Source organism: Odoribacter sp., assembly GCF_985060555.1.
In genome coordinates this window covers 1-94166 of sequence record NZ_CFKYFN010000026.1, presented here as the reverse complement: position 1 = coordinate 94166, position 94166 = coordinate 1, and the positions used below count along the sequence as shown (strand labels likewise).

The 94166-nt window shown below is 38.9% G+C and carries 81 protein-coding genes and 2 tRNA genes; 36 read left to right on the top strand and 47 right to left on the bottom strand.

The window, feature by feature from the left end; translation table 11 throughout:
• Window positions 1–14: 14 nt before the first annotated feature.
• A tRNA-Val gene (locus AC5RDS_RS03405) sits at window positions 15–89 on the bottom strand.
• A gap of 80 nt (window positions 90–169) precedes the next feature.
• Window positions 170–574 carry an acyl-CoA thioesterase gene (locus AC5RDS_RS03400; RefSeq protein ID WP_013612938.1) on the bottom strand — a complete coding sequence of 135 codons (405 nt, stop codon included), beginning with the start codon at window positions 572–574 and terminating at the stop codon, window positions 170–172.
• Between the two features lie 163 nt (window positions 575–737).
• Between AC5RDS_RS03400 and ahpC the strand changes: the two genes are divergently transcribed.
• Both ahpC and ahpF read left to right on the top strand, forming a co-directional pair.
• A complete protein-coding gene (gene ahpC / locus AC5RDS_RS03395) occupies window positions 738–1304 on the top strand; it encodes an alkyl hydroperoxide reductase subunit C (RefSeq protein WP_013612937.1) in 567 nt (188 codons plus the stop codon).
• 96 nt (window positions 1305–1400) lie between these two features.
• Complete coding sequence (gene ahpF / locus AC5RDS_RS03390; protein WP_118112542.1) at window positions 1401–2954, top strand: alkyl hydroperoxide reductase subunit F; 1554 nt, start codon at window positions 1401–1403, stop codon at window positions 2952–2954.
• Between the two features lie 285 nt (window positions 2955–3239).
• Here ahpF and AC5RDS_RS03385 read toward each other — a convergent pair whose 3' ends face one another.
• Together AC5RDS_RS03385 and AC5RDS_RS03380 are read right to left on the bottom strand one after the other, a co-directional pair.
• Window positions 3240–4799 (bottom strand): alpha-amylase family glycosyl hydrolase, encoded by a 1560-nt coding sequence (locus AC5RDS_RS03385; protein ID WP_118107214.1) that lies wholly within the window; start codon window positions 4797–4799, stop codon window positions 3240–3242.
• 38 nt (window positions 4800–4837) lie between these two features.
• Entirely contained in the window at window positions 4838–5854 is a 1017-nt protein-coding gene (locus AC5RDS_RS03380; protein ID WP_013612934.1) for a LacI family DNA-binding transcriptional regulator, read from the bottom strand.
• A 495-nt stretch (window positions 5855–6349) separates the two neighbouring features.
• Between AC5RDS_RS03380 and AC5RDS_RS03375 the strand changes: the two genes are divergently transcribed.
• The 6 genes from AC5RDS_RS03375 (at window position 6350) to AC5RDS_RS03350 (ending at window position 12586) form a co-directional block, all read left to right on the top strand.
• Window positions 6350–7030, top strand: a complete 681-nt coding sequence (locus AC5RDS_RS03375; protein ID WP_013612933.1) for a leucine-rich repeat domain-containing protein — start codon at window positions 6350–6352, stop codon at window positions 7028–7030.
• A 99-nt stretch (window positions 7031–7129) separates the two neighbouring features.
• A complete protein-coding gene (locus AC5RDS_RS03370; protein WP_013612932.1) occupies window positions 7130–7849 on the top strand; it encodes a YebC/PmpR family DNA-binding transcriptional regulator in 720 nt (239 codons plus the stop codon).
• Window positions 7850–7932: 83 nt separating this feature from the next.
• Window positions 7933–8005 (top strand) — tRNA-Lys (locus AC5RDS_RS03365).
• Window positions 8006–8254: 249 nt separating this feature from the next.
• Complete coding sequence (locus AC5RDS_RS03360) at window positions 8255–8920, top strand: recombinase family protein (protein ID WP_046405451.1); 666 nt, start codon at window positions 8255–8257, stop codon at window positions 8918–8920.
• Between the two features lie 330 nt (window positions 8921–9250).
• Window positions 9251–10558, top strand: a complete 1308-nt coding sequence (locus AC5RDS_RS03355) for an outer membrane beta-barrel protein (protein ID WP_195457628.1) — start codon at window positions 9251–9253, stop codon at window positions 10556–10558.
• 12 nt (window positions 10559–10570) lie between these two features.
• Complete coding sequence (locus AC5RDS_RS03350; RefSeq protein ID WP_118102581.1) at window positions 10571–12586, top strand: leucine-rich repeat protein; 2016 nt, start codon at window positions 10571–10573, stop codon at window positions 12584–12586.
• A 152-nt stretch (window positions 12587–12738) separates the two neighbouring features.
• Here AC5RDS_RS03350 and radA read toward each other — a convergent pair whose 3' ends face one another.
• From radA to AC5RDS_RS03305, 9 genes are all read right to left on the bottom strand, one after another.
• Entirely contained in the window at window positions 12739–14100 is a 1362-nt protein-coding gene (radA, locus tag AC5RDS_RS03345) for a DNA repair protein RadA (protein ID WP_013612928.1), read from the bottom strand.
• A 17-nt stretch (window positions 14101–14117) separates the two neighbouring features.
• Window positions 14118–16454 (bottom strand): transglycosylase domain-containing protein, encoded by a 2337-nt coding sequence (locus AC5RDS_RS03340; protein WP_337778774.1) that lies wholly within the window; start codon window positions 16452–16454, stop codon window positions 14118–14120.
• A gap of 28 nt (window positions 16455–16482) precedes the next feature.
• Complete coding sequence (locus AC5RDS_RS03335; protein WP_013612926.1) at window positions 16483–17112, bottom strand: hypothetical protein; 630 nt, start codon at window positions 17110–17112, stop codon at window positions 16483–16485.
• A 3-nt stretch (window positions 17113–17115) separates the two neighbouring features.
• Window positions 17116–18288 (bottom strand): AAA family ATPase, encoded by a 1173-nt coding sequence (locus AC5RDS_RS03330; protein ID WP_013612925.1) that lies wholly within the window; start codon window positions 18286–18288, stop codon window positions 17116–17118.
• Window positions 18289–18883: 595 nt separating this feature from the next.
• Window positions 18884–20341 carry a thioredoxin fold domain-containing protein gene (locus AC5RDS_RS03325; protein WP_118102585.1) on the bottom strand — a complete coding sequence of 486 codons (1458 nt, stop codon included), beginning with the start codon at window positions 20339–20341 and terminating at the stop codon, window positions 18884–18886.
• 74 nt (window positions 20342–20415) lie between these two features.
• Window positions 20416–21381: a fibrobacter succinogenes major paralogous domain-containing protein gene (locus tag AC5RDS_RS03320; protein WP_147348198.1), complete on the bottom strand. Its 966-nt coding sequence runs from the start codon at window positions 21379–21381 to the stop codon at window positions 20416–20418.
• Between the two features lie 10 nt (window positions 21382–21391).
• On the bottom strand, window positions 21392–22363 hold the full coding sequence (locus AC5RDS_RS03315) for a hypothetical protein (protein ID WP_013612921.1): 972 nt from the start codon (window positions 22361–22363) through the stop codon (window positions 21392–21394).
• 2 nt (window positions 22364–22365) lie between these two features.
• Entirely contained in the window at window positions 22366–23910 is a 1545-nt protein-coding gene (locus tag AC5RDS_RS03310) for a RagB/SusD family nutrient uptake outer membrane protein (RefSeq protein ID WP_046404399.1), read from the bottom strand.
• A gap of 12 nt (window positions 23911–23922) precedes the next feature.
• The gene (locus AC5RDS_RS03305) at window positions 23923–25998 is read right to left on the bottom strand and encodes a TonB-dependent receptor domain-containing protein (RefSeq protein ID WP_494222207.1); all 2076 of its coding nucleotides are present in this window, start codon (window positions 25996–25998) and stop codon (window positions 23923–23925) included.
• A 195-nt stretch (window positions 25999–26193) separates the two neighbouring features.
• Between AC5RDS_RS03305 and AC5RDS_RS03300 the strand changes: the two genes are divergently transcribed.
• Window positions 26194–26397 (top strand): hypothetical protein, encoded by a 204-nt coding sequence (locus AC5RDS_RS03300; RefSeq protein WP_140398599.1) that lies wholly within the window; start codon window positions 26194–26196, stop codon window positions 26395–26397.
• Here AC5RDS_RS03300 and AC5RDS_RS03295 read toward each other — a convergent pair.
• A complete protein-coding gene (locus AC5RDS_RS03295) occupies window positions 26353–26592 on the bottom strand; it encodes a hypothetical protein (RefSeq protein WP_140398600.1) in 240 nt (79 codons plus the stop codon). The two genes, AC5RDS_RS03300 and AC5RDS_RS03295, sit on opposite strands and share 45 nt — an antisense overlap.
• Before the next feature lie 235 nt (window positions 26593–26827).
• Here AC5RDS_RS03295 and AC5RDS_RS03290 point away from each other — a divergent pair, with 235 nt between their 5' ends.
• From AC5RDS_RS03290 to AC5RDS_RS03265, 6 genes are all read left to right on the top strand, one after another.
• Window positions 26828–27751, top strand: coding sequence for an IS1595 family transposase (locus AC5RDS_RS03290; protein ID WP_046403263.1), 924 nt, complete (start codon window positions 26828–26830; stop codon window positions 27749–27751).
• A gap of 385 nt (window positions 27752–28136) precedes the next feature.
• Complete coding sequence (locus AC5RDS_RS03285) at window positions 28137–28358, top strand: BACON domain-containing protein (protein ID WP_046403262.1); 222 nt, start codon at window positions 28137–28139, stop codon at window positions 28356–28358.
• Window positions 28355–29347, top strand: coding sequence for a WD40/YVTN/BNR-like repeat-containing protein (locus AC5RDS_RS03280; RefSeq protein ID WP_494222206.1), 993 nt, complete (start codon window positions 28355–28357; stop codon window positions 29345–29347). Before AC5RDS_RS03285 ends, AC5RDS_RS03280 begins: the two co-directional genes overlap by 4 nt.
• Before the next feature lie 150 nt (window positions 29348–29497).
• Window positions 29498–30007, top strand: coding sequence for a hypothetical protein (locus tag AC5RDS_RS03275; protein ID WP_140398601.1), 510 nt, complete (start codon window positions 29498–29500; stop codon window positions 30005–30007).
• 551 nt (window positions 30008–30558) lie between these two features.
• Complete coding sequence (locus tag AC5RDS_RS03270; protein WP_046403257.1) at window positions 30559–30741, top strand: hypothetical protein; 183 nt, start codon at window positions 30559–30561, stop codon at window positions 30739–30741.
• A complete protein-coding gene (locus AC5RDS_RS03265; protein ID WP_087384395.1) occupies window positions 30725–31303 on the top strand; it encodes a GNAT family N-acetyltransferase in 579 nt (192 codons plus the stop codon). The genes AC5RDS_RS03270 and AC5RDS_RS03265 overlap by 17 nt, the downstream gene beginning before the upstream one ends.
• On the opposite strand, the gene AC5RDS_RS03260 is transcribed toward AC5RDS_RS03265, so the two are convergent.
• The 5 genes from AC5RDS_RS03260 to carA form a co-directional block, all read right to left on the bottom strand.
• Complete coding sequence (locus tag AC5RDS_RS03260; RefSeq protein WP_494222205.1) at window positions 31295–32863, bottom strand: STN domain-containing protein; 1569 nt, start codon at window positions 32861–32863, stop codon at window positions 31295–31297. The genes AC5RDS_RS03265 and AC5RDS_RS03260 overlap by 9 nt on opposite strands.
• An 80-nt stretch (window positions 32864–32943) precedes the next feature.
• Window positions 32944–34053, bottom strand: a complete 1110-nt coding sequence (locus AC5RDS_RS03255) for a FecR family protein (RefSeq protein ID WP_013612918.1) — start codon at window positions 34051–34053, stop codon at window positions 32944–32946.
• Between the two features lie 87 nt (window positions 34054–34140).
• Entirely contained in the window at window positions 34141–34719 is a 579-nt protein-coding gene (locus AC5RDS_RS03250) for an RNA polymerase sigma-70 factor (RefSeq protein WP_013612917.1), read from the bottom strand.
• 279 nt (window positions 34720–34998) lie between these two features.
• Complete coding sequence (carB, locus tag AC5RDS_RS03245; protein ID WP_046403261.1) at window positions 34999–38214, bottom strand: carbamoyl-phosphate synthase (glutamine-hydrolyzing) large subunit; 3216 nt, start codon at window positions 38212–38214, stop codon at window positions 34999–35001.
• 37 nt (window positions 38215–38251) lie between these two features.
• Window positions 38252–39334: a glutamine-hydrolyzing carbamoyl-phosphate synthase small subunit gene (carA, locus tag AC5RDS_RS03240; RefSeq protein WP_013612915.1), complete on the bottom strand. Its 1083-nt coding sequence runs from the start codon at window positions 39332–39334 to the stop codon at window positions 38252–38254.
• Window positions 39335–39523: 189 nt separating this feature from the next.
• Between carA and argR the strand changes: the two genes are divergently transcribed.
• From argR to uvrC, 14 genes are all read left to right on the top strand, one after another.
• Window positions 39524–40003: an arginine repressor gene (gene argR / locus AC5RDS_RS03235; RefSeq protein ID WP_013612914.1), complete on the top strand. Its 480-nt coding sequence runs from the start codon at window positions 39524–39526 to the stop codon at window positions 40001–40003.
• A gap of 251 nt (window positions 40004–40254) precedes the next feature.
• The gene (panC, locus tag AC5RDS_RS03230; protein ID WP_013612913.1) at window positions 40255–41094 is read left to right on the top strand and encodes a pantoate--beta-alanine ligase; all 840 of its coding nucleotides are present in this window, start codon (window positions 40255–40257) and stop codon (window positions 41092–41094) included.
• Between the two features lie 27 nt (window positions 41095–41121).
• The gene (gene panD, locus AC5RDS_RS03225) at window positions 41122–41472 is read left to right on the top strand and encodes an aspartate 1-decarboxylase (protein WP_013612912.1); all 351 of its coding nucleotides are present in this window, start codon (window positions 41122–41124) and stop codon (window positions 41470–41472) included.
• A 34-nt stretch (window positions 41473–41506) separates the two neighbouring features.
• Window positions 41507–41992: a D-glycero-beta-D-manno-heptose 1-phosphate adenylyltransferase gene (gene rfaE2, locus AC5RDS_RS03220; RefSeq protein WP_494222204.1), complete on the top strand. Its 486-nt coding sequence runs from the start codon at window positions 41507–41509 to the stop codon at window positions 41990–41992.
• A gap of 588 nt (window positions 41993–42580) precedes the next feature.
• Window positions 42581–43015, top strand: coding sequence for a dUTP diphosphatase (dut, locus tag AC5RDS_RS03215; RefSeq protein ID WP_013612910.1), 435 nt, complete (start codon window positions 42581–42583; stop codon window positions 43013–43015).
• 25 nt (window positions 43016–43040) lie between these two features.
• Window positions 43041–44765 (top strand): tetratricopeptide repeat protein, encoded by a 1725-nt coding sequence (locus tag AC5RDS_RS03210; RefSeq protein WP_046404402.1) that lies wholly within the window; start codon window positions 43041–43043, stop codon window positions 44763–44765.
• Between the two features lie 20 nt (window positions 44766–44785).
• On the top strand, window positions 44786–45643 hold the full coding sequence (gene lolB1 / locus AC5RDS_RS03205; protein WP_494222208.1) for a lipoprotein insertase outer membrane protein LolB1: 858 nt from the start codon (window positions 44786–44788) through the stop codon (window positions 45641–45643).
• Between the two features lie 3 nt (window positions 45644–45646).
• Entirely contained in the window at window positions 45647–46840 is a 1194-nt protein-coding gene (locus AC5RDS_RS03200) for a murein hydrolase activator EnvC family protein (RefSeq protein ID WP_013612907.1), read from the top strand.
• Window positions 46841–47466: 626 nt separating this feature from the next.
• Window positions 47467–50160, top strand: a complete 2694-nt coding sequence (locus AC5RDS_RS03195) for a coiled-coil domain-containing protein (RefSeq protein WP_286728156.1) — start codon at window positions 47467–47469, stop codon at window positions 50158–50160.
• Window positions 50153–50551 carry an ATP-binding protein gene (locus tag AC5RDS_RS03190; protein WP_013612905.1) on the top strand — a complete coding sequence of 133 codons (399 nt, stop codon included), beginning with the start codon at window positions 50153–50155 and terminating at the stop codon, window positions 50549–50551. The genes AC5RDS_RS03195 and AC5RDS_RS03190 overlap by 8 nt, the downstream gene beginning before the upstream one ends.
• Before the next feature lie 74 nt (window positions 50552–50625).
• On the top strand, window positions 50626–51057 hold the full coding sequence (gene ybeY, locus AC5RDS_RS03185) for an rRNA maturation RNase YbeY (protein WP_087382079.1): 432 nt from the start codon (window positions 50626–50628) through the stop codon (window positions 51055–51057).
• Between the two features lies 1 nt (window position 51058).
• Entirely contained in the window at window positions 51059–52942 is a 1884-nt protein-coding gene (gene mnmG / locus AC5RDS_RS03180) for a tRNA uridine-5-carboxymethylaminomethyl(34) synthesis enzyme MnmG (RefSeq protein ID WP_013612903.1), read from the top strand.
• A 91-nt stretch (window positions 52943–53033) separates the two neighbouring features.
• The gene (ade, locus tag AC5RDS_RS03175) at window positions 53034–54662 is read left to right on the top strand and encodes an adenine deaminase (protein ID WP_013612902.1); all 1629 of its coding nucleotides are present in this window, start codon (window positions 53034–53036) and stop codon (window positions 54660–54662) included.
• A 7-nt stretch (window positions 54663–54669) separates the two neighbouring features.
• On the top strand, window positions 54670–56475 hold the full coding sequence (uvrC, locus tag AC5RDS_RS03170) for an excinuclease ABC subunit UvrC (protein WP_013612901.1): 1806 nt from the start codon (window positions 54670–54672) through the stop codon (window positions 56473–56475).
• A 189-nt stretch (window positions 56476–56664) separates the two neighbouring features.
• On the opposite strand, the gene AC5RDS_RS03165 is transcribed toward uvrC, so the two are convergent.
• The 7 genes from AC5RDS_RS03165 to polA all read right to left on the bottom strand — a co-directional run bounded on the left by AC5RDS_RS03165 (window position 56665) and on the right by polA (window position 64508).
• The gene (locus tag AC5RDS_RS03165) at window positions 56665–58320 is read right to left on the bottom strand and encodes a S41 family peptidase (protein WP_013612900.1); all 1656 of its coding nucleotides are present in this window, start codon (window positions 58318–58320) and stop codon (window positions 56665–56667) included.
• Window positions 58321–58445: 125 nt separating this feature from the next.
• On the bottom strand, window positions 58446–58676 hold the full coding sequence (gene yidD / locus AC5RDS_RS03160) for a membrane protein insertion efficiency factor YidD (RefSeq protein WP_013612899.1): 231 nt from the start codon (window positions 58674–58676) through the stop codon (window positions 58446–58448).
• 18 nt (window positions 58677–58694) lie between these two features.
• Window positions 58695–59078 carry a ribonuclease P protein component gene (gene rnpA, locus AC5RDS_RS03155; RefSeq protein ID WP_022160858.1) on the bottom strand — a complete coding sequence of 128 codons (384 nt, stop codon included), beginning with the start codon at window positions 59076–59078 and terminating at the stop codon, window positions 58695–58697.
• A 74-nt stretch (window positions 59079–59152) separates the two neighbouring features.
• The gene (locus AC5RDS_RS03150; protein ID WP_013612897.1) at window positions 59153–59914 is read right to left on the bottom strand and encodes a uroporphyrinogen-III synthase; all 762 of its coding nucleotides are present in this window, start codon (window positions 59912–59914) and stop codon (window positions 59153–59155) included.
• 31 nt (window positions 59915–59945) lie between these two features.
• Window positions 59946–60605, bottom strand: coding sequence for a DUF4271 domain-containing protein (locus AC5RDS_RS03145; RefSeq protein WP_022160855.1), 660 nt, complete (start codon window positions 60603–60605; stop codon window positions 59946–59948).
• 61 nt (window positions 60606–60666) lie between these two features.
• Window positions 60667–61731 carry a PorP/SprF family type IX secretion system membrane protein gene (locus AC5RDS_RS03140; RefSeq protein WP_118404692.1) on the bottom strand — a complete coding sequence of 355 codons (1065 nt, stop codon included), beginning with the start codon at window positions 61729–61731 and terminating at the stop codon, window positions 60667–60669.
• 86 nt (window positions 61732–61817) lie between these two features.
• Window positions 61818–64508: a DNA polymerase I gene (gene polA, locus AC5RDS_RS03135; protein ID WP_013612894.1), complete on the bottom strand. Its 2691-nt coding sequence runs from the start codon at window positions 64506–64508 to the stop codon at window positions 61818–61820.
• 514 nt (window positions 64509–65022) lie between these two features.
• On the opposite strand from polA, the gene AC5RDS_RS03130 reads away from it, so the two are divergent.
• The 4 genes from AC5RDS_RS03130 to AC5RDS_RS03115 are packed head-to-tail and all read left to right on the top strand — an operon-like array spanning window position 65023 to window position 69078.
• Window positions 65023–65841 carry a prephenate dehydratase gene (locus AC5RDS_RS03130; RefSeq protein ID WP_022160852.1) on the top strand — a complete coding sequence of 273 codons (819 nt, stop codon included), beginning with the start codon at window positions 65023–65025 and terminating at the stop codon, window positions 65839–65841.
• 39 nt (window positions 65842–65880) lie between these two features.
• A complete protein-coding gene (locus AC5RDS_RS03125; protein WP_013612892.1) occupies window positions 65881–67074 on the top strand; it encodes a pyridoxal phosphate-dependent aminotransferase in 1194 nt (397 codons plus the stop codon).
• Window positions 67075–67092: 18 nt separating this feature from the next.
• Window positions 67093–67950, top strand: coding sequence for a prephenate dehydrogenase (locus AC5RDS_RS03120; protein WP_259305996.1), 858 nt, complete (start codon window positions 67093–67095; stop codon window positions 67948–67950).
• Between the two features lie 33 nt (window positions 67951–67983).
• Window positions 67984–69078 carry a bifunctional 3-deoxy-7-phosphoheptulonate synthase/chorismate mutase type II gene (locus tag AC5RDS_RS03115; RefSeq protein ID WP_022160850.1) on the top strand — a complete coding sequence of 365 codons (1095 nt, stop codon included), beginning with the start codon at window positions 67984–67986 and terminating at the stop codon, window positions 69076–69078.
• A gap of 79 nt (window positions 69079–69157) precedes the next feature.
• Here the strand turns inward: AC5RDS_RS03115 and AC5RDS_RS03110 are convergent, their stop codons facing one another.
• The 4 genes from AC5RDS_RS03110 to AC5RDS_RS03095 form a co-directional block, all read right to left on the bottom strand.
• On the bottom strand, window positions 69158–70081 hold the full coding sequence (locus tag AC5RDS_RS03110) for an outer membrane beta-barrel protein (protein WP_013612889.1): 924 nt from the start codon (window positions 70079–70081) through the stop codon (window positions 69158–69160).
• Window positions 70082–70142: 61 nt separating this feature from the next.
• Complete coding sequence (locus tag AC5RDS_RS03105; protein WP_022160849.1) at window positions 70143–71012, bottom strand: hypothetical protein; 870 nt, start codon at window positions 71010–71012, stop codon at window positions 70143–70145.
• 27 nt (window positions 71013–71039) lie between these two features.
• Entirely contained in the window at window positions 71040–71525 is a 486-nt protein-coding gene (locus AC5RDS_RS03100; RefSeq protein WP_013612887.1) for an RNA polymerase sigma factor, read from the bottom strand.
• A 45-nt stretch (window positions 71526–71570) separates the two neighbouring features.
• The gene (locus AC5RDS_RS03095; RefSeq protein ID WP_013612886.1) at window positions 71571–72113 is read right to left on the bottom strand and encodes a hypothetical protein; all 543 of its coding nucleotides are present in this window, start codon (window positions 72111–72113) and stop codon (window positions 71571–71573) included.
• 91 nt (window positions 72114–72204) lie between these two features.
• On the opposite strand from AC5RDS_RS03095, the gene dusB reads away from it, so the two are divergent.
• Window positions 72205–73206, top strand: coding sequence for a tRNA dihydrouridine synthase DusB (gene dusB, locus AC5RDS_RS03090; RefSeq protein ID WP_494222203.1), 1002 nt, complete (start codon window positions 72205–72207; stop codon window positions 73204–73206).
• Here the strand turns inward: dusB and AC5RDS_RS03085 are convergent.
• The 9 genes from AC5RDS_RS03085 to pyrH form a co-directional block, all read right to left on the bottom strand.
• Window positions 73193–74380, bottom strand: coding sequence for a hypothetical protein (locus tag AC5RDS_RS03085; protein WP_013612884.1), 1188 nt, complete (start codon window positions 74378–74380; stop codon window positions 73193–73195). The two genes, dusB and AC5RDS_RS03085, sit on opposite strands and share 14 nt — an antisense overlap.
• A gap of 164 nt (window positions 74381–74544) precedes the next feature.
• Window positions 74545–74880: a DUF4870 domain-containing protein gene (locus AC5RDS_RS03080; RefSeq protein ID WP_013612883.1), complete on the bottom strand. Its 336-nt coding sequence runs from the start codon at window positions 74878–74880 to the stop codon at window positions 74545–74547.
• 9 nt (window positions 74881–74889) lie between these two features.
• Window positions 74890–76410 carry a glutamate--tRNA ligase gene (gene gltX / locus AC5RDS_RS03075; protein ID WP_046403291.1) on the bottom strand — a complete coding sequence of 507 codons (1521 nt, stop codon included), beginning with the start codon at window positions 76408–76410 and terminating at the stop codon, window positions 74890–74892.
• Window positions 76388–76681, bottom strand: coding sequence for a hypothetical protein (locus tag AC5RDS_RS03070; RefSeq protein WP_013612881.1), 294 nt, complete (start codon window positions 76679–76681; stop codon window positions 76388–76390). The genes gltX and AC5RDS_RS03070 overlap by 23 nt, the downstream gene beginning before the upstream one ends.
• A 272-nt stretch (window positions 76682–76953) precedes the next feature.
• Window positions 76954–78084, bottom strand: coding sequence for a 1-acyl-sn-glycerol-3-phosphate acyltransferase (locus AC5RDS_RS03065; RefSeq protein WP_013612879.1), 1131 nt, complete (start codon window positions 78082–78084; stop codon window positions 76954–76956).
• Between the two features lie 113 nt (window positions 78085–78197).
• The gene (locus AC5RDS_RS03060; RefSeq protein ID WP_118107244.1) at window positions 78198–79397 is read right to left on the bottom strand and encodes a pyridoxal phosphate-dependent aminotransferase; all 1200 of its coding nucleotides are present in this window, start codon (window positions 79395–79397) and stop codon (window positions 78198–78200) included.
• Between the two features lie 55 nt (window positions 79398–79452).
• Window positions 79453–80172: a Crp/Fnr family transcriptional regulator gene (locus tag AC5RDS_RS03055; RefSeq protein WP_013612877.1), complete on the bottom strand. Its 720-nt coding sequence runs from the start codon at window positions 80170–80172 to the stop codon at window positions 79453–79455.
• Window positions 80169–82064, bottom strand: coding sequence for a 1-deoxy-D-xylulose-5-phosphate synthase (gene dxs / locus AC5RDS_RS03050; protein ID WP_041556859.1), 1896 nt, complete (start codon window positions 82062–82064; stop codon window positions 80169–80171). Before dxs ends, AC5RDS_RS03055 begins: the two co-directional genes overlap by 4 nt.
• Window positions 82065–82137: 73 nt before the next feature.
• Window positions 82138–82845, bottom strand: a complete 708-nt coding sequence (gene pyrH, locus AC5RDS_RS03045; RefSeq protein WP_013612875.1) for a UMP kinase — start codon at window positions 82843–82845, stop codon at window positions 82138–82140.
• Between the two features lie 173 nt (window positions 82846–83018).
• Here pyrH and AC5RDS_RS03040 point away from each other — a divergent pair, with 173 nt between their 5' ends.
• Window positions 83019–84746 carry an ArnT family glycosyltransferase gene (locus AC5RDS_RS03040; RefSeq protein ID WP_306443577.1) on the top strand — a complete coding sequence of 576 codons (1728 nt, stop codon included), beginning with the start codon at window positions 83019–83021 and terminating at the stop codon, window positions 84744–84746.
• Window positions 84747–84807: 61 nt separating this feature from the next.
• Here the strand turns inward: AC5RDS_RS03040 and AC5RDS_RS03035 are convergent, their stop codons facing one another.
• A complete protein-coding gene (locus AC5RDS_RS03035; RefSeq protein ID WP_013612872.1) occupies window positions 84808–85761 on the bottom strand; it encodes a glycosyltransferase family 2 protein in 954 nt (317 codons plus the stop codon).
• Between the two features lie 6 nt (window positions 85762–85767).
• Window positions 85768–87759: an LTA synthase family protein gene (locus tag AC5RDS_RS03030; RefSeq protein ID WP_013612871.1), complete on the bottom strand. Its 1992-nt coding sequence runs from the start codon at window positions 87757–87759 to the stop codon at window positions 85768–85770.
• A gap of 103 nt (window positions 87760–87862) precedes the next feature.
• Between AC5RDS_RS03030 and AC5RDS_RS03025 the strand changes: the two genes are divergently transcribed.
• Window positions 87863–88594: a glycosyltransferase gene (locus tag AC5RDS_RS03025; RefSeq protein WP_013612870.1), complete on the top strand. Its 732-nt coding sequence runs from the start codon at window positions 87863–87865 to the stop codon at window positions 88592–88594.
• 125 nt (window positions 88595–88719) lie between these two features.
• On the opposite strand, the gene AC5RDS_RS03020 is transcribed toward AC5RDS_RS03025, so the two are convergent.
• The 6 genes from AC5RDS_RS03020 to rplM all read right to left on the bottom strand — a co-directional run bounded on the left by AC5RDS_RS03020 (window position 88720) and on the right by rplM (window position 93655).
• Complete coding sequence (locus tag AC5RDS_RS03020) at window positions 88720–89355, bottom strand: lipid-A-disaccharide synthase N-terminal domain-containing protein (protein ID WP_013612869.1); 636 nt, start codon at window positions 89353–89355, stop codon at window positions 88720–88722.
• Window positions 89356–89362: 7 nt separating this feature from the next.
• On the bottom strand, window positions 89363–90913 hold the full coding sequence (locus AC5RDS_RS03015) for an ArnT family glycosyltransferase (protein ID WP_229039680.1): 1551 nt from the start codon (window positions 90911–90913) through the stop codon (window positions 89363–89365).
• A gap of 167 nt (window positions 90914–91080) precedes the next feature.
• Window positions 91081–91899: a translation elongation factor Ts gene (gene tsf / locus AC5RDS_RS03010; protein ID WP_022160839.1), complete on the bottom strand. Its 819-nt coding sequence runs from the start codon at window positions 91897–91899 to the stop codon at window positions 91081–91083.
• A 16-nt stretch (window positions 91900–91915) separates the two neighbouring features.
• On the bottom strand, window positions 91916–92713 hold the full coding sequence (gene rpsB, locus AC5RDS_RS03005) for a 30S ribosomal protein S2 (RefSeq protein ID WP_013612866.1): 798 nt from the start codon (window positions 92711–92713) through the stop codon (window positions 91916–91918).
• 93 nt (window positions 92714–92806) lie between these two features.
• Window positions 92807–93193 (bottom strand): 30S ribosomal protein S9, encoded by a 387-nt coding sequence (gene rpsI, locus AC5RDS_RS03000; RefSeq protein ID WP_013612865.1) that lies wholly within the window; start codon window positions 93191–93193, stop codon window positions 92807–92809.
• A gap of 6 nt (window positions 93194–93199) precedes the next feature.
• On the bottom strand, window positions 93200–93655 hold the full coding sequence (rplM, locus tag AC5RDS_RS02995) for a 50S ribosomal protein L13 (protein WP_013612864.1): 456 nt from the start codon (window positions 93653–93655) through the stop codon (window positions 93200–93202).
• Window positions 93656–94166: the final 511 nt, after the last annotated feature.

The window sequence follows — 94166 nt, the reverse complement described above, 5'->3', positions numbered from 1 at the left end:
TTGACTTCCTTTTGTGGGCGCTGAGGGATTCGAACCCCCGACCCTCTGGGTGTAAACCAGATGCTCTGAACCAACTGAGCTAAGCGCCCGTGCGATCTTGTTCGATTGCGGGTACAAAAGTAGTGCTTTTTTCTTTCACTCCAAACAAAATGCTGTTTTTTTTTCAAAATTATTTCAAATAATCGGCAAAGATTTCATCGAATAATTCCCCCCGGGTCAATTTCCCATCCTTTACACAAATCGATTCCACCCGGCCACGGGCACATAACTTATCATCCGACAGCCGATAAATATCTTCTAAAAACACCAGCTTAGCCCCTTCCCGGGATATATTCAATTTAACAGAAAAACGATTCCCGCTGATCAAAGACACTTTATAGTCGATCTCGACCCGGGCCACCATCGCATCGATACCTTGCTGATGTAATTCCCCGAAATTAGCACCGGCATGCTCCAAAAACTCATGACGGGCATGCTCCATATAATGCTGATAATTGGCATTATTCACCACCCCCTGCAAATCACACTCATAATCCCGGACTTTCATCTCCAATTCAAAAATATACTTTCTCATAACTTTCATTTAAAATCACAACAAAGATAAGGGTTCTTTTTCACTCATTCGGTTTATCTATATCAGCATAGAAACTATCGATCAAAAATATTTTATTTATCGACATAATTGATATATTTTTGTATCGAAAAGAAAAAACAATAACAATTTAAAAATAAAGATTATGCAAACAATTATCAATTCTCAGCTTCCTGAATTCAGTGTACAGGCATTTCAAAACGGTCAATTCAAAACAGTAACCGACAAAGATGTAAAGGGTAAATGGGGAATCTTCTTCTTCTATCCGGCCGACTTCACTTTTGTTTGTCCGACCGAATTGGTCGATATGGCTGAAAAGTACGAACAATTTCAGGCCATGGGTGTGGAGATCTACTCTGTAAGCACAGACTCTCACTTTGTACACAAAGCATGGCACGATGCTTCTGAAAGCATCCGTAAAATCAAATATCCGATGTTGGCAGACCCGACAGGAGCTTTAAGCCGTGCGTTCGGAGTCATGATCGAGGAAGAAGGAATGGCTTACCGGGGAACTTTTGTCGTGAATCCGGAAGGCCAGATCAAAGTTGTAGAAATTCATGACAATAACATCGGGAGGGACGCGAACGAACTTTTAAGAAAAGTTGAAGCGGCTCAATTCGTAGCCACTCATACCGGTGAAGTTTGCCCGGCTAAATGGAAAAAAGGTGAAGCGACCTTAAAGCCCAGTATCGACTTAGTCGGTAAAATTTAATCCCGGACTAATTTCAGGGTTTCAATGGTCCGACCGGTTGCTGAAAAGTCTGCCTGCCATTGAAACCCTTTATCATCTTCTGAAAAAATATACGCTATGTTAGAAACAGCATTAAAAGACCAGTTACGCACCATTTTTGCACCGCTGGATTCCCGATACACTTTTTTAATCCGGCTTAATCCCCGACACGAAAACCGGAATGAATTGATCGAACTATTAGAGGATGTCGCCTCTTGTTCAGAAAAAATCAATTACCGGCTGGAAGAAGGAGAGGGGCTGGAATTTGAATTGCTGAAAAATGAACAAAAAACGAGGATCAAATTCCGGGGCATACCGAACGGTCACGAATTCACTTCTTTACTATTGGCCATCCTCAACAGCGACGGCAAAGGGAAAAACATACCCGACGGGAACTTACAGAAACGTATAGCAGCCTTGAAGGGACCGATCCGGTTAACTACCTATGTATCCTTAACATGTACGAATTGTCCGGATGTTGTACAGGCCTTGAATCTGATGGCTATCCTGAACGACAACATAGAACACGAAATGGTAGACGGAGCGATAAATCAAGCCGAAGTAGAGGCTCTGCATATACAGGGAGTGCCTTCGGTATATGCCGACGGTAAGCTCATACACATCGGACGGGGAGAATTCGGAGAACTCCTTGAAAAATTGGAGGCGACCTACGGTTCGGAGAATACCGGCCAGGAAATCCCGGAAAAGAAATACGACGTCCTGATCGTAGGAGGTGGTCCGGCAGGCTCTTCGGCAGCCATCTACTCGGCCAGAAAAGGACTGAAAGTAGCCATCATTGCCGAGCGTATCGGAGGCCAGGTGAAAGAAACCGTGGGTATCGAAAATCTGATTTCTATTCCTTACACGACAGGTAGTCAGCTTGCCGATAATCTGCGTACCCATCTTCAACATTATCCGATCGATCTGTTCGAACATCGGAAAGTGGAAAAAATGGAGCATACCGGAAAAGAAAAAATTCTTTCGGTAACCGGAGGAGAAAAATTTGTCGCCCCGGCTATCATTATCGCTACCGGAGCTAGTTGGCGGCGTTTGAATGTACCTGGCGAAACAGACTATATCGGTAAAGGAGTAGCTTTTTGCCCCCACTGTGATGGTCCTTTTTATAAAGGAAAACACGTGGCTGTCATCGGAGGAGGTAATTCAGGAATCGAAGCAGCGATCGATTTGGCGGGAATTTGTTCTAAAGTAACTGTTTTTGAATTCCTGGAAGAGTTAAAAGCCGATCAGGTATTACAGGAAAAAGCGAAAAGTCTGCCTAATGTAGAAATTCTGGTCAACTCCCAAACAACCGAAGTGGTGGGAGACAAAGAAAAAGTGACAGGCATTCGCACAAAAGACAGGACAACGGGTAATGAACGCTTGTTCCCCCTGGACGGTATTTTCGTACAAATCGGACTAGCAGCCAATAGCAGTGCTTTTAAAGAAATTGTCGCGACCAATCGTCTGGGAGAAATCATCATCGATGCCCATTGCCGGACCGACATTCCGGGTATCTATGCAGCCGGCGATGTTTCCACCGTCCCCTATAAACAAATTATTATCTCAATGGGAGAAGGAGCCAAAGCAGCACTCTCAGCTTTCGAAGACCGTATTAAAGGGGTATTGGATTAACATCACTTTATTTTTGATTCGGTTCGTTTCTCAGGAAGCCTGAAAAGCGAACCTTATCCGTTTTCTAAAATATACACAAAAACAACAATACCCAAGTTGCTAATCCTGTCAACTTTCACTAAGTCGATGTTATTATTTATACATAGAGAAGCTGAACAAAAGGGAATTTCAAGACATAGCCCAATCGAATACCAGCACATATTGTCAGGAAATAAAAAGAACCTCGCCAAAGAAAAAGCATCTATAAAATCGATGAACTTTATAAACTTTCGCCCAGGTGACTATTCAATTATAGATGATCTCGACTCCATAGGCGGGGACATCCAGAATTATTTTCGAATTATCATAGCTAAAACGGTTACCGAATAGGGAAGAGAAGTTTTCCTCCCGTTTCATCTCCGGTAAATCGAGCTTTAAAGAGACCGTTTCTTTGCCTTTGTTGAAAACTACGAGGACATTTTTACCGAAAAAAGAACGGATATAAGCGTAAATTTGCTTTTCCACCCGAAGGGGGATAAAATCCCCATAGAGTAAAGCCATATGTTCACCTCGCAATTGATTTAAAGCACTCAGCTTCGATTTCACGTTCAGCTGTTCGTCGGTCCATTCCTCCCCCTGCCCAAGTATTCCTTCCTTTTTCGGCCAACCGATTTCATCCCCTTCCCCAATCATAGGAATCCCCGGAATCGTCACATTAAAAGCCAGAAATTGGACTAATTTCCGATAGACCGTATCCTGTCGCTCACTCTGTACAGGCAAAAGGGAAAATTCATCGGTACGGGTGACAAAACGCGGAGCTTCGCCGTTACCCGAATAATGAATCCCTAAATAGTCATTCTCCGCATCCTGAAAAGTAGCATTCAATGCCTGTGCTAAAATTTCAAAACCCGTATTCGACCTGGCAAAAACCGCAGTGGCTTTATCAAAAACAAAACGGTCTAATCCGGCAAGACTGTCCGTTACGACAACGGTCAGCCGGCACCGCCGAGCTTCCAGCTCCAACTTTCGAAGATCGGCAGACAAACTATCAGCCGAAGCTTTCGGAAACAAATAGAGCGTATTTATCCCCAAGTCTTTGAAATAACCTTCTACCATTTTTTGACCGATAGCAGCAACCTCTATATTCGAATAAGCCGGGTTCATCGAATCGGCTATGAACCCGGTATCCGGCGTGGCCAACTCTTTCACTTCCAAACCATAAATAACTGTAGTCCTCTTATCTGTATCGTTCAATTGCCCGACTTCGGTAATCAATTTGCCTCGTCTAAGAGGGATAATAATCGCATTTGAAATACTGAAACTATCTCTCGCCCAAATCCTCAACTCTCCATACTTCAACTGACGGGCAGCTTCGGGTAACACGATACCTACCCTCTTTTCCGTACAGGAAAGGAAATTTTCTGCCAGTTTATAATTTTGAAAATAAACAGCCCAGTCTATTACCGGAGAGGTACTCTGTAAAAAAAACGTATCTCCCCTTACTTCATCGGTACCGATATAAAAACCGGCATCCGGATTCGGCCGCATCACCGGAATCTGATAATCATATCCCTCGTAACGGATGTTCATCCCGGATAATAACACACCTGAATCCCCGGCAATTACTCCTAACGTAGAGGCCGTTTTGTCCCAATACAACTTTACACCGGCAAACGGAATAATTTTTTTAATTTTTTCAGGATATAAGAAATAATCCTTCAGATCGACCCAAGTGGTATCGGATTTCAGAAAAACGGGCGAAGCCAAATGGGACAGGCCCGGTTGATCGGGAATTCGCAATTCTTTTGTCCTGCAACACACGATACAGGATAAAATTATAAAAGGAATCAATATTCTCATCAACATTCGTAAATCATTAACTTATCAAAGATATAATAAATTTATTACCGATCGACAGACAGAGTAGAATCCCGTACAATTAATTCGGGTTTCAACAACCGGGTCACTGTCGGGACCTCCTCTTTATCCTCGATGCGGCGAATCAACAAACCGGCAGCGATATTCCCTACCCGATACCCATCTTTATTCACGGTAGTCAAAGCGGGAAAGGTTACTTCTGTCGATGGTTCGTTACCATATCCGCATACAGCAACTTCTTCCGGTACCCTGCATTTCATCTGCCGAAGTACACTCAATACATGCACGGCAAAGGCATCGTTAGCGGCAAAAATACCATCGACTCCGGAATGCAACACCAATTGCCGGGTAATTCTATAAACTTCCGACACATCCTCACATTCGACGATCAGTTTTTCATCGGTGAACAAATGCCGGTCTTTCAACGCCTGCAAATATCCTTTTTCTCTTTTCTGCGCCCAAAGATAACGGCGGGGCAAAGCGATATGTGCAATCTTCCGGCATCCACCGTCAATCATATGTCTGACCACCGTACAGGCTCCTTTATAATCATCTTCGAGTACCCGGTCGGTATCCAGATTGGGAGCTATACGATCGAAAAACACCATCGGAATCCCCTCATGCTGCAATTTCACAAAATGATCCAGGTCATTCGTCGTCCTGGCAGGCGCAACTACCAAGCCATCGATCCCGGATTTCTGGAGAAACTGACAGATCTTTACCTCTTGTTCATAATCCTCTCCATTTTCAAACACAATCACCTTATACCCCGATGAATATGCAGAACGAATCACACTACTCACAGCACAGGCATAAAAATAATTTCCTAAAAAAGGAACCAGCATAGCGATCGAGTTAGATCTTTTATTTCTCAGACTCAATGCCAACGCACTAGGTTTATAGTGCAATTCCTGTGCCAAAGCCCTCACCCTTTCCTGAGTAGCCCGGCTAATATCCGGATGCCCCTTCAGTGCACGCGAAACGGTAGAAGGAGCCAACCCAAGTATTTCAGCCAATTTTTTTAAGGATACAGAAACTGCCATATCGACTTTTTATTTTTTAACGCCTGTAAGTATGAAAAGTTTCAGAAAGCGATTTCTGTTATTTTCTGAAATAAAAACGATTATAACACAAAAGTTCTCGGAAGTTTAATATAGTTTTGATACGAAATAACTAGCTAAATCAAGATATATATTTTACATTAAACAAATAAAACAGTGTATGTACGCGTAATTATGAATTTATGAATAAAGACTAAAAGCAAAACAACAGTCCATAAAAATGCAGAAATAGGTTACAGACGATTATTTAATTCTTATTTTTTATTATGTTTGTCACATTCCTTAGAGAAGGGAAATATAGAATTTAGTCGTTATTTTATTCTTGTCAGAGAAACCGCCAATTTTGAACAAAAGCAAGAATAAAATGTAATGTTCATGCATAAGCGTGGGCTGTTGTGTTTTGCTTTTAGGTGCTTGGCGGTACCCTTCTGACAGACACTCGGAACACGCTTTTTTTAGAACTAAACTACGATTAAAATGAATATTAGTGCGGAAGAATTCCACATCCACTTTATCAGCTATGCAAATATCCCCTTTAAGGCAGGAATATATGCCAGTGATCTGTCTATAGACTGGGGAGACGGAACAAGTTCAATTCTGAAAGAAAAACAATACTTCAACATCGTCCATCACTATCAGCAAGAAGGACTGTTTCATATCAAAATTTCAGGCCACCGGATTTCAAATCTGAATGTCAGCCGGTTAAATTTAGTCGATTTACAACTCGAACATTGTCCTTCTTTGGAATATCTGAACTGTTCGATCAATGAATTGAAGGAACTGGATCTTTCCTCATGTCCGGCATTGGAAGAGTTGCATTGCAATTCCAATAATTTACAAACCCTGGATCTCAGTTCCAATCCAAAGTTGATGCAATTGAATGTTTCCTATAATCTTTTGGAAACCCTCGACCTTTCTTTATGCCCTAAGCTTCAATCTTTGTATTGTTCATTCAATCACCTGACTTCCGTTTGTTTGAACCATTGCAGGGATATTCTTTATATAGACTTGTGTAATAACTTATTAAATAAAGAAAAATTAGATCTGTTATTCAGCCAATTACCCCACCGGACGAAACGGGCCATGATCTATTATCTGGAAAACCCAGGCAGTGAATTTTCTGATTATCATCTTCTCAAACTAAAAAACTGGGATTAACAGATACTTTTTAGTTTTTAGTTTTCACTTTTTGACCGAAATAATATAACTTTGCGCCTCATAAATATCAACAAAATAAGGAATTAAATAAAATATATTATGGGAAGAGCGTTTGAATACCGCAAAGCACGCAAATTGAAAAGATGGGGTAATATGGCCCGTACGTTTACCAGAATCGGAAAAGAAATCGATATTGCCGTAAAAGCCGGTGGCCCCGACCCAGCAAACAATACCCGTCTTCGTATTCTGATTCAGAATGCCAAGGCTGAAAATATGCCTAAAGAAAATGTAGAACGGGCTATCAAACGAGCAATCTCTAAAGATACTTCTGATTACAAGGAAATCACTTATGAAGGATATGCACCTTATGGCATTGCCATCGTTGTAGAAGCAGCTACAGACAACAACACCCGGACCGTGGCGAATGTACGCCATGCCTTTACCAAGTTCGGGGGTTCGCTAGGAACGACCGGCTCACTCGACTTTATGTTCGACCGGAAGTGTGTATTCAAAATCAATAAACCGGAAAATTTCGATCCGGATGAATTCGAACTGGAAATGATCGACTACGGAGTAGATGAAATCTTCGAAGACGAAGATGGAGTAATCAATCTCTATGGCTCGTTCGATGCTTACGGAAATATCCAAAAATACCTGGAAGAAAATAAATACGATATCGTCAGCGGAGAATTCACCCGTATCCCTACCGATACGAAAGAATTGACCCCTGAACAAAGAGCAGAAGTTGATAAAATTCTGGACAAACTGGATGAAGATGATGACGTAACCAACGTTTACCACAACATCAAAGAAGATTAATTCCGTTTATTCTTGCAGAATTAAAAATATTGTTGCATATTTGCACCCGCAAAACGGAATTCATCCGTATGCGACAAAATGATGACTTCGTAGCTCAGCTGGTAGAGCAATTGACTCTTAATCAATGGGCCGAGGGTTCGAGCCCCTCCGAGGTCACTGAGAATAAACCACCTACTTTCGTAGGTGGTTTTCTTTTTATGCTTGTTTTTCTACTATTTAAGCAAGTTGTTTTAACTAACAATCATGTCCCGGAACGATTCAGGAAACGGCCGAATTATAATGATGACTCCAGCCAACCAATAACCCGGATTTCTTATATCCGGCACTAATGTATCCCGAAACCCGTAGCATACGACTAATTTTACCGGACGAGGTGATGTTGCCTCAGTTAAAATTATTAATATCATGATAATAGGTTATCTACGTGTCAGCACGGAAAAACAACATCCGGCCAACCAGCAGGATGAAATCAGGCGTTTTGCCGAAAGTAAACAACTCATCGTCAATCATTGGGTCACAGAAGTTGCCAGCGGCAAAAAGAGCGAACGCGACCGCAAACTGGGCGTACTGTTACGCCGACTTAAACGAGACGACACACTGATCGTCACGGAAATTTCGCGTCTGAGCCGGACGCTCACGGATATCATGGCGATTATGGGCAAATGTCTGGAAAGGGGAATAAATCTTTATACGACCAAGGAAGGCTACTCGTTCGACAACACGATCAACAGCAAAGTTCTGTGTTTCGCTTTCGGACTGGTGGCGGAGATCGAACGTAACCTTATCTCTATGCGTACACGCGAAGCGTTGGCACTACGGCGTGCGGAGGGAATGGTTTTGGGACGGCGCCACGGTAGCTATACCAAGATGAACGTACTGATCAAGAATCGACAGGTCGTTATTACGATGCTTAATAAGGGGAAGTCCATAAGCGATATTTGCAAACATTTCGATCTTTCGCGCGATACATTTGCCAAATTCAGGATGAAATACCCATCTGTCCAGAAGGCGCTGGACAAAAAAGAACAACTTAGAATCAGTCGATTTAAAAACAAACAAATCAATGCTTAAGAAATGACGGAAATTCGGGTATATCACCGGATTCCCGCTCGATTTGACAGAAAGCCGCCATAACTATCCTCCTTTATGTGTTTATACGTTGATTAAAACGTTGGTTTTCAACTACAAATTTATATCGTTTTTAGTATATGTACAAGATTAATATATAATATTTTTATAATCAAAGAATTATGATTGCCCATATGTGCCGTTATATGGTTTTATACCATGTATTATTCGTCCGAGGCGTTCAGAGGAACGTTTAAACAAGATAGATACAAAGGATAACATCCAAGTTTATCGTTGGTTAGAAGTATTAATCCGATGATATTTGAATGTCGAATGAAAAAAATCTTATTCTTTCTATTTACCTGTGCATTGACCATTGGAAGCGTGCAGGCACAGGAAGCGGCGGATTCTATAAAAATCTATTATCGCCGCGGGTACCGTAATGTCGATCCTTCATTCCGGGACAATCGGTCACAGCTGGAGTATTTCTTAAATTCGATCGGCGCGACATTAAAAAACGACCGTGTAGAAAAGATCGTCATCCGTTCATATGCCTCTCCCGACGGAGCGGTGCAGGCAAACGAACAATTGGCGGCCCGGCGGGCGGAAGAGCTGAAAGCCTATCTTGTCCGCGAAGGAAACGTTCCTCCCCATCTGATCGAACATCACGCCGAAGGTGTCGCATGGAACATGCTACGGGAGCAAGTCGTAGCATCCGACATGGCAGGACGTAACGAAGTATTGGACATTCTCGACCATACTCCGCTATGGATTTACGATGACAAGGGACACATCGTCGACGGCCGTAAAAAGCAGTTGATGGATTTGCAGAAAGGTAAACCGTATAATTATATGTTGGAGCACTTCTTTCCCGATCTGCGCAACAGCGTCAATATCACGCTCTATCTGCATGTCGTAGAGAAAAACTGCGAAAAACAACCTGAAGCGGCTCCATCATACAAAGCCGAAAACACCGAGTCTTTACAAACTATCCTGACCAAAGCACCTGCGGATAAGGAAATAGCCCATCCTGCAACTTCTACACCGACAACCGTCGATATAAAGCCGGTACGTTCGTATCCGGCAAATACCGTCGGTGTACACGCTGGATACTGTACCTCGTGGATCACCTCTTACGGACTGACCTCATCGGCAAAACCGGGTTACGAAATCGGCGTAACCGACCGGGTCAGGCTTAGCCGGCAACTGCCGTTCTACCTGCGAACAGGAGTGAGCTTTATAAACAAAGGATACGAGGTCAACGGATTCGACGACAGTCGTACCACGATGAATTACATACAGATCCCTGTGGGTATCGACTACACCGTCGCGTTAGGAAAACATTTCGCATTTATACCGTTCGCAGGATTATATTACGCAGTCGGTATAGGCGGGAAACGTGAGGTTGAAGATGAAAAAATCTCCATCTTTAAAAAAGAAGGTGGATTTTCGCGCCACGACATGGGCGTTTCGTGCGGGGTCGATGCTGCGTTCGGTCGCTTCATTATCGGAGCGGATTACCATACAGGACTTATCGATATCGACAAAACCGACACGATGTACGGGGAAGATAACCACAAAGTAGGATACAAACATGTCAGGAACCACTGTTTCATCGTTAGAATGGGAATTAATTTTTAATCTGGAAATGTCATGAAGAAGATAATAACTTGTATGATTTTTGGCTTATTGTCGTTGATTTCCTGTACGGAGTACGACGAAATCGCCATATGGAACAAGAGCGAGTATATAGATTCGCGTCTGGCCGCGCTCGAAGAGTTGTGCAGCCGGATGAACACCAATATAACCTCCCTTCAACTGATCGTAGAAGCATTGCAGGGCAACGATTACGTGACCGGTGTAACCCCGGTAGTAGAAAACGGGAAAACGATCGGCTACACGATCACCTTCATCAAAAGCGGTCCTGTAACGATATACCACGGAAAAGACGGCCAGCAAGGTACGGCGCCGGTGATCGGGATCAAACAGGATGGCGGCATCTATTATTGGACGTTCGACGGTGAATGGCTGACGGACGACCGTGGGGATCGGGTCATGGCACAAGGTATGGCCGGCAAATCGGCCTACGAACTGGCAGTCGAGAAAGGCTACCGGGGCACGCTCGAAGCATGGCTTGCATCGCTCAACGGAAGTAATGGCAACGACGGCAAATCGGCCTATGAACTGGCGGTCGAAAATGGTTATCGGGGCACCGAAGAAGAATGGCTGGAATCCCTCAAAGGCGATAACGGAAACAAAGGCGATAACGGCATCACCCCTAAGTTGGAGATCAGGGAAGACGGTTATTGGTATATCTCTTACGACGGGGGACAAATGTGGACGAAACTGGATCGGGCTACGGGCGATCCCGGCCAGAACGGAGATTCGATGTTCAGCGATGTTGACAATTCCGATCCGGATTATCTCGTTCTGACACTGTCTGAAAACGGCGAACAGATAAAACTGCCCTACTACAAAGACAAATTCGACCTTTTGTTCGTCTCGGGAACCGACAAAGTGAAAGAGATGACGGTTTACTGTAGCGCAGGTACAACGGCAGTAGTAAACTACGAATTGACGAATCCTTTGAACGTACAAATTTCCATCGCATGCATTTCGCACAGCGGATACAAGGTCACGGTAGATAAAACCGGTAAGAAAATCTCTGTTTCCGCTCCCGACGATCCGGCAGCGATCAGCGAACCGGAAAGCGGGATACTGGTATTCGCTTCAGACGACGAACGCACCATAATGCGAAAACTGGTTGTCAAACAGATGAAGTATATCGAATATACGGCACACCAACAACTTGGGTGGAATAATGGTGCATATGGCCCTCGTTTCGGGGGTAAAAACTGCACGTTTCTTGACGAGCAATGTACATACGACAAAAATACCAAAGAGGGTAAATGGGCTTATACCGGAACGGTCGAACGGGTGAACGACGGTGCATTCCTCTATGAAGACCAAATAATAAGCATTGTCTTACCTTCAGGGATCGAGATAATAGAGGGTGTCGCTTTTCAGCAGAGCAGCATAGAAACAATTGAATTACCGAATACTTTAAAATCAATTGGAAATACTTGTTTCGGGTATTCAAAACTGACCCGAATTACCATACCGAAAAGTGTTGTCTCATTGGATAGGGCTGTATTTAGTAAATGCGCCGAATTGATTTCGGCCGATATTCAGGCCAATATTGAAGAATTACCCTCCAATACATTTGAGCAATGCTCTAAATTACAAAATATCAAATTGCCGGAATCACTAAAAAGAATATCTAATAATACTTTTATAAATTGTTCTCTCTTGGAAGAGATCACAATTCCCGATGCAGTTACCGTGATTGATGATAAAGCTTTCAGTCAATGTTCATCATTGAAAAAAGTAATTCTCGGAACACAACTCGAAAGAATCGGTACAAACGCATTCAATCGATGTTCTGCATTGGAAACGATCTTATGTCCGGATGAGACTCCGGCTACCTTGGGGAAAGGTGCTTTTCCCGTAGCAGACGGCTGGACAGTCACCAATGCCAGCTATAGAATATATGTTCCTGACGAACAACTCGAAACATACAGACAAGCTTGGCCGGATTATTGGGCTGCCCCCAATAATTTCCAAATAACGAAAGTCATATATGGGATAAGCTCGATGCCTACGCAATAGGTATAATGACATTTAATAAATATTCCTCGGATCGTTTGATCCGAGGAATATTTATTAGGACAGGTCTTCGGTAGATCTGCAATTTTTGTAAAACATTTCGCTTATTCCCGCTTCAGGGCAGATGATCGCTGTGATCGCTGAACTTTCCCGAATCACCCGAACAGACTGCGGCAGATGTCCGCTATTCTGGAAACGAATGCCACTTCGATATGAGTCGCCTTGCGGGTAAATCCTTTTTTATTTCCCAAGGGCACAAAGATTCGTTTAAAACCTAGTTTTTCAGCTTCCGATATCCGCTGTTCGATGCGACTGACAGCCCGAATCTCACCTGAAAGCCCGACCTCTCCGGCAAAAACCGTATCTGCCGGAAGAGCTGCATCGATATTCGACGACAAAACAGCCATGACTACGGCTAAATCCAGTGCCGGATCACTCACCCGGATACCACCGGCAATATTCAAGAAAACATCTTTAGCAGCCAATTTAAAACCGACCCGTTTTTCGAGCACTGCCAATAGCATATTCAAGCGACGCGAATCAAAGCCCGTAGCAGAGCGCTGAGGAACTCCGTAAGCGGCTGTCGACACCAAAGACTGTACTTCCAATAAAATCGGTCTCACGCCCTCTACAGTAGCAGAAACCGCTATTCCACTCAATTCCTGATCATGATTGGACAAAAGTAGTTCGGAAGGATTGGTGACCTGCCTCAATCCTGATTGCAACATTTCATAAATCCCGATTTCGGAAGTCGAACCGAACCGGTTCTTCATCGAACGTAAAATACGGTACATATATTGCTGATCACCTTCAAATTGCAGAACAGTATCCACCATATGTTCCAATATCTTAGGACCGGCCAATTGGCCGTCTTTCGTAATATGGCCGATCAATATAGTAGAAATCGTATTTTCTTTGCTAAAACGGAGTAAGGTATTGGTACATTCACGAATCTGAGACAGACTACCGGGAATAGAGTCTACAGCTTCGGTAGCTAAAGTCTGTATCGAATCGATAATCAATAAATCGGGCAAAATAGCACGTGCATGCTGCAAGACCATTTCCAAAGAATTTCCGGAAAGGAACAGACATTCGTCGTTTTCGGCTCCTAAACGCTGAGCTCTCATCTTTATTTGCGAAATACTTTCTTCACCGGATACATACAACACTTTTCCACAACGGTTATGAAGAGCGAACTGCAATACTAAAGTCGATTTACCGATACCCGGTTCACCACCTAACAGAATCATCGATCCCGGAACCATACCTCCTCCCAATACCCGGTTCAGCTCGTTATCTCCGGTATCCATCCGAACATCTGCATTCACTTTGATCTCAGACAAACGCAACGCTTTGGAGGAAGGATTACCTATTACTGCATTCCCCCGGCTTTTCGAAGTTACCTCGACTTCTTCCACAAAACTATTCCATTCGCCGCAAACATTACAACGCCCGGTCCACTTAGTCTCTTTCGCCCCGCAATTCTGGCACACATATATTGTTTTCGACTTTACCATATCAACTTATAATCCGATTAATAAAATTCTTCCTCATCTTCCCGGATACCGTTATTCATTTCTTTCACTTCTGCCTCGGAAATCGTCTCATCACAATCCAGACGCTTATTGATTCCGGCAGGACGGTCGAAAGGACGGTCGGACATTTTCAATCGGGGATCGGCATAAGCTTTCAGCAAAAATTTAGCCCAAATAGGTAAGGCCATACTAGCTCCCTGTCCATTAGCCAGATTTTGGAAATGGATGGAACGATCTTCTGCTCCAACCCAAACGCCACCGACCAAGTCGGGAGTAACACCCATAAACCAACCATCGGCATGCTTTTGGGTGGTACCGGTCTTTCCCCCCATCGGATTCATCAGTTTATATTTATAACGCAAACGGACACCTGTCCCGCCAGTCACTACGCCTTCCAGCAAATTACACATCAGATAAGCCGTATTCTCAGTGATGACTTCCCGGGATTCGGGACGGAATTCCTGAAGTACATTCCCATATTTATCTTCAATCCGATAGACAGGCAGCGGAGAATTGTATACACCCTTATTCGCAAAAATCGAGTAAGCAGCCACCATTTCTTTTACCGTAATTTCAGCAGTACCTAAAAATACAGAAGGTACCGGATCGATAAAACTGGTAATCCCCATCTTATGGGCCATTTGAGCAACAGCTTCGGGAGTAAATTGTTTCAATACCCAAGCCGAAATATTATTCTCCGAATTGGCCAATCCCCAACGTAAAGTAACCATTTCTCCCTGACGTTTCGTACCTCCCCGTGCCGACCAGGGTTCACCTGTCGGAAGGATAAAGGTTTGGGGAATATTCGGCACTTTATCACAAGGCCCGAGACCTTCCTGCATAGCCAGGGTATATAAGATCGGTTTGATGGTGGAACCGACCTGTCGCTTTCCGGCACTCACCATATCGTACATAAAATAACGGTAATCCGGTCCGCCGACATAAGCTTTGATATAACCTGTCTGAGGCTGCATGACCATAAATCCTGAGCGGAAAAATGATTTATAATGTTTGATAGAATCCAAGGGCGTCATCACTGTATCCCGGATACCGTTCCAGGTAAATACCTGCATTTTCAAAGGCTGGTCAAATGTTTTCCGGATTTCCTTGAAACTCATCCCCTGCTTGCTCAGTACCCGGTAACGCTCGGACTGACGGATAGAACGGTCCAACACCTCCTCAATTTCGGTGGGTGTCATGTCGTTAGAAAAAGGAGGACGGTGTTTTTTCACTTTTTCTTTATCGAATAAAGGCTGTAAATCCTGGGAAAGATGCTCGCGTACGGCTTCTTCAGCATATTTCTGCATCCGGGAATCCAGAGTCGTATAGATTTTCAATCCATCGGAATACAAATCATAATGCGAACCGTCTACTTTTACATTCTTTTTACACCACCCATACAAAGGATTGGTTTCCCAGGCAACCGAATCCAGCCTGAACTGTGATAAATCTCTGTAACGTTTTCTATCGGGCTTATTCGCAGTCATAAACAAACGAAGATATTCCCGGAAATAAGTTGCTAATCCTTCTTTATGATCGACCCGTTTAAAATTCAATCCCAAGGGTAACTTCTTTAAAGAATCACACTCTTCGCGGGTGATTTTATCGTATTTATACATTTGAGATAAAACGACATTCCGGCGATTTAGAGTGAGCTCAGGACGACGGACCGGATTATAGTAAGAAGAATTCTTAGCCATCCCGATCAACATAGCCGCCTGTTCGACTTTCAACGAATCCAAGGGAACCTGGAAATAAATATCTGCAGCCGAACTGATTCCTACAGCCAGATTCAGAAAATCATATTTGTTGAGATACATGGTCAGAATTTCTTCTTTCGTATAGCTTTTTTCCAAACGTACTGCAATCACCCATTCCCGGAATTTACGAATCGCCAATTCAAACACATTCAAATCGGATTCACGGGGAAAGAGCATTTTCGCCAATTGCTGACTGATGGTACTTCCACCTCCGGCCGAAGTATTAGCCGTAAGTAATCCCTTAGCTACCCGGAACAATCCCCTCACATCGACTCCGCTATGATCGTAAAAACGGACATCTTCGGTAGCGATCAACGCATCGATCACAGATTGTGGAATTTCCCGGTATTCGATATATTTCCGGTTTTCCTTCTCAAAATAACGGTTCATGATAGGCCCGTCGGCAAAATAAACTTCGGAAGCAAACCGATTATTGGGATTCTCCAATTCTTCGAATGTAGGCATAAATCCTAATTTCCCGGCCGATATCAACCAAAAGAAAACAAAAACTCCGATAATGCCTACCAGCACTACCGACCAAAAGATCACAAAGAATTTCCAATATTTTTTAAACATTTTACCTAATATTCAAACTATCTATAAATTATAATAACGCTTTTATACGTCCCACCATACGACACAGACTATCCGAATTCCTCATAGCCGATTCAATATCCCAGCACTCATTGATAAAGGGCAGAATTGCCGTATTGTATTCCCGTCCTTTACTTGCTTTCCCTTTAGCCATCAACTGTTTTTTCAACGTCTGGTCCGAACTTTCCCGAATCAGAATATGGGTCAGAAAATAAGAAGACTTACAACTAAACTGCATTTCCATACAGGCTTTTGCTCCTCCTTGTTTCTGCAGTCCGGCACAAGGTAACTGATCGACATCGACAGAGATATATTTTGCAAATCCATCCCGATCAGCCATTAACCAGGCTTCAGCTTCATCTACAGCTACATTAAACACTAAATTCTCCGCCTGTTCCAACCCTCCGAGTAATTTTCTCTTTAATTCAGGTGCACAATTATCCGCATCCAAATCCGTCAATAAGATAACCGGAAATTTCATCGCTAATTGATTGAAATTCGGAATTTTATTCTTAATTTCTCCTCCCCTTGCCGGTAATTCCATCAAAACAGTAAACCGCCCGGCACCACAATAACTCAATATCCGGTAAATGACATGCCGGGTGACATCGTCTTCTCCCACAATATACACACCTATCATAGATCAGTCTAATTTTATGTGAGACATCGATTCGATCGACCAGGGTTTTGTCAATGGCATTACCACATCCGCCATAGAGAAACCGGCTGCCAAAATATTTTTTGCCTTTTCTACGTTTGACAACACTTCCACTTCAGTTCCTTCCGGACTATTGGTCAACAACAATACTTCTTCGGGAGCTATTCCTTCATTCGACAAAATATCATAACTATGTGTAGTGATGAACACCTGCCTGCCTCCCTTTTTCACTCGCTGAATTTTTGCTATAAATTCAGGGAATTGGGCCACAATCCCAGGATGAAGATTTATTTCAGGTTCTTCCAACAATAACACTCCGTTCGAATCAATCAATGCAAACAAAAAACCGATCAACCTCAAAGTTCCATCAGAAAATTGCATTTCCTGCTGTTTACTCCCCCGGGTCCTCCAATGTACATAACGTGCCTCCAGATGCGGAACTCCTATCTCATCTTTAACAAAAGATAATTCCTCCAGCTGGGGCACCGCCAATTTCAAAAATTCATTGATTTTCCGAAAATAAGAGCGACGGGTATTATCATTTAACAAAGCCAGTCTTTTCAAAAAATTACGTCCATAATAATCCTCCTTATCCCCGCTATAACTAGACGAAGCTGATTCCCGGACCATTTGTGGGACGACATTGAGATATTCGACATTTTGCAGGAATTGCTGAATCACCCGGAAATCTTTGTTGGCATTCGGCTGTTCCAAATAAGTATATTTCAATGTTTCTTCATCCTCTCCCAAGGTTTCAGCCGAACGATCCAGTACATAGCGCTGTTCTCTCCCCGAAAAAACTTTCTCAGAAACAATTTTTACCTGATTTTCCCGTATTCCTCCTCCCGTATGCTTAAAGTTCAATTCATAGTGCCAGCACAGCTCCCGACTATCCGACTCACTTAATTCGATAGCCAACTTTACATTCGATTGCTCACGGGCTGCCAGGCAACGTATTTTTGTAATACCGCCCCTCACCCGCACAGCCGTTTGAAGTCCCCCACCTTGCTTAGCAACATCCCGCAAAAAGCGAAGTGCATCGATAAAATTGGATTTTCCTGCAGCATTCGCTCCCACAACAAAGCACCGCTCTTGCACTCCAACCTCACATCGGTGAAAGTTTTTCCAGTTAAATAATTCGATTTTAGAAATAATCATGGTGCCCTATATTTTAAAATTCAGCAAAATCAGCTTGAATGACAAATATAGGATAATCTATGCTTCGAGACAATTAAAAAAGAATGATTTTCTCTAAAAACATCATTTTCAGAGGAAATCATTCTTTTCTATCAGATTGAACCAGAAGCTTTTCCGCTTAACACTCAAAGTCGGAGAGCGAAAACACTTTGTCTTCGGGCACTTCCGGGCCGCTGCCACAGGTCGGCCACCGAAATATTGCTGCGGATCACTTTGCTGTAGAGATGCAGACCGATTGAGAAATAAAAACAACAAAAAAATATCAAATCTTCTATTTTGTTTGAGGTATACATATCGTAAATAGTCGGGACAAAATATTAATACCGGAACAAAGATCTTTGAGTAATAACAAATCCCAGGCTTAGGAAAGTCTGGGATTTGTGCATAAAAAATCCCCTGAGTTTTTCAGAGGATTTAGTAATTTCAGAAATCTTACATTCACGATACATTAAATAATGCCTCATCAAAAGTAAACTTTAAGAGGTATTATTTTTAAATTTTTTACGAACTCTACAAAATCTTAACTTCCTGTAAAATAGTACATAACGACCCAAAATTATTCATCTCCCAAAATTTCTTTCAATTCTTTCAAAAAAATATCCGTATCCCGTGCTCCCTGCAATTTACCCACAATATTTCCTTCAGCATCCAAAATAAACATTGTCGGAAATGCATTTACATCAAACTTTTTGCGTAAAGCAATCCCTTCACCTTTTTCCATATCTACTTTCAAAGGAATAAAATGTTTTTTAAAATAGTCACCGACAACCTTTTGTGTAAATACCCGTTCATTCATCATCTTACAAGGGCCACACCAAACGGTATAACAATCCATAAACACCATTTTCCCCTCTTTGCCCGCTTTCTTCAAGGCTTCTTCATAAATCAAATCCTGAAATTGGACACCTTCCCGGTTTTCCAGATTGGAAATAGCCTGTTCATAATAGCTCAAAGGAGGTCTTTGCAAATCTTTGGAACGTTCTTTCAAGTATCCGATCAACAAATCCCGCTCTTGATTGGGTAATCCTTTGATATCCCCCAAACACACATCCAGATTCATGGCCAATTCCTTATGACATCCCGGAATTCCAGCCCGCATGGCTTCAATCATTTTATCGTACTTCTTTTCTCCCCGATACTTGGTTATATTATACAAAGCAAAAACCCCGTTTGTATCGGGTAGATTACATTTGTGCAATTCCAATGCCAGATCTACCATCAGATTACCATCATAAGGAGTCGTTCCGCAGGCATAAGGGAACAATTTGGCAAAGTAAATCCCGGAAATAAATCTATCCACTTTCTCCTGCCCTATATTTTTCACAAACTCAGCTTTCCGGGTAATCAGCTTTTTAAACAATTCATCTTCATTGGTCCGTATTTTCTGCATAAAATATTTCCAGTTCTCTTCCTTCGGCAATTGTTTATCCTTTAAACGGGCAAAAATATCTTCTATCACTTTTTTAGCTTTCTCATCCTCAGAGGCTGTATTTAAAACATCGGCATAAGCACGTAAAAATTTCAGGTTACGTTCTCCTTTTTCATAACGCCGGTTCATTTCCGGCAGTGTAGTTTTCGGATCCAGGGCCTTCGCAAGCAATTCCTGAAATTCCGGTAACTGATGCCCGCCAACAATCCGGTAAATCAAATTTCCGTCCTGATCCAATACAATATAATGGGCCATTTGGAGTGTATTGTATTTGGTAGCTAACGGACGTCCCTCATTCGTAGTTATATCGATAAAAAGGTTTACGAAATGCCGGTCCATCCAGTCGGCAAACTGCTGGTCACTGAAAACCAGTTGGTTCATCCCGTGACAAGGCACAGCCCAATCAGCAAAACAATTTACAAAAATAGGCTTATTCACCTCCCGGGCTTTTTTTAAAGCCTCTTCAAATGAATAAATATATTTCATTTTTACATCTGTTTTTACTTTATCTCCATATATACTCTGTGCTTTTACACTCACTACTACACCTAAAAGCAGCACAAAAGCCAACATCAATTTTTTCATAAAATCTTCTTTTAAATTAATTAACAATCCCAAATTATTCCTGTAACATATCTGAATAACTCCATACTACCGGCTTATTCTTTTATACAACGTACGCTATAAGCCGCCGTCAAATTGGAGGTTCCCCGCAGAATCCCTTCATACACTTTTGAAGCAGCACGAATAATACCTGTCTGAACGGAATCACTCTGCACAATCTTGGAAGATGACCAAAAATAAGCATTCATATCTTTATTCATATAAGGAGTTCCATAGGCAAAAGTTCCATAGGCCCGGGTACCTCCATACAATATTCTGAAACCGGTACCTTCTTCCTTCAATAGCATACCGGCCTGTTTCCCGCGCCATTGTTCCAATAATCCGAGTTCATCGCCGTCCATATAAAGTTCTGTTTCCAATTTTTTCCAGTCTTCATCGGTCGGCAAACGCCATCCATCTGGCAAAGCCTTTAGAGCTGCATCATAAGTATACAACAAACCGTACTTTTCTGCATATCCGTCATTCTCTTCCTCCGCATTCAAAAAATATTCCTCTGCCGTCAAACCGATAGTCTTTGTTTTAGTTTCTGCCAGGATTTGATTTAATGTTTCCACCGTGGATTGCATGGAAGGATACCACGTTACCATATCAGCAATTAAATTTACAATACTCACTGCCGAACCAGGGTAGTCAAGATACATCATAACAAAAGATGCCGGGGAAAAAAAAGGTACTTCCGGTAAAGGATCGCTACTGATCTTCCCGTCATTTATAGCATTCTGTACAACCTCATCGAACAGGGCCCGAGCAGGTTCAATGCGGTTTGTATCCAAATTCTCCTCCCGATAAGTATAACAACCGTCTACACTTCCTAAAGGCAGACGGTAGGCCAAATTTTCCGCCATCCAGGTCTGGTCTCCGATAGTCACACAACGGTAGATCTTTCCATCCCTTGAATCAGTATATTCCGAAAAGACTCCTTCCGGTCCGATCAAAGAATTTTCATCTTCACAAGACCACCACGCCAACATTCCGAATAATATATATATGATCTTTTTCATAATACCCGTTTTACAATTCAACACCCAATTTTTCAGTAATAATCTCATACAACACCTCATATTTTTCCATGACCAGGGGATAAGTACCCCATTGTTCACGGAAAACCTCATCCGAACCAGTAGCCAGTATAACTTTTACAAAACACTCCAGATCTCTCTGGGTATCATAAGGAGTAAACAATCCACCTCCCCACTCATCTCCCATAACGAAACCGAAACGGCCTGTAACAGCCCGCGCCTCTACCCGTTGCTCTTCCAAAGCCTCCCCGGTCAGACTACCCGTATAATCCGGATTCAAGACATCACAATTCCAGTAAGTAGTAATGGTATTATCCACCTCCGACCAATACTTTGTCCCGTACCAGTTCGCATCGGAAACTTTGTTGAAATATGCCAAGTCTTCTGAATAATTTTTGATTTTTTGAGTTACCATATTCCTTTTCATATTCAACAGAATATCCCCGGGATTTTCTCCTTCCCAATTTCCCATAATCATAGTTAACGTACGGAAACCTATCATAAACTGTTGATCGACTTCTGTCACCTCCCTGTTATCCAAATTTTTAGTTGTCACCGATTCCGGGACAAAAAAACAAAAAGGGAATAAAGCTTTGTCAGCATCTCTCAGGTATTGCCCGATCCAGGTCAGTACTTCCAATTGTTTTTCCGGATCAGTTATATACTGATAATGATATTCCAGTTTTTTATAACTATCGTATCCCCAAGCCAAATCCAGTTTTTCATATTGATAAACCGGTTGCCCATGGACGTCTGTTTTCAAAAATATCCTCCCGATCGTATCATTGAAATATACCGGTATCCCATAAGTTTCATAAATTTCATAAATCCGATGCTTTACAGGATCGTCAGGATCATCCTGTATAACATACAATTCATCCAGATTTATCCGGGATTCCAATGTACTTTCCTTACTGCACGCTATCATTAGCAGGCAGAAACATATATATATAAACCTTCTCATAATCAATCAAAATTTGCATTAATTACCTCTGTTAATCTTCGCATCGGTCTGACATTATCAGGCATATCGGTATCAAATTCCAATACTGATTTAGGAATAGAAAATACATAAGCCGGATCATCGATTTCCAGACGGAAAACTTCTCCACGCATGAATTTCATTTTACTATCCCAATCGTATACAGCAAAAACACGCTCTATTGCTTTCCGTAAAGGAGCTTTCCGACACACAGCATACCTCCGCAGATCAAACCACCTGTGCCCTTCAATACACAATTCCCTGCGACGTTCTTTCCGTACTTCCTCTATCACAGTGTTCTGATCATAACTTACATCCTGCCAACCTTCAATCCTGTTTCTCCGGAAAATATTCAACCAATCCGACGCCCCTGAGGGATCGTCAAGCATCGCACATGCCTCAGCAATATTCAGGTAAGCTTCTGAAATCCGTAATAAAAATAAATCCGAAACATATGACTGATGTAAACCACGTTTATATTTACGTCCCAATGCTATGCTGTCACTGGAAGAAGCCGGAGTAAAAAACAATTCTTTCCGGTAATCATTATCTGCATATAACCGATACAATCCGTTAGCAATACAAAAATCACCGCCATTACCGGTAAAAGCATTTTGTACGTTTAATGAGCCCTGAGAAAACAATATTTCCGGATTGGTCCTGGAAATAACCTCATCTTCATCCTTCACAACAGCATAATCTTTCAGTGAAGATTTGATTTTTAACAGATCATCTGCAGCCTGCCAGGCGTTTTTCCAATCCTGCATGTAAAGATATACACGGCTTAACAGTAATAGCGAAGCTTCCCCGGAAGCCCTGTAAAATAAACGTGTCTGCGGACTTTGGGTAAAATAATCCACTGCTGCTTTCAGATCTTTCACGATTTGTTCATATACTTTCGCAACCGATACACGTTCAAACTGAGAAGCCTTGTCTTTATCGTGCTCTACATATCCTGTCAGTTTCAAAGGAATTCCCAGGGTTGTCTCTGCATTTTCCGGATCGTAGGCCTGAGCATAAATGTTTACAAGCAGGAAATAAAACTGTGCACGTAAAAAATGCGTTTCCCCTCTGACTCTCAAAGCATCCAGCCGTTCTTCTTCGGTAGCCGGATTTAAATCTTCGATTTCATCCAAAATAATATTAGTGACATTGATCCGGCGATAAAGATCATCCCAAAGGGCATTATCTGCAGCCAGCTCATCTCCTTTATAGCTCCTTCCCACCTCCATTTGCCAGGTGGTATAACCGAAATAAGCCGAATTCATAGCTGAATTCCATATTCTGTTTTCAGCCTGATCAGTAATTACGGTATTGATATCGTCGTCCAGTATATGCAGCCACCAACCAATATCTCCCCAAGCTAAATCTTGTACTTCTTCCTTGCTGGGTATATATACACTTCCAAGTAATACCTCATCCAGATCCGATACCGATTTCACCACGACCATATCCTGGGAGTAGTCATCCAGATAGCCACAGCGAACCAATATCATCACAGCCAATACAAGTAATATATTCTTTTTCATTCTACTGTTTTTTTAAAAAGTTACATTCAATTGGAAAGTATACGAAGGCCTTACCGACAAATTGGGTTTTGCAAAACCAGCCTGCGACGGATCCTGTCCCTTCAGAGCTTTTGCAGAAACTGTAAAAAGATTCATACTGTTGAGGCTCAATTGCACATTTGAAAACGGAGTCTTCCTCAACCATTCGGTATTCAGCGTATAACGCAACGACAAAGAAGAACATTTCAAATAATTACCGCTCACTACACGTATATCGGATTTATCGTACATATCCCACACACTATTAGCAAATTGCTGAATGTGAGAAATATCTGAACTCGTCACAGAAGAAAAATGAACAAGAGAACTGAAATAATCTGGATCCGAAGGACTTAAAATCACCGGAACATTGGTATTCAATTCATCTCCCGGAGCCATCCAACGATTAACAAATTCCTTTCTTATATTTTTTTCAGCACTTACTCCATTCAAAATCGGTTCATAAAGACTGAATAAACGCACTTTCGATCCCAGACTATAAGACATATTCACAGAAAGTGAAAGACTTTTATAGGTTAGTGAAGTCGACAAACTACCTGTAAAAATCGGATCCCGTTGCCCGCTTTTTTCCATAGTCATCAGAACAATATCTTCCAATTCCCGGTCTTCCAGTAAATGCATACGATCTGCATAATCATTAAATACAGGGATGCCGTTCGCAGGATTAAGGCCCAGGAAACGATAAGAATAAAAACTACTGACCGCCTCTCCATCTACCAATGCAGTTCCGTTTAAATAAGAATCTATCGTATATTTTTCTACTGTCTGAGAACGCACTTTATTCAGGTTACCTGAAAAATAAGTATACAGATTCCATTGCCAGTCACGGGTTTTCACCGGAATTCCGGACAAACCGACAGAATAACCATTATTTTCCAGGTTCCCCCCATTCATGACATAAGAATGGCCCGGTACCCCGTTCACAGAAGAGACCTGCACGGTCGTAAAACAATCTTCCGTCTTTTTCAGGTATAATGTTCCGTTTATCCCTATGCGGTTGTCCAGAAAGGAAAGATCCAATTCCACATTGAACTGACGGGTTTCTTCCCATTTCAGATTCGGATTCGGATAACGGGCTACAGTTGAAATATTTTCATTATACATCGGATTAATTGTCCCTTGTCTCAGTATCAGGTTCGGACTCTGGTCTTCCAACATATTTCCCTGTATTCCGTAAGAAGTCCTTAAACGCATATTTGAAATAAAATCTGCATGCTTCATAAATGTTTCTTTCAGATTCCACATTCCCGAAACCGACCAGATAGGGAGGAATTTTTCATTACTACGGCTTCCGAATTTATTGGAAGCATCAAAACGTCCGTTGGCATTTAAGGTGAAATAATCTTTATAGCTGTAACTTAATGTCAGGTAACCCGAAATCTCATGGTTGATACCATGTAACAATGACCGGTGATTTTTATTGATCCAGGTCTGGTAGTGCGGATAATCCTCCAGATTCACATTGTCAATGAACTGCAATCCCCGTTCTTTCACAAATCCTCTGTTCTCATCCGCAATACTCCTGGAAGTACTTCCGTTCAATTCAAAACCTCCCATCACAGACGCCAAATGTTGCCGGTTTTCCCCGAACATCTTCCGGAATTCCACCTGAGTCCGGAAAGTATAAGAATCTTGTTCCGAATTATTGGTGTTCAGTATACCTCCATAAGGTAAAATACAATTCCCTGCATCTCCCGTTTTTCCAAGTTCTTCATATTCGGCATTTTTCAAGCGGGCTATATAATGGCTTTTTTCTCCCCACCATTGCTCCTGTAAAGTGCTGCTGTGCATATAATTTCCAGCAACGGAAAGCTCCAGGTCTTCCAGGATGTTGTAACGCAAAGTCAGATTCGCCCCTAAAGTACTTCCCCGGTAATCATTAGAACTATTTCTGATTTCATTCAGAATATTATATCTGAACTGTTTATGACTTACATTACTTCCTCCATAACCAATAGCATCATAATAAAATAAAGAACCGTCTTCATCATAACACGGAATAGCCCGGGAAGTATTATAAGCATAATCCATCGCATCAATATCAGGCATCAGGTGATTTTTCCGCTGAATATTCCCGTTTAAAGAAAAATTAGCCCTTATTTTCGGTGAAAAATTAAGGTAACTATATACATCCTTACAGTAAATTATAATAATTAATTATTTGATTTATATATTATTATAATAGGATATATATAGTTTTGAAAAAAGCGAATTTTAGGGTAAAATTAATTTTTAAATATTATTATGGAAAAACAAACAGACCCAATTCAAGTAAAAAGAATGCTTGATGAAATAGCATTAAAATTAAATCTTCCTCTTGAAGATGATAGAGTATTTGCAGCTTTATTGGATAAAGAAATAAGATGTTTTTCTGAAGAAGTATATGAAAAACTTCTAAATCCTTTATATTTCAGAAAGGAAGCTACTGCTGAAACTTTGATTTTGTAAATTAGAATTAAATTTGTCAAACTCTTCTTCTGTTGCTAATATAACATCTTCTCGTTTAAGAGAAATTCCCGAAAGGTTATAATTACTTACTTTAAAAAATTCATTATTGATAGATATATCATCTATCTGAAAAATCTGCCCTTTATATTCTCCTTTTAAAACTTTGATATAATTTCCAATTTTAAAAACTTTCATAACAATTTCATTAATATACTCTTTTGCTAAGATAGAATAATCATAAGAAGAAAACAAAATTTATATATGATTTTCTTAATTTCTTTTTACAAGACTTCTATTTCCTTAACTTTCTTCTAAAGATTCCTTGCTTACTTTTGCAAAAGAGAAAGTAAACATAATAAATATATTATTACTTATTTTAATGTAAAAATAATAGATTTTATTGTTTATTTTTTAGTAAAAGTAATTCTTTATGAAGTTGTATTTGAAAAGATTCCGTTCACTAATGGAATTGTTAGAAACTTTCCCGACAGATGAATCTTGTATTATTTATCTTGAAAATATTCTTTGGCACAATAAGGTTATTTCTCCTTTTGATAAAAAATCACAAGTTTATCATTTAGGAAATCATAGGTATATGTGCAAAAACACTCAAAAGATATTCCATGTCAAAATAGGAACAATCTTTCAAGGAACAAAAGTACCTATGAGAAAATGGTTTATTGCTATATGGTTAATTATTTCTCACAAAAAGGGTATTTCATCTTTACAGCTATCAAGAGATATACAAGTCACTCAAAAGACAGCTTGGTATATGCTGCAGAAAATCAGAACCTGTTTTATATGTAGAAATAAGGGAAAGCTAAAAGGAAAAGTAGAATGTGATGAAACTTTTGTAGGTGGCAAAAACAAAAATCGTCATTGGGATAAGAAAGTAAAGAACTCTCAAGGAAGGTGCTTTATTGATAAAACTCCTGTTTTAGGTATGCTTCAAAGAAAAGGAAAGGTTATTTGCAGAGTAATCAAAAACACTTCTAAATATGAACTTACTCCCAAAATATTAGAATATATTGATTCTGCTGCTATACTTTATACTGATGAATGGCAAGGATATAATGAAGTAGCAGAAATGTATGAACATTATTCAGTAGATCATAGCAGAGGACAATATGCCGATGGTGATATTTGTACTAATACAATAGAGGGATTTTGGTCTTTATTAAAGAGAGGTATTATAGGAATATATCACCATTTAAGTAGAGAACATTTACAATTCTATGTAAATGAGTTTTGTTTCAGATATAATACAAGAAAAATTAGTGATTTTAGCAGATTCAATCTATTACTTAGGAATATAAAATTCCAATTAACTTATCAGCAGATAATTGCCGCATAAGATTAGTTTTAGAATTTTTTTGTCTTGATATATGAAAACGATTATATTTGCATTAGCTCTTAGAGCTAACATATTTTAGAAAAATAAGAGTGCCTACTCAATTAAAATCGCCAATTTTAAAGTACACAGGCACAGGTCAATCCATTTATACAGTGGGTTGTCTGTCTACGTGTACACAGGTGTTTGGCGATACCTAATTGAGTGTGGACAGCAACCCACTCTTTTTGTGTTTAATATCTTCTAATTGGTTGCAGGGGAAAAATAATTTGATGTTATATCATTTATGAATGAATTAATGAATTTGTTAGGGGGTGTTATATTACTATGATTCAGAAATAATCGTTTTTTTTTTTTTTTTGCGGCCATAGAATTAAAAAATAAAATTATGGCAACAAAAGACTTTATCACTTACTCTCCTAATACAGGAAATAAGAAGCAAACAATTTCAGTTACAGCTTCTAAAAATATTTCTTCTGAAAGAAATACAGTTTTAAGTATCTCTGCTAAGGGGATAACAAAAACTATTAATATTAATCAAAAGAAAGGAATTTCTGTTGCAGTTATAGTAGGACAAAATGGTAATATTTTTAAAATACAACTAGAATGAAAATAGAACTTATAAAAATCAAATTATTTAGTGCGTTAATATGCATCTTTATGTTTTATTCGTGTGATCCGGAACATAGAGAAACAATAGAACCAGAAAAACCATCAATTGAGAATCCGGAAGAACCTGAGGGACCAGAGTCTCCTGATGAGCCGGAAATACCATCAACGAATACAATAATCAATTTAAATAATGAATTTATGATAGTAGGAAGTAATAGTTGGAATTCAGTTGCCTATGGCAATGGAATATTTGTAGTTGGAGGAGAGAAAGGTTATGTAACTACTTCTACTGATGAAGGAGAAACATGGTCAACTCCAAAACAATTAGTTACAACAGGATCTTGGAGCAATGTTATTTATGCCAATGGAAGTTTTATGATGTTAAATTTTTATAATGGGAAACTTGCAACTTCAAAAGATGGAACAATATGGACAATAGGAGATACATACTCACTAAACTATTGGAGAAGTTTAGCCTATGGTAATGGGATATATGTAGCTGTGGGGCCAAGTAATGGTATAATGATGACATCTTCTGATGGCAAAACATGGACTAAAAAGACTGTTGGTTCAATAACATGGAAAGATGTTGCTTATGGCAATGGTATATTTATTGCAATTGCTGATGGTTATTATTTCACAACATCAACTGATGGAATAACATGGACAAATCCAAAAAGAATATCTAATGCAGAACGAGGATATGATATTATTACTTTTGGTAATGGTAAATTTGTAGTAGCAGAGGGGTATAGAGGTAATACACAAACTACAACTGATGGAGTAACATGGACAACTCCTAATACAAGTTCTGGAAATCATAGTTGGCAAGATATAGCTGCTGGTAATGGAAAATTTATATTAGTAGGAAATCGTGGTTATATTGCAACTTCTACTGATGGAATTACCTGGGCTCCTACTCAAATTAAGGATGAAGCAGGAAGCCCTGTTACACTTATATTATATGGTGTTGGTGCAACGCAATAGAGATTACTTCTTTTTAGTTTTTAATAAAAACTCATCCAATTTTTGAAGTTCAGCCGGGCATCTGTCCGGCTCTTTTTATGCTGCTTTATTTTAAAATATTATTTTTTTTGCAATTATTAAATTTTAAATTACTTTTAAAATAAAAATGATATGAATATGTTAGAAGATCAAATTAGAAAGAACATTTTAAATTCTTTTACTCAATCAGAAGTGGAAAAAGGTGTTTATACTGACAATTGGTTGAATAGAAAACTTGGTAGGGTTGGAAAAGAATATACTAAAAAAGAAGGAAATAAGAAAGAAAAAGATAATTTGATAAATTCAAAAAATATTATAGTACAAAAAAGAAATAATAAATTATTAACTCCTGAGAATTTTTCAATTAAAGAATTTTTTAATAAAAATGAAATTGAAAATACTACTTTGGATGGGGAAATTACAAGAGACGATTTTGATGAAGAAATGACATTTCAAGATCTTGATCATGACGCTTTAAGAAGGGAAATTAAAAAAGGAAAAGTTAGTATAAAATATAAGGATGGTACTTTTATTGATGATTTAGGTAAGTTTATTAAAGATAGTAAATATATAAAATATAATAGTGAGGAAGGATTTGTAGATAGAAGTAAACTTCATAAGGAAAATCCTTTTAAAAAGTAGAAATAATAAAATAAATAAAAGTATTTCAGGAACCCTTTGTATTTATGTAGACAATACCAGAGAAATTGGGTTTCTGAATTTTTTTGTTGCTAATATAGCTATAACAAAAGGAGGTATATTGGAAGAACCTATAACACTATCTTCAATTGTAAGATAAGTACTAATATTAGTATTATCATGACCATATTCAATATATAAATAACTAATATTAATAATAGAAGATATTGTATATTATAAAAAAGTAGCTATATTTGCAATAGAATGAGGATATTATTTAGCAATATGGAAAATACAACAAGTATATCAAGTAAAAAGAAAAGACTTTCTAAAGGGGACAGATTAAATTGGACCCCTTTAAGAGATGTACAGCCTGTAAGATTAAAAGAATGTTCTGCTTCTTCACGTAGATTATCTAAAGTAAGTTTATCTAAAATAAATAGAAACGTAACATCTTTTTTAATTCCGTGAATTTTGATTATAGTAGCTATATTTGCTATAGAATAGGGATATTATTTAGTAATAAGAGAGAGAAGTATTAAATTTATAGTATTATGGCACGACCAATACAAGATACACCAGTTATAACCGGAAGAGATGCAGAGAAATTCCGCACTAATCTTCGGCGTGCTTTATATCCATCTTTGAAGGAGAAAAAGGAAAAGGAAAAGCGATACAAAGAAATGGAAGAAATGTATACTAAAATGGTGAAAGCAACTAATGGCGTTTTCTTCTGACCTTCTGATTAAAGTTGATTCAGGTGAATTTATTTTCAAAAAACTCACTTTGGGCGACACAATAAAACCATTTAAATGTAATAATCAAGACTTAGCAGATTTCTTAATCAATGATGCAAAAATTTATCTCAAATATTTGAGGTATACTACATTCATTATTGAAAGCAGAGATATAACAGTAGCTTATTATAGCCTTGCAAATGATGTACTAAAACTAGATCCAAAAGTTGATATAGATTTGGATGATAAAATTAAACTTGGTATCGAAGATAAAGATTATTCATTTCAGGAATATATGTTTTCACAAAATATCTTCCCCGCAGTAAAAATAGGTAGATTGGCAGTACATGAGGATTTAAGGAATAAAGGATACGGGACTGATATAATTAAATTGCTGGTAGCCAGTTTTAAAAATAACAATAAGACTGGATGTCAATTTATAACCATAGATGCCATCAATTCAAATGAAACATTAAAATTCTATGAGAAGAATGGATTTGAATATGTGACAGTATGTGACGTTAATCAGGAATCAAGGCAAATGTATAAGATACTAATATAATATTCTTTTACACCCTTTTACAAGGGTTATACTGTAAAGATGTATATAGTTACCAAAATTAATATCCAGGTTTACCATTGCCGTATACCGTTCCGTTTTTGTTGTTTTCGATACCCCATCCTCGAAGTTGGCTCCTAACGAAACATAATAACGCATACTTTCCGATCCTCCGGACACCCCGAAGGTATGGTCATGGGAATAGGCATCCTGAGTCAAAATATCGAACCAATCGGTATTGACTGTCTCATAACGCAACACTTCCTGTTTAAAACCAGCATAATCAGTCAGACCGGAATAATAACGGTACAAAGCTCCTTCATATCCGACTTTAGGCATATTCGACGGAAACTGATAATGTAAATCGCTCAATTCTTTTCCGAACTGTACCCGTTCCCGGGAATCCATCAGATTTATGCTCCGGTCCGAATACCGGGGACGGCGGGTCAATTTCGATGTATGGTTATAGGAAAAACGGGCAGGTCCAATAGAACCTTTTTTTGTTGTTACGACAATCACGCCATTGGCAGCCTTAGTTCCGTAAAGTGCTGTCGCCGAAGCATCCTTCAACACATCGATCCGGTCTATGTCCTGAGGATTTATTCCGGCAATCGCATTTCCGACAATATTGATATAATCCGGATTATTCAAATCCTCCACACTGACATTCACCGGATCATGCATAATAAAACCATCCAGTACCCACAAAGGTTCACGGTTACCAATCAGAGTTGAAGTTCCGCGTACCCGTATCCTGGGAGTTGCACCCACTTCACCGGAATTGGTAATTAACATCAGTTCGGGAATCCTTCCTTCCAAAGCCTGGTCAATACTACTCATTCCGGGAACCAATACATCCGAAGCCTTCACCGAGGTAATAGCACTGGTAGAACGCCGCTTATCGACTTTCTGATAGCCGGTTACCACAACTTCTTCCATCCCTACAATCAACTCTTCCATCACAATCCGAAGTGTATCTGTCGTTCGTTCTGTAAAATTCACTTTCTGTGAAACATATCCTATAAAAGAAAACTCAAGTGTTCCCCGCTCCAACGGAAGTTGAATGGAAAAATAACCTTTATGATTGGTAGAAGTCCCCAACATCATATCTGCCAATTTTACCGTTACTCCCGGTAACGGATGTTTCTGGCGATCAGTAACAAATCCCTTCAATAAAATCGATTTTGATTTTTCTGACGGAGAATTTACCTTCTTTTTAATTACCACTGTTTTTTGTTCAATCACATATTCCATACCGGAACCTTCCAACAGGGCATCCAATGCCTGTTGTAAAGTAACCTCTTTCAGGGAAAGGGTAATGTTGTTCAAAGAGCGGACATCCTCTGAATTAAATACAAATTCATAAGGAATTTGCTGCCGGATATTCTCTATGACCTTGAAAAACGGAGCCCGTTGAAAATTGAATGTTATTTTCGGATTATCTCTTTGTCCAAATAACTGTCCGAAATAAAAGACACTCAAAATCAAGAAAATAAATGGTTTGAGTTTAAAAATTCTATACTTCGGCAGATTACCGAAGTATAATCTTCGTTTTTTTTTCATAGTTTTGTAGAATTAATACAACTTGTTAATATTATTAGCAGGTTTTACACGAAAAGTGGGGTCAACACTTTTCGTGTTTTTTATCTCTGTATAATGATTTTCTTTCCATTAACCCGGTATTTTACCTGGTTTGTCAAAGCTATTTTCTGCAGCACTTCTTCGAGGTTTTCACTTCGCTCCACATAAAGGTAAAACCGCATTTTTTTCAAATCTTCCGTTTCATAGTCCACTTGCATATCATACCAACGGGCTAGTTCATCCATTATAGTTTCCAAAGCAACATCCTTAAAAATGAATTCCCCGTTTTTCCAAGCTAAAACAGTCATCAAATCCGCATTATGCAACAACATCTTCTCTTCTCTTACTTCACACTGCTGACCAGGTTCCAACTGCAAAACCTGATTTTTATGCACTATTTTCACACAACCGGAAACCAATGTCGTGAAAGAAGGGCCCGTCGGATATGCTCTTACATTAAATTGCGTTCCCAACACCTTAACGCAGGCTCCTTCAAATTCCACCAAAAAGGGACGCAGACTATCCTGTGTAACTTCAAAATAGGCTTCTCCCGTCAAATATACTTTTCGTTCATCCCCAAAAACATCCGGAAAACGAAGGGACGATTCGGCATTCAGGTATATCCGTGTCCCATCGGACAGAACCAATCGATATTCTCCACAACGCGGAACAATAATTTCATGGAAACGCTCCGTCATTTCTTTCTTCTGAATGACAGTACCGAGTTGCAATCCCTCTGAAATTTCATTCTTAAAACCAACTTTTAAAGAATCTTTCAATGTACCTTTATTCAGATCATGCTGAATACCGTCTGAGGTTATCAACCGTACAGGAATCGTTCTTGAAAAAGTTTTCTCCATTTTTACCCCGGAGAAAAAATGATCTCCCCAAAATATTCCAATCCCAAGAATCACACTGGCGGCAACCAAACTCATCTGCCTCATCCGACGTCTTCTCATCTGCCTGTAAGGATCCAATTTTCTCCAAACACGTTTCATATTTTCCGGAGAAGGATTCTCTACCATACTTTCTTCACAATAATAGTTATAAGTATCTTCGAGAAAATTCCGGTTTTCTTCTCCCATCTCCCCCCATCTCTCCACTTCTTGTTTTTCTTTTTCTGAAGCTTCTCCCAAAGCCCAATTCCTTATAATTTTCCAATCAATTTTCATAATTTTTCACACTCTCTTTATATAAAGACGAGTATTTTTTAAATCAGGGTACAAAAACGAAATTTTTTTAGAAAAAAAATAAAAATTCTATAATTGCTCCCAATATTTCAGGAAACAATAGAGCAAAGGCAAAGAACTCCGTATAAATTTATATGCTCTCTTTATGTGGGTGTGGACTGTCAATTCTGAAATATTCAATGTTTCTGCTATCTCACGATAACTCATATCGCGGAATACTTTTAATTCCAATACCCGTCTTTGTTGCTCAGGTAATTTATCCAGACATGCTTTCACCTTTTCCAATAAATCCTCATTATCTTCATATTCTATTGTCCCGGAAAAAATCAAAGCTTCTGTCAATTTATCCTGATTGATGTCTATCACCTGTAAATGTTTAAAATAATCCAGACAAGCATGTTTTACAGAAGCATAAAGATAACTTTTCAGATGGGTACTTTCGGGAATTGAAAGCGAAGAAGTCCAGAGCGAACAAAACACTTCCTGAACCACATCTTCCGCTAATTCACGATTCATCAGATAAGCCAAAGCAAAACGATATAATCCCGCATAATAACGATTAAAAACCACTTCAAAAGCCCTATACGACTTAAGTTTCAGTTGTTTCATCAAGCAATCATCCGAAATTTCTATCTTTTTACCAGGCATAATCAAATTTAAACCGCCTAAAAATATCAAATTATTTAGAATCGTGACATAATCGTATCGATTTTTTCCATGCTGGTTTATATCTACAGCCTGGTATTCTAAAAAAAAGCTTTAAATTCGCATATAGCGATGCGGAAACAACGTTATGCCGTGTCAAGGACAAACCATGAAAAGATGGTTGAAATAAACCAATACAAAGCGAAGGATCTCCTTTGGCCCTCTGCCATCCGAAAATTCTTCGCCACGATCGGGATAGAAGTCCCGATACCCTTTACAACATTATTTGTATTCGTCCCAGCTTTTGATCGCTATATCTTGCCGGTCGACTTTACAGATGGCATAAATGAAAGCACTGGCCAGACGAGCATTGGTAATCAGAGGGATATTATAATCCACGGCAGCCCGGCGGATTTTATAACCGTTATCCAATTCCCGTTTTGTATGATTCTTCGGAATGTTAATCACCATATCTATTTTTTTATTCCGCAGGTAGTCCATAATATTCGGTTCTTTCTCTTCGTCGGGCCAATGAAGGATGGTGACACGAATACCGTTTTCCTCAAAGAACTTAGCCGTACCTGCTGTTGCAAAAATATGATATCCTTTGGCAATGAGCATTTTTGTAGAATTGAGTAATTCCACTTTTGAACGGCTGGGGCCCGAAGAAATCAGAATATTCTTTTCAGGAATCCGGTTACCTACAGAAATCATACTCTTTAAGATAGCTTCGTAATAGTTTTCACCGATACATCCCACCTCTCCGGTAGACGACATATCCACTCCTAACACCGGATCGGCCTTTAACAAACGGGCAAACGAAAATTGAGAAGCTTTGACTCCGACATAATCCAAATCGAAAACCGATTTATTCAATTCGGCTACATGTTCACCCAACATAATCCGGGTTGCCATTTCGATAAAGTTATATTTCAAAACTTTCGATACGAACGGAAAACTCCGCGAAGCACGCAGGTTACATTCGATCACTTTGATATCGTTGTCTTTGGCCAGGAATTGCATATTGAAAGGCCCGGAAATATTCAGTTCTTTCGCAATAGCACGGGCAATCCTTTTAATCCGCCGCATGGTTTCCACGTATAGTTTTTGTGCCGGAAAGACAATCGTAGCATCTCCGGAATGTACGCCGGCAAACTCTACGTGTTCACTAATGGCATAGGCTTTTATTTCTCCATGCTGAGCTACGGCGTCTATCTCTACTTCTTTAGCCTGTTCGATAAATTCGGTCACCACAACCGGATGATCTTTAGATACTTCAGCAGCTAGTTCGAGAAAATGAACCAATTCTTCCCTATTGGATACAACATTCATTGCAGCTCCCGAAAGGACATATGAAGGACGAATCAACAAAGGAAATCCGACCTCATCGACAAACGTATAAATATCCTCCAGACTGGTCAATTCTTTCCAGCGGGGTTGATCGATACCCAAGTGATCACACATCGTAGAAAATTTCTGACGGTCTTCGGCCCGGTCGATGGATTCTGCCGATGTACCTAAAATATTGACATGCTGACCGTTCAGACGCATCGCCAGGTTATTCGGAATTTGTCCACCGGTAGAAACAATCACTCCCCTCGGTTCTTCCAGCTCTACAATATCCATCACACGCTCGAAAGACAATTCGTCGAAATAAAGACGATCGCAGGTATCGTAATCCGTACTCACCGTCTCCGGATTATAATTAATCATCACAGAACGGTATCCCATCTTATTGATCGTATTCAAAGCACTGACCCCACACCAGTCGAATTCTACGCTACTACCGATCCGATAGGCACCGGAACCCAGTACAATGACCGACCGGCCGTCATGTTCATACTGAATATCGTTTTCCGTCCCATTATAGGTCACATACAGGTAATTGGTCATTGCCGGATATTCTCCGGCCAACGTATCTATCTGTTTAACACAAGGTAAAATTCCCAATCCTTTCCGATATTCACGCACTTCCAGCATTTTTTGATGAGCAGTCAGCCGATCGTCTTTGATTGTCAGACGTCCGATCTGAAAATCTGAAAATCCCATTTGTTTTGCTTTCCGAAGCAGAACAGAACTCACTCCTGTAATGGTCGAATATTTATTCAGCTCATTTTTCAGATAATGGATATTTTGTAACCTCTCCAAAAACCATTTATCGATACGTGTCATCTCATGTATTTTATCCACATCGTATCCTCTGTCGAAAGCTTCGGCGATAGCAAAAACCCGTTTATCCGTGGGATTCACCAATTCTTCATCGATATCCGGAATTTCAATCTTATTTCCGGCAAATCCGTGCATACCTTGTCCCACCATCCGGAGTCCTTTTTGTATCGCTTCTTCAAAAGTACGTCCGATAGCCATAATTTCTCCGACGCTCTTCATAGAGGATCCGATCAGCTTGGACACTCCTTCGAACTTATTCAAATCCCAGCGCGGAATTTTACAAACGACATAATCCAAAGCCGGTTCGAAACAAGCGGTAGTCACTTTTGTAACAGAATTTTTAATCTCATGTAAACCGTATCCCAATCCTAATTTGGCAGCTACGAAAGCCAGGGGATAACCCGTCGCTTTCGAAGCCAAAGCACTGGAACGGGACAAACGGGCATTCACCTCGATCACCCGGTAATCTTCAGAGTTCGGATCCAGGGTATACTGAACATTACATTCTCCGACAATTCCGATGTGACGAATAATCTTGATAGCGATAGCCCGAAGTTTATGATATTCACTGTTACTCAAAGTCTGAGAAGGAGCCACTACGATACTTTCACCGGTATGAATTCCCAGTGGATCGAAATTTTCCATATTGCATACGGTGATACAGTTATCGTACTGATCACGGACAACTTCATATTCTACTTCTTTCCAACCTTTCAAAGATTCTTCGATCAACACCTGAGGCGAATAAGAGAAAGCACTGGCAGCCAATTTACGAAGTTCTTCTTCATCGGAACAAAAGCCTGAACCCAAACCTCCTAAGGTGTAGGCAGCACGTACAATTATCGGAAAACCGAGTTCTTTCGAAGCAGCGATGGCTTCTTCCATGCTATTGGCAGCAATACTACGAGGAGTTTTTACATCTATTTCGCGTAATTTATTGGCAAAAATCTCCCGGTCCTCCGTATCGATAATCGCCTGCACAGGAGTACCCAATACCTGCACATCATATTTTTCAAGGATGCCTTTCTGATACAATTCGACACCACAATTCAATGCAGTCTGCCCCCCGAAAGAAAGCAAAATACCATCAGGCCGTTCTTTTTTGATGACTTCTTCTACATATTCAGGAGTAACCGGTAAATAATAAATTTTATCGGCCACCCCTTCCGAAGTCTGCACAGTAGCAATATTCGGATTAATCAGCACACTGTATTTTCCCTCTTCACGGATGGCTTTCAAAGCCTGGGATCCAGAATAGTCGAATTCACCGGCTTGACCGATTTTCAATGCTCCCGAACCCAATAATAATATTTTATTTATTTCCTTCATGTCGATTTTAATCTTAGCTGGTTTTACCTGAAATGTTTTACTTATTACCTTTTTCCATGTTCTCGATAAACTTATCGAACAGATATTCTGTATCTACAGGCCCGCTGGAAGCTTCGGGATGGAACTGGGCCGAGAAAAAAGGTTTGGTTTTGTGGCGTATCCCCTCGTTAGTACCGTCATTGACATTCACAAAAAGAGGTTCCCAATCTATCGGTAATGTTTTATCATCGATAGCAAATCCATGATTTTGTGAAGTAATATAACAACGGTTGCTTCCGGGCTGCATCACCGGTTGATTATGACTGCGGTGACCGTATTTTAATTTATAAGTCACAGCACCGGCAGCTCTTGCCATCAACTGATTGCCTAAACAAATCCCCATAATCGGTCTATCACCGGTCAAAATTTTTTTAATATGCTTGATGGTTATATCACATTTAGCAGGGTCACCGGGACCGTTGGACAAAAAATATCCGTCACACTCTTCCTGAGTAAAATCATAATCCCAGGGAACCCGTTTAATGGTCACATCCCGTTTCAAAAGACAACGAATAATGTTATACTTCACCCCACAATCCACTAAGATCACTTTATATTTTCCGTGTCCGTACTCCACAACTTCCTTTGTAGAAACTTCGGCTACAATGTTATGTTCATTGGGATCATAAAAGGGAATCGAAATATTATCGAATTCTATTCTTCCCAACATAGCTCCATGTTCACGCAATTTCTTTGTCAATGCCCGCGTATCTATACCAAAAAGTCCCGGTACCTGTTGTTCTTTCAACCACTGTCCGAGACTTTTTTGCGAATTCCAATGACTATATGCAAATGAATAATCGGAAATGATAATCGCTGTACAATGAATTTTATCCGATTCGAAAAATTTTGAAACCCCGTTTTCCTCATCATCCACCGGAACTCCGTAATTGCCGATCATAGGATAGGTAGGAACCAAAATCTGACCTTTGTAGGAGGGATCCGTCAAACTTTCCGGATAACCGGTCATCGCCGTGTAGAACACTACTTCACCGGAAACCGACTTCTCATATCCGAATGAAGTTCCTTCATAAACAGTTCCGTCCTGCAGAACTAAACGCGCTTTCTTTAAATTTTGCATATCTATTTAAATGAACTAATTTATCAAACGTCCAAATTGGCGCAAAGGTAAAAAAACTTTCATATCACTACAAGAATATTTATGCATTTTTTATGCATTTATATTCACATATTCAAAATCGATATCATTTCAAATTCTGAATTTAATCTCTATCTTTGCCTTATGACCATTATTTAACGATATCATTTTATGAGAAATAAAACCAAAAGACTTTTAACTATACGCAAACTGATCGAATCGGAACTCATTTCTTCACAAGAAGAATTATTGTTCCGTTTGAAAGAAATGAACGTCGAAGCTACCCAAAGCACTTTATCCCGGGACTTGAAATTTATGAAAGTTGCCAAAATCCCGCATAAAGAAAAAGGGTATATTTATGTAATTCCTGAAAGTATTCAAAATGAACAACGGGAAGAAAAAGTTTCGGCTATTATCACCGACACCATACTAAGTATCGATTTTTCGGGCAATATGGCTGTTATCAAAACTTTGCCCGGATATGCCAATGCAGTAACCGTCCTCATAGACAGTGAAAATTACTTTGAAATTCTGGGAACTATTGCAGGAGACGATACTATTTTTATCGTTATGCGCGAAGGAGTCAGCCGAAGCGAATTAATCGAAGCATTGACTTCCGTCCATCCGGCTATCCATACCTTATATAAATAAATATTTTCTGAATAAAAAGTTCCATAAACCCTGTCCGAAGGACATCTCTATACTTTTATAAACTTTATAAACTCTATAGTATGCTGTACAATCGAATGTTTTATCCGTTTTAACTCTCAATACATTAGATAAGTCCGGAAATAACAGATTTCTTTTTTTCCTTAAACCTTAATAAAATAATTTAAGCTAGTTCATTTCCTAATTATAAAAATAGTTCGTAAACTTGCATCCCGTATTTTTAACGAAGTATCATGCAAGTTTTAAACACTAAAAATGAACTAATTAGCCTTCTGGAAAATCTCCGTAAAGAAGGGAAAAAAATCGGATTTGTTCCCACAATGGGAGCTTTACATGAAGGACATTTATCCCTCGTAAAAGAAAGTAAACACAATAGTGATATCACTGTAGTCAGTATATTTGTCAACCCAACACAATTCAATGATCAGGAAGATCTGAAAAGATATCCCCGAACACTGGACAAAGATATCGAATTACTGAAAACAGTAGATTGTGATATCGCATTCGCACCTTCTGTTGAAGAAATTTATCCGGAACCGGATACCCGAAAATTCGATTTCGGATATATAGAAACAGTGATGGAAGGAGCGAAAAGACCGGGTCACTTCAATGGAGTAGGTCAGGTAGTGAGTCGTTTATTCGATATTGTTCAACCCGATAAAGCATTCTTCGGAATGAAAGATTTCCAGCAAATCGCTATTATCAAAAATATGGTGAAACAATTAAAATACAACATCGAAATCATTCCGTGTCCGATTATCCGGGAAGAAAATGGACTAGCCAAAAGTTCACGTAACACATTGCTCGATGAAGAATACAAAAAAAATGCTCCTCACATATACGCTACTTTAAAAAAAGCTCGTAACTTAGCTTCACAAATGAATGTCAGTGAATTGAAAAAATGGATTGCTGACGAAATCAACAATAATCCATACCTGGAAACAGAGTATGTCGAAATTGTCGACGATACCACTCTAAAAGTTGTGGAAAACTGGTCAGAAGAAGGAACTAAAGTAGCTTGTGTAGCTGTATATGCCGGAAAAATCCGACTGATAGATAACATTGTATTCTAATTTTAAATCCATTTTAAAATTATCATCATGTTTATAGAAGTAGTCAAATCTAAAATCCACAAAGCAACCGTCACTGAAGCTAACCTTCAATATGTAGGTAGCATAACGATCGATGTAGCTTTAATGGAAGCCGCTAATATTATCGAGAATGAAAAAGTTCAGATCGTCAATGTAAACAACGGAGAAAGATTAGAAACTTATGTCATTAAAGGCGAAAGAAACTCAGGTGTCGTATGTCTGAACGGCCCGGCGGCCCGGAAATGTGCAGTAGGAGATGTGGTCATCATTATTTCCTATGCATCGATGGACTTCGAAGAAGCTAAAAAACATACGCCAACCTTGGTATTTCCGGACACCAATACCAATCGATTGATATGATCTGGGAATAAATCCCAGATTAAAATAACTGTAAATGAATTACTTATCATTCATAGAAAATAAAATTGTCAGAGAAAAAGAAACTCTGATCCATACTTTGAGTCAATGGAGATTTAAAGAAGAAAAAATTGTTTTCACGAATGGTTGTTTCGATATTCTGCACCGGGGACATATCGAATATCTCGCCCAAGCTGCCGGTCTTGGCCAAAAATTAGTTATAGGACTGAATACCGATGCGTCGGTCAAAAGATTAAAAGGTGAAAAACGTCCTGTCAATAACCAGGAAGCCCGGGCTCTTTTACTTGCTTCACTTCTTTTTACAGACAAAATTATTTTCTTCGACGAAGATACTCCTTTGGAACTGATCCGGTTCATACAACCCGATATTTTAGTAAAAGGAAGTGATTATAAACCCGAAGAAATTGTAGGCTACGACATTGTAAAAGCAAAAGGAGGGGAAATTATAACAATAGATCTCACTCCCGGTTTTTCTACCACTTCTATTCTGCAAAAGCTATAATTGATCAGCGTAATTATATTTTCTGATCGAATCAATTCCCGGAGATTGTTGCTTAGAAAAATATTGTTGAAAAGTTATTAATCAGCTGTTGAAAACTGCTTAAAGAAACTCATATCTTTATTTGGATATCTCGTTTTCGACTCTTATTCGATATTTCACCCGAATAACCAAGAAAAGAATTCATTTTTATCTCAAAACATTTATACAAATTACTAACAGTTTTCCACAGTTTAAAATCTATTTTTTTTTCTGTGAAATAGGTTACTGACAACTGTTAATAACTCATATAAGTTATTGAATAAAAACATATTATATTACAATATCATGTTAGAAACACAGTTTCAATTTTTAAGAACGATAAAATCAAATAAATCGATCAACATTTTTGAAGATAACTAACAGTCTATTATAATCATCATTTTTTTTATAAAAAATAAAAATATAATAATGAATATATGATTGTTGAAAAACGTCTTTGTGTAACTTTGCAAAACACTTTATTCAAATTTTTATGGAAAGCTATTTCCTTTGAAAAATAAAAAGTAGTAAGTTTGAAGATTGTATTAAAATAGGAATAATCTAAGATAAATGGAAATCAAAATTGTAAATCGTTCAAAACATCCGCTACCTGAATATAAAACAAAAGCTTCGGCTGGTATGGATATTAGGGCTAATCTGGAAGAAATCGTCACGTTGAAACCTTTGGAAAGAAAATTGATCCCAACAGGTTTATTTATCGAATTACCCGAGGGATATGAAGCACAAATCCGTCCCCGTAGCGGGTTGGCTTTAAATGAAGGTTTAGGACTATTGAACAGTCCGGGAACTTTAGATGCCGATTATCGTGGTGAACTAGGAGTTATCGTGGTGAATCTCTCTAATAATATGATAACGATCGAAGACGGAGAAAGAATTTGTCAGATGGTCATTAACAAGGTAGAACAAGCCGAATGGATAGAAGTAAATGAACTATCGGACAGCGAACGGGGAGACGGAGGATTCGGTCATACAGGAAAAAAATAATTATAAAATTAAAGAATAGAAAAATATGGTAAGATGGATTGCTTTCATACTTTTTTTTCTTTTTATTTTACCTGCTTTTGCCGATAAAAAAAAGAAAACGGAGAACATACAGGAGCTAGATGAGAAAACCAGATTAGAATTTGACTATTCTTTTATGGAAGGGGTCAGGAGTAAAATTACCGGGGATTATCAGGCTGCTATCGGATGGTTCGATAATTGCCTTAAAATTCTTCCTTCCAGTTCAGTTGCAAAATATGAAATAGCCGGTATTTTGACTGCAGGTGAAGATTATAACGGTGCTTTGCAGTTAGCTCGTGAGGCTGTGGCCGGAAATCCGGATAATATGTGGTATAAAATATTGTTAGCCAATATTTTGCAAAAGAAAGCGATGATCGAAGAGGCTTGTAATGTATATGCCGATATCATTGCTAAATATCCGAATAAAGAAGAATTTTATTTGATCGAAGCGGAGTTATATATCTCTGTCGAGAAATGGCAGAAAGCGATCGAGGTATTCGACCGTTATGAACAACAGAACGGCATAACCGAACCTGTATCTATCGAAAAAATTAAGTTGTATACTAAACTCGATGATGTTAAGAAAGCATCCAACGAATTATTAAAGTTGATTCGGAAGTTCCCGGATAAGAGCGAATACCTTAGTTTATTAGCCGAACTTTATTTCAATTATAATCAGGATAAAAAAGGATTACAAATTCTGGATCGTATATTGAAGGCCGAGCCTGATAACGGTTTTGTTCATTTCTATTTGGCTGATTATTATCGGAGTAAGAAAGAATTGAAAGAAGCCGATAGACATACGAAAGAAGCTTTGGTCAGTGATAAAATCGAGAATGGATATAAAATACAATATATTCTGAAGTTGATTCTGAATCCTGATACGACATTGACAAGCGATAGTCAGTTGGATAATTATATGAATCTATTGATGCAAAAATATAGCGACGATTTGTCGGTAAGGGCTTTACATTCGGATTTTCTGAAAAAAGATCATAAATTGGCTGAAGCACGGAATGAATTGGAGTATATTCTTTCGAAGGACAAAAATAATTATTTGATTTGGGAAGAATTGCTGCTGATGTGTAACGAGATGGGAGATACTACTTGTATGTATCGGCATGGAATAGAAGCTATAAAGTATTTTCCGGAACAACCTTTACCCTATGCTTTATCGGGAATCGCTCTGATGATGCAAAAACAATTCGCCGAAGCTTTGCCTTTGTTCGAAAAAGGCGTTGAGTTGACAGACGATAAGCCCGAATTAAGATCCCAGTTTTATTCTTATTTAGCTGATTGTTATTACAATTTGGATAGCGTGGAGAGGGCATTCAAGATGTTCGACGAAGTATTGAAAATTAATCCGAACGATATATTGGTATTGAATAATTATGCTTATTATCTCTCTTTGCGGAATGAAAGACTGGCTTTAGCGGAAAAAATGAGTTCACAGGCTGTCGCTATGGAGTCCGATAATGCAACTTACCTGGATACTTATGCCTGGGTGTTGTATAAACGGGGAGAATATTCTCAAGCCAGGTATTATATTAAATTAGCTATAGAAAAGGATAAGGATCCTTCCGGTGTGCTTTATGAACATTATGGTGATATCCTGTATCGGAGTGGAGAACACCAGGAAGCTTTGAAGATGTGGAAAAAAGCAGCTGAAATGGGAGGTGGGGTTTCGGAAGAATTGAATGATAAGATACAATCCGGTAAATTATCCGATTAAAAGACGATGAATTGAATGAAATGAGACTGGGTGGACATATATTTTTGTTGATAATCGTAGTTGTTTCAATAGTGTCTTGCCGTTCTGCTAAACAGATAGCGGTAAAAAAGAATATTCCTTCTATAACGGAAGGCCGGCTATTGAAAAATATCGAAAATAATGAATTGGAATATTCTACTTTGTTTGCTAAAAAGATGGATATTTCCTATAAAGACGGGAAAGGATCCAATAGTTTAAAGGCTTCTCTGAAAATTAAGCGGGATAGTTTTATTCAGGCTAATGTTACAGCACCATTAGGAATCGAAGTAGCGCGTATTTTATTGACTAAAGACAGTATCAAATTTGTAGACACTTATCATAAGAAGTTCTTTGTAGCCGATTATGATTATTTTTATGATAAGTTCGATGTCCGGGTAAGTTTCGATTGTGTCGAGAAGATCATCACGAATGCTTTTTTTGATTTTCAGGATTGTGCAGGTTTAGGTAAGGAAAAGAAATATAAATTGGATAAGACAGAATTGGGATATGAACTTTCTACTGTAGAAGAAAGGGCAATTAGCCGTAAGATCAAAAAATTCTATAAGAAAAAACGAAAGAATAAAGATTTTATGCTGGTTTTGCAGCGGATTTTAATAGATCCTGAGTATTTCCGGCCTGTAAAAGTATCTGTAGAAGATCTGGATGAAGATATGTCTGTGAGTGTGAATTATGGAGCATTTAAACAGTTTTCGGAAAAGAATTTTCCGGAAAAGATTGTCTTCCAATTAGCGGTTGGAAATAATAAAACCAGTCTGGAATTAAAATTTTTGAAAATAGATTTCGACGTACCTTTGGAACCGAATTTTAAAATTTCTCCTAAATTTAAAAGAATAGAATAATTCATGATCTACAAGTTTTTAGGTATATTGTTAGTTTTGTTTTTTTCGCTTGAGATAAATGTCTCAGCTCAATCGATCAGTGATATTAAAAAACAAAAAGCTAAGACTGAAAAGGAGATCGCTTATTTAAATTCATTGTTGAAGGAAGCCGAAAAGAACAAGTCTGTTTCTACTCAGAAATTGAATATTTTAAGGCAGAAGATTCAACAGAGTAAAAAACTATTAAGTTCTTTAAATCAGGAAGTAGGACTTATTCAGAATAATATTTCTGCCAATGAGCAGCGTATTAAAGAACTGGAAGAGAACAAGAAGTCGATGCTCGATCTTTATGCGAAATTGGTGTATGGTAGCTGGAAAAAACGGAATAAAACAGATAAATTGATGTTTATTTTTTCTTCAGCAGATTTTAATCAGGCTTATAATCGGTTTAAATACTTTCAACAGATTCAGGAATATTCTAAACGTCAATTACATATGATTCAGGCGGTAAACGATTCTTTGGATGTTAAAAACAAAGAATTGAAGGATTTGTTTGCACAAAAGAATACTGCTTTGAATGAAATCGGTGTACAGAGTAAAGAATTAGAATCCGAACAATTGAAAGAAAATCAATATATTGCTCAGATTCAGAAAAAAGAGAAAGATTTTCGGAAAAAATTGCAAGCCGAAATGCAAAAACGTCAGAGGTTGGCTAAACAGTTGGATAAATTGATAGCCAATCAAATCAAGAAATCCGGTAGCACTACTTCGACTTATAAACTGACTCCTGAAGAACAATTGGTATCGAACGATTTTGCTAAAAATAAGGGAAAGTTACCCTGGCCGGTGACTGAAGGATTCATTTCTGAGAAATTCGGTGTATTTAATCATTCGATACATAAATTGGTTGAAGTAGCCAGTCGGGGGATTGGAATTACAACTTCAAAAAATGCTGAAGTGCGTTCCGTTTTTCAAGGAGTGGTTAGTGTGGCTATGTATATGAATGATATCGACAGTTATGTAGTTATTATACGTCATGGAAGTTATTTTACTGTCTATATTAATTTGCAGGAGGTAAAAGTAAATCAAGGAGATGTTGTTAAAACAAAGCAGGTGATCGGAAAAGTTGCTCATGACGAAGAAAAAGGGAGTGTTTTGAATTTTGAAGTTTTTAAGGATACAGAGAAATTGAATCCGGAGCTTTGGTTAGCTAAATAATTGTGATGGAATCTGTGTATGAGAATCTGAAGAATCATTTTAGAAGGAAATTGTCCTGTTTCAGATTAGAGTTATTAGGATTTGATCTGTTGAAGGGTGTAGCGGTTGTGCTTTTTACTTTTTTACTTTTTTTATTCTTCTATGCCGTACTTCTTTCTTTTTTCAGACTTTCACCCGATTTTAAATATGTTCTTTATCTGATTTTATTTTTACTCTTAGGAGTAGAGTTTTTCTTTTTTATCCTTTTACCGTTCATTCGGTTTTTCTTGTCTTTTCGATTATCCAGGGATATTCTTATAAAACAAATCTCGTCTGTTATACCCCGTCAGGTCGACGATATTTTTATATCTGTGTATAATTTGGCTTTTCGGGATAAATTGGTTATCGGACAAACAGTATTAAAACAAGCGGCTTTTAATCAAAAATATCGACAGCTGACTGCATCCCGTTTTTTTTTGTCTTTTCCCAGAATATTGTATCTTAAATTATCGGTTATTGTTGTTTTTCTTTTTGTTCTTCTTTTCTTTACCGGTTTTGAATGGTATGATTATTATTCGGATTTAAAAGATTACAGACAGGTTTCGGGTCCTTCGAATGAGGTAGGTTTTCACATTTTAAATCGAAGTTTGGAAGTAGAATATGGTAAGACCTTTCAGGTGCAATTGAGTCTTTCTATTCCCGATGCAACTGTAAAACCTGTTTTTATTTGTTATGGCGGAGGAGAATTTTTAATGACTTCCGTTGATTCAATTTTTACGTATGATTTCGAACTGGTTAATAATGATTTGAAATTTTATTTTAAAACGCAGGATCAAACTAGCGATTCTTATCTTTTGAGGGTGTTGCCGACTCCTTCTATCGACGGTTATCGAGTGGTAGCTATTCCTCCTGCTTATACAGGAAAGGAGCCCGAAATTTTAACCAATACAGTCGATTTGCAAGTGTTGTACGGTTCGGTTTTACAATTTGAATTGACCTATTCTAATTTGGATTCTTTATTTTTTGAAGATAAAGAACAAAGTATTTCTATTCCTTTGAAGTCGGTATCTAAGACCGATTTTTCCAGACAGATAAAAGCTTCGGGAGAATATATATTGTCCGGTAGTAATGCTTATTTTTCTCATCGTCAATTGTTGAATTTCAATATTATATGCATTTCTGATTTATACCCTGGAATTCAAATTACGGAGATTCAGGATTCTTTGAAAAATTCTCTTCATTATTTTTATGGGGTGATTACCGATGATTATGGATTTTCAGATCTATGCTTCAATTATTCCCTGGGAACAGACAGGACTGTCGTTGTACCGGTATCTTTTATGAAGAATTTGAATACACAGGAATTTTATTTTAGTTTTGATTTTGCTGAATTTGCCGGTACCGATAAAACGGAAATAAATTATTATTTTGAGGTTTTTGATAACGATAATCTCTCCGGTCCGAAGAGTACCCGTTCTTCCCGGCTGATTTACCGGATTCCTGATTTGAATACTATTTTTGATTATAACCGGGAAGTTAGTCAATCGGTCAACAATGATCTGAAGAAAGCTGAGAAAATAGCAGGTGAAATTGTTACCGGTATCCAGGATTTACGGGAAAAATTATTGGATAATACGACTGATGATTGGGAAAAGCAACAGTTGTCGAAGGAGGTTGTCCGGAAAAAAGAGCAGTTGGATCGATTATTGGAAGCTGTAAAAGAAAATAATCAGAAGAAATCGGATTTGAATCGAAGTTTTACTGTTCAGGACAGTTTATTGATCGATAAGCAAAAGAAGATTCAGGATTTACTGGACCGTTTGATGGATAGTGAAATAAAACAGTTGTTGGATGAATTTTCAAAGCTTTCCGAAGAATTTTCGAAAGATAAATTTAAAAATTTGGACGAAAGAATGGAATTTACTTTCGATCAGGTCAGTGAAGAATTGGATCGGAATATTGAATTGTTGAAACGGTTTCAAATCGAAGAGAGGCATGATTTGATTTCTAAACAAATCGATCGATTGAAATCGGATCAGGCCCGTTTAGAGCGTTTACTGGAAAACAAATCGTTCGATCGGGATTCTGCTTATTCCCGGAACAAAAGCATATTGAATGATTTGAGAGCGATAGAAAATAATTATGAAGAGTTGATTACAGAGAATTCAACCTTGTCAGAACCTTTCGATTTGAAAGATTTTAAGACCGATTTCGATCGATTGTCTTGGAAAATGCAGCAACAAAGGCAAAATATATCCGGGAATAAGAAAGATAAAAAGTTGTCAGAAGAGATTGAAGATGATCTTTTCGAACTTTCAAAAAGAATGAAACAACAACAAGAACGAAATTTTGTTAATAAATCCTTGCCTCAGAATGATATTGAATTGATAATTCAAAATATTTTAATAATTTCGCTATCACAGGAAGAATTGTTACAGCAATTTTCTGATGTACAAGCTCAAAGTTTGAAATATAATGAGTTAGGCCGTATTCAGGATTTAAAAAGACAGGAATATAAGATAATAAAAGATAGTTTATCTGTCTTGGCTAAGTCGAATTTGATGCTAGCTTCTCTTTTGGACCGAAAGTTTTATGATCTTGAAGTAAAATTCGGATTATTACCGGGTTACATTCAGGACAATAGACGCAGCGATTTATTAAGGGAGCAGCATTATATTATTAATTATTTGAATGATATTGCTTTATCTTTGACCGATGCATTACAAAAAGCTAAGGAAGAAGTAAATCGATCCGGTAAACGACGAGGAGAAAAAAATTCCGATAAAAAAAGACAAAGAAATTCATCAGGTGATAGTGGATATCCTAAAATGAAGCAATTTCAACGTAATCTGAAGAAGCAATTGGAAGATTTAGTTTCTCAAATGAAAAATGGTGAAAAAGGTAAACCTTTACATCAAAGAATCAGTAATATGATCAGAGAGAACGAACTCTTCAGAAAGAGTTTGAATGAATTTATTTCAGAAGCTGGTTCGATGTCAAGCAGAGAAAAACAATTATTGAATGAGATCAACCAATTGATCGATCAAAATATTAGAGATATGGCTAATTATTCGGTTTCCGGTCAATTAATTAATCGGAATAACTTAATTTATAATAAATTATTAATGTCAGAAAAAGCATCAAAAGAGAAAGAGGATTTTGAAGATAAACGTAAATCTGAATCGGCCACTCAGACTCGGTTTCATCGGCCTGAGCAGATGTTTGAATTTCAAAAGAAATCGGCTTTCATTAAAACGGATATTCAAAAGTCTGATTTGAAGTTAAATACTTATTTTAAATCAATGTACAACCATTACTATATAAAGCTTGGGAATGAATAAATTATCAATTTCAATTTCGTCAGAAATCAGTAATATTGTCAAAGTTGAGAATTTTGTAGAAACTTTTACTGATTATTTTGCTTTACCGTCTGTATTGTATGGTAAGATCAGCTTATCGGTTATCGAAGCGGTTAATAATGCTATTTTATCCGGAAATAAACGCCAACCGGATAAAATGGTGAGTTTAGTAGCTGAGAAAACAGATAAACAATTTAAGGTGACAGTCAGTGATGAAGGAGAGGGGTTCGATTATGAAGTTATACCGGATCCGACTTTACCGGATAATATCAATAAAATAACCGGTCGTGGGCTATATCTGATGAAAACTTTGTCCGATGAGTTAATATTTGAAAACGGAGGTTCTACGGTGACTTTGGTTTTTAATTTGTAGTGAATGTGTGTGTCAGCGTTTTTATTTTGTGGGAAAGATTTCCTGGGTTATAATAACGTTTTTAAGCTATTTCAATGAAAGAAATTTTGTTTTATAGAGAAGGAAAAGCAGACTATCCTTCTTTTTTTTCTGATAAGCTGATATGTAAATGGATCGAGGTGATTGCCGGACATTATAATAAATCGGTAGGTGCTATCAATTTTATTTTTTGTGACGATGATTATATACTTGCTGTAAATCGTCAATATTTGAAACACGATTATTATACTGATGTTATTACTTTCGACTATTGCGAAGGAGATGTACTTTCGGGCGATGTATTCATTAGTTTGGATACAGTGAAATCGAATTCCGAAATGTTTTCTACTTTTTTTGAAAATGAGTTCTGTAGGGTGATTTGTCATTCAGTTCTTCATTTAATCGGATTTAAAGATAAAACGGATGTCGATAGTAAGGAAATGCGTAAAAATGAAAATATTTGCTTAGATCTTCTTAAAACGCTTTAAAATGGCAAATCTTTTACCGGATTATGATGTAATTGTTGTCGGCGCCGGACATGCGGGTTGTGAAGCTGCCTGTGCAGCAGCTCATTTAGGATCTCATACCTTATTGATCACCCTGGATATGAATAAGATAGCTCAGATGTCTTGTAATCCAGCGATAGGAGGTATTGCTAAAGGTCAGATAGTGAGAGAAATAGATGCTTTGGGAGGTTTGACCGGTATAGTGACTGATCAGAGCTCGATTCAATTCAGAATGCTGAATCGTTCGAAAGGTCCTGCTATGTGGAGTCCTCGTTCACAATGCGACCGGATGAAATTTTCTGCTAATTGGAGGTATCAGCTCGAGCATACGGATGGTTTGGATATGTGGCAGGATGATGTAGTAGAGTTGGTAGTGAAAGATGGGCAGGTTTACGGGGTTAAGACAGCCTTGGGGGTCGTTTTTAATGCGAAACGGGTGATTTTAACCAACGGAACTTTTTTAAACGGCCTAATGCATATAGGTCGGGTAAGTTTCGAAGGAGGCCGTATTTCCGAGCCGGCTTCTCACGGTTTAACAGCTCAATTGTGTAGCTTGGGATTCGAAACGGGGCGGATGAAGACCGGTACTCCTGTCCGTATAGACGGAAAAAGTATCGATTTTTCTAAATTGACCGAACAAGGCGGGGATAATGATTTTCATTGTTTTTCTTATTTGCATTATGATTATAGGAATACTCTGATCCAAAGGCCTTGTTATATGGCTTATACTAACGAAGCTGTACATCATGCTTTGAGGCAGGGGTTTACCGATAGTCCTTTATTCAACGGCACTATACAGAGCGTTGGTCCTCGTTATTGTCCCAGCATAGAGACTAAATTGAATACTTTTGCCGATAGGACCAGTCATCATTTATTTTTGGAACCGGAGGGAGAAACTACTACAGAGTTTTATTTAAACGGTTTTTCTTCTTCATTGCCCTGGGATGTACAATTGACCGGTTTGCGTTTGATTGAAGGTTTCGAGAATGTAAGAATTTTCCGGCCGGGTTATGCGATAGAATATGATTATTTTCCTCCTACACAGCTTTATCATACTTTAGAGACTAAATTGATTCAAGGACTTTATTTTGCCGGTCAGATCAATGGAACGACAGGTTATGAGGAAGCAGCAGCACAAGGATTGATGGCCGGGATCAATGCCCATTTATCTTTACATTCTTCAGTTGAATTTGTATTGAATCGGGATGAAGCATATATTGGGGTACTCATAGACGATTTAGTGACGAAAGGAGTGGATGAACCTTATCGTATGTTTACTTCCCGGGCAGAATATCGTATTTTATTGAGACAAGATGATGCGGATATGCGTTTGACACCTAAGGGATTTCAGATTGGTTTAGTTACTAATAATAGACATAAGATATATTTGGATAAAATAGAGAAGAGAGATTTGTTAATTGATTTTATTAAGAATTTTAGTGTTAAACCTGATGAAATCAATTCTTTTCTACTTTCATTGAATACAGCACCTATCCGACAAGGAATGAAGTTGGTGGATATTCTTAGTCGTCCTCAAGTGGGATTATTGGCTTTGATCGATGTTTTACCTTCGTTGAATAATTTTATCGGGGAATTTGTTTTGCGTGATGAAATCATTGAAGCTGCTGAAATTTCTATAAAATATTCGGGATATATCGAGCGGGAACGAATGTTAGCCGATAAATTATCCCGTTTAGAGAATCTAGTCATTGCTGGAAAATTTAATTACGAAGAACTCACGAATTTGTCTATTGAAGCTCGTCAAAAATTGTCAAAGATTCAACCTAGAACAATAGGTCAGGCTTCTCGTATAAGTGGTGTGTCGCCAGCTGATATTAATGTTCTTTTGATATTGATGGGACGGTAAAGAGGCGAATGTTTCACGTGGAACATAAAAAAGGTGCGAAGGGTGAAATATGTGTTTTATAAAATATTTTTATAAAAGAATTTTTGAACCGATGAAAAAAATTGAAGGTAATATTATTGATATCTATAATAACCGGATTTTTCCCGGAACAATTTGTATAGACCATGGAATAATTACCGATATTTTAGAAAATTCCAATTCTTATCAAAATTTCATAGCGCCTGGTTTTATAGATGCTCATGTACATATTGAAAGTTCGATGCTGGTGCCTGAAGAATTTTCAAAACTGGCTATTTCGAAAGGGACAGTAGCCGTTATTAATGATCCTCATGAAATAGCCAATGTTTTAGGAATAGAAGGTATTCGGTTTATGATAGAAAATAGTTGGAAAGCACCCATCAAAATTTTCTTTTCAGTGCCTTCTTGTGTTCCCGCTACTTCTTTTGATTATTCAGGAGCTGAAATAAATTCTGATCATATCGAGGAATTATTACAAAACTATTCGTTTGTTTCTCTATCGGAAATGATGAATATATCCGGAGTATTACAAAAAGATGCTGAAGTATGGCGTAAATTGAAATTAGCTGAAAAATATAATATACCGATCGATGGGCATGCTCCGGGGATAATAGGGGAAGTTTTGAAACAATATGTAAGTGCAGGCATTTCTACTGATCATGAATCTGTATCTTTATCCGAAGCTTTGGAAAAAATTTCTTTAGGAATGAAAATTCTAATTCGGGAAGGAAGTGCAGCTAAAAATTACGAGGCTTTAAAATCCTTGATAAATAGTCATCCTTATTCTTTGATGTTTTGTACAGATGATTCTCATCCCGGAGATTTGATTCATTGCGGGCACATCGATAAGATAGTTCGAAGAGCTATTGCTGATGGTTTCGATTTATTTCAGGTTTTGAGAATAGCTTCTCTTCATCCTATACAACATTATCACTTACCGGTAGGTACACTTCGGATAGGAGATCCTGCTGATTTTTGTATATTTGAAGACTTAAAATCATTTTCAGTATCGGAAGTTTACATACAGGGTGAACTTAAATATTCTAGTTCTTGGTCTATGCCGGATATTAAAGCTGAAGTTTCTGATTTTTCGAATTTGAATCAATTCAATCGGAAATTACTCCAGCTTTCCGATTTGAGAAAACCCATAACATCCGATATCGTTTCTATCAAGGTGTATGATGGGGAATTAATTACAGATAAAGTAATTTTTTCAAATCATGATTCATTCGATAATTTTGAATCTGATTTGGATAGAGATATACTCAAGATTATTTATCTGAATCGTTATGAGAATAAACCTCCTCAGATTGCTTTTATACATGGAATAGGTCTGAAAAAAGGTGCTTTTGCAAGTAGTATATCGCATGATTCCCATAATATCATTGCAGTAGGATGTAATGATCAGGATTTATTGATTGCTCTTAATTCTATTATTTCAGCAAAAGGAGGACTTTCAGTGGCATCTGAGGGAGAAGTTGACATTTTATCTTTACCTATTGCCGGTATTATGACTGATGAAAATGGTGAAAAGGTAGCTATGATTTGGAATAAATTAATTCAAATTTTGCATCATAATGGGTGTATACTCGATTCACCTTTTATGACTCTTTCTTTTATGGCTCTGATTGTGATACCTGAATTGAAAATAGGTGAAAGAGGATTGTTCGAATATAGTAAATTTAAGTTTTTAGCAGATTGAATTTGTTATGGCTTTATATGATGACCATTTGAAAAAAAAGATTAGTGAATTACCTTCTTCACCTGGAGTATATCAATATTTCGATTCTTCTGGAGTAATTATATATATTGGAAAGGCTAAAAATTTAAAAAATAGGGTATTATCTTATTTAAATCAAAGTAATCAGTCAAATAAAACCCGGATTTTGGTCAATAAAATCACGGATTTACGGTATATTGTTGTAAATAGTGAGCAAGATGCATTACTTTTAGAAAATAATCTGATCAAAAAATATAAGCCGCGTTATAATATTTTATTGAAAGACGATAAATCTTATCCCTGGATTTGTATTAAGAAAGAACCTTATCCCCGGGTGTTTCTTACCCGCCGTTTTGTACACGACGGATCGGAATATTTCGGTCCTTATACTTCGGGAAAATTTGCCCATGTACTGATTTCTTTAATTAAATCTTTATTCAAATTACGGACTTGTAAGCTTGCATTAAATACGAAGGCTGTCTATAACAACCGTTTTAAAGTTTGTTTGGAATATCATATCGGTAATTGTCTCGGGCCTTGTATTGGTAAAATACAGGAAGAAGAATACGATGAATTTATCAGCCAGGTGAGGAATATTTTGAAAGGTAATTTGTCTTCTGTCATTCAGGTTATGACCAGGAAGATGAATTCGTATGCGGAATCACTGCATTTTGAGGAGGCCAATCGAATGAAAGAAGCACTTGAAGCCATTAAAAATTATCAATCTAAATCGACTATTGTCCGTACTACGATTCACGATACAGATGTTTTTTCTTATTTGGAAGATGAGAAATATGCTTATGTTAATTTTTTGAGAATTGTTCATGGTGCTGTTATACAAGTACATACAGTTGAATTAGAAAAGAAGATCGAAGAAGATAAGGAAGCTTTGCTTGCTTTCGCTATCTATGAGATCCGCCAATTGGTGAATAGTAATTCGAAAGAAATTATTGTTCCTTTTTATCCGGATGTTCAATTGGAAGGAGTGCAATATGTGATACCTCAACGAGGTGACAAGAAACAATTATTGGATTTGTCCGAAAGAAATGTATCCTATTTTAGATTGGATAGAGAACGGCAGAGGAATCTAAAGAAAGAAGATTCGAGTTTTAATATATTGAAAACCATTAAGTTAGAACTAAAACTGCCTACATTACCACATCGTATGGAGTGTTTCGATAATTCGAATATTCAAGGGACTAATCCGGTGGCTTCCTGTGTAGTTTTTATCGATGGTAAACCGGCTAAAAAAGAATATCGAAAGTTCCACGTGAAAACAGTCGTCGGGGCGGACGATTTTGCTTCTATGGAAGAAATTATTTTCCGGAGATATAAAAGAGTATTGGATGAAGGTCTGGAATTACCGGATCTGATCGTGATCGATGGAGGAAAAGGACAGTTACATTCGGCTGTAAATAGTTTGAAAAAATTAGATCTATATGGGAAAGTACCGATTTTAGGATTGGCAAAACAAATGGAAGAAATTTATTTTCCTGAAGATAAGGATCCTTATCTGTTGGCTAAAAATTCGATGGCTTTAAAAACGTTGATGCATATCCGGGACGAAGCCCATCGATTTGGTATTACATTTCATCGTAAATTGAGAGAAAAATCACAGATTAACAGTATATTAGGTGATATTAAGGGTATCGGAGAAGCAACTGAAACTATATTATTGCATGAGTTTAAGTCAGTTAGTAATATCAAACAAAAGTCTATTGAAGAACTGGCTAAGGTGATCGGGAAGAAGAAAGCACAACTTATTCATGAGTATTTTCATCAAGAAACCGAATAATAAGAGTTTATCCGAAAGAGTGCCGAGGTAAATCAGCTGCTTTAAAGCTTAATATGTATTGTTTTAATACTGATTGGCGAATCTGTAGTTCCGATCGTAAATATAAGTTGTAAACTTTAGATTCGCCAATCGGTCTTTAAGGCAGTCACAAAAAATAGAAAAATTTTCTATAAACAGCCTTTTATTTAGTTATTTGACAGGTTTCAGGGTATTTCGATATACTTCTTTATCGTTTAATACTTCAACCGCTTTAGCTACTTCTTGATCATGCTGGACTTTATATTCTATTACCCCTTGCAGATAATAGTAACGTTGAATGAATTGTTCTGTTAAAAACGAAGTGATCTCATCTTTAAAGAGGTCCATATCGCGGTCGATAGAATGGGTGAAATCATTTTCCAAAGCGGCAATTTGTTCTTTGGCGGTGTCATAATACTTTTCGGCTTTGGCTGCTTCGATCAATTTATTCAATATCTGTTGTGATTCGGTTTCATAACTGAATTTCTTTTCTTTCAGATAGGTTTTGAATTCGTTGTATATTTCATCTGTAATTTTAAATTCATTGATAGGGGCAATATTGGGGTGCCGAAGGGCATAACTATTGATAAAATCAAATGTTAGATCTTGTAAAACAAGTTCTTGAGTGATTCTTGCATAATCTTCCGGAGTAATTTTAATATCCGGACTGATTCCGCCACCGTCATACACTTTTCTTCCGGATTGGGTTTTAAATTCTGAAATCAAAGAATCGGGCACTTTTCCGACACTTCCGTCAGGGTTCCGGTGGGAATAATCCAAGGCCTGAATACATCTTCCGCTAGGAATATAATATTTTGCGGTGGTAACTTTTAATTTCGTATTGTAGGCCAGATCGCGGACTGTTTGAACCAATCCCTTTCCGTAGGAACGTTCGCCTATTAGAACAGCTCTATCGAGATCCTGAAGAGCACCCGATACGATTTCAGAGGCCGATGCTGAACCCCGGTCGATCAATACTACTAAAGGCATATCGGGTACGATGGGATTATTTTTGGCTGTATATTCTTTATCCCATTGTTTTACTTTCCCTTTGGTGTCGACTATTTTGGAATTTTTCGGAACGAAGAAATTCACTATTTCAACGGCTTGATCCAGAAGACCTCCTGAATTTCCTCTTAGGTCCAGAATTAAAGAAGAGGCTCCTTTGTTCTTTAGTGAGATAATTGCCGAACGGACATCTGCAGCAGATTTATCGGTAAAACTGGTTAGATAGATATATCCGGTCGTATCGTTAACCATACCGGAATAAGGGACGCTCGGTAGTTGGATTTTTTCTCGTATAGCTTTCTTTTCTAGTGGTTTAGTCTCAAATTCACGCTGAACTTTTATGGTGATTTCTTTTCCCGGTTGTCCTTTTAATAAAGTACTTACCTCTTCCGTATTTTTACCTTTCACCGAAATTCCGTCGATAGCCAGGATGATATCTCCGGGAAGTAATCCGGCTTTATCTGCAGGAGAATCTTTATAAGGCTCCCGGATAATGACCTGATCTCCTTTTTTACTGATGACGGAACCGATACCGGCATATTCTCCGGTAGTCATCAGTTTTACATCTTCCATTTCGGATTCCGGATAATAAACAGTATATGGATCCAAAGATTTTAACATGGCTTTTATTCCTGTAGTGACCAGGTCACCGGGATTGACTTCATCGACATAAAACATATTTACGTCTCTGAACAGAGTGGCATAAATATTCAGCTGCTTACTGATTTCAAAGCTTTTATCATCGTTTCTCAGTGCGGTCAATCCGAGAGTGATCGAGATGAATGCTATGCCAACAAGTAGAATTCTTTTTGTTTTCATTTATATTTTAAATTTTTGTTTGTGATACAACACCTGATTTTTAATTAACGAAAATACGATATATAATTGATAATTGAAAATGGTAAATTGAAAATTAGCAAATCCTTAAGATGGATTGTTATTTTTTAAGGCACAGGATCATAGCCGCTGCCTCCCCAGGGATGACAGCGGAGTAGTCTTTTTATAGCCAGCCATAATCCCTTAAAAGGTCCGTGTTTTCGGATAGCTTCGATCGCATACTGGGAGCAAGTGGGTACAAAACGGCAGGTGGGTGGCTTTAAAGGGGAGATACAGTATTGATAAAACCGAATCGGTAAAAGTAATAAGTGACTGATTATGCATTTAATAAGTGTCATACGATCGTTTTACCGGGATCAGGAAACAGAGGATAGTAAAGATGGAATCTTCTTCAGTACACTTTTTATGGCCTTTTCGGTTTTAGAAAAAACCGGAAGATTCTGATCGAGGTAGATAAATAGAATATCTACTGTATGTCCGGGGATTATATGCTGATAGAATTCGGGTTTGTTTAAACGGTAAGCTTCACGGGTCAGCCGTTTTACCCGGTTACGTTTAACAGCCCTTTTAAATTTCTTTTTACTCACGCTGATCGCTATCCTGGCAGGATATTCTCCGGGTATAGACGAATCTTTGAGTACGACCCGGAACGGGTATTTTACAAAGCTGATCTCAGAAGTCAATAGTTCTTCGAAAAGAATTTTACTACATAGACGTTCGGCTTTGCTGAGTGAGTACATAAATGCAGGTTGGTAACTTATAGGGAAGCTAATCACAAAAAGTCAAACTTTTTGTGATTAGCTTCATTTTTGAATTATTTTGTTTTGTTTTCTTTGTTATAACGCTTTATAAACTCTTCGATAGCCATTGTCATGGAAGGACATTGGGGTGTCGGAGCTTTTATATCCAGCCGTAATCCTGCTTCTTCGACTGCAACTGCAGTTGCAGGTCCGAAAGCTGCTATAACTGTGGTATCCTGAACGAAGTCCGGGAAATTCTGGAATAAAGATTTTATACCGGATGGGGTATAAAAAGCTATGATATCGTATTCTTTCAAATTTTTGATATCGCTCAGATCGCTGGAAACCGTTTTATAAAGAATAGCTTTCGTGTATTTCAGATTCAACTGATCCAGTAATCCGGGAATATTTTCTTTGTGGATATCGGAAAGAGGTACAAGAAAATTTTCTGTTTTATGTTTCAGTAAAATTTTAGTCATATCATCCACTTTCTTATCCCCATAGAAAATTTTTCTTTTACGGTAGACGATGTATTTTTGTAAATAAAAAGCCGTTGCTTCCGAAATACAAAAATATTTCATCGTGTCCGGTACCGTTATTCTTAACTCTCCGCAGATTCTGAAAAAGTGATCTATAGCTGTACGGCTGGTAAAAATAATAGCAGTGTGATCAAGAATATTGATCCGTTCCTGTCTGAATTCTTTAGCTGTAACTCCTTCAACCTTAATAAAAGGACGAAATTCCAGTTTTAAACCGTATTTTTCCGCTAGTTCAGAATAGGGAGATTTTTCTGTAGTTGGTTGCGGTTGCGATACGAGTATCTTTTTTATCTTCAAAGCAGTAAAGTTTTAAATTAATACCCTGATGTTATTCTACCATCTTGTAAAGCACAAGAAGTGGCATGATTTCGAGGGCACAAAGGTACAAAATCATATACAAAATTGAAACCCTATGCGTGATTAATATTTCAATCCATCTTATAATTTTAACAATCATAAGTAAAATTGCACCGAATATAACTATCTTTAATAGAGGAATAACAGCAAAAGATTTCACGAAAAAGATTGCAATTACAAAAGGTGAAATCAAAAGTCCTGACAAAATATTGTAAGTCCATAAATTTACGATGACTTCGTCGGCCATATTTTTAGCGTTAAAAGTCCATCCGAATAACCGGACAATCAAGAGAAGAAGAAAATGATAAAGAAATAAGCCGATGAAAAGATATAATGTAAATAAATTGATAAAACTTCCTTCGATGATATAGACGATACCGATAGAAATGATGGAGAAGGACAAACATAAGGATAGAATATAACAGATCAGATTGGAAGATATTCCTTCATTCAAAATAATTTCAGCTTTCTTCCTTTTCAATAATGTATTCAATAGATTGTAAAACAGATCTTTACCTCTTAATCTTACAAATGCAAAAATAATCAGGAAACCGACTGTGAATAGTACGTTTCCGAACAGATCTTTATTGTGTTCCAACTGTGTCGAAGGTAAAAATCGACCAGCAGGCATATAGATTTCAAATGTGTCTGTTTCAGTTTGATGTAATGGTAGAATAGACAGGCTATCTTGTTCAGAATGAAAATATGTTATATCGGTATTTGGCATTGAATCTGTAGGTGATGTTGAAACTGATTTCATGGGATCCTTCTGTTGATTTTACTAAATTTCCAAGAGACATATCGTAGGAATAAGCCAGACGATATTCAAATTTTTTATTGGCAGAATTCAACTTGAGTCCAAGTTTGAAAATGGTCGCTTTATAATTTTCTTTATCGCTGTTCAGGAGCTGAGAACTATACCATACTCCACCGAATAAGGGATCGGTGGTGATATCCGAACCGACGATAAAGTTATCGAATGAGGAGGAAGATAATAATCGATCTCCTCGGTTTTCATATAATAATCCCGGACAAACATATAAACTACTTTTTTTGTCGAGGCTATAAAGGGAGGTTCTGATAAAACTATTCCATTGTAAACTCAGTTTGATCGGAATCCGGGCATTTTCTTCGATAAAATTGTCTTTAGGGCGGGTGAAATGATTGACGGAAAATCCGATGAAATTATGCATAAATTCACGGTAATGACGTTCCCAGGGAACATAGATCATAAAACCTGTACTGAAATCCCAATAATTTTGTTTTTCATTGACAATGTCCAAAGCCGGTAACGGTAGAATGTTACCGTATATTTCATGAAGATTCCCGGAATAAATGTATTTGTTCGGATTCAGCCTTTCGTCATAATAAGAACCTTTCACTCCTAATTGAAAGTAGATATTTTTTTCTTTGTTGAAATACCCTCTCCAGGAGTAGGATAGTCCGATACTGTTCGATTTTATAAAACCACCCCCTTCATCACTTGAAATAACGGATAATCCGAATCCATAATTATTGTATGTTTTTAAATCGGCGGAAAAAAAAATCGTTGAAAAATTACCCGGAAATTTGGGCCAGAGTTTCCGATAGGTCAATTGTCCGTTGAATTCACCTTCATTCAAACCAACGAAGGAAGGATTATAATAAATCCGATTCTCCCAAAATTGAGAAAAGGAATAATCCTGAGCGAAGCTAGCCGGAGTATATATGAAAAATATAAAATAGAACAGGATTCTATTTTTAATAAATACTCGCATATTGGTTTGATTGAAATTTATTGCAATAATATAAAAAAATCGGGATTAATTTACATTTATTAAATTGAAACAAGTTTTTTTACAGGTCAATGTGCTTCATACCAATTGTTTCCGAATCCTGTACTAACCGTTAGAGGCACAGAGAGTTTTATTACATGCTCCATACAATTCGTCACCAGGCTTTTCAGGAGATATTGTTCGGATTTATGGCATTTGAAATTGAGTTCGTCATGAACTTGAATGATCATTCTGGACATCAATCCTTCTTCCTGAATGCGTTTTTGGATACAGATCATAGCCATTTTTATAATATCGGCAGCCGATCCCTGTATCGGAGCATTGATGGCATTTCGTTCCGCCATCCCTCTGACTACGGCATTCCGGGAGTTTATGTCCCGGAGATAACGTCTGCGGCCCATAATTGTTTCGACAAATTCTTTTTTTCTGGCTTTTTCGACGGATTCTTCCATGTATTTTTTCACGCCTGGATAAAGATCGAAATAACCGTCGATCAATTCTTTGCCTTCTTTGCGGCTGATGTGGAGTCTTTCGGCCAAGCCCCAGGCAGATATACCGTATATGATACCGAAATTAGCTGTTTTAGCCCGGCGGCGCATTTCAGGAGTTACTTCCTCTAAGGTGACATGATAAATTTTTGAAGCTGTAGCGGTATGTACATCTATACCGTGATTGAAAGCATGAATCAATTCTTTATCCTGACTTAAATGAGCCATCAACCGTAATTCGACCTGGGAATAGTCGGCTGAGAAAAACAAATAGTCGTCATTACCGGTAACGAAAGCCTTACGGATTTTCCGGCCTTCTTCTGTGCGGATAGGGATATTTTGCAGATTCGGGTTCAGGCTGCTTAAACGACCGGTTGCCGCTTCTGCCTGATTGAAATGAGTGTGTATTTTTCCTGTCCCCGGGTCGATAAAACTGGGAAGTGCTTCTGCATATGTCGTCAAAAGTTTTTTTAATCCCCGGTAATCCAGTATTTTATTGATAATGGGATGTTCGTCTTCTAATTTTACAAGCACTTGTTCTGAAGTACTGTATTGACCGGATTTTGTCTTTTTGTGATTACTGTCGATTTTCAGTTTATCGAAGAGTACTTCACCCAATTGCTTGGGGGAACTGATGTTGAATTCCTGATGAGCTAATTCATAGATTTCTTTTTCAATGATATCGATCCGTTCTTTTAGTTCGCTTGAAATGGACTGAAGTTCGTTACAATCGATGCTTACTCCTTCGTATTCCATGTCGGCGAGTACAAAAACCAGTGGCATTTCGATGTTGTTATAAAGTGCCAGTAAGCCGGTCTGTTGCAGATCGTCACAGAGTTTTTCATGAAGCTGGAAGATAACATCGGTTTTCTCTGCAAAATCGTTATCTTCCGTCCCTGCTTCTTCATCGAACTGGAGCGTGAGTTGCTGATCTTCTTTTTTACTTCCCGAGAGTTTATAATTGAGGTATTCCAAAGCAACCCGGCCTAAGTCGTGTGATATGTCCGGATGGAGTACATAATGGGCTATTTTAATGTCGAAAATATCATTTTTGAGTTTGATACCTGCTCTTTTCAACCAAATGATATCGTTTTTTACATCGGCCGATATTAAAATTTTATTTTTGTTTTCAAAAATGGCCTGGAATTGGAGTATGATTTCCAATGCCTTGTTTTTGTCATTAGGCAGATTGATATAACTTACTTCGTGAAGTTTTGTCGAGAAGCACAGATGAGTCGGCCAGGAATTATACAGAGTCCCGTTTTTGAAAACAACATATAAAGCATAAAGATCTGCTTCTTCCAGTTTTTGCAGTAAAGAAGCCGGATCTTGGGAATGGTCGGTATAACTGACTTTGATGTCCGACAATTTCTCTGAGGTATCTTCTTCTATATCTGTATTCAATACCCGTTTTACCAATGAAAAGAGTTCCAGTTCTTTGAAAATAGGATCCAGAATTTTTACATCGATATGTTTCTTCTCAAGATCTTCGGGAGTGATATCGGTAGGAACTTCGGTACAAATAGTGACCAGGGTACGTGACAAATGGACGGTTGGCTGGCAATCGAGCAGATTCTGCCGTTGTTTGCCTTTGAGTTCATCGATATGGGCATATATTCCGTCGATATCTCCATATTTATAGACCAGGGCAGCAGCGCTTTTAGGGCCGATTCCGGAACATCCCGGAACATTGTCCGCCGTATCTCCCATCAGTCCTAAAATATCGATGACCTGATCCACCCGTTCGATCCCGAAGTGATCCAATACTTCGGGAATACCCCAGACTTCCGATTTATTTCCTGAACGTCCGGGTTTATACATAAAAACTTTTTCACTGACCAGCTGGGCATAATCTTTATCCGGCGTGATCATATAAACGGTATAACCTTCTTTCTCCGCTCTTTTGGCCAGGGTACCGATAAAATCGTCGGCTTCGTAACCCGGCGCATCCAGACAAGAAATACCCAGACCTGCGATAATTTTTTTTATATAAGGAATGGATTTTCTCAGATCTTCCGGCATCGGGGGACGTTGTGCTTTATAAGGTGTGTACATTTCGTGCCGGAAAGTGGGACCTTCGGGATCGAAAATCACTGCGATATGAGTCGGTTTTTCTAATTCTAATAATTCGATCAGAAAATTACAAAAACCAAAGGTGGCGGAGGTGTTTATTCCTGTGGTGGTAATCCGGGGATTATTGATAAAAGCATAATACGACCGGTATATCAGTGCATAGGCGTCTAGTAGGAATAAGGTCTTAGGATCTGACATGAATATAGGATTAAAATTTATACGGACAAAGTTAGAAAAAAAAGCTCATCAGTAAGTATATCGGAGGGAGGCTTTTATATGTTATATTCTAAACATTGAGAATCGTATTTGTACTAAAAAGAGAGATTCTCTGAAAAATAAATGGGATACATTTGCAAGAAATAGATTTGTTTGTATATTTGTCGTCACAAAACAAAAACAGAGCGATGAAATCATTTTGGAATGCATATTATTTTTATTTTTACTTTTTTAGCAGAGAGTAAAGGGCTTCCGTGTAATGATTAAAAAATAGGATTAAAGTAAGCCCTGATCACTCAGGGCTTTTTTATTTGGACAAAGATGGCGACGTATTTTCGATTTAGCAGCTGGTTTTATTTTTACTTCTACTTTTATTTTATGAAGAGTAGCCGGAGGCTGTGTATTTTGTCCTGAAAATAATAATGGAATAATATAAACCCCGGCATAATGTCCGGGGTTTTTTATTGACCGATATACGAATTAAAAGTGACGGAAAATGACGAAAATTGCAATTCAAGGAGTACACGGATGTTTTCACGAGCAAGCTGCCCGGTTGTTTTATGGAAATGAGATCGGTGTGTGTGAATGTCTTAGTTTTGAAGATTTGTTTGTTGCTTTGGATCAGGGAAAAGCTTCGGGAGCTATCATGGCTATCGAGAATACCGTGGCAGGAGGATTATTACCGAATTATTCTTTGTTGCATAAACATTCCCGCAAAGTGAAAGGGGAGGTATTCCTTCGGATTCAGCAAAACCTGATGGCTTTGCCCGGGCAGACTATAGAAGAGATTACTGAAGTGCATTCACATTATATGGCTATAGCCCAGACCCGTGAATTTTTTAAATCATATCCACATATCCGTTTGGTAGAATCGGAAGATACAGCCAAAAGTGCTGCCGATATAATGCGGAACGGACAAAGACGGATCGGTGCGATTGCTTCTGAATTGGCTGCAGAATTATTCGGTTTGGAGATTCTTCAGGCTAGTATAGAGACTCATAAGCAAAATTTCACCCGTTTTCTGATCCTGGACGACCATATTACCGTATCAGAGAAAGATATCGATAAATCCTCGATTTGCTTTACGTTGCCTCATAAGACAGGTCGGTTATCGCAGGTACTTTCCATATTTGCCTTTTATGACCTTAACCTGACGAAAATACAATCCTTGCCTATACCGGGGAAGGAATGGCAGTATTTTTTTTATGTGGATCTGAAATTCGATGATTACGGACATTATCTGGAAGCGATGAATGCTGTAAGACCATTGGTCGATGAACTGACAGTGATGGGGGAATATAAAAGTTATTGTTGATTAGAAAGTATATAAGTTGTAAATCAAAAATCGTAAACGATGATAATTAAACCGGCAAACAGAACGAATAGTGTCAGTGAATACTATTTTTCAAAAAAATTACAAGAGATTGATTTGATGAACCGACAAGGAGCCGAAGTGATTAATCTGGGAATCGGTGCCCCTGACCGGATGCCACCCGAGGAAGCTATCCTGACTTTGATCAAAGAGGCTCAGCATCCAGGTAATCACGCTTATCAAAGTTATAAAGGAATAAAAGAACTGCGTGAAGGATTTGCTACCTGGTATAAGAAATATTATCGGGTAGATTTGAATCCGGATACGGAGATTCAACCTTTGGCCGGTTCTAAAGAAGGAATTTTGTTATTGTCTCTGGCTTTTTTGAATAAAGGAGATCAAGTGCTTGTACCTAATCCCGGATATCCCACTTATTCCTCGGCTTCTTTACTGGCAGAAGCCGGGATCGTGCTTTATGATTTGAAGGAAGAAACCGGATGGATGCCCGATTTTGAACAGTTGGAAAACAGGGATCTTTCCAGGGTAAAAATGATGTGGACAAATTATCCGAATATGCCTACCGGAGCAAAAGCTACGATGGCATTATACGAAAGGTTGGTAGAGTTTGGCTTGAAACACCGGATTTTGATCTGTAATGATAATCCCTATAGTTTTATATTAAATGATGAACAACTGAGTATTTTGAGTATCGATGGGGCGAAAACCTGCTGTGTGGAACTGAACTCACTGAGTAAAGCACATCATATGTCGGGTTGGAGAATCGGGATGATTGCCGGAGATGCAGATGTCATTTCCCAGGTGTTGAAAGTGAAAAGCAATATGGATTCGGGTATGTTCAAACCGCTCCAATTGGCAGCTGTGAAAGCTTTATCCCAAAAAGACGATTGGTATGCACAATTGAATGCAGAATACCGGGAAAGACAGAAATTGGCCGGAGAAATTTTCGATCTGTTGGGTGTGAGATACGATAAACATAGCGGAGGTATGTTTTTGTGGGGAAAGATCGATGACCGGGAAGAGAGTGGGGAAAAATTGTCGGATATGATTTTGCAAAAAGCGCATGTATTTATTACTCCCGGTTTTATTTTTGGAAGTAACGGCGAACGTTATATCCGGATTTCATTGTGTGCGAAACAAGAGGTATTACGTGAAGCTGCCGGACGGATTCGCCGGGTTTTACATGTGAGTCATTTTAAACATGGTTCGTGGTGTTGAAGCAGTTGTAAATGTCGGATAAAAAGAAATGTTGATATGCAAGTTGGAATAATAGGAGTTGGATTGATCGGTGGTTCTATGGCAGTAGATTTGAAAAACCGGGGTTTTGCCGATCGTGTTGTCGGGGTTGAAGCGGATGCTTTGCATGCTTCGGCTGCGAAGGAATTGGGATTGGTCGACGAAATCGTCAGTTATGAAGAATGTATTGCTATGAGCGATATGATTGTCGTAGCTGTGCCGGTAAGTATAGCTATCCGGATGATCCCGGATATACTGGATAAGGTGGACCGTCAGGTAGTGACCGATGTCTGTTCGACGAAAGAAAAAATCAACGATATGGTTCGTTATCATCCGAACCGGAAGAATTTTGTCGCTGCTCATCCCATGGCAGGGACAGAATATTCGGGTCCCTGGGCTGCTTTGCCCGGATTATTCGACGGACGGGCAGGCATTATTTGCAATGCTGAAGATTCGGATATGCAAGCCGTCGAACTGGTCAAGCAAATGTATGATTGCCTCAATATGAGGGTGATATATATGCGGGCCGCACATCATGACATGCATACGGCTTATATTTCCCATATTTCCCATATCACTTCTTTTGCACTTGCGTTGACTGTTTTGGAAAAAGAAAAGAATGAAAAGAATATCTTTGACCTGGCTTCCGGTGGTTTTTCATCGACGGTACGATTGGCTAAAAGTAATGCAGACATGTGGGCTCCGATATTCTCTCAGAATAAAGAGAATATATTGACTGTTTTAGATACCTATATCGAAAAATTGCAGGAATTTAAAAAACATATTGCAGATTATGATGAAAAAGGAGTGAAGGACTTGATCCATAAGGCTAATAAAATAAAAAGGATCATCCGGTAAGAATACTGATTTGAATTTATAAAAAAGAAATATATGACAGCGACAAAATTAGATTTGGTAAAAGTAGAGGACTGGGGATTATTTACAGATACTACTAAGCCTATTATTATTGCAGGACCTTGCAGTGCGGAGAGTGAACAACAGGTTTTTGAAACAGCCAAAGGTTTGAAGGCCGCCGGAGTGGAAGTTTTGAGGGCAGGGATCTGGAAACCCCGTACCCGTCCGAATTGTTTCGAGGGAGTCGGTTCCGAAGGATTAGTCTGGATGAAGCGGGTGCAGCGTGAGTTAGGAATGAAAATTTCTACGGAAGTAGCTAATGTCAAACATGTGTACGAAGCTCTGAAAGCCGGCGTGGATATGTTGTGGATCGGGGCACGTACTTCTGCCAATCCTTTTGCTATGCAGGAAATAGCCGACGCTTTAAAAGGTACCGATATTCCGGTTTTAGTGAAAAATCCTGTCAATCCGGATGTCGAACTCTGGATCGGTGCTTTGGAACGCTTAAATATGGCAGGACTGAAAAAAATCGGTGTGATTCATCGGGGTTTTTCTGCTTATGTAAAATCCAAGTACCGCAATGTTCCTCAGTGGCAATTACCTATCGAGATAAAACGGCGTTTTCCCGATATGTTGATGATTTGTGACCCAAGCCATATTTCAGGTAAACGGGAATATATTCAGGAAGTTTCCCAGCAAGCGATGGATTTGGGGTTCGACGGACTGATCATCGAATCCCATATTTGTCCTGAAATAGCTTTGAGTGATGCTGCACAGCAAGTCACACCGACTTCTCTTCGGGAAATTTTAGGAAAACTGATTATCCGGGATATAGATTCGGAAAACATAGAATACAAGGAAAACATAGATGAATTGCGGGCGCAGATCGATGATATCGATAACGATATATTGGAGCTATTGACCCGGCGGATGAAGGTATCCGACGAAATCGGAAAATATAAAAAGCAAAATAATATTACTATTCTGCAACCCGGACGTTGGGATAAAATCCTGGAAAAGGTGTTTGTCAAAGGAGCTGAGATGGGACTGGATAATGAGTTTTTAGAAAAAGTTTTCAAAGCGATTCACCAAGCTTCCATCGACCGGCAAACAAAGGTGATGAACGAATAGTTTGTGTTTTCAAGTTTCCAGGTGACAGCAGCCGGCCAATAATTTGACTGCTGTATTCCCGGAAACTTTTTATCGTTTGCTAAAAGGTAACACCGATGCCTACCGTATAAGCATGCAGTTCCGGGCCTTTATCGGATTTGAACATATTGGTCAGCGTGTAGCTTCCCCAAAGGCTCAGGCGTTTATAGCCCACTCTTCCGACGAGATCGGCTTTGAAGGGGACCATATTGAAATTATTTTTTTCTTTCTTTTTGTGTTTATCCCCGCTGCTATCTTTATAAACGACTTTTGTTTTCGAATGTAATCTTACCCCTCCCATAATACCTCCGGAAATATAGAATCGGTTTCTTTTAGCCGCAGGCAGTTGAAGTTCAAGCATTAAAGGGATGGTCAGGTAGAAAGTTTTAAAACTACTACGTTTAACACTGGCAATTTTATCATTTTCGTGTAAGTCGATCGGAATAAGTTGATGATCGGCCCAGGTTACGGAACTATAATTATTTTCGAACCGTAGCCGCTGATATTCAAACCCGGCCCCCCATACAATACCGAAGTTATTTCGATGTACCAGATTGATACTGTGTTTAAAGACATTGAATTGCATTGCAAAAGAATGACTCCAATCCAATTCCATAAATTCTCCGTATTCTTCATATGCTGTGCCTTCGTACATCGAATAGTCGGTATTACCGAAATTGACGAAACCATAATAGAATCCACTCCAATGTCCTTCGAATGGCGGGTATTGGTCGTTTTTACAGATATGTCCCCGTTTATAGGCATTACGGCCTATGATAAATAATTCGGAAATATTTGCTTCCTTGTGTTTTTGACTACTGTCTCTAATAATCATTAATTCAGAGGTATCGGAATGGACTTTTTTTTCCGGTGAAATGATGATCAATTCGTCTTTTCCTACAGTAGAATCCTTCGGTTGAACCGGATTTTGTGCTACGATATTGAAAATTGGAAAAATCAAAATGATAGCGAGTAGAATTTTCATGATTGTTATTTTTAATTATTTATGTGTTATTTCGAATGTGACGGATTAAGGGGGATATTTGTTACTCCTTACCGATATTGTTTTTCAATTTTTCTGCAATCATTTTTCCTGTATTGATCATAGAAGAAAAGAGGTTGTTACTTAAAAATTTACTTTCCGAAGGCTTCCAGGCTATCGCATTTTCTGTTAAAATAAGTTCCGAAGAATTAAAAGCAGGAGAACTCATCCGGATTTTTGCCGCTTCCTGAACCGAAGTAGGAGTTATTCCACAAATGGGTAATTCCTGGATGGTCATTACCGGGATTCTTGTCGGTTGTACCGGAATAACCGGCTTTGGACAAGGAAGCGGGGGCAAAGATTGCTCTTTTATAAATAGAACCCGATCTATAGCAGGAATCTCGATCGCAGGCGGAAGGACCATGGTTATTTCGGTTGCCTGGGGGTGAATATCATCGGACTTCAGGACTGTTATAGCGATGGTCAGTATCAAAAGGAGAATAGCAGCAATCGAACTATATTTGTACCCTAATTGCCGGTAAGCCGAATGGTAAAGCTTGGATTTTCGGGTATAACGTATTTTCGTGTCCGGTGTTAGTTTCAGTTGACGGTATACTTCTGCCTGTTTTGTTATTTCTTGTTTACGGGAAGAGTGCTTAATGTCTGAAATATCTTGTGTGCTGAGCGAATTCTCAGCAATAGCGATCGCATAATAATCTTTACATGCATGGAGTTCATCTTTTTTGAGGTTTTCTTTACGGGTATATCGGACCGAGGGAGCGGTTAATTTTATTTTTGCTATGTCATCCAATAATTCCGCCAGATCTTGATTAAACAAAAGAAATACCCGTAAATCATGAATATCATCCTTAGAAAGAGTACCTTCTAAGTAGTCGATGAAATATTTCTCATAATTATTTCTATTTATATTCATGATATATTGTTAATAATAGTATTTGTATTAAAGTATCAGTTCCGGTTTACGAATAAAGTCTTTCATAAAATTCCGGGCTCTGAAAATATACACTTTCACTTGAGTCTCGGATAAAGAAGTAATTTCTGCAATTTCTTTGTAAGAGTAATTTTCATAATCCCTTAATAATACAACCGTCTTCTGTATCGGCGGTAATTTATTGAGTGCAAATTCGAGGATTTCATTTAAATCGGTAAATTTTTCCTCGGTCAAATAACTTGTCGGATTTATATTTTCAAAGTCTGCATTCTTTTTTTCATGACGAAACGTGTCGATCAGCTTGTGATAGGCGGTGGTAAAAAGGAATGACTTCGCTTTAACGCATGCAATTTCGGAGACATTTTCCCATAAAATCAGGAAACTGTCTTGTACGATATCGTCAGCTAATGCTTTGTTGTGACTGGATTTTACGATAAATCGGAACAAAGCATCTGCGAAATCATCAACGCATTTATTATATTCTTTTCTCGTCATGTTGCAGATATGACGATCGAATATAGCTAAAAGTTACAAATAAAACTAATTCTGAACTTCGTTTATCTTTTCTGTAGGATCGTGGAAGGATATAGAATTGAAGAATGTTTCCATTTCGTTTTGAATGACAGACATATGGCGGGTACGTCCTCCTATCGATATTTGATAAATATAATTATCTCTGAAAATAAATCTTTTAATATAGGTCATCTCATACTTATCTTTATAGATAGAGTATTGAATTTCTTTGATAATCATATTTTCGTAAGGAATCGTTTTTTCTTCTTTGAGGATCGCCGTTTCGATGGATAAACTCCCTTTTTTAAGTTCTTCATAAAGTATTTGAGCGTATTCACTTGTTATTCTGATCTTTTTAGATGACATATCTGAACAAACAATTCCAAATACGCAGGTCAGATCTTTGGTTTGGTAAATGGTGGAACGTATCCCGTTGTTTGTATTTACAATCTTTTCAGGAGTATTGGGAAACAGGAACGAAATACATTCCGGGGTCTGAATTCTTTGCCATTTTCCGGAGTCAGGCAATAACAGGCTAAATAATAGGCTGATTTTTATCAGTAACATCATCTTACAACTGCATTTTATTTATTTTTGTCGTAAAATTAGCGTATTTGCCGGGAAGACCGTTAATATAATGTTTAAAATATCTGAATAATAAATGAAAGTAGCTGGGATAGAAGTAGGAGACAGGCCATTGATATTGGCTCCGATGGAAGATGTGACCAATCCTCCTTTCCGGAAATTTTGTAAGAAATATGGTGCGGATTGGTTGTATTCTGAGTTTGTATCTGCCGATGCGTTGGTTCGTTCGGTGAATAAATCGTTGAAAAAATTGACGATCGATGAAACAGAACGTCCGGTTACGATTCAGATCTACGGACGTTTTATCGATTCTATGGTCGAAGCTGCCAAAATTGTGGAGGAGGTTCGGCCTGATTTTATAGATATTAATTTTGGATGTCCGGTGAAACGGGTTGCTCAGAAAGGGGCCGGGGCCGGCATGTTGAAGGACATTCCTTTGATGGTTGAAATGACACGGCAGATTGTACAAGCCGTTAAGATTCCTGTGACGGCAAAAACCCGTTTAGGCTGGGATTGTGAGCATATCATTATCGAAGACATTGCTGAACGTTTGCAGGATGTGGGGATTCAGGCTTTGGCTATTCATGGGCGTACCCGTTCTCAGATGTATTCCGGAGAAGCCGATTGGGAACCGATTGCCCGGGTAAAAAATAATCCCCGGATAAAAATTCCTATTTTAGGCAATGGAGATATTACTTCTCCGGAGAAAGCGAAAGAGGCTTTCGAGAGGTATGGAGTCGATGGCGTAATGATCGGAAGAGCTACGATCGGGCATCCCTGGATATTTAAACAAATCAGGCATTATTTTGAAACGGGTGAGTTATTACCCGATTTATCTGTAAAAGAACAGATCGAGGTGATCAAAGAACAAATTCTCTTATCGGTAGAGTGGATCGACGAGGTTCGTGGATTACTGCATATGAGGCGTCATATGGCCTCTATGTTTAAAGGTTTACCTCATTTCAGGGATCTTCGGATCCGAATGTTACGGGCTCCGACGATCGACGTTCTTTGGGAGGTTTTCGATGAAATAGAAAAGCGCTATTCAGATGATTACAACCTGATCATTTCAGATTGATTTCTTTTATTTCCGACCATAGGATGTATACTGGATTTTGACCGTTCCTGAAAATAATAATTCCATTGTTATCCTGATTGACATCACAAGTTTCTCCCAGGCTGAGCTGACTGTTATTCCGTAGCGTGATAAAGGAATATTTGTAATTTTTTGGTGCGATGGAGCGGATGTAACGAAACGGGATACGGTAGCTGATCGTATTGTTTTTACCGTCGAGCACTTCAAATTCATAGCTCTCGTCCAGATCGTAAGCCAGGTTACCGGCGAAAGTTTGTCCCGAGCGGGTGACTACTTCTCCTTTTATGGCTTGGGGACTTGGAAAATCGTCATAACTCAATAAATTCAATTCGGAGATGGGGATGATCGTCAATTCTTCGAATTGTGCCCGGGATACACATACGCTACCGATATTGGGCATGTTGATCGTTATGTTTTCTACTGGGTAAAGTGCATTGATCTGTGCATCTGCAGGGTCATCGTTTGGAGAGACTAAGGGGATCAATCCGAAAGTATGGTTCCCGTTTTTACCTTTGAATGCATATAACTTCTTTATTTTGTTTAAAAAAATATTTATCTGGTTCATTTTTTCCTGACTTTGTCTTTGCTGGGAATTCCAATAAATGATTCCCTTGTATATACCCTGGGTACTTTTTACCGTACCGGCGACTTGGTTCGTTTCGGGGGCAATGGCCTCCTTGTCTGCTCCCATAAAATGAATTTCACTGATATGATCCCATTTTATCGAGGTCGTTTCGGTTGGAGTAGTAATTCGTATATGGGTATTTATGTCCGATGAGTACCCTTTGACCAAAGTGAGTCGGTCTCCGTTTTTTAATTGCAGAACGATTTCATTTACATCAGTGGGCCGGATACTTTTTATATTTCCGAAACGGCAACAAAAATTATGTGTCGGAGGTGTTATGAATTCCCTGTCGTTTGCTCTGAAAACCAATCCGTCGCTCCTTTTGAAATAGGAACGATAAGGATTTTCAATTTTCGAGGCCTCAAAAAAATCTATCCAATAATTTTTGTTCCCATTCCAAGTGATGAAACCTTTATAGACTTTATTCTCTACTGTCATAATTTCACCGAAGATCCGGTAAGCGGCATCGGTTTGTGCAAAACTGATTGTGAAAATAAAGTTGGATAAAAGGATTACGATAAATTTTTTCATAGCTAAGACAATTTTCAACTATGACGAACAGCACCTGTAGATTGTTACAAAGCGAGAAAAAAATAACCGGAAACTGATATTCCGGTTATTTTCTTTAAGTGTTTATATACATGTTTACCCTAATGTACGATTATAAGTGCAAATATGTATATAACTGCTTTTCTTTATTTAATAAATGGAATAGATAAAGGATAAGGCCATAAGTTTCCCTGGCTTGCTTTGACGGAACCTATGATAATAAATGTCAGGTTACATATCGCCAGGGCGATGAGCAGGACGACACCGATCCCTATAAGGCAAAGTATACCACTGACAATACCGTAAATCAAGCAGGAAATAATCCAATTCATCACGATTTTTCCATTGGCATCGATGTATTCGGAGCTATCTTTTTTAGTCAGCCACAATACTAAAGGCAATATCCATCCCAAACCGACGACGATACTTCCGGCCAATTGGGAAAGATGAATAAACATGGCATATTGTTTTTCCGATTCCATGATTTGGTTTTATAAAGTGGACAATGCTTTTTCCATACGGCGTATCGTTTCTTCTTTACCGATAATTTCGATAACATCGAACATATGCGGTCCTTTAGCAGCACCGATAATGGCTACCCGGAAAGGATTCATTACCTTACCGAAGCCTAAGCCTTTTTCGGTGATCCAGGCAGAAATGATTTTCTCCGTATTGGCAAAAGAATAATCATCGATACTCTTCAGTATTTCCAGTAATTCACGCATTAAAGCAGGTGTATCTTCTTTCCAATATTTTTTGGTATCTTTTTCATTAAATTCGGTAGGAGTAACGAAAAAAAAGCGGCAGTCTGCATACAAATCGGCTACAAAATTATAGCGTTCTTTCATCAGACTACAGATTTTCTCGGTTTTTTTCCTGTCGAAAACGATTTGTTCTGCTTTAAGCATTTCGTCGACTAGATCTGCTAATTCAGCATCCGGTTTAGCCACCAAATATTTATGATTAAACCATTTTGTTTTTTCGGGATCGAATTTAGCTCCTGACTTTTTAACTCTGTCTAAAGTGAATAGTTCGCATAACTCCTGAAGGGAGAATATTTCCTGGTCCGTACCCGGATTCCATCCCAAAAGGGCCAGCATATTGATGAATGCTTCAGGGAAATAACCGTCTTCTTTGTAGCCATGCCATTTTTCTCCGGTTGCCGGATCTGTAAATTCCATCGGGAATACCGGGAATCCCATTTTGTTACCGTCCCGTTTGCTTAATTTGCCGTTCCCTACCGGTTTTAAGATCAGCGGGAGGTGAGCGAATTCAGGCATGGTGTCTTCCCAACCGAAGGCTTTGTAAAGCAACACATGTAAGGGAAGAGAAGGCAACCATTCTTCTCCACGGATAACATGGGTGATTTTCATTAAGTGGTCGTCTACAATGTTGGCCAGGTGATAAGTAGGCATTCCGTCCGACTTATAGAGCACTTTATCGTCAAGCAGGGAGCTGTTGAAATGGACTTCTCCGCGAATAATGTCGTGAAGGAGAAGATCTTCATGCTCGGGCATTTTAAAACGGATGACATAATGCACACCCGCTTCCAGCAATTGTTTTACTTTACCGGCATCCATATTCAGGGAATTCTTTAATTTACCTCTGCTCGTGGCATTGTAAATAAATGTTTCCCCACGTCCTTCACACTCTTTTCTCATCGCATCCAATTCTTCGGCTGTATCGAAAGAGTAGTATGCATTTCCCGATTCAACGAGTTGGAGGGCATATTTTTTGTAGATTTCTTTTCTTTCACTTTGACGATATGGACCGTATTCTCCACCTACCCCAACTCCTTCATCCACTTTTAAGCCACACCATTTCAAAGACTCTATAATGTATTCTTCTGCACCGGGTACATACCGGGTTTGGTCAGTATCTTCGATTCTTAAAAGAAAATCTCCACCATAATGGCGGGCAAACAGATAATTGAAGAGGGCTGTTCTTACTCCTCCTAAGTGAAGCGCTCCCGTCGGACTTGGAGCAAATCTAACTCTGACTTTTCTTTCCATTGTCTTCTTGCGATTTATTGTTGTTTTTTTGGCTGATCAATATATTATGAAACAGCTCTTTGGTATATTCGATTGCTTTTCGGACGGCTGTTTCTTTTGAGGTGATATTGCTCAAGATAGGCTCCGCGTGATTATAAGGATTGTTGGGATCGTCGGTCAACAGATAGACCGTATATTTTCCGTTTTTACCGTTTTTGGTTTTGCTTACTAATCCGAACCAAACGTCAATCGATTGGTTATCGACGTAAATTGTACGTTTTACTTTGTACATTATTGTTCGTTTTTATTTTTATTCTTGAAGTTTAACAGTGTAACGACTATCATTAAACAAGCCATAGAAGCGACGTTGATATAGACCGGTGTCCTATCGGTATTGCTAAATAGAGATAGTGCACTCGATATCATCAGTAAGAAAGCAGTGAGTATTATCAGTAGGCGAATAATTTTCATAGTGGGTATAACTTATATGTAAAATTAAAATGCGGCAGGCGAATCGTTTTTTCTATCCGTTAAACATTGTATTCGTCCTTGCTGTACGAAGGATTATAATTTCAATTGATTTTTTACCGGATTAGCATATATTTCCAGATAAATATTGTTCAGTAGGGAAATATTCCCTTCCAGTTTATCCATTTTTTGAGTCATCACTTCGATAAAACGTTTCTTTTCTTCTTCGGTATAGAATGCTTTGAATTTATTTACCGAATGTAATAAATCATAGGCGATGTAATTATTCGGCCAAAGCTTGAAATTCTGATGAATTTTAGAATCGATAATTCCGGCGAGTGCTTCTATTCTGTCTCCATTGGAGGGAAGTTGATCCAGTTCATCGAATTCCTGATCTGTGAGCTGATCGATATGGAAATGTACGCGTCCTTTGTAGTCACTTAGCCCGGTGAGCATACTGTTCATATCGGCTTCGGGAGTTTTGATATATTCTCCGACGGTTTTGGTATATAATTCCGAGGTTTTCAGGGCATCGCAAGGCTCCCATTCGTAGGAGATGGCGAGGGGCATGATATGTAGTTCTCTGAAATTGATCCCGAATTGGGTGGGACCGCTCATCTTCAGCATTTTCAATAGACTGGGTTGGGCTTTATCATCGCCGTTTTTAGTTCTTCCTTCCCGTTCGGCGATCCATACCGAATCTTCGTTTTCTTCGATGACTTCCCGGATATATTTTGAGCGGAGAGCCGAACTCGTAAGCATTTCTCTCACTGTTATATCTCTCTCTATGACAAAACAAGAATCTAATTTGACCAAATCGGTTACCCAGTCGTTGATCAGGAGATTACTTCCTATAGCAGCCCGGGTGTATTTATTACCATGTTGACGCAAAAGTACATTCAGGATGGCCGAATCGAGAATGATATCCCGATGATTGGACATAAAAATATAAGAAGTATTTTTGTCGACCAATTCCATTCCTGATACTGTAATTCCGTCTGTAGTCGTATTGATCAGAGATTGGATGGCCGGACCGAAAAATTTGGCTTGAAATTCCGCACGGCTTCGAATTCCTTGTAAAGCTCCTTGTATGGTTGCACGGTCCATTTTAGTTAGGTGTGTAAACAGAGTCAAAAATTCTTCTGATTTACATAGACGTTCTATTGCTGCCTCTATTTCGCTATCGCAATAGGGTCTGATGGTGTTAAATTCGGAATCCGATGTCATAATTTTATTTTAAAAAATAATTCTTTTCTGCTGCAAAGATAAAACTAAAAGCTAAAAGCTGAAAGCTATCTGCTAAAACTTCCCGGAAAATGCCTATTAATCTGTTTCTTAATTTATAATGTCCTTCCCGGGTAAGTCTTTAAAGCTACGGATAAAATTTCCATCGCTTTTTGAAGATCACTGATTTTTAGTACATAAGCTATTCTTACTTCATTTTTGCCTAATCCGGGAGTATAATAGAAGCCGCTGGCAGGGGCGAGCATAACGGTTTGACCGTTATAGTCGAATTCTTCCAATAACCATTGAGCGAATTTTTCAGCGTCGTCGACAGGCAACTTGACTATGGAATAAAAGGCCCCTTTGGGTATAGGACAAACCACTCCCGGCATTTTATTCAAGGCTTCTACCATGAAGTTTCTTCTTTTGATATATTCATGATAGACGCTTTCAAAATATTCGTCGGTGGTGTCCAGAGAGGCTTCGGCTGCAATTTGTCCCAAAGCGGGAGGGCAAAGGCGGGCCATGCCGAATTTGAGGGCTGCATCCAATATCGCTTTATTTTTAGTGATGATCGCTCCGACACGGATACCGCATTCGCTGTAACGCTTCGACATGGAATCGAAAAGAATGGTGTTTTGTTCGATTCCTTTCAGATTCATTACTGAAAAATGTTTTAAGCCATCATAACAATATCGTCTGTAGACTTCGTCAGAATATAGGTATAATTCGTGTTTTTTTACAATCTTCGCCAGCTCTTCCAGCTCTTTGGGGGAATATAGATAACCTGTCGGATTATTGGGGTTGACAATTACAATTCCTTTGGTTTTGGGTGTAATTTGTTTTTCAAATTCACTCATCGGTGGAAGGGCGAAATTGTCTTCGATTTTTGCTGTTACCGTTTTAATTTTGGCTCCGACCATTAAGGCGAAAGCCGTATAATTGGCGTAAAACGGCTCCGGTATAATAATTTCATCTCCCTCGTTCAAGGTGCTCATGAAAGCAAACAGAATGGCTTCCGAGCCACCGGTAGTAATCAGTATGTCTTCTTCGGTCAGGGAGATCCCTAATTTCTGATAATATCCGGCTAATTTGGTACGAAGTGTATGATTTCCGGCGGAAGCCGTATATTCGATTACAGGAAGTTTCATTTGCCGGACTGCTTTCAAAGCTACTTCAGGAGTAGCGATATCCGGCTGTCCGATATTCAGGTGATAGACCTTTATTCCTCTTTCTTTGGCACGGTCTGCATAAGGGACCAGCTTACGGATCGGAGAAGCCGGGATTTTTTTTCCTTTTTCTGAGATTTGTAACATATTGTATTTCTTTGAAGGTTCCTCTTTTTAAATGCCCCTCAAGATACAATATTTTTTACATTCCTGCAATCGTTTTCAGTTTTTCAATATTCAATAATTTTATTTTACGTCCTTTGACTTCGATCAATCCGTCGTTTTTGTAGTCGGAAAGTAAACGAATAACGGTTTCTGTCGCTGTCCCGACAAAATTGCTAAGGTCTTCACGGGTGATATTCAGTTTTAAACTTCCGTCTTGTTCGATACCGAAATCATCTGCAATGAGGAGTAAGATCTCGGCCAGGCGTTCTTTTACAGATTTTTGTGCAATATCCCGGATGTAACGATTCGAGTCGCCCAATTCTTTACAGGCTATTTGCATCATATCGTAGGCAAAACCTGAATTATTCCGGATTAAGTTTAACAAAACCGAATCGGGTATATAACATAGAATTGCCTCTGAATGTGTTTCTATAGAGGTGCAAGCAGGTTCGTGCCGGATGACTGAACGGAAGCCGAAGAGGTCTCCTTCCTGATCGAATTTGATAATTTGTTCTTTCCCTTCATGTCCTGTTTGATATATTTTGATGATTCCGCTGTATATGAAATAACAACCTTTGATTCTTGTGCCTTCCGCGTAAATCAGTTCACCTTTCTTGTAATATTTGACCGAATCCGGACGAAGCAGGCCTTTTAATTCTTCGTCCGAAAGATTGGTAAAGGTCTGTTTTAGTTTTTTGTAACAAGACCCTAAGTCCGGCAAAACTATATTTGAATGTTTGTTTAATTCGTTTTTCATTCTCTGGTATCCTTTTCTATGAGCATTTCCTGAATGCACCGGGTTATGCTTTTTTCATCGAATCCGCATTCTTCATATAATTGTTGTTGAGTTCCGTGCTCGATAAACTTATCCGGAATTCCTAATCTTTTTATAGTAGCATGATATTGGTGGTCGGCCATAAATTCGGCGACAGCACTTCCTAATCCACCTTGAATCGTTCCGTCTTCCAAGGTGATTATTTTAGAAAATTTTTGAAAAACGGTATGTAATAATTCTTCGTCTATAGGTTTTAAAAAACGCATATCATAAAGGGCGACGAGCGATTCTTCGAAGTGAGATACAGCTTTCTTCGCTACATTTCCGATACTTCCGATAGATAAAATCGCTATTTTTTCTCCCTCGATCAAACATCTGCCTTTACCGATTTCCAGTTCCTGAAAAGGAGTATGCCAATCGGCAAGAAAACCGTTTCCGCGTGGATAGCGGATGGAAAAAGGTCCCTGGTCAGGTAATTGGGCGGTGTACATCATATTTCTCAGTTCCGCTTCGTCCAGGGGAGCTGCGATGATCATATTCGGAATGCATCTGAAATAGGCTAAATCAAAAGCTCCATGATGGGTGGCTCCGTCGGCTCCGACAAAACCGGCCCGGTCGAGGCAAAATACAACATTCAGATTTTGTAGGGCGACATCATGAATCACCTGATCGTAGGCTCTCTGCATAAATGAAGAATAGATATTGCAGAAAGGAACAAATCCTTTTGCCGCCAGGCCGGCAGAAAAAGTGACGGCGTGTTGCTCGGCAATCCCGACATCGAAACAACGATCCGGCATTTCATGCATCATGATATTTAATGAACAGCCGGTAGGCATAGCAGGGGTGATTCCGATGATCTTGGAATTGCTCTTCGCCAGCTCTGTGACTGTGTTTCCAAAAACATCCTGAAATTTGGCCGGAATGTTAGGATTATTCTCTTTAATTCGCTCTCCGGTCACTTTATTGAACTTGCCGGGGGCATGCCAGATTGTTTGATTGATTTCGGCTTCTTTAAATCCTTTTCCTTTGACCGTAATGCAATGCAAAACTTTAGGACCCGGTATATTTTTCAGGTCCCGTAATATTTTGATCAGATGATGGATATCGTGGCCGTCGACAGGACCGAAATAACGTAATCCCATAGCTTCGAAAAGATTACTTTTTTTCAGAAGCATCGATTTTATGCTATTGTCGATATTCTGGATAAAATTCCTCATGCCTGGACTGATCCGGTTTAGTTTACCTAAAACGTTCCATACATCCCCCTTGATTTTATTATAGGTCTTAGAAGTACTGATGTCCAACAGATATTCGTTCAAGCCTCCTACGTTGGGATCGATCGCCATATTATTGTCGTTCAGGATGACTAATAGGTTGGAATCGTATACCCCGGCATTGTTGAGGGCTTCGAAAGCCATTCCGCCTGTCATCGAACCGTCGCCGATTACGGCCACGCTTTGCCGCCCGGTTTCTCCGTTGATTTTTGCTGCAATAGCCATGCCTAAAGCTGCCGAAATCGAAGTAGAAGAATGACCTGTACCGAACGAATCGTATTCACTTTCCGATATCTTCGGGAAACCGCTGATTCCTCCGTAGATACGTTTGGTTTTGAATTGTTCTTTGCGGCCGGTGAGTATTTTATGGGCATAAGATTGATGTCCGACGTCCCAAACAAGATTGTCGTAAGGGGTGTCGAGGATATAATGAAGCGCAACAGTCAATTCTACGACTCCCAGACTTGATCCGAGATGTCCCGGATTTTCGGCACAATCATCGATGATTTTCTGCCGGATTTCCTGACATAACTGAATCAATGAATCTTCAGATACTTTTTTTAAATCTTCAGGTGTATTTATAGAATCAAGGATACTCATGTATGCATCATTTGCTAATAAATAATGGGCTAATAACAAACATCAACCTATTAGTTCATATTATATTAGCAGATTAATAGACGATCGTACCGATCTGTTGGCCTTCCATTAATTTTTTAAGGTTTCCTTCAACATCCATATTGAAAACAACGATAGGAAGGTGGTTTTCTTTGCACATGGTCGTTGCGGTGAGATCCATGACTTTTAACCCTTTATTATAAATTTCGTCATACGTGATTTTCTCGAATTTGGTGGCTGTCGGATCTTTTTCCGGATCGGCGGTATAAATACCGTCTACCCGTGTCCCTTTCAACATGGCATCGGCTTCTATTTCTATGGCACGCAAACTACTGCCTGTATCGGTTGTGAAATAGGGATTACCCGTTCCGGCACTGAAAATGGTGACATAGCCGTTTTCAAGGTATTCTATCGCTTTGGCTTTGGAGTAGAATTCTCCGATGGGCTCCATGCGTATAGCTGTCAGTACTTTGTTCCGGCAATTCTCGTTGTCGAGTGCCGAACTGAGTGCCAGACTATTGATTACGGTGGCCAACATACCCATACTATCTCCTTTAACCCGGTCGAATCCTTTATTGGTACCGCTCAGTCCCCGGAAAATATTTCCTCCGCCGATTACTATTCCTATCTGGATGCCCATTTCGGCGATTTCTTTTATTTGTCGGGCGTAGCTTTCGACACGGGTCACGTCTATCCCGTATTTTTGAGCGCCCATTAACGACTCTCCGCTGAGTTTAAGAAGTATCCTGTTAAATTTCATCATGTTAGGTTTAAAGTTGAATGACAGATTTCATTTTTATCGTTTATTCTATCAAAAAGATTTTCTATATTGTGAAAAATTACAACAAAACTAGTTATTTTTATCCGATTATAGAGCAAAGCCTGTATAAAAAATAGATCGTAGTTTTTATTGTTAATTTTTTATCATTGATGAAGATGAACGAACAGAATCGTAATTTGTTGATATTATTATCAATATGTGTATTAACCATTTTCCCTCTTTTAGGTTTAACGGATTATAATACGAAAGGTGAGCCTCGGGAAGCTATTGTGGCTTATTCTATGTTGGAACACGGGAATTGGATTTTGCCCCGGAATTATGATGGTGAGATTGCTTTTAAACCTCCTTTTTTGCATTGGAGTGTGGCTGCTGTTTCCACTTTGTGCGGTGAAGTGTCCGAATACTCCTCCCGGGTTCCGTCTGCTTTGGCCCTGATCATTATGGCTGCCGCTATTTATTGGTTTTATGCCAGACGTAAAGGGGCAACTGTCGGGTTATTGACCGCCTTTGTCATGTTGACCTGTTTCGAGGTACACCGTGCCGGTTTCACCTGCCGGGTAGATATGGTATTGACCGCTTTTATTGTGTTGGCTATTATCCGTTTTTATTCGTGGTATGAAAAAGATATGAGAGGGATCCCCTGGCTGGCTATTCTGTTTATGGGATGTGCTACCTTGACTAAAGGACCGGTGGGGATTATTTTACCTTGTTTGGTAGCCGGCGTATTTCTTTGGATAAGAAAAGGACATTTCTGGAAATTGGTTTTGCGTTTTATCGGGATAGCCCTATTGGCTTGTGTTTTACCTGCCATTTGGTATGTTTTGGCTTACAACGAAGGAAAGCAGGAATTTTTAGATTTGATGATGGAAGAAAATTTCGGGCGGTTTTTAGGTAAGATGTCTTATGCTTCCCATGAAAATCCTTTTTATTATAATATTTATATGCTTATGGCCGGCTATCTCCCCTGGACTTTGTTGTTGCTCTTCTCTCTTTTCTGTTTGCGTTACCGCAAATGGACCGGGACCTGGAAAGAGAAGTGGCAACAAACGGTAGAGAAAGTCCGGACCAGTGATCCGGTTCACTTGTATTCTTTTTTGACTATAGCACTGATATTTGTATTTTATTGTATCCCTGCAAGTAAGAGAAGTGTTTATCTGTTACCGATATACCCTTTTATCGGTTATTTTCTGGCGGTTTATTTTCTTTGGTTGGTTCGTATGGGGAAAACTGCCATAAAGATTTTTGCTATCGTTATCTCTTGCCTTATTATTTTACTGACTGTCGTATTTTTTGTCGTGAAAGCAGGAGCTGTTCCCGACACGATTTTTGCGGGTAAAAGGGCTGTAGAGAATATCGCTTTTTTGCATGCGTTGGAAGAAATTCCAATGAATTTATTCAATATTGTTCTGATCTTTTTACCGATTGTTGCTGTCGTTGTTTTGCTTAGAAAATTGAAAAGTAAACCCTGGAATACTCAGGTATTGTATGCTTTGTGCGGATTATTGTTTACGATATTTGTCGTTTTGGACGGAGTTTATCAGCCTGCCGTATTGAATACCAAATCGGATATCGGTTTGGCGCAGGAAGCACGGAAATGGGTGCCCGAAGGAAAAATTTATTCTTATACTTATTTCTTCTATAGTGTCAATTTTTTCAATGGTGACCGGATGGCGCTTTTTGAAAAAGAATTGCCTGAAGAAGGCTACGTTTTAGTGAAGCAGGGGCTATTGGAAGAATTTCGTCAGAAATATGGAGAGGAATATGTTTTAGATACGGTTTATACTTCGAATCGCCGGAGTTGTGATGTCAGAGATATAATCCATATTCTTCATTTTACCAAAGAGAAGGCGATAGGAAATGCAGAAACGGAAGAACGTTTTTAACAGAAACCGTGTTTTGCAGATGGTCGGAAAATATCCGACCATCTGCAAATAGCCCGGTTATTTATTTCAGATTGACATCTTCTTCGATAAAATAACGGGGACGTTGTTTCACTTCTTTGTAAATCTTTCCGATATATATTCCGGTTATTCCGATAGCCATCATAATCATTCCACCGATAAACCAGATAGAGACCAGTAAGGAGGTCCAACCCGGTATGGTATGGGCATGAGCATGTTGTACCAAGGCGTAAATAATCATGATAATGGGGACGATTATTCCGAAAATAAATCCTCCCGTCAGGATTAGCTGAAGCGGTTTTACAGAAAAAGAGGTAATACCGTCCAGGGCAAAAGAAAGCATCTTTTTGAACGGATATTTGGATTCTCCTGCAAACCGGCTTTTCCGGTCATAATATACGTAAGCTTCGGGGAAACCGATTAGCCGGACTATTCCACGAAGAAATAGATTGCGTTCCGGATAGGATACGAGTGCCTGTAATGCGCGTTTACTCATCAGTCGGAAGTCGGCATGATTATAGACGACATCGCTTCCCATTTTACGGATTAGCTGATAGAATAATAAAGCTGTATTTTTCTTAAACCAGGTATCGGTCGTCCGTTCCCGCCTTACTCCATAGACAATATCCGCTCCCTGTAGGAAACAATCGGTCATCTCTTCGATAGCATCGACATCGTCCTGTAAATCGGCATCGATTGAAATGGCGGCATCGCAGTGTGTACTGGCCCATTCCAGGCCTGCTAACAAGGCATATTGATGACCGGAATTATGAGCCAATTTTAAACCACCGACGAGTCCGTTTGTTTTACCTGCCTCGGTAATGATTTCCCAGGTTTTGTCTTTACTGCCGTCGTCGACAAATAATATTTTTCCAATGGAGATTTTTCCGTTTTCCAGCATTCTGTTCAGGACGCCGGATAATTGCCGGATAGTTTCCGGAAGTACGCTTTCCTCATTATAACACGGAACTACGATAATAAGGTGGGTTGTATTCATGGTTTATTATGGATTAGAATGTGGTTTGTCGGTTGTCAGTTGTTTACGGATCAGATATTCTGTCGTTTGCAACATGGAGAAGGCATAGGTTTTCAGTGAGTCGAATGTCGTATTCGCTGTTGCCGGGCTTAGAGTTCCGTTATGAATATTATAATTGAACTCTTGTTTACTTTCCGTATCGTAAATATAGAAATGTTTTGTGTCTTTGACTCCTAACATATTGTCTGCGCTAAAAAACATACAAGGACGTTCTTCTTTTAATAAATCTATTCCCAGATTGTTTTGAATATAATTGATACGTAACATACCCAATAAAGTAGGAGCTACGTCGATCTGTCCTCCGAAATTTTCTTTTTCTTCTGCGGTGAGAAGTGCGGGAGCATAAAACATCAAAGGAATGTGATTGTACGATTGAGGCATTTCACTATCCGGATTGCCGACTAATTTTCCGTGATCGCCCAATAAGACGAAGATCGTATTGTCGAACCAAGGTTGTTGCGAGGCTTTATGTATGAATTGACGAATCGACCAGTCGGCGTATTCTACGATTTGTTCTTCTATGTTTTTACTTTTAGGCTGGAAATAGGACGGAATCACGTAAGGAGGATGGTTGCTGATAGAAAGTAAGACAGCAAAAAACGGACTAGTCTGAGCGGACTGTTTTTTCAAATGATTCAGTGCATAGTCGTAAAGAAAATCATCTTGTACGCCGAAACCATTGACTACTTTTTCGGACGGGTAGTTTTCCTGAGAAAAGATCTCGTCGAAGCCATTGGTACGAAAAAAAGCATTCATATTGTCGTATTGGGATTCGTGGGTCATAAAGAACATGGTGCGGTAACCCTGTTCTTTTAATATAGTCGGAAGACCGGAATAAGTGGGAATGACAGAACCTTTCATCGCGTTTCGTTTTAAGATGGAAGGAAAAGAATAAAGGGTCGCATACATGCCATGATTCGTATGGATTCCTGAGGAATAAAAATTAGAGAATGCTAAGGATTGTCGGTATAAACTGTCCAGAAAAGGAGTCAGCTCCTTCTGCTGTCCAAAACGTTTCATCAGATGGGCAGACATCGATTCCATAAAAATCAGCACAATATTCGGACGTCTTAAACTGTCGGAGGCGTTGATTTGGCGTGCAATGGGAGAGATCCCTTCGATTCCCGGCCGGTTTAAATAGTGTCGGGTATTTTCCAACGCTTCGTTTTCCGGCATAAGATGAAGGTATCGGTTTTCTTTCCGTGAATCGTCTAACGTACTGCTTAACAGATTGAATACCGGACTGATGCCCAATTGATTCAAAAACGGATCGGTACAATAATAAGCTGCACTGACTTTTATCGGATTATATCCGGTACGTCCCCGGATACCGAACAGGCAGAGGCCGATACAGATGCAGGCTGTCAGGAAGATATAAATACGGTCGAGCCAAAAGACAGACGGATTTTTTGTATTTAGTAAACGTTGAAAATGACGGATCAATCGTCGCATGAGCCAGATAAATAACACTAAAGTCAATAGAAAGCCGATCAAAGGAGGGTAGTAGGAGGTTTCTCCGAATACCATGCCGGCTGTCGTATTCATATAGCCGAACCAATTGAAGACCGACGAATTGATGATTTTAAAGAAATATTGAAAATAGGGAATATTGGCTGCCGTAACCAGCAATACGATTCCATAGAATAAACTGAAAAAAATACATGTAACATTCCAGAGTATTTTTCCGTAGTAGTTGAACAAAGCCGAAATGGAAACAGCTACTAAAGGGATGAGGAGTATGTAACAAGCGATTACATTATCGAACCAGACTCCCCGGATAAAGGCAGGCCATATCGACATAAAACCAACATGCTCCTGATCCGGAAAATCGTAATTGGCGCTGAAGAAAAAAACGAGTCTGAATAGTGTGAGAAAGAATAAAGCGGTGAAATGTATGGATAACAAACATCCTACAGACAATAAGAACCGTTTGTAACCGGGGTGAGAAAATGTTCGCATTTTAGAAAAAATAGGGTTTAAAATACGGCGTAAAGATACATTTTTAATATTACTATAGTTTGAATATAGGATGAATTAATACAACTTTATATTTTTAAATATGATGACTAATAAAACTTCTGATTATGACCTGACCGTGATTGTTCCGGTATATAATGAAAGAGGAAATATGTTGCGGCTTGAAACTGCTTTGTCGGCTTTTCTGAAAAAATCGAAAGTGAAATCTTGTATTTTGTTTGTGAACGACGGGTCGCAAGATGGGAGCGGTGATTTGATCAGAGAAATTTGCCGGCGGAATAAAGATTTTTTTTATATCGGTTTGGCTAAAAACTGTGGATTGAGCGCAGCTATGAAAGCAGGAATCGATTATACCTGCTCCAGGTTGGTCGGATATATAGATGCTGATTTACAAACTACACCTGAAGATTTCAATCTTTTGTTGGAATATACCGATGATTATGAGCTGGTCATGGGGATTCGGGTGGGACGGAAGGATAGTCTGGTGAAAAATATGTCCTCGAAAGTAGCTAATGGGTTTCGAAGACTGATGACAAAAGATGGGGTGAAAGACACCGGATGCCCCTTAAAAATTTTGCATACTGAATATGCGCAACGAATACCTTTTTTTACTGGAATGCATCGTTTTTTACCGGCTCTGATCCTGCTACAACAAGGAAAAGTGAAACAAGTACCGGTGCGTCATTACCCGCGAATAGCTGAAAAATCGAAATACAATTTATACAATCGCCTCATATCACCCTTTAAAGATTGCTTTGCGTATCGTTGGATGAAAAAACGATATATAAATTATGAAATAGCAGATACTCATCTTTAATAAAGATTTTTTAAGAATAGAGTTGGTAAGAACCGGCTAGGAAAGCTGATTTTTTCCGATGAGTTGAAATTATCTAAAAAATGTTTATCCTGCGAATACTATTTAAAACAGAACTGAAATTTGCTCTAAGCTTCGATCCGGTCAGGATTTTGTTTTTTATTTTTATAAAGAATCCAGATATCCCTGCAATAGACGACTAATCCCGTCGACTGGCCTAAAATTAAAACCGGGTCGTGCCTCACCAAGGCATAGGATACGATAATCAACGATCCGCTGAGACTGATCAACCAAAATCCCATCGGTAAAATGGAGTCATGGTGCCTACGCGAATAAACCCACTGGTAGACGAAGCGAAGAGTGAAAATAATCTGCCCTAAAGACCCCCAGAGAAGCAGGCCGAAAGGAATGTTTTCATTGTAGAAAAATTGATTGATGAACCCTTTTACCTCTGCTAACATATATCCGATGGCTACGATCGGGGTTATGAGGAGAATGTAGCGGATGAGTACCGGAATCTTTTGCCAGCTGTTTTTCATGTTCAAATTCCAAATGTAGATGTAGTAGGATATAAGTTGTCCTAAAATTATGGCAAAGTCATTTCGCAACCAACCGTAAAAGAAAAGTAAGTATGAACCTAATAAGCTTAATAACCAGAACAGAGTAGGGGATACTACCTGCTTTTCTTTTTCAGATATAATCCACTGAATAAGTAAGCGGGCAGAGAAGCAAATTTGTGCTAAAAAACCGAGTGCGTATATCATTGAATTTTTAGTTTTGTTGGAAAATTATAATACTGTAATCTCCAATTGTATATGACTCATTATTATTTGAAAAATTATATAATTTACTTTCTTTTTTGAGTGTGTTTCTATTTACGAATAGAATAAAATTTTGTTTTCCTGATAGACTATCTATAGTGGGTAGATCTACTTCATTAATTTGTTTATTTAGGTAAGAATCTAAATTCTTTCCACTTCGAAGTTTGTAGAAATAGTAATTTTTTATACCATCTTCTTGGGCTATTCTTGTCGCTTTTTGAGTAATATTTTTCAAACCGATGTATTTATTTAATTCGGAAATGTTCACCGATCCAATGAGAATAGACAAGAGCAAACCGACAGAAAGACTATTCGTCGCATTAGTGAATCTATTTTTGTAAAGATAATATAAGCACAGAATAGCCGACGAAGACAGCAGGAAGGCGGCGAAATAGAAATAAGAGCTTTCTAACCAAGGCAGGGAGAGAAAGGCTGGGAGGAAGAATAAAGCCGGAAAAACGAATACGAGTACGGCTGCAGGTAGAACGATAGTAAAATAGATTTTGGGGAGTGCTATTTCGGGGAGTAATAGGAAAGCCAAATAAGCCATAAAGGGGAATAGGGGTAAAAGATAAATATCCAGTTTGGCACTTGAAAAAGTAAGTACCACGAAACCGGTAAGAAGGATGGTCAGGAATAATTGTTTTATATCGTTATTGTAAAGGTGTTTGCGTATCCCGATGAGGAGAACGACAACGTAAAATAGGGTCCAGGGAGCGAGTGAATACCAGATCGTTTTCAGATAATACCAGAAAGGTTCTTTGTGATGGAAGGAATCGACGGCCCTGTTGATGGTCTGGTGGAAAAGCAGGTTGTTCAGATAGGTTTTTCCCCCTTCGAGATATACAGCAATAAACCACAAGCTGCAAAGCCCGATTAATATGCTCCATTGTTTCCAACCTAAATATTTACCGATGGTTTTGAATTGTTTTTTTACCAATAAAAAAGCCGGAATGGTCAATAGAGGAATGATCAAACCTACCGGACCTTTAGTGAAAATGGCCAGAAAGATATAAATCGGTAGTTTGATCGGGTCAGCAGGAGAACATCGGCCGGTATAGATGCGGTAAAAAGTATACAGGCTTAGAATGATAAATAAAGACATCAGCATATCCATGCGTAGCACAATGGCCGAGCCTGTAAATAAACCGCTCGTCAGAAGCATGAATTGGCTGCTTAACCTGAGGTCGGAGGGTAAGGCTGTGTTTACCCATTTATCCATGATGAACAGGATCCACAAGGCCGGGATCAGGGAAAACAATCCCAGGAAAAACATCGAATGTGTACCGAGTAGCCACTTACCTAGCATGACAATCCAGAGGTAAAGAGGAGGTTTGTCGGCATATAGGGCGCCATGATTCCAAAAGGTGAACCAATGGCCTTCGCGGAGAGCTTCATCTGCAATACTCAGATATTTCAATTCATTATTGGGAGTAAAATCCCTGAAATACAAGAGAGGTATAAAGCACGCAAAGAAAAGTAAATATCTGGTTATTTTCATCATTTTTCCTTTATAGATATTTCGTACGTATAAAAATGAATTCGGTTACCTGAAGTTGCAGGTTTCATTTTCATTTTCGGCTATAAAGGAATAAAAAAATTTATGCTTGGCGGAGGTAATAAAAAAGAGCCTTATTTCTAAGGCTCTCTTATTGTATTGGGTTCGGATCAATCGTTCAGTGTAAAACGAATAAATCCGGTTACGGTCAGATCTTTGTCCTGACTTGCTAAATAAGCTTTGATCGTTTGTTTAGCATCTTTTACAAAAGCCTGATTCAACAGGGTAGACTCCTGATAAAATTTGTTCAGACGGCCTTCAGCGATTTTATCGAGCATGTTTTCAGGTTTTCCTTCTTCACGTGCTTTATCACGTCCGATTTCCAGTTCGTGAGCGATCACTTCCTGAGGAACGTCGTTTTTGTCGACAGCGATCGGTGCCATTGCAGCAGCCTGCATCGCTATGTCTTTTTTCACTTGGGTATCGGCATCTTTGTTGAAACCGATCACAGTAGCCAATTTATTACCCGGGTGAATATAAGCGATAGTAGCTTCGGCTTCGATTTTGCCATAATAAGCTAATTCCAGTTTTTCACCGATCACACCGGTTTGTTCTGAAATCTGATCTGCGATAGAACGGCCACCGATTTGTAATGCCAAAAGAGCATCTTTATCAGCAGGCATATTCTCAAAAGCTGCATCCAGAATTTGTTTGGTGAAATTGATGAAGTTTTCATTTTTAGCTACGAAGTCGGTTTCACAATTAAGGCTTACCAAAACCCCTTTCTTCCCTTCTGCGTGAGCCAAAACACAGCCTTCTTTAGCTTCGCGGTCTGCACGTTTGCTAGCAACAATCAGGCCTCTTTTACGGATGATGTCTACTGCTTTATCGAAATCTCCTTCAGCTTCCTGAAGTGCTTTCTTACAGTCCATCATTCCGGCATTAGTTGCATGACGCAACTTCATTACATCAGCTGCTTTTATTTCCATGTTTGTAATTTTTTGATTATTGTTCTTCTGTTGCTTCTTCTGCAACTTCTTCAGCTTCGCCTTCAGCTACTTTTTCTACTTTCTTAGCTGCCGGTTTTTTTTCGGTGCCTTCTTTGTCTTTTTCAGCTTTACGTTCTGACAAACCTTCTTTGATAGCATCGGCTACCCGGTCGATAACTAAACTGATAGAAGTAGAAGCATCGTCATTACACGGAATGACGAAATCAATACAACTCGGATCAGAGTTGGTGTCTACCATTGCAAATACTGGAATACCGAGACTTTTAGCTTCTTTCACTGCAATATATTCCTTCATTACATCCACAACGAAAAGAGCTGCTGGCAGACGGGTCAGATCGGCAATACTTCCTAAGTTCTTGTCGAGTTTTGCCCGCTGACGAGCGATCTGAAGTTTTTCCCGTTTTGAAAGGTGGTCGAAAGTACCGTCTTTCTCCATCTTATCGATGGTGGTCATTTTCTTCACTGCCTTACGGATTGTCGGGAAGTTGGTCAACATACCACCCGGCCATCTTTCAGTCACATAAGGCATATTAATATTAGAAATTTTCTCAGCAACAATGTCCTTAGCCTGTTTCTTTGTTGCAACAAACAGAATTTTACGGCCTGACTTAGCGATCTGTTTCAGTGCTGCAGAAGCTTTGTCCAGCATGATAGCTGTTTTGTTCAGGTCAATGATGTGGATATCATTACGCTCCATAAAAATATAAGGAGCCATTTTAGGATTCCATTTACGGGTGAGGTGTCCGAAGTGACAACCTGCATTTAATAATTCGTCGAAATTCGTATTTGACATTTTTGTGTTTTTAAAAAGTTTACATTCTTCATTTAAGCAATTGCCAGGTAGTCCCACTGAAGGAGTCCTGTCAATTTAGATACTAAACTGAGATTAACGTTTAGAGAACTGGAATCTCTTACGTGCTTTGGGCCGCCCCGGTTTCTTACGTTCAACTTCGCGAGGATCACGTGTCATGAAACCTGCTGCCCTTAATTTAGGTTTGTCTTCTGCATTGATTTCAACCAGAGCTCTGGCGATACCCAGACGCAGGGCTTCTGCCTGGCCTTTGAAACCACCACCGTCCAGATTTACCTTGATGTCATATTGACCGGTAACTCCCAACAGTTCGAGAGGTTGTTTAACAATGTACTGGAGTGTAGGTAAGGTAAAATATTCTTCCAACGGACGTTTGTTGATGGTGATATTGCCTTTTCCTTCACTGACGTAAACGCGAGCTACTGCTGCTTTTCTTCTACCGATTGCGTTAATTACTTCCATGATCTGTTAATTTAAAGAGTTTAAATCAATTACCTTCGGCTGTTGAGCTTCGTGTTTGTGTTCGGTGCCTGCATACAGGTGAAGGTTTTTCAAAACTGCTCTTCCCAGACGGTTTTTAGGAAGCATACCACGAACGGCGTGTTCGATTACTCTTTCCGGATGTACTTTCAATACTGCTGCCGGAGAGGTGTGACGCTGGCCTCCGGGATATCCGGTGTGACGAGTGTACAATTTGTCGGTTAACTTATTACCGGTTAACACTACTTTTTCTGCGTTGATGATGATGACGTTGTCGCCACAATCTTCAAACGGAGTAAAGGACGGTTTGTATTTGCCTCTTAACAGTTTCGCAACTTTAGAAGCAAGACGTCCCAAAACCTGATTCTCTGCGTCAACAATAACCCACTCTTTTTGTGCGGTGACTTTGTTGACATAAGTTGTTTTGTAACTTACTTGATCCACTTTTTTTAATTTTTAATGATACATCTGTTTGTTTTTTGGCGCGGCAAACCCTTGCAATTAACGGAGAATGGGAAAAACGCATAGTCGGGCAGGCCAAAATCCCATTCACTGAAAATGTGCCTGCAAGGTAAATGGCTAAGGTTCAACCTTGCAGTTTAAAAGTGTGCACCACTCCAAAATGAGGGGCAAATTTAATCAAAGATTATTTATAATCAAAGAGTTTTGTCTATAAAATAGATTTTGTGAATTATTCGTAATGAAGGATCAGATAACGTTCGGCTTTGACATAAGTCACATTGAGCAGGTTCGTTAGAGGCAAATTAACCGGATTTCCTGCATCATCGTTAAAAACGATATAGGGAAGTTCGATTTGAAATAGCCTGATTTTATATACATGTTTACACTAAATGTAGGTTTATTTTTTCTTTCTATTCCGATTCCGGGTTTTGTGCCATCAGACCGGTTCGCCTGGAACGGTCCGTTAAGGCTTTCCTTCACTGACCGGCGGAAC

Bases quoted from the DNA above. Each gene is read 5' to 3' on its own strand.
- AC5RDS_RS03400 (WP_013612938.1), bottom strand. From the start codon at position 574: ATGAGAAAGTATATTTTTGAATTGGAGATGAAAGTCCGGGATTATGAG.
- ahpC (WP_013612937.1), top strand. From the start codon at position 738: ATGCAAACAATTATCAATTCTCAGCTTCCTGAATTCAGTGTACAGGCA.
- ahpF (WP_118112542.1), top strand. From the start codon at position 1,401: ATGTTAGAAACAGCATTAAAAGACCAGTTACGCACCATTTTTGCACCG.
- AC5RDS_RS03385 (WP_118107214.1), bottom strand. From the start codon at position 4,799: ATGTTGATGAGAATATTGATTCCTTTTATAATTTTATCCTGTATCGTG.
- AC5RDS_RS03380 (WP_013612934.1), bottom strand. From the start codon at position 5,854: ATGGCAGTTTCTGTATCCTTAAAAAAATTGGCTGAAATACTTGGGTTG.
- AC5RDS_RS03375 (WP_013612933.1), top strand. From the start codon at position 6,350: ATGAATATTAGTGCGGAAGAATTCCACATCCACTTTATCAGCTATGCA.
- AC5RDS_RS03370 (WP_013612932.1), top strand. From the start codon at position 7,130: ATGGGAAGAGCGTTTGAATACCGCAAAGCACGCAAATTGAAAAGATGG.
- AC5RDS_RS03360 (WP_046405451.1), top strand. From the start codon at position 8,255: ATGATAATAGGTTATCTACGTGTCAGCACGGAAAAACAACATCCGGCC.
- AC5RDS_RS03355 (WP_195457628.1), top strand. From the start codon at position 9,251: ATGAAAAAAATCTTATTCTTTCTATTTACCTGTGCATTGACCATTGGA.
- AC5RDS_RS03350 (WP_118102581.1), top strand. From the start codon at position 10,571: ATGAAGAAGATAATAACTTGTATGATTTTTGGCTTATTGTCGTTGATT.
- radA (WP_013612928.1), bottom strand. From the start codon at position 14,100: ATGGTAAAGTCGAAAACAATATATGTGTGCCAGAATTGCGGGGCGAAA.
- AC5RDS_RS03340 (WP_337778774.1), bottom strand. From the start codon at position 16,454: ATGTTTAAAAAATATTGGAAATTCTTTGTGATCTTTTGGTCGGTAGTG.
- AC5RDS_RS03335 (WP_013612926.1), bottom strand. From the start codon at position 17,112: ATGATAGGTGTGTATATTGTGGGAGAAGACGATGTCACCCGGCATGTC.
- AC5RDS_RS03330 (WP_013612925.1), bottom strand. From the start codon at position 18,288: ATGATTATTTCTAAAATCGAATTATTTAACTGGAAAAACTTTCACCGA.
- AC5RDS_RS03325 (WP_118102585.1), bottom strand. From the start codon at position 20,341: ATGAAAAAATTGATGTTGGCTTTTGTGCTGCTTTTAGGTGTAGTAGTG.
- AC5RDS_RS03320 (WP_147348198.1), bottom strand. From the start codon at position 21,381: ATGAAAAAGATCATATATATATTATTCGGAATGTTGGCGTGGTGGTCT.
- AC5RDS_RS03315 (WP_013612921.1), bottom strand. From the start codon at position 22,363: ATGAGAAGGTTTATATATATATGTTTCTGCCTGCTAATGATAGCGTGC.
- AC5RDS_RS03310 (WP_046404399.1), bottom strand. From the start codon at position 23,910: ATGAAAAAGAATATATTACTTGTATTGGCTGTGATGATATTGGTTCGC.
- AC5RDS_RS03305 (WP_494222207.1), bottom strand. From the start codon at position 25,998: ATGCCTGATATTGATGCGATGGATTATGCTTATAATACTTCCCGGGCT.
- AC5RDS_RS03300 (WP_140398599.1), top strand. From the start codon at position 26,194: ATGGAAAAACAAACAGACCCAATTCAAGTAAAAAGAATGCTTGATGAA.
- AC5RDS_RS03295 (WP_140398600.1), bottom strand. From the start codon at position 26,592: ATGAAAGTTTTTAAAATTGGAAATTATATCAAAGTTTTAAAAGGAGAA.
- AC5RDS_RS03290 (WP_046403263.1), top strand. From the start codon at position 26,828: ATGAAGTTGTATTTGAAAAGATTCCGTTCACTAATGGAATTGTTAGAA.
- AC5RDS_RS03285 (WP_046403262.1), top strand. From the start codon at position 28,137: ATGGCAACAAAAGACTTTATCACTTACTCTCCTAATACAGGAAATAAG.
- AC5RDS_RS03280 (WP_494222206.1), top strand. From the start codon at position 28,355: ATGAAAATAGAACTTATAAAAATCAAATTATTTAGTGCGTTAATATGC.
- AC5RDS_RS03275 (WP_140398601.1), top strand. From the start codon at position 29,498: ATGAATATGTTAGAAGATCAAATTAGAAAGAACATTTTAAATTCTTTT.
- AC5RDS_RS03270 (WP_046403257.1), top strand. From the start codon at position 30,559: ATGGCACGACCAATACAAGATACACCAGTTATAACCGGAAGAGATGCA.
- AC5RDS_RS03265 (WP_087384395.1), top strand. From the start codon at position 30,725: ATGGCGTTTTCTTCTGACCTTCTGATTAAAGTTGATTCAGGTGAATTT.
- AC5RDS_RS03260 (WP_494222205.1), bottom strand. From the start codon at position 32,863: ATGAAAAAAAAACGAAGATTATACTTCGGTAATCTGCCGAAGTATAGA.
- AC5RDS_RS03255 (WP_013612918.1), bottom strand. From the start codon at position 34,053: ATGAAAATTGATTGGAAAATTATAAGGAATTGGGCTTTGGGAGAAGCT.
- AC5RDS_RS03250 (WP_013612917.1), bottom strand. From the start codon at position 34,719: ATGCCTGGTAAAAAGATAGAAATTTCGGATGATTGCTTGATGAAACAA.
- carB (WP_046403261.1), bottom strand. From the start codon at position 38,214: ATGAAGGAAATAAATAAAATATTATTATTGGGTTCGGGAGCATTGAAA.
- carA (WP_013612915.1), bottom strand. From the start codon at position 39,334: ATGCAAAATTTAAAGAAAGCGCGTTTAGTTCTGCAGGACGGAACTGTT.
- argR (WP_013612914.1), top strand. From the start codon at position 39,524: ATGAGAAATAAAACCAAAAGACTTTTAACTATACGCAAACTGATCGAA.
- panC (WP_013612913.1), top strand. From the start codon at position 40,255: ATGCAAGTTTTAAACACTAAAAATGAACTAATTAGCCTTCTGGAAAAT.
- panD (WP_013612912.1), top strand. From the start codon at position 41,122: ATGTTTATAGAAGTAGTCAAATCTAAAATCCACAAAGCAACCGTCACT.
- rfaE2 (WP_494222204.1), top strand. From the start codon at position 41,507: ATGAATTACTTATCATTCATAGAAAATAAAATTGTCAGAGAAAAAGAA.
- dut (WP_013612910.1), top strand. From the start codon at position 42,581: ATGGAAATCAAAATTGTAAATCGTTCAAAACATCCGCTACCTGAATAT.
- AC5RDS_RS03210 (WP_046404402.1), top strand. From the start codon at position 43,041: ATGGTAAGATGGATTGCTTTCATACTTTTTTTTCTTTTTATTTTACCT.
- lolB1 (WP_494222208.1), top strand. From the start codon at position 44,786: ATGAGACTGGGTGGACATATATTTTTGTTGATAATCGTAGTTGTTTCA.
- AC5RDS_RS03200 (WP_013612907.1), top strand. From the start codon at position 45,647: ATGATCTACAAGTTTTTAGGTATATTGTTAGTTTTGTTTTTTTCGCTT.
- AC5RDS_RS03190 (WP_013612905.1), top strand. From the start codon at position 50,153: ATGAATAAATTATCAATTTCAATTTCGTCAGAAATCAGTAATATTGTC.
- ybeY (WP_087382079.1), top strand. From the start codon at position 50,626: ATGAAAGAAATTTTGTTTTATAGAGAAGGAAAAGCAGACTATCCTTCT.
- mnmG (WP_013612903.1), top strand. From the start codon at position 51,059: ATGGCAAATCTTTTACCGGATTATGATGTAATTGTTGTCGGCGCCGGA.
- ade (WP_013612902.1), top strand. From the start codon at position 53,034: ATGAAAAAAATTGAAGGTAATATTATTGATATCTATAATAACCGGATT.
- uvrC (WP_013612901.1), top strand. From the start codon at position 54,670: ATGGCTTTATATGATGACCATTTGAAAAAAAAGATTAGTGAATTACCT.
- AC5RDS_RS03165 (WP_013612900.1), bottom strand. From the start codon at position 58,320: ATGAAAACAAAAAGAATTCTACTTGTTGGCATAGCATTCATCTCGATC.
- yidD (WP_013612899.1), bottom strand. From the start codon at position 58,676: ATGACACTTATTAAATGCATAATCAGTCACTTATTACTTTTACCGATT.
- rnpA (WP_022160858.1), bottom strand. From the start codon at position 59,078: ATGTACTCACTCAGCAAAGCCGAACGTCTATGTAGTAAAATTCTTTTC.
- AC5RDS_RS03145 (WP_022160855.1), bottom strand. From the start codon at position 60,605: ATGCCTGCTGGTCGATTTTTACCTTCGACACAGTTGGAACACAATAAA.
- AC5RDS_RS03140 (WP_118404692.1), bottom strand. From the start codon at position 61,731: ATGCGAGTATTTATTAAAAATAGAATCCTGTTCTATTTTATATTTTTC.
- polA (WP_013612894.1), bottom strand. From the start codon at position 64,508: ATGTCAGATCCTAAGACCTTATTCCTACTAGACGCCTATGCACTGATA.
- AC5RDS_RS03130 (WP_022160852.1), top strand. From the start codon at position 65,023: ATGACGAAAATTGCAATTCAAGGAGTACACGGATGTTTTCACGAGCAA.
- AC5RDS_RS03125 (WP_013612892.1), top strand. From the start codon at position 65,881: ATGATAATTAAACCGGCAAACAGAACGAATAGTGTCAGTGAATACTAT.
- AC5RDS_RS03115 (WP_022160850.1), top strand. From the start codon at position 67,984: ATGACAGCGACAAAATTAGATTTGGTAAAAGTAGAGGACTGGGGATTA.
- AC5RDS_RS03110 (WP_013612889.1), bottom strand. From the start codon at position 70,081: ATGAAAATTCTACTCGCTATCATTTTGATTTTTCCAATTTTCAATATC.
- AC5RDS_RS03105 (WP_022160849.1), bottom strand. From the start codon at position 71,012: ATGAATATAAATAGAAATAATTATGAGAAATATTTCATCGACTACTTA.
- AC5RDS_RS03100 (WP_013612887.1), bottom strand. From the start codon at position 71,525: ATGACGAGAAAAGAATATAATAAATGCGTTGATGATTTCGCAGATGCT.
- AC5RDS_RS03095 (WP_013612886.1), bottom strand. From the start codon at position 72,113: ATGATGTTACTGATAAAAATCAGCCTATTATTTAGCCTGTTATTGCCT.
- dusB (WP_494222203.1), top strand. From the start codon at position 72,205: ATGAAAGTAGCTGGGATAGAAGTAGGAGACAGGCCATTGATATTGGCT.
- AC5RDS_RS03085 (WP_013612884.1), bottom strand. From the start codon at position 74,380: ATGAAAAAATTTATCGTAATCCTTTTATCCAACTTTATTTTCACAATC.
- AC5RDS_RS03080 (WP_013612883.1), bottom strand. From the start codon at position 74,880: ATGGAATCGGAAAAACAATATGCCATGTTTATTCATCTTTCCCAATTG.
- gltX (WP_046403291.1), bottom strand. From the start codon at position 76,410: ATGGAAAGAAAAGTCAGAGTTAGATTTGCTCCAAGTCCGACGGGAGCG.
- AC5RDS_RS03070 (WP_013612881.1), bottom strand. From the start codon at position 76,681: ATGTACAAAGTAAAACGTACAATTTACGTCGATAACCAATCGATTGAC.
- AC5RDS_RS03065 (WP_013612879.1), bottom strand. From the start codon at position 78,084: ATGACATCGGATTCCGAATTTAACACCATCAGACCCTATTGCGATAGC.
- AC5RDS_RS03060 (WP_118107244.1), bottom strand. From the start codon at position 79,397: ATGTTACAAATCTCAGAAAAAGGAAAAAAAATCCCGGCTTCTCCGATC.
- AC5RDS_RS03055 (WP_013612877.1), bottom strand. From the start codon at position 80,172: ATGAAAAACGAATTAAACAAACATTCAAATATAGTTTTGCCGGACTTA.
- dxs (WP_041556859.1), bottom strand. From the start codon at position 82,064: ATGAGTATCCTTGATTCTATAAATACACCTGAAGATTTAAAAAAAGTA.
- pyrH (WP_013612875.1), bottom strand. From the start codon at position 82,845: ATGATGAAATTTAACAGGATACTTCTTAAACTCAGCGGAGAGTCGTTA.
- AC5RDS_RS03040 (WP_306443577.1), top strand. From the start codon at position 83,019: ATGAACGAACAGAATCGTAATTTGTTGATATTATTATCAATATGTGTA.
- AC5RDS_RS03035 (WP_013612872.1), bottom strand. From the start codon at position 85,761: ATGAATACAACCCACCTTATTATCGTAGTTCCGTGTTATAATGAGGAA.
- AC5RDS_RS03030 (WP_013612871.1), bottom strand. From the start codon at position 87,759: ATGCGAACATTTTCTCACCCCGGTTACAAACGGTTCTTATTGTCTGTA.
- AC5RDS_RS03025 (WP_013612870.1), top strand. From the start codon at position 87,863: ATGACTAATAAAACTTCTGATTATGACCTGACCGTGATTGTTCCGGTA.
- AC5RDS_RS03020 (WP_013612869.1), bottom strand. From the start codon at position 89,355: ATGATATACGCACTCGGTTTTTTAGCACAAATTTGCTTCTCTGCCCGC.
- AC5RDS_RS03015 (WP_229039680.1), bottom strand. From the start codon at position 90,913: ATGAAAATAACCAGATATTTACTTTTCTTTGCGTGCTTTATACCTCTC.
- tsf (WP_022160839.1), bottom strand. From the start codon at position 91,899: ATGGAAATAAAAGCAGCTGATGTAATGAAGTTGCGTCATGCAACTAAT.
- rpsB (WP_013612866.1), bottom strand. From the start codon at position 92,713: ATGTCAAATACGAATTTCGACGAATTATTAAATGCAGGTTGTCACTTC.
- rpsI (WP_013612865.1), bottom strand. From the start codon at position 93,193: ATGGAAGTAATTAACGCAATCGGTAGAAGAAAAGCAGCAGTAGCTCGC.